We start from the raw sequence: 115,343 nt of genomic DNA on the forward strand, positions 1-115,343 counted from the left end.
CCGTCGCGCGCAAGCTGCAGGTCGGCGTGGGCCAGGAGTGAACGCTCACTCGCCCGCGGCGAAGTGAACGATCGAGAAGACCGGCGCCGCGTCGCCGGCGCGCTCCGCGAGGAGCGCCCGACCGCCGAGGAAATCGAGCTCGACGACGAAGGCGAAGCCGGCGACCTCGCCGCCCTGCTTGCGCGCGAGCTCCGCCGCGGCCGAGGCCGTGCCGCCGGTAGCGAGCAGGTCGTCCACGATGAGGACCCTGGCCCCCGGCCTGATCGAGCCCTTGTGCATCTCGAGCTCTGCCGTGCCGTACTCGAGCGCGTACGCCACGCGATCGGTCGCGGCCGGGAGCTTGCCGGGCTTGCGCACGGGCACGAAGCCGGCGTTGAGCCGGGCCGACAGCGCGCCGCCGAAGATGAAGCCCCGCGACTCGACGCCGACCACGACGTCGACGTGCTCGCCGACGAAGCGCTGGGCCAGGAGATCCAGCGTGATGTGGAGCGCCCGCGGATCCGCGAGGAGCGGCGTGATGTCCTTGAAGAGGATCCCGGGCTTCGGAAAATCCGGGACGTTCCGGAGGTGCGCCTTGAGGTAACGGAGCGCGTGCTCGGAGGGCAGGGCGTCGTGATTGAACATGACGCGAGCCTAGGCGAGCGCATTCGAGCCGGAAAGCGCTCCACGCGTCGCGATGCGAGCTACGTCAGGCGACGTGGCCGTCGTTGAGCTCCGCGGCGAGGAGGCCTGCGATGCCCTCGTGCTGCGCGGCGAAGAGGTCGAGCGTCAGCGGCGTGACGCTGACGGCCCCTTCGTCGTAGGCCTCGGTGTCCGAGCCGGGGACGAGGTCGTGGCGTACGCCCGCGCCGCCGATCCAGAGGTACTCGTGCCCGCGCGGATCCCGGCGAAAGATCACCTCTTCTGTGTACAAGCGCGCGCCGATGCGAGTGGCTCGCACGGGCCAGCTGCTGCCCGCAGGGATGTTGACATTGAGCAGCGGCGCTGGCCGGCGCCCCTCCTGCCCGGCGGCGCGGTGGAGGGCGAGGGCGAGCTTGACGCCGAGCGCCGCGGCGGCCGGGAGCGACGCGCCTGCATCGGCGGAGAGCGCGATCGACGGGACGCCGCGGAGCGCTCCTTCTCGCGCGGCGGCCACGGTGCCCGAGTAGAAGATGTCGGCGCCCAAGTTGAGCCCGTGGTTCATGCCCGACACGACCAGATCGGGGCGCCGCGGCAGCACGCGCGCGCCGGCGTGAAGGGCGACGTAGATGCAGTCGGCGGGCGTCCCGTCGACCGCGAACACGCCAGGCGCAGCCTCCAGGAGCCGGAGGACGCGGTGCAGGCTCAGGGAGTGGCTCGTCGCGCTCTGGTTGACCGCGGGGGCGCACACCACCACGTCGGCGTGCTGGGCGAGCTCGTCCCGCACCGCGATCAGGCCCGGGGCCGAGTAGCCGTCATCGTTGGAGAGGAGGATCAGAGGGCGCATGCGTTCGCTCGATGGGTCTCTGGATCAGCGGCCGAGCAAGCGCCTCGCGAGCGCGGCGACGAGCTCGACGAGGGCGCTGATGCGGCCGAACCATGCGGCTCCACCTCGCGCCCGCGCCATCGCGAAGGCGACGGTCCGGAGCGCGGGCGTATAAGGGTACCACCACAGCTCGCTCTTCGCCCTGCTGCGGTCCTCGAGCAAGAAGCGCGGCCGCGTCAGCTCCGCGAGCGCGTGTGGGCTGCTCGTGACGCCGTAGCCGCTGTCTCCCGCCCCCGTCCACGGCGCAGCGGGGAGCGCGCCCGTGAAGCCGTGGTTGTTGATCGTCACCACGCCGGAGCGCAGCCGTCGCGCGAGCGCGTGGGCCCGCTCGTAGCCGCGGGTCCAGAGGCTGGTCGTGAGCGCGAAGCGGGATGCGTTGGTGCGCGCGATCGCCTCCTCGGCGTCCTTCACCACGATGACGGGAAGAACGGGGCCGAAGGTCTCCTCCCGGAGCAGCGGCGTGTCCTCGCGCTCCACCTTGAGGACCGTCGGCGGGAAGGCGAGCGAGCCCTCTTCCGGCGCGCCGCCTGCGAGGATCTCCGCCCCGCCCTCGACGGCCGCCTCCAGCTGATGCCGCACGAGCTCCGCCTGCCTCGCCGTCGTCATCACGCCGACGTCGACGCCGGCCCGGAGCTGCCCCGTGAGCTCGACGACGCGCGCGATGAAGCGGTCCGCGATCGCCTGCTCCACGTAGACGCGCTCGATGGAGGCGCAGTTCTGTCCGGCGTTCGTGAAGGCGCCCCAGAGGACGCCGCGCGCGGCGCGCTCCAGATCGCAGTCGCCGAGCACGATGGCGCTGTCCTTCCCGCCGAGCTCCAGCGACGTCGGGATGAGGCGCTCGGCGCACGCGACGGCGATCTTCTTGCCAGTGGCGACGCTGCCGGTGAAGACGACGAGATCGACGCCGGCTCCGACGAGCGCGGCGCCGAGGTCGCTGCCGCCCTGCGCGACGGCGAGGACGCCGTCCGGGAGCAGCCCGTCGAACAGCGAGGTGACGAGCGCGCCGGAGCGCGGCGTGACCTCGCTCGGCTTGAAGACCACGGCGTTGCCCGCGAGCAGCGCCGGCACGATCGTGCGCAGCGGGATCGCGACAGGGTAGTTCCAGGGCGTGATGAGCGCGACGACGCCGCGAGGATCCCTCTGGATGCGCCCGACCTTGCCGGGGTAGGCGAGCGGGTCGAGCGCGACGGGGGAGTCGTCGAGGAGCTCCTCGATGGAGCGGGTCCAGTAGTCGATGAGATCCGCGTTCGGGAGCACTTCAGCGAGCGCGGCCTCCTCGATCGGCTTGCCGCACTCGCGGTGCACGAGCGTCGCGATCTCCTCGGCCCGCGCGAGCAGGCGCTTCTTGACGCGCGCGACGAGCTCGGCGCGCTCCCTGATCGGGACCTCGGCCCAGGCGACCTGCGCCGCCCGCGCTCTGGCGACGATCGTCGCGAGGGCGCCGAGCTCTGTCTCCGCCACGTCGTCGAGCGGCGCTCCCCCTGCCGGGCTGCGCAGAGGGAAGGGACCGGAGCTCGCCACCCTGACGGACGCTGACGACGATGCGTCGCCAGCTGCGGCGCCGGCGTCGTGGGGAAGGGGAGTCGTCTCGGAATTCATGGGGCGCGGAGCCTAGCACCGCGCCCCTGTCCCTCTGCATGGGGCATGCGGTGACCCCAAGGGAGCAGGCCCCGACCGGACGGGCCGGGGGCGCGGGTTTCTACGGAGCGGGATCAGGCGTCGGTGCAGTCTCCTCGGCGGGAGCGGGCGCAGCGCCCTCACCGTCCGGGGTGGCGGTGCCGGCGGCGCTGCCTTTCCGCTTCGTGGGCCGGTCGGGCGCCGGGCTCGCCGCGGAGGGCGTGATCGACACGACCGTCTGCTTGCGGCAACCGACGATGACCGCCTGACCGGCGGAGAGCCATGCGGGGGTCGACGTCTTCTCCGTCGTCAGCTTACCGAGCCGCACGTAACGCGTCCCGCAAGGCACATCGAGCGTCTCTCCGGTGCTTCCGGCGAGCGAGCCGTTCACATACACCGACGCTCGCTCTGGCGAGTTGACCGTCAGGTGGCCCCGGTTTGACGGCAGATCCTCGGCTTTGCCTGCGGCCGGCGCAGCGCTCGCTTCGGGCGCGGCGCTCGCTTCGGGGGCAGCGCTCGCCTCGGGCGCAGCGCTCGCCGCCGGCGTCGCGGTCTCGACCGCGGACGGTGCAGCGGGCGCCGTCTCGGTGGGCGCAGCGGTCGGCGTCGGCGCGGTGGTCGGCGGCTGCTCGGTTGCGCTCTGGGTCGCTCCGGGAGACGTGGTGTCGGGGGCGACGTTGGGGAGGGGAGCGGGCTCGGAGCCGAACACGCCGAGCTTGTACGCGACCGCTGCGCCGCCCACGAGGAGCGCCACGGCTGCGATCACGAGGCCCACGGGAGAGCGCGGGCGCGGCGGCGGGCGCACGGTGATGCCGGCGTCCGCGGTCGGCCGCGTCGTGACGTGGTCGGAAGGCTTCACGTCCTTGTCGGCCGGGAGGGGCGGATCCTTGGTGATGACCTTCGGGAGAAGGTCACGGTCGGCCGCCTTCGGCCTGGACCTGCGATCCGCTTCGTCGCTGGCGTCTCTGGACAGCGTTCCGGGCGACGCAGCGCCGGTCTCTTCCGCGACCGAGCGCGCGATGGCCTGAGCTTCGGACCGCGCGGAGCGGACCGCCGTTTCCTCGTCTTCGAGGCCCTCGGGGCGGGAACGAATGACGGTGGGCTCGTCCTCGAGCATGCCGCGGATCACGGTCGGTTCATCGTCGACCATCTCGCGGCTGAACTCTTGCTCGCTGGCAGGCTCCCCCATCGCGCGCCGGGTGGCGACGGCGATCTGATCGGGCGCCTTCGGGGTGACCGGCTCCCCGGAGGACGACGGCGCGCGGGCGGTGACCGCCTCGAGCGTCGGGGCGTCGTCCGCGGCGCGCGACGCGGTCGTGGCGTGCGCCTCCGCGCGGTCGGGCAGGGATCTGCGCTCCGCGCGCGCCTCGGCATCCGGCGTCGGCCTTCGCTCGGCCGGGAGCTTCAGCGCTGCTGCGGGCCTCTGGCCGGGTTCCGGCTCGTCGGGGAGGAGCCCCGCGAACGAGAGCTCGCTGTCGCTCTCCGCCACCTTGGGCCGCGCGGCGACGTCCTCGTGAGGGAAGAACGGCTTCGTCTCTGCGCGCGGGCTGGAGCCCCGGGCCGGGGGCACCGCTGCAGCGGGCGCATCCTTGGCCTGGGCACCTGACCTGGCAGCGGGCGCCGTGACCTTGGCCGCTGTTCTGGCTGCCTCTCTCGGCTTCAGCTCGGCGGCCTCCGCGGGCGGGCGGTAGGTCTCCTGAGCGCCGGCGGGGGGACCCGCGTCAGCTCGCGGGAGATCGAGCGATGCGGCGGGCCTCGCGACCGGCTTCCCGGGTGAGCTGGGAGGCGGCGCAGGGTTGCGCGCCGGCGTCGCCGCGGCCGGCTTGACGGCCCCCGCCTTGACCCCGCTCGCCGCGGGCGTGGCCCCTGCGGGCGCCTTTACCGGCGGCTGTGGCGGCGTCTTCGCCGGAGATTGCTGCGGCGCCTTCGCGGCAGCTGCGGGCTGCTTCGCGGCGCTGGCCGCCGCGGTCTGCGGCGCCTGCGCGGCGATCTGGCGCGCATCGGCCGCCGGGCTAAAGGCGTCGATGCCACCGACGTCGTCGAGGACGGGCTCGAGGGAGCGCGGCGCAGACGGTCCGCTCGCTGCGACCGCGCTGGCCGCCGCCGCCGTCCGTGCTTCGTTCGCCGGCGACGTTTCCGTCGAGCTGAACCTGGGGTCGGGCGAGGCCGCGCCCGCCGTGTCGTTGGCGATGGCGCCGGGCGCCTCGCCGCGATGCGGGACGAGCTCGGCGGAGGCCGCGAGCTGCGCCCGAGTACGAGGCGCAGCGGCGTTCCGCTGCACCCGGTGGAGGAGCCCTTCGAGGGTGGCGACTTTTTCGGCGACGTTCACGCCGCGCCAGCATATCGCGGCTCGGCGCTCGTTACATCATTCGCGGTGATGCGGCGCGATCAGGCGGGCTCACCAGCCGAAAATCCCGCCGGAAGAGGGTCAGAGGGTCTCGAGGTAGGCGACCAGATCGTCGAGCTGGGCGTCCGAGAGGTGGGACGTCTTGCCGTGCCGGTCGCCGCCGCCGCAGGCGGGGTTGGTGAACCGGTCCTTCAGCGTCGGCGCGCACCCGTCGTGCATGAACGGCGCGCGCGCGCCGATGCGGACCAGCGACGGCACCTGGAAGGGCTTTCCCGTGCCGACGTCGAACGACTCGTTGCTCGTGAGCTGAGCGCCCGCGTGGCAGCTCGCGCAGTCGACGGCCTTGTCGTGGAAGAGCGCGTCGCCGCGCGCGACGGCCTCCGCGTCGGGCGCCGACGACACCGGCGGAGCGGGCAGGCTGTCGATCCACCGCGCGAAGACCTTCACCCGGCGCGGTCCCTGGTGCATGCCGCCCATGCGGCGCTCGAAGACCTCGTCCATGATGGCTTCGATACCGGACATATCGCCATCCCAGTGGAACGGCGCGGTGTTGAGGATGCCGCCGCTGACGAACTGGGTGCGCCGCGGGCCGATGGGGTTGAAGACCCAGGTATGGCTGTCCTCGCCTCCCTCGGGATGGCACGACGCGCAGGCCATCGGTCCGGACGCGTTCCGGTGGAACATCTCGTGGCCGGTATCCTTCCGGCTCTCCCCGGGGAGCGTGATGACCTGGGTGACGCGGTTGCCGGTGGCGTTGATTTCCCCGAGGATCTGGAGGCCCGCCGGTTCACGGGTCTGGACCACCACGGAGCTGCCAGCGAACGCGACGGCCGTGGGCTCGCCTTCCACGGCGACGCGCTGCTCCGCCTCGATGCAGGTCCCTTCGGGGGCACCCTTCGCCACGTTCAAGTTCGCGCTGCTGGTCACGAGGATCTCGCTCCTGCCGGCCGCGACGACCGCATACGAGAGGCCGTCATCGGACACCGCGACATCGACCGGCAGGGTGGCGGAGGGGAGGGCAGCGGCCAGGTTCGGCTGGCCGTCGGAGTCGGGCGTCCCGACCTCCGAGACCGTGCTGTGGACGACGCTCCCATCGCATCCGCCGGAGCTGTAGCCCCCCTCCACGATCTCGACCGGCGCGATCAAGGCGCGCTGGTGGACCATCGCGACACCGCCTGTCGGCAGCTTGATCGTCCGCCAGGCGACGGTCGGCGCGAACTCCTGCCCGAACAGGTTGAACTTCGGTAGCTTCTTTTGCTCCATGACGGCGCCGTCCGCTCCGATGGTGAGCAGCTCGGCAGACCGGAACTTGCTGACCAGGAGGCGATCCCCGTCCACGACCACGTCGCGCAGATCGCGATCGAGCTTCAGGCGGCGTGTCGCCGCGCCGGGACCGGCCGGGAGCGTGACGAGCTCGCCGCCGACGCAGGCGACGTGGAGCTCGTCGGTCTGCGCATCGTAGGCGATCCCCCGCGGGGCCGGGCACACGTCGCGCCTGTCGACGATCGTCCCGCTGTCCGCGTCGACGGTCACGATCGCGCCGCCGCGGCGGAGCGCGACGTGGAAGCGACCCGCGTCGTCCTCGACGACCCTGCCCGGCTCGTCGCCCTTCTGCAGGGCGATCTCCGCGGTCAGCTTCTGCGCCTGGAGATCGACGATCCACACCCGGTCGCGATCCGGATCCGCGGCCACCGCCCGGAGGGCGCTCTTGCTCACGGCGAGCGTTCCGCCGCTGATGGCGGGCGGCGGCTCCGCCGCGACCGCGACGCTCCCGGGATCACCGATGTCGGGGGTGTCGTCCTCACCGAGCTCCCACGGAGCGCAGGCGGCAAAGGATGATCCGATCACAAGGATGGCGAGGAACGGGGAGAAGCTGCGGCGCGACGCAAGCAGTCTATGCATGAGGGCCTCCGGTCCGCCGCCAAGCAAGATGGCGGCCACTTCATTCGATGTTCTTCCATCCGATTGCGCGCGGCAATACGTGTTGCCGCGGAGAGAGCGACGTATTCCTGCCGTCCATAACGCGCGTGAACGGGGTTGGATGGCGCGTCTGGCGAGGGTCCCGTGCTGCGCATCGGCGATGACGTCCCTGCTGTCGTGGCCCATTGCGGCACGGCATGACGAGCGCGCCAGACCATCGTGTCCGGCGCGGCCCAGGACGGTGCGCGGCGCGGTCACGGCATCACGCGGGCCCGGGGCGCAAGCACGCCGTGCGCCGAGAGCGCGGGCTGCCCGGTCACCTTCGCCAGACGGCGAGGCGAGCGATCGCCGAGACGCGATGCGTGGGATCGCCTGTGACTTGACGGGTGCTCTCGCCGCCCATAAGTGACCCACCGGTCATGAAAAGCACCGCACCCTCGTCTCGACGCAGCATCTCGCTGGCTTCGACGCTCGCCGGGCTGCTCGCCCTCGGGCTCATCGCCTCACCGGCTGCGGGGCAGCCGGCCGCTCCCCGACCGGCGGCACCGCAGCCGGTCACCCCGCCGCCCGCCCCGGCGCCTCCTCCCGCGGGCCAACCGCAGCCTGCCGTCGCTGCGGCCCAGCCGGCGGCGCCGAAGGCCGATCCGCTCGCCACGGCCCTCGCGCCGCAGCCGGGAGGGCTGACGCCGGACGATGTCGCGAAGGCTGCGCTGCAGACGCGCGCGTCGCTCCGCGCCAAGCAGGCCGATCTCCGCGCGGCGTCGGCGAAGGTCGACCAGGCCATGGTCAATTTCTTTCCCCGGCTGACTGCGACGGCGACCTACACGCGCCTCTCCGAGGTCGAGAGCGCGGGGCTCGGAGGCGGTGGCATCGTCGGCGCGAGCAGCGAAGGGTTGATCAAGGTCGGTCCATGTCCGCCCGACGTGCAAGGCCAGTGCGTCGTCGACAGCGCGGGGCGGCCGGTGGGGGCCGCCTCCCTGTCCTTTCCGGCGCCTCTCAACAGCATTTCGCTCACGGCGAATCTTGCCGTCCCCATCTCGGACTACGTGTTCCGCATCTCGCAGGGATACGCCGCCGCGTCCCACGCGGAGAGCGCGAAGAAGCTCGAGCTCCAGGCGGAGACGCTGCAGGCCGCGGCCGACGCGAAGGTCACCTTCTTCAACTGGGTCCGCGTGAAGGGGCAGGTCGTCGTGGCAGGTGAGGCGGTGTCTCAGGCGAGGGCGCACGTCGAGGACGCGCGCCGCACCTTCGAGGTGGGCCTGCTCTCGCGCGCCGACGTGCTCCGGCTCGAGGCCCAGGTGGCCGGCGCGGAGCAGGTGCTCAACGAGGCTCAAGCCGCGCTCCTGGTCGCGGATGACCAGATCCGGATCGCGCTCGGCGCCGGGCAGGAAAGGCCGCTCACGCTGGGGATCGACGTGATGGGCAGCGCGCCTGCGAAGCCGCCCGCCGAGGCGCTCCCGGCGCTGGTGCAGGAGGCGCTTCAGAGGCGCCTCGAGATCCGCGCGCTCGACGAGACGCAGTACTCGCTCGAGAAGGCCGAGGCGGTCGCGAGGGCCGGCTACTTCCCGCGCGTGGACGGGTTCGCCGATCTCACCTACGCGAACCCCAACCAGCGCATCTTCCCGACGCAGGACAAGTTCGCCATGACATGGTCCGCCGGCGTCCGCGCCACGTGGGTCGTCAACGACATCTTCACCACCGCGGGCGCCTCCGCCGAGGCGAACGCCCGCACCACGCAGATCGCGGAGCAGAAGGCCGCGCTGCGCGACGCCCTCCGCCTCGAGGTGGCCTCGGCGTATGCGGAGCTGAGCAAGGCTTCGAGCAGCATCGAGTCTTCAGAGCGCCAGCTCGCGGCGGCCGCGGAGTCGATGCGCGTCAGGTCCGAGTTGTTCCGGGCAGGACGGGCCACGAGCGTCGACGTGGTCGACGCCGAGGGCGAGGTGACGCGCGCGCGGCTCCAGCAGCTCAACGCGCGCGTCGGCGCGCTCGTCGCCAAGACCCGGCTGGACCACGTCGTCGGGCGCGACGCGAAGGACCTGAAATGACCCGGCCGCGCGCGTCTTCTTCGCTTGCACGGCCCACCTGGCCGGAGTAGGGAAGGCGTGCGCCGCTGCAGCGCGGGTTCCTGCGGCGCGTTTGTCGATACCGCGGCAACCACCCGCATCATCCCTCACCGGCCGAGGTAGCGCGTCCACGGTGCGCGCCCGGTCCGCCCGTCATGACGGAGCTTGCGCTCACCCTCAGCGGCGGCCTGCTCGGGCTCGCCTTTGCGGCTTACCTCGCTCGCTGGGTCGTCGCACGCCCCGCGGTCGAGCCCGAGATGCTGCGCGTTGCCGCGATCATCCAGGGGGTCGCGGAGGCGTACTTTCGCCGCCAGAGCAGCGTGATCGGCGCGGTCTCGGCGATGCTCGGCGGCGCCATCTTCCTCGCTTACGGCCTCCTCCGGCGCGCCGGGGAGAACAACCCGGTGCCAGCGCTGGAGCTCGGTGTCTGGCTGACGCTCTCGTTCGCGGTCGGGGCCGCCAGCGCGGTCGCGACCGGCCGCGTCGCCACCTGGATCGCGCCCCGCACCAGCGTGCGCGCCGCGAGCGGCGCCCGCCGCTCGCTCGATCTCGCGCTGCAGATCGCCCTCCGCGGCGGCGCCGTTTCGGGGCTCTTCGTCGCGAGCATGAGCCTGCTCGGCCTCGGCGGCCTGTTCGCCGCGGTCCTCGCGTTCCGTGGCGGCTTCGGCGCCGAGCCGGCCGAGGCGCTCGCGCTCGCCCCGACCATCCCCTGGGTCATCGCCGGTTACCCGCTCGGCGCCTCCTTCGCCGCCCTGATGGCGCAGCTCGGCGGCGGCACCTTCTCCAAGGCGGCCGACCTCGGCGCGGACCTCGCCGGCGCGGAGGTCGGGCTCGACGAGGACGACCTCCAGAACCCGGCCACGATCGTCGACCTGGCGGGCGATACGGTCGGCGACTGCGCCGGGCGCGCGGCCGGCGTCTTCGCCTCGACCGTCGCCGAGAACGCGGGCGCCATGGTGGTCGGCGCGATGCTCTTCCGCAACAACGCCGGGCTCCCGAGCGCCCTCGCCGTCGTGCTCTTCCCGCTCGTCAGCCGCGCGTTCGGCCTCATCGCGACGCTCTTCGGCGTCATGGTGGTCAAGACCGACGACCGGGAGGACGCCTTCAACGCCCTCGTGCGGGGTCTCTACGTCACGGCCACCCTCCACGCCGTCGGCATCGCCGGGGCCGCCAAGTGGCTGCTCGACGCCCACTGGGTCGTCTTCTTCGCGTGCGGCGTGATCGGCATCGTCGCCGGCATCGGCGTGCTGCACGTCACGCAGTACTACACCGAGCAGCGGCACCGCCCGGTGCGCGAGCTCGCCGAGGCGGCGCGCAGCGGCTCCGCGATGGCGGTGCTGCGCGGGCTCGCCATCGGCCTCGAGAGCTCGGTGCTCCCGCTCCTGGTCGTCGTCGGCGCCACCTTCGGCTCCTACCTGCTCGGCGCCCGCTCCGGGCTCGCCGGGGGTGGCCTGTTCGGCACCGCGGTCGCGACGATGGGGATGCTGGGCACCTCGGGCTACGTCCTCGCCATGGATGCGTTCGGCCCCATCGTGGACAACGCGGGCGGCATCGTCGCCGTGACCGTCGCCCGCGAGCGGCCGGACGTGCGTGGCCGCACCCTCGTGCTCGATGCCGTCGGGAACACGACCAAGGCGCTCACGAAGGCGTACACGGCCGGGGTGGCCGCGCTCGCCTCGCTGCTGCTCGTCGCGGGCTACCTCGATGAGTCCCGGCGCCGCGCTCTGGCGTCGAGCGCGCCGATCCGCGGCGAGACGACCGCGATGGTCCTGCGCCTCGACCGGCCCGAGGTCTATCTCGGCGCCCTGGTCGGGATCCTCCTTGTCTTCTGGCTGGCCGGCCGCTGCATTCGCAACGTCCTCCAGGCTGGCCGACGTGTCCTCGACGAAGTGAGGCGCCAGGCCCGGGCCCGTCCGCCGGGTTTCGTCGGCGACCACGAGCCCTGCGTCGAGATGGTCTCTCGGGCAGCGCTGCGCCACATGATCGCGCCGGCCCTCGTCTCCGTGGCGGTGCCCGTCGTCGTGGGACTTGCCTTGCGCTTTGCAAGGACGGAAGATAATCCTCTGGTCGCGGCCGATTCAGTCGCGGCCCTGATCATGGCCGGGACGGTCGCAGGCGTCCTCGGGTCGCTCTTCTTGGGGAATACCGGGGCGATCTGGGACAATGCGAGGCAGTACATCGCGACCGGCGCGCACGGTGGGCGCTACCTTGTCGACGAGACGGGGGCGCGGGCGGACAACCCCACCTATGGTGCCGCCGTCGTTGGCGACACGATCGGCGATCCGCTCAAGGACGTGGCCGGTCCCGCGATCCACGTGCTCATCAAGATGCTCCCCGCCGTGACCATCGTGTTCTTGCCGTTCTTCATCTGATGACGGTTCTTCACCCAGCGGGATTTGCCAAGAGATCCCGTTCACCCGACCCATCCCGGCGAATAGCCGCCGCACCCGTATCCCGAGCCCACGACGTGCCGCCTCCGATCTCCGACGCACTCTCTACCCTCAGCGATCGTGGCCTGCGAAGGCTGCTTGGCGCCCGCACCTTCCTCCGCGGGCTGGAGTACTTCCGCCGCCGCGTCGTCGAGGACATCTCCATCAACGAGACGATGGCGAGCGGCACCGTCCGCGCCGCCGACTCCGAGCCGTATCCGGTCAAGGTCGAGCTCTCGCCCGATGGCATCCAGTCGCAGTGTTCCTGTCCTGCGTTCCAGAAGGCTGGGCAGCACTGCAAGCACGTCGCGGCGCTGCTCATCAGCATCCGCGACCAGGCGCGCGGCGCGCAGCCGCGGCGCGAGCCGCCGATCCCGGCGCTCGTCCCGCAGACCGCCCACGCCGGCGGCGACGCCCTGAAGCGCGTGCGCCGGCGCGACCGCCGCGGCCGCCTGGCGATCACGCCGGCGGCGCCCGTCCCGACCGTCGTCGGCACCCACGGGCCGCCGGGCTCACCCGTCGCCCTCGCGGCGCCGGTCCTGGACGCGACGGCCAAGCAGACCGGGATCGGCGCCTGGCTTCCGCCCGAGGGCGTCACCGGGGCACGGCGCGTGGAGTTCCGCCTCCACGTGCGGCAGGGGGCGCTGACGGTCACCGTCCTCGACGCCGAGGCGCGCGTCCCGGTGCTGCCCTCCGCGGCGCTCGCCTGGCAGGCGCTCTATCCGACGCCGGATCGCGACGCCCTCCGGCTGCTCGCCCGGTTCGAGAGCGGTAACCCGCGCCACCCGGCCGTCGACATCCGCGGCGAGGACGTGGCCGAGCTGCTCCCGCTGCTCGAGGGCCAGCGCGTGCTGCTCGAGCCGGCGCTGATGCAGCTCCGCTTCGGCGACGACAGCCTGCGGCCGCGCTTCGATCTCGAGACCGTCGGCGGCGACACCATCATCGTCAAGACGAGCTTCGAGCGGGGGAACGACAAGCGCCGCTTCTCGCTGCTCCAGGGCGGGTGGTTCGAGGGCTGGCCGGGCTGGCACATCGACACGCAGGAGGGGCTCGCGCGCCGCATCGACAAGCGCGTCTCCCCCGCGGCGATGCGCCGCCTGCTCCGCTCGCCGACCATCGGCGAGCCGATGAGCGAGCTGGCCCGCATCATCATGCAGGGGCTGCCCAAGATCGCGCTCGAGGTCGGCGCGGAGCTGCCCGACCTGAACCAGATCGCCGAGGTCGTCGATCTCGTGCCCACGTTCCGCATGCGCGCGGGCGGCTCGCTCATCGAGGCGCGCGTCACGCTGACCGCCGCCTACGGCGACGCCGAGGTCGCCGTGCGCGCCGACGGCATGTCGCCCCCGGTGCTCATTCAGCCGCCCGAGGAGGGGATGAAGCGCGCCCGCTGCATCCGCGTGGACATCGCCGCGCAGCAGGAGGCGGCGAGCAAGCTGCTCGCCCTCGGGCTCAAGCCGGACGAGACCGGCCAGGGCTTCATCGCGAACGGCGACCAGGCGCTCACCTTCTGGACCGAGGGGCTCGCCGAGCTCCCCGACGACTGGGACCTCTTCGTCCCCGAGGATCTCGTCGACACGCAGGTGCGCGGCAGGCCCATCGGCGTGTTCGCCAAGGTCACCTCGGGGATGGACTGGCTGAACGTCAAGCTCAGCTTCGAGAGCGAGGGCGTCGGCGTCGATCGCGACGAGCTGCGCCGCTGCCTCGCCGAGGGCAAGCGCTACGTCCGCCTCGAGGACGGGTCGTTCGCCGCGTTCGATCCCGACGCCGTGCGCGCGATGCTCGATCGCGAGGTCGAGCTGATGATGGCGGCCGGCAAGAGCGGCCGGCTGCCGCTCGCGCAGGCCGGGCGGGTGCACGAGCTGCTCCAGCACGCCAGCGGATCGAGCGTGACCGCGTCCGCGCGCGAGCTGTTCCAGAAGCTCAGCAACATCGACGAGATCGGCAGCACCAAGCGGCCCAGGAACCTGAAGGCGACGCTCCGCCCCTACCAGGAGGCGGGCCTCTCGTGGCTCAAGTTCATCCATGACATCGGCTCGGGCGGCGTGCTCGCCGACGACATGGGCCTCGGCAAGACGGTCCAGACGCTCGCCCTCCTGCTCGCCGTCAAGCAGGAGGAGAAGCACATGCGCGCGCTGATCGTCGCCCCGACGAGCGTCGTCACGAACTGGGAGCGCGAGCTCGCCCGGTTCGCGCCCTCGCTGTCGGTCGCCCTCTGGCACGGCGCCGATCGCAAGGACCAGATCGACGAGGTGAAGGCCGCGGAGGTGGTGATCACCAGCTACGCGCTCCTCCGTCGCGACGAGGATTTCCTCGCGCAGCTCGACCTGAGCTACGCCATCCTCGACGAGGCGCAGCACATCAAGAACCCGATGAGCGCCACCGCCGCGGCGGCCAAGCGGCTCCGCGCGAAGCGCCGGCTCGCGCTGACGGGCACGCCCATCGAGAACCGGCTCTCGGAGATCTGGTCCATCTTCGACTACGTCTCGCCGGGCTTGCTCGGCTCGCTCGACAAGTTCGAGGCGCGCTTCTCGCGCCCGATCGAGGCGGGCGACTACAAGACCGCGCAGCGCCTGCGCGCCGCCATCCACCCGTTCATCCTGCGCCGCACGAAGCAGGAGGTCGCCAAGGATCTTCCCGAGAAGATCGAGATGGATCAGATCTGCGATCTCACGGGCGAGCAGCGGGCGCTCTACCTGCAGGTCGCGCGCGAGGTGCGGGCGCAGGTCCTCGGCGAGGTCGAGCGCGTCGGCCTCGCGAAGAGCCAGCTGCAGATCCTCGCCGGCCTCACCCGCCTCCGGCAGGCGGCCTGCGACCCGCGGCTGCTCGGCTTGCCGCGGGAGTTCGGCGACGACGACTCGGGCAAGCTCGTCGCGGTCCGGGAGCTCATCGCGAACGCCGTCGAGGGCGGGCACAAGGTCCTCGTCTTCAGCCAGTTCGTGATGATGCTGAGGCTCATCGAGAAGGCGATGAAGGAGGATGGAGTCGCCTACGAGTACCTCGACGGCTCCACGAAGGACCGGGCGGAGCGCGTCGAGCGCTTCCAGAGCGATCCGAGCGTGCCGGTCTTCCTCATCAGCCTCAAGGCGGGCGGCACCGGCCTGAACCTCACCGCGGCCGACACGGTCATCCACTTCGATCCGTGGTGGAACCCGGCGGTCGAGCAGCAGGCCACGGACCGCGCCCACCGCATCGGTCAGACGAAGGTGGTGACGGCCTATCGGCTCATCGCCGAGGGCACGATCGAGGAGAAGATCCTGCTGCTCAAGGACAAGAAGCGCCAGCTCGTCGCGTCCGTCCTCAGCGAGGACGCCGGCGGCGCGAAGAAGCTCACCAAGGCCGACCTGGAAGAGCTGTTCGCGGTGGACTGAACGAACGACGGCGCGCAGGGGGAGCGCGCCGGTCGCGGAGCACCGGCCGATCCATGGGGGCGCGCAGGGGAGCGCGCCCCTCCCTCATGGGAGCACGGGTGGATCCATGACGGCGCTCGGAGTGGCCGTCATGGGGGGCTTTGGGCACCGCAGGGCGGGGAAGGATGGCTACGGCTTGCGGCTGCCGCTCAGGACCATCAGGTGGTACTTGCCGAACTCGCTCTGCCCCAGGGTGAACAGGACCTCGATCAGGAGGCGGTACGGCGTGGTCGCGTCGGCGACGATGATCGCCTCCGACGACGACGGATCGAGCCCCTTCGCCGCGCGAATGGCTTTGTCCGTCTCGCGCGCGTGGGACAGGGCGTTCGCCAGCGGCACGATGTAGAGATCGTTCGGCCCGCTGCGCTTGTACTTTGCGTCGACGCCCGACTGCGCGAGCTGCTCGCGGTTGGGCAGCATGACGATCGGGGTCGGATCCTCGCCGACCAGGATCTGCGACTTCGAGACGATGACGACCACACCCTCCTGGGAGGGCTCGGCCTGCATCACCGACTTCGGCAGGGTGAGATCCTTCGACTGCGGGATGGATGCCGCCGACGATCCAACGCTCTTCAGCAAGAAGACGAGGATGATCGTCATCAGGTCGAGCATCGCCGTGATGTTCAAGAAGTCGATCTCGGGCTCCCGCCGGTTCCTTCGGATCGCCTTCCGGAGGGCCGCTTTGTAGCGGACGACGCTCGCCCTCGGCCGCGGGGCAGGTCGCTGCTCGGCGCTCATCGGGCCACCCCGAAGTGGACCTCCGGGAACAGCACCTCCCCGTCGTCGCTCCTCAGCGCATCCATCACGTCGATGATCGTCTTGTAGTCGATGCCCGGGTTCGCCGTGATCGTCACCTGCGTCTCCTCTTTGAACTCGGAGCGGGCGTTCTTGAGGCGCTTCGCGCACGCCGTGAGGGCGGGATAGTCATAGCCATCGTTCACCTTCGGCACCGTGACCCCGCCGCCCACGTCCTGGCAGCCGGTCGCGATGTTGCCGCTCGACGTCTTCAGCGAGATCCCCTGGCTGGTGATGAACGCGGAGAGGTTCAACGCCTTGCTGGAGAGCTCGCTGCGCACCTTGCCCCCGCCGATGGAAGGCGGCGTCGTGTCGATTGACGACACGAATGTCACCGACACGCTGGCGAGCACGAAGATGAGGATGTTCGTGATGATGTCGAGGTACGGAACGACGTTGAGCTCGCCGGCCTCCTCCCCGGCTTCGGGCTCCTTGGGCTGCGACAGGCGCCGGATCTTCGATCGCTGCGCCGAGCTGAGCGGGACGTCTTGCGGGTCCGCCATGGGCTAGTAGCCAGGCTTGCTGCTGATCGTGAGCAGGTTGAACACGCGCTCCGTCGTCGACTCGAGATCGTGCTGGATGTTCTTGGAGCGGGTGTGGAGGAGCACGTGCGCGATCATGCACACCACCGCGATGGCGAGGCCGAACGCCGTGTTGTACATGGCCTCCGCGATGCCGTTCGAGAGCATCCGCTGCTTGTCGGCCTGCGAGAGGCCCTGGGCGGCGATGGAGGCGAACGTGTTGATCAGGCCGGAGACCGTCCCGATGAGGCCGATCAGCGTCGCGATGTTCGCGAGCGACCACAGGGCGCCGATGCGCTTCTCCACGGCCGGCTTCAGCTCGGACAGCTTCTCGCTGAGGGCGGCGTCGATCTCGTCGGCCCCCTTGTTCGCGTGGGTCAGGCCGGCCTTGACGAGCTGCAGGATCGGATAGTCGCTCGCGTCGCAGAGCTTGATGGCGCGGTCGATGTTGCCGGCCGCCACCAGCTTCTTGACCTGCGCGAAGAACTCCTTGGAGTTCACGCGGTAGCGTCCGAGCTGGAACGCGGTTCGTTCGATGATGATGGTCACCACGACCGCGGAGACGACCAGGTTCGCGATCAGGAAGGTCGGATTGTGTTTGATGGCCTCCCACATCCCACCTTCGCCACCACCCTCGGCCGCCAACATCAGCAGATGACGCATCCTCGAAGTCCCTTTCTCAGCGTCGTCAGAAGCCCGACAATCTCCAGGCGCGGCGACTATAACTGCCGCCCGATCCCGTGCGCAAGCTCGGCGATGCTGCCGCGCCCCGAGCCGCGAGGCCGGGATCGCCGAAAATCCCCGCAAGAACCAGCGTATCTCACGGCGAGCTCACCCCGGCCACGCGGACGGGCGCCGGCGGTGTCGAGGCCGGACAGGGAGGTCCGGAGACCCCTGAATCGCCCGGACCGCCGGCGTCCGAGCGGGCCACCGTGCTCCGCCATGCCGCGTCCCCCGGGGCGGATGAGCCGCTGCGCTCGCTCTCGGGTGATGCGGCTCGCGCTGCCGCGCCGCGCGATCGGGCCGGCGGTGGTCATGCGGGCGCTGCGCCCCCTGAAATTCGCGGGATCTGCCGCATGTCGACCCGCATCGCGCCCGGCCGATCATGACATAACCCCGCGATTGTTGTAAAGTTTTGCCCGTATCAGAGCGCTCACGTGTGGCCAAATCTCTCTTGACGGCGCCGGGTCTCAATCGCGAAGATGCGCGAGTCCCCCGGGCGCGTCGGCGTAGCTCGGCCACAAGGCGGCACGCTCTGCGGTGAACGGGGAGCCGCGCCCAGAGCCATGAAGGGCCCCTGGCGCGACGACGCGAAGTCAGTCTTGGACGACAGGTGGGAGAGCTGGGACGGCGCAGGGCGCCGGCACCAGAAGAGACGATCAGGACTCTTGCAGAGGTCAGCGCCGCTCGGCTAGCGTCCCGTGGGCATCTCGCCAGAGAGCGACAGCAGCACGCCGTCCACGGCCAGCGCCGCCAAGCAAAAACAGGCCTCTCATCCGTCTTTACGTGTGAGTGAAAGACTGCCGCCCCTCGGCAACACGAGTCTGACAAAGGGAACCGATCGAGTTGCGCGAAACCTCATCCCGGGGACGCGAGGCGAACTGGAGGACAGAAGCAATGCACGGAGCGTATGAAGCTTTCAAAGAGGGTGGGTGGGGTATGTGGCCCATCCTGTTCTGGTCGATCCTCACGATCGGCATCATCGTCGAACGCGCCCTCTACCTGTTCGGCTCGTCCATCAACAAGGACGTCTTTCTCGCCACCATGCAGAAGTGCATCCTGGCGGGTGACGTTGCCAAGGCCGTGAAGATGTGTTCGGCGGCGAACGCCCCGCTCGCCCGCATCGTCCAGGCTGGCCTCGTCAAGGTGAACCGTCCCGACGAGGAGGTCCAGGCGGCGATGGACGAGGCGGCTCTCCGCGAGCTGCCGAAGATCTCGGCGCGCACCTCGTACCTCGCGCTGCTCGCGAACCTCGCGATGCTCTCGGGCCTCCTCGGGACCGTGACGGGCCTCATCAAGTCGTTCGGCTCCGTCGCCGGCGAGTCGGTCGACCCCAGCCAGAAGGCCCGCGTGCTCGCGCTCGGGATCTCCGAGGCCATGAACTGCACCGCCTTCGGCCTCGGCGTGGCCATCATCGGCCTCATCGGCTTCGCCGTGCTGAACGGCAAGACGCAGCACATCGAGGACGACATCAACGAGGCGTCGGTGCAGATCCTCAACCTCGTCGTCGCGAACCGTCAGAAGGTGAATGTCGCAGCAGTAGGTCAGGCGGCTGCCTGATGGTCCTCGGCGGGCCCGGGTCGTCGAGCGCCCTTCGCGCGCGATGCAGCCTGGGCCCGCTCTCGCGCCTCGAAGCCCCCGACGGCGGCTTCCGCCGCCGGGGCCCCGGGAACTTCGGAAGAGCGACGAAGTCAGACCCAGCATGGTGGCCCACCGCGAGCTGCGGGCAGGGCGTTCCCCGGAACAACTTGGATAGGTGAGCTCAGGCTCACGTTGGGAAGGCAATATGGGCGGCGTAGACGTCGGCGACGGTGGCGGCAAGAAGCGGTCGACGAACAGCGATATCAACATGATCCCGTTCATCGACCTGCTGATGGTCACGATTGCATTCCTGTTGATCACGGCGGTCTGGGTCACCAACTCGCGCATGAACGCGGACGCCCAGGTCCCTGGCCCTCCGGACCCGAACAAGGAGCTCACCCCGCAGACGCCGGAGAAGGTGCTGAACCTGCACATCGGCGAGAGCGAGTTCGGGCTCGTGTGGAAGCAGGGCGCGACGGTGGTCAACGAGGTCAAGGTCAACAAGTCACCCGTCGAGATCGGCGAGGCGGGCTCGAAGATCGTCCGCTACCCCGAGCTGGCGAAGCGGATCGAGGAGGAGTGGAAGACCCACGGCGGCCACCGGGACCCGAGCGACAAGAAGCTCGACCAGGCCATCCTCCACACCGACAACCGGACGCCCTTCAAGGAGATCGTCGCGGTGCTCGACGCGCTCTACGCGCCCAAGCGCGAGATGCGGCTGCCCGATGGGAACAAGCAGGTCCCCGTGTTCAACATGACGTTCTCGGTCCGCTGAGGCAGGAGCGCGCACATGGATAGGTTCAATCCGAAGCACCACAAGAACCCCCACGCCCACGTGATCCACCAGCCGGGCCGCCGGCTGATGAAGGGCGTGCCGCTCCGGTTCGTGTGGAACAAGGTGTCCGGGCACGGCGCTCGCAGCCCGAACGCGGGGCTCAACCTCGTGAGCTTCATCGACTTCCTCGTCGTGACCGTGATCTTCCTCCTGATGTCCTTCTCGGCGTCGGGCGAGATCGCCGTCGACAAGAACGTCAAGCTCCCGAAGGCGGAGAACGTCGAGGACGTCATCGACGCGCCGATGGTCGCCGTGAACGGCAACCAGATCCTCGTCGACGGCGCCCTTGCCGGGTCGACCCGCGCGATCGAGGAGCTCGGGCGGCTTCAGAAGATCGACGAGCTCTTCAACCTGCTCAAGAACAAGCGCGAGCTGTGGAAGCAGGTGCAGCCGAACAAGCCGTTCCCCGGCGTGTGCATCCTCCAGGTCGATCAGAACGTGCCCGCGCTGGTCGTGAAGAGCGTGTTCCAGACCGCGGCGTTCGCCGGTTACCCGAACGTCAGCTTCATGGTCAGCAAGCTCCCGAAGTCGCAGTGATCCCCGCTTCTTGACCTATCGAGCACAGAAGGATGGGGCACGCCGGGCGACCCCCGGCGGCCTCGGTCACCATGGAACGTGGTGGCTCCAGCGGCGCGCTCGGCGCGGCCTTCGCCTCTACGCGGCTCGCGTGGAGGAGGCTGCCTTGCTCGGGTGATCGGGCTGGGGCCTCCTGCGTGGAGCCTCTGCTATGTCCTCTGAACAGCCGCCCCGCGAGCGCGGCTTGCCGTCGGTCTACAAGGCGCGCGAGGCGCGCTCCAAGATGCGCTGGCCCCCGGCGAAGTTCTGGGGTTACACGGCCCTCGTCCTGGCGGTCTCGGCGATCCTCCACTGGAAGTGGTCGCAGGGGCAGATGGAGAGCGCGCGCCAGAAGCTGATGGCGCGCCAGCGCGCGGTCGCCGTCGAGCTCGGCCCGCGCTGGTTCCCCATGCGCGAGCGCGTGGAGGGCTGGACCCTCGATCTGGCGCGGAGCGCTGGCGCCGATCTCGTGGATCGGGAAGCGCTCAAGACGTGGAATTTCCGTGAGCTTGCGGGTATTTACCTCCGCCTCCGGGTGGACGAGGCCACGGGCGTCGACGCCGTCCGGAAGAACGCGCAGCAGTCGCTCCGCGACGCGTTCACCGCGTGTCTCTTGCGTGTGCCGAACCCGAACCCGCTGGCCGGCGCGGAGTGCAAGCGCACGCGGGACTGCCCCGCGGGCGAGTACTGCAACGAGGCCGAGCGCTGTTCCAGGCCCGCGCAGCCCTTCAACCTGCGCGTCGCCTACCGGACCATGCAGGTCCTCTCGGACGAGTGGGTGCGTGACGCACAGGATGCCTCGAGCGAGCTCCGCCTGCGGCTGCTGGAGTCCAGCTTCGAGGACACGATCCGAGACGATGTCCCGCTCGCGGCGGAGCTCCTCACGCGGGCGCAGTATTACCTCCTCGTCCTCGACGAGCCGGCCGAGGGGGCGGCGAGCACCGAGGCGCTGCTCGGCGTGCCGCACATGGCGCGGGTCGGGGTGTGGCGGCTGTCGGACGGCAAGCCCATCCTGCGGGTGCGCCGCGAAGCGAGCGGCAATCTCATCGGCGGGACGCCCTCGATCGAGGGGAGCGTGCTCGATGCGCGGCAGCGGCAGGCGAACAGCTGCGCGCTCGCTCTCGCGGTGCGCGAGGCGATGGGCGACACGACGGCCGCTGTCGCCGAGCCGCAGTGAGGGCGCGCCGCCCCCGGGGCGTCCATCCCGCTCATCGCGCCTGCGCGCGCCAGCTCGCGTCGTAGTCCGCGCTGCGGCGTGAGTTCACGCGGCTGTGCGTTGCCGCGTGAGCTCATGCGCGCCGCCGCGCCTCAGCGCGCGTTGCCGCGTGAGCTCACGCGTGCGCGCCTCTCTGGAAGTCTCGCGCAACGATGTGCAGGTCCGTGAGGTTGTGACCTGTCGGCCCGGTCTCGACACGCGTGCCGAGCGCGCGATGAACGACGGCGTCGTCGAAGCGCGCGAGCGCCGCGTCGATCGCGCGGTCGTCCATCGCGGCAGCTCCGGCGCCGCGGGCGACGGCCGCCCCCGCGGCGCCGGAGCTGCCGTCGACGCCGTCGGAGGCCGCGCAGAGGAGCGCGACGTCGGGCGGCAAGCGGCGCAGGGCGGCGAGCGCGATCCATCCTGCGCGGCCGCCGGCGCCGCGGTGGGCCGGCAGCGCCAGCGTCGGCTCGCAGGGGATCACAGCGGCTTCGCCGGGAGCGAGGGTGCGCGCGAGCGCGAGGCGGCGCTCCACGATCGTGCGCGCATCGCCGTCCTCGGCGGGGGCGGCGGCGGCGCGGAGCCCTGTCCTGTCGGCGAGGGCCGCCGCCACACGCTCGGCGAGCTTGTCCGGATCGGCGAGCACGCGCGCTTCCAGCAGGCGCGCGTCCGCTGGCTTCAGCGACTCGCTGAGCGCGGGCGTGAGCCGCGCGAACCGGGGAGCCCAGCGCTCGAGGGCGGCGAGCGCCTCCTCCAGGCGCGTCGGGTCCGGGACGGTGGGGCCCGAGCCGACGTCGTGCGGGAGTCCACCCACGACGTCGCTCATGAGCAGCGTCAGCACGCGCGCCGGGACCGCCGCCGCCGCGAGCCGCCCACCCTTGATCCGCGACAGGTGGCGGCGAACGAGGTTGACGTCCTGGATCGGCGCGCCTGCTTCCAGGAGCTCTGCGACGACGGCCTGCTTGTCCGCGAGGGACACGCCCGGAGGCGGCGCGGCGATCAGCGCCGACGCGCCGCCGGACAGGAGGGCGATCAGGAGATCCTCGGGCCCGAGCGCGGCCGCGATGGCGAGGGCCGCTTCGGCCGCGTCGACGCTGCGCGCGTCGGGGATGGGGTGCGCCGCGCGCATCACGCGCAGCGGGCGCAGCGCGGTCTCCTCGGGGTCGGTCGGCGATGTCGTCTCATCGCGCGCGGCGAGCGCCGGGGCCGCGACCGTGATGACGAGCCCTCCGGCGATCCTGTCACCCCAGCGGCGGAGCGCCCCCCGGGCCATCCCGGGCGCCGCCTTCCCCGCCGCGATCACGAACACGCGGCCGCGGTGCGCTCCGGCCTCGGCGTCGAGCGCGCGCTCGACGAGCCCTGCTGGGTCGAGCTCCGTCAGCCCGGCGCGGAACGCGGCCACCAGCGCCGCGCGCAGCTCGCCGAGCGCAGCGCTCAACGGGTCCTCGCGCCAACCACGCCGCGCTGCACCGCCGCCCGGGCGGGGGCACGATCGCCTGCGTCGACGAGGTGCGCGCGGAGCACGTGGTGCCAGCCCAGCGTGACCGACACCATCGCCCGCTGCGCGTCGCGCGGGCCCTCGTCGCCCGAGAGCTCCGGCCCGCGGAAGCGGAGCGCACCCCGCACGCCGAGGAACGGGCCCGTGGCGTCTCCCAGGAGCGGCACGTCGAGCGACAGCGAGAGCTCGAGCCCGGGCTCTGCGGCGAGCCCTGCTCCCGGCGGCGCTTCCCAGAACGAGCCCACGCCGAGCGCGACGGAATCGATGAAGAGGTCGAGCCAGGGCGCGCTGCGCTCGAGATCGCTCGCATAGCGGGCGAGGAAGAGCGGCTGGATGAAGACGCCGCCCGCGATCGAGCGCGCGACGGGAGCCCCGTCTGCGCCGAGCGCGTCGGTGTAGTGCGCATACAGGCCGGCGGTCGAGAGGTACACCGCGGCGCCGCGCGCGCAGAGCGCCGGACCGCCGTCCGCGAACGAGGCGCCAGCGCCCGCGCGCAGATCGAGGTCTCCGTCCAGCCGGCCGTACGCCCCATCGCCCTCCGCGTGCGCCGTGGACGCCCCCGCGAGCGCCGCGAGCGCTGCAATACCGGCGACTGCTCTGGTGATGGCGCGGCGCGCGCGCGCGGGCTCGGACGATCCCCGGGCGGCCTTGTTCCTGGTGGTCATCAGCGTATCAGCGCCTCCCGCACCGTATCCCGCAGCTCGGGCGCGAAGAGGATCCGGGTGCGCGTCATCGTCTCGTTGCGCAGCCGATCCAGCAAGAAGGACACCTCGGCGGGGCGCCGCGGGCGCCCTTTGGAGTAGACGACCATGAGCGACTCGTCCTCGGCGTAGGGCGTGTCCTCGGCGACGTCGACGCCGACGTACACATCCGGGTCGAGCCCGCCGCTCTGCGCGATCTCTCGCACGGTCTCCAGCGCCGCCGCGCGCCGGGCGTCGCGCTCGGCCGGCGACTCGCCGGGCTCCGGGAACAGCTCGACCGACTTGAAGAGCGAACGCACGCGCAGGCGGCGGGCGAGATCGGACAGCACGGGATCGGGCGCCGCCTCCCACGCGTGGATGGCCCCGAGCAGCACCTGATCGTCGAGCTCGAGGTACTGCTCCAGGGTGGGCATCTCGCCGACGGCCATCGCGGCGACCGCGGCGGGGACCTCGGGGATCCGGTCCCCGGCGGCGAGGCGGGCGACGACGCGCCGGAGGATGGCGCCGATCATCCACTCCGCGCTGCGCGTCGTCTTGTGGAAATAGACCTGTTGAAACATGAAGAAGCGGGCGAGCAGGAACGACTCTATCGCGCTCATCCCCTTCGTCCCGTCGATGGCGAGCGCGGGCGCTGGCGGGGCGGACGCGGCGCCGCCGCCGGGCATCTCCACCTGGACGTCGCTGAACCTGAGGCTGCGGAGCAGCCACGGCAGGTCGTACTCGCCGTACCTGACGCCCGTCGCGTGCGCGTCGCGGAGCAGGTAGTCGCAGCGATCGACGTCAAAGGTCCCGCTCACCGCCTTGGCGAGGTACGGCAGCTCGTGCCGTCCGCCGATGAGGTCGGCGACCCGCTGCGGGAGGTAGGGATCCTGGCGCACGAGCACCTGGTGCACGTCCGAGGACGGGTCGAGCAGGATGCGCTCGGTCCAGCGCTCGTGGTGGAGCGCTCCCGGCATGGCCTCCTCGAAGAGATGCGACAGCGGGCCGTGGCCGAGATCGTGCAGGAACGCTGCGGCGATCGCGTCGCGCGCGCGGTCGCTGGTCACTCTCTGCCAGAACGGAAGGTCGCGATCGATCTGACGGAGCCTCGCGATCAGGCGGCGCATCACGTGAGCGGCCCCGAGCGCGTGCGAGAAGCGGGTGTGCTCGGCGCCTGGGAAGGCGAGCGACGTCAGCCCGAGCTGACGGATGCGCCGCAGCCGCTGCACCTCGCGAGCGCCGAGCAGGCGCGGAACGATGGCCGCTTCGCCGCTCTCGAACTCGATCAAGCCGTGGACCGGGTCGCGCAGAATCAAGATGGGTCTCCACTCGACGCCATGGGCGCAAACGGCGCCGGGTCACTCAGGAGTCGCCTGATGGCGTCGATCCGCGGGCGTGTGCGCGGGGGAGAGGGCTCATTGCTTCGGGCGTGCGGTGTGGAGCACAGCATGGTGCGCCTCGAACAGGGGCGGGAAATCAAGGAGGTGTGCGACGTTCCCACGTGGGCCCGCGGGAAGGCAAGCGCGGCTCGTCGCCGAGCCTTCTTCGTGAGCGATCCAGCGAGCCGGTCAGCTCCCCCTGACGAGGACGACAGGCGCGCCGCATCGGGACGCCGCGAGCGTGGCGCGCGACGGAATTCATGCGACGGGGCCAGCCACGCCGAGGCGGAATCGCGCGGCGGACGCCGAGCGGCCGACGTCGCGGACGTCGCCAACGTCGAGCGAGCGGCAAATCGTGTCGAGCGCCGCGTGAGGCGAACGCGCGCGCGGCGCATCACGGCACCGCGAGCGTGGTCCCGCGGCCGCATGCGATTGCGTACGAGCGCGTGTGATTGCGTACGGTTGCGTGCGGTTTCGTGCGGCCGCGGTACACGGGACGAGCGCTCGAGATACGGGCTGAGATGCCTGAGATGAATCGGGCGAACAGCGGGTGACCATGCGACGAACGTGCGAGGAACGTGCGAGGACGACGCGAACCACAGCGGGGTGAACCGACGAACAACAGACGTGAACCGACGTGAACCGACGTGAACCGAGGTGAACCGAGGTGAACCGGCGAAGAACAAACGAAGAACCGACGAAAAGGAGGCGCCGCGAGGCCAGCGAGCGAAATTGCGATCGGAGAAAATTGTGATCGACGGAGGAAAGTGCTCGATTTCTTGAAGCTGGACGAGCATCCTGGTGTACGGTAGGAGGCTGACTATTCCGCTGGTTAACGTGGGTCATCGGATATCCGGGAGATCAAGTCGAGCGCATGACCACAACCAACGGACGACAGTCGGGGCGGGGGCATCCTGCAGATGAGGAGCAAGGTCGGGTGACACGCGAATCGGGAGGCATGGCGAGCAGTGATGAGGCTGAGCTCGACGAGTCGCCGAGGCGGCTCGACGCCATCCTCCGCGCCCTCCCAGAGTCGGAGCTCAAGGGCCTCATCACACGCATGGGGATCCGCATCGACGCCGCGAAGCGCATCGACGCGCCTTCTCAGGCGGCGCGGGCGCTGGTCGGCCTCCCCGACGTGCGCGACCCGTCGCGGCTCCCGACCGCCAGCCGCGAGCTGCTCCATCGCATCGCCGAGGCGGGCGGCGTGCTCGTCGTCCCGTCGCTCCCGGCCGGGCTCGAGCCGCTCATCGCCCGTGGCGTCGTCTACGCGCGCAAGACCGACGAGGGCATCGAGCTCGTGCTCCCGGCCGCGTTCCTCGTCCAGCTGAAGAGCTGGGAGAGCGAGGACCCCCGGGCGATCCGGGCGCTGCTCGCGCAGGCGCCCTTCGAGACGATGAGCGCGATCGCGACGCACTACCTCGGCCGCCCGGCCACGCCGCCCATCGCGCTGTCCCTCGAGAACGCGTGGGAGACGCTGAGCGATCCGGACCGGCTCCGCGAGGAGATCGATCGCCTCGCGCCCGTCGAGCGCCGCCTGCTCGAGTCCATCGAGGCCGTCGGCGGCGAGGTGGACACGCAGGAGCTGCTCGATCTGGAGCGGGAGCCGATGCGCCTGCGCAGCGCGAGCGGGGTGACCGCGAGCCGCCGCGGCGCGGGCTTCGCGCTCGAGCGCCGCGCCTTCCTCATCCCGATCCATCCGAACCGGCACGTCGTGCCGACCGAGGTAGCGGCGATCGTCGGCGCGGATCGCCGCCGGATGCGCGAGAAGCGGCGCGAGCAGATCCGGTCGTTCGTCCTGGAGGAGGATCACGCCCCGCGGCGCGCCCGCTTCGCCTCGGATCCCGGGATGCTCGCGCTGGCGCTCGCGTACTGCGTGCGCGAGCCCGGCAGCGACGTGCGCCCCGGCGTCGGGACGCCGCGGTCGCTGCTCGTCCGGCTCGCGCAGCGCTTCGGGCGGGACGTCGATGGCGTCGCGCTCGTCGCCGCGCTGTCGCGCGCCGTCGGGCTCTGGGACGCTTCGGCGGCGTCGCCCGCGACGCCGCCCGGCTCGCTCCTGGTGCAGGAGCTGACGCCGCTCCTGTTCACGACGTGGCGCCGCGGCGGCGCGTGGGATGAGGCGCGCGCCGAGCGGGAGGTGCTCCGGGTCGCGTCGGACAACCGCGACGCGAGCCCCATCGGCGCGCTCCGCGAGATGGTGCTCGACGCGCTGCACGACCTCGGCGAGGGCCGCTGGGTCCCCTGGCAGTCGCTGCAAGGCTACCTGGCGGCGGACGAGCGCATCGCGGGGGTCGAGCGGCTGGTCCGTCGCTGGGCCGAGCGCGCCTCGGTCGAGGCGCCGGAGGTCCCCGACATCACGCGCCGGATCGCGCTGGAGTCGCTGCCGGCGCTCGGGATCATCGATCTCGGCGGGGCCGAGGACGTGGCGAGCGCGGAGCTGGCCCTCCGGCTGACGCCGCGCGGGCGGGCGCTCCTCGCGGGCTCCGCGCCGAGCTCGGACAACAGCAAGAGCAAGTTCGTCGAGGCGCACGCGCTGCGCGTCGGCCCGAGCGCCAGGGTCGCTGCCGTGCTCGGGCTCTCAGCGTTCGCCGAGATCGGCCGCGTCGGCGATCATGTCGATCTCCTGCTCACGCCGCCGTCGATCGCGCGCGCGCTGTCGGTGGGCCTCGACAGCGACGCCCTGCGCTCTCGCATCGAGGCGGTCGCGCCGCTGCCGGACACCATCTCGCGCATGCTCATCCAGGCGAGCGTCGTCATCGGCAAGGCGAGCTTCGTCGGCGCCTCCGGCTTCCTCTGGATCGAGGATCCCGAGATCCGCGAGCTGCTCCGCACGCGACGGCCGGCGGCCGAGATGTTCGTCGATCCGTCGCCCCCCTCGGGGTTGCTGATCGAGGCGGGTGTCGATCTGGAGCGGCTCATCCGGCGCTGCCGCGCCCTAGGCGTCGAGATCGAGGCCGATCTCGGCAACCTCAAGGCGACGCGGCAAACCCCGGCGCACGGCACCGAGGGACCGCACCGGACCTCCTCGACGGCGAACATGCGTCGCTCCCGGACCCCGCCAGCGCGCACCCGCTGAGCTCGCTGTCAACTGGCATTGCGGGGCCACGAGCGCAGGCCGACCGCTGAGCCGAACCTGAAGGAACGGCCGGGCGGTCGTCGGCGCCTCACCGACGGACCGTGGAGGCGCTTCGTCCGCGGTGTGGCGGTGCGTGAGGAGCGCAGGCTGGCCCTGGGTTGCGCTCGCTTCCGCCTGTTCCACGCGCGCGTCCCACCTGGGAGTCGTTTTTTCGCAGCTCTTTGCATTCCTGCGGCGTGAGGGGAATCGCTTCGGAGAAGCGCGACGTGTATACCTTAGCTCGATGGCGCCCTCCTCTGGTGAGCCGGACTCGACCGAAGGAGAAGTCTCGGTCGGCCCGGAGACGGCTGCGTTTCCGCTCGGCCCGGGGGAACCGAAGGCTGACAACGTCTACACGATTGCGCCTGGCACCGTCATTGCGCGCAAGTACCGCGTCGAGCGCACGATCGGCCGTGGAGGCATGGGACTCGTGGTCGAGGCGCTGCACCTCGATCTCGATACGCGTGTCGCCATCAAGTTCCTGCTCCCAGAGTTCATGTCGTACACCGAGGCGTCGGAGCGGTTCATGCGCGAGGCGCGCACGGTCGCCAAGCTGCAGACGCACCACGTCGTGCGCGTGCTCGACGTGGCCGCCCTGGAGAGCGGCGAGCCGTACATGGTGATGGAGCTGCTCGACGGCGTGGACCTCGCGGGCCACGCCGCCGAGTCGGGCACGCTCGCGATCGGCGAGTGCATCGATCACATCGTCCAGGCGTGCGACGCGCTCGCGGAGGCGCACGCGCTCGGCATCGTCCACCGCGATCTGAAGCCGGCGAACCTGTTCCTGACGAAGCGCCCGGACGGCGCCCCGCACATCAAGGTGCTCGACTTCGGCGTCTCGAAGATCCTCACCGGCGACACGGGCAACGTCTCGCTCACGCAGACGACCACGATCCTCGGGTCCGCGCTGTACATGTCCCCCGAGCAGATGCGCTCCTCGAAGAGCGTCGATCCTCGCACCGACATCTACGCGCTCGGCGTGTGTCTCTTCGAGATCATCGGCGGCAGGCCGCCGTACGTCGCCGATAGCTTCCCCGAGCTGTGCGCGAAGATCTACACGTCGCCGCCCGAGGCGCTCCAGGATCTCCGCCCCGAGGTGCCGGAGGGCCTCGTCGAGGTGATCGAGAAGTCGATCGCGCGCGAGCCGGAGGATCGCTTCCAGTCGATCGCGGAGTTCGTTCAGGCGCTCGCGCCCTACGCCGCGCCGGGCACGCGCACGACCATCGGCGGGATCCTTCGCCAGCACGCCGTGGAGCTCGACCTGCCTCCGCCGGCGTCGCGGGCGGCCATGACGCGGACGTCGCGCGCGTCGCGCACGAGCAGCGGGCCGTCGGTGAGCGACAGGGGCGCGCGCACGGGCAGCTCTACGCCCCCGGTGGAGGACGAAGTCCCGCGCCGCGGGCGCACGATGCTCTACGTGGCGGTCGGGGCTGTCGCCGTCCTCGTGGGCGCGTGGGGCGCGCTCCAGTTCCAGCGCAGCCGCTTCGCTGTGGGAGGGAGCGAGGCGACCGCTCCGGCGGAAGCGCCTTCGTCTGCCGACACCGCGGCTCCCGGCGCGCCGACGGCGACGGCGCCTCAGGCGCCGGACACGGCCGCCGCGAGCCCGACGGTCGCTGTCCCCGCGGGCACCGCAGCGACGGCTGACGCAGGCGCGAGCGAGGCGGACGCAGGCCCATCGGATGCGGGCGTCAGCCCGACCGGGACAGCGGCGGATGCGGGGAGCGAGCCGTCCGCAGCGGGTACGACGGCGCCGAGCGCCAGCGCGGGCAAGCCGCCGCGCGCCGGCGCTGGAGGGCGAGGGCGCACGCGCCCAGCGGAAGCCGGGGGGGCTGCCGTGGACGAGCCGGCGCCGCCGCGCACCGTCACGCCGACCGTGAACGACGATCTCTCGCTGGAGACGTGCACCGCCACGATGCCGGACGGCTCCAAGAAGGTCGTCCCCTGCAAGTGACGCGCGCAGCGGCGCCCGTTCGCGAAAGGGGCTCGCCGGTCACGCCGGGATCGCGGCCGGATCGCTCAGGATCGCGCCGGTGAAGCTGGGGCGCAGGTAGAAGCCGCGCGGCAGCGCGGCGATCATCTCCCCGTCGCGTCCGAACGCGAGCGTCCGCGAGCGCCCGCTCGCGGCCTTCGGCCGCACCTGGAGCCAGCGCCCGGCGTGCGCGGTGAGCGCCTCGACGGCGCCGATGCCGATGAGCCCCATCAGGTCTTCGAAATCGGCGCGCAGGACGCGCTCCTGCGCGTCCGTCGGCCGCCAGAGCCGCGGGACGCCCAGCCGTCGCTCCTCGCTCGGCCGGCCAGGAGAGGCGATGATCGGGACCCACAGCACACAGGCGAGCTTCGCGCGAGCGCGCGACGTCTCCCACTCCGCACGATCGGCGTCCGAGAGGGAGATCGAGCAGACGAACGTCGACTCCTGCGGCGCCCCGGCCACGTCGACAGGGATCGTCTTGAGCTCGATCCCGAGGTGGGGAAAATCGGGCCTCGATGTCGAGCCGGCCGTCGCGCCTAGCGCGCGCTCGAGGAGCGCGCCGGCGGCTCCCTTCGTGCGCACGCCGCCTCGGGGCACGGCGCAACCGAGCGCGCGTGCCAGATCGGCGAGCGTCAGGCCGGCGAGCGCGGCCGCCCGGCACCGGAGCTCGGCTTCGTCGCGCGGCGGTTTCAGCGCAGGGATCAACGACGCCGCCCTTAGAGCATCGCGGGGCGCGACTCCAGCGCTCAGCCGCGATCGAGAAAGGTTGGCCGCCGGGGTGCGCCGGTACGTCGATGGGAATCGAGCAGCGCTGACCCGGGGGCCATGGCGGCCTGATACGCGGCCCCCCCGAACGCGCCGCCGAGAAACAACCTACTGCTTAAAACCTTCTTTGGGCCGACAGGATTCAGAGGAAAAACGCATCAGGAATTTCCTGTATGGACTTTCCGGGGCCCACCAGCGTTGGGCCTGGCAGCCCGCTCGTCGTCGAGCGGCCATCTCAGGTCAGCGAGCTGACCGGTGATCCGCAGCAGCATCTCTCTCAGAGAGGAGGCGTTCGCGCGGTCGTTCGGGTTGTGTCGTAAACAGGCATACATGAACGCCGCGATGTCGGCGGTCCTCGGATCGTCGGCGATGCGCTTGATCGGCGCAGGGAGCCCATCGTGCGTGACGTGCGCCGTGATGAGCGCGACCTCGGTGGGCGCGTCGAACAGCGTCTTGCCGGTGAGGATCTCGTAGGCGAGGCAGCCGAAGCTGTAGATGTCGGCGGTGAGCGGGGTCGGCGTGACCCCGGCGGGGACGACGCCCCAGATCTCCGGGGCGCCGTAGCAGCCGGTGGCGCAGCCGGGGCGGATGTGGCGGCCCGCGAGGCCGAAATCGACGAGCACGGGCTCGCGTCCCCCGCGAAGGATCACGTTGGTCGGCTTGATGTCGAGGTGCCCGACGCCGACGGCGTGCATGGCTTCCAGCCCGGCGAGGATGCCGTCGAGCAGCGCCACCGCGCTCCGGGAGGTCAGGCCTCGAGCGTCGAGCAGCTTGTCGCAGCGGATGCCCTCGATGAGCTCCATCACGAGGATCGGCTTGGGGCGTGCGCCCGCGTCGAACGTGACGAAGCGGGCGATGTTCGGGTGATCGGGCAGCGAGAGCAGCGCGCCCGCCTCCTCGCGGAACAGGCGGAGGAAGTCGGCTTCCGAGACGCTCCTGGCCGCCGTGTGATCGTACTCCGGCACCTTGAGGGCGAAGCGCTCCGCCGATGGATCGTGGCGCTCCTCGGTGCGGGTGACGACGAACACCGTCCCCAGGGATCCGCCGCCGAGCTGGCGGTGCACGTAGAAGCCGCCTAGCGTGCGCCGGCTCGGCAGCCACGCGGGCAGCGGCTGCTCGGGCAGGGAGACCCCGCTCGGCGCGCTCGGCCGCCGGACCGGGAGCAGCAGGACGCGCGGCGCGACGAGGGCGACCACATCGGCGAGCGCGCTCGGGATGCTCGCGCGCGCGGCCGAGACGAGCGCCTCGATCGGCGCGGCGACGCTCGGCTCCGCGTCGCCTTCGTCCTGCAGCGCGACCTCGATGGCGAGGCGCAGCGGCTCGGTCGCGCCGGAGGGCGCGGAGGCCGGGTGCTCCCCGCAGCGCCGGCGCGCGCCCGCGGTCAGCTGCGCGAGGCGCGTCAAGGCCTCCTCCAGGGCGGCGAGCGGCGAAGCGTCCACGTCGCCGTCGCCCGCGCCGGTCAGCGCGCTGAGCGCGCGGGCCGCGTTCAGCGCGCCGAGCGCGCGCGAGAGGCGGGCGAGCGCGCCCCGCACGATCTCCGTGCGCTGCGACGCGCCCGCAGGGAGCGCCGTGACGAGCGCCTCGAGGGCGGCGAGGCGCTCGAGCGCCACGCGCGCGCGCTCGGCCTCGGCGAGCTCCGCGTCGAGGCCGCCTTGTCGGGTCGACCGGCGCGACGCCGGGGCGTCGCCCTCCGTCGCGCGCGCGCCGCCCTCGCGCCCGCCGCGCGCGAACCGCGCGTAGGCGCGCAGCAGCTGGGCGACGTCCGGGTGCATGCTCGCCTGGCCGAGCACGTCGAGGTCGTCGGGGTCGCCGCCGCGCATCGCCGCGTGCAAGAAGATGTCGGCCGCGTCGGCGGCGCCTTCGCGCACGAGCGCGTCGAGGCCGCGGGCGACCGAGGCGGCGATGGCGCGGCGGAGCGACGAGCCGCGCTCGGCGCGCAGCCGGTCGAGCAGCACGCTGATGGCGCCCGTCCAGCGTGCGAGCACCCGCGCCTTGAGCTCGGGCTCGCTGCCGAAATCGGTGCTCTCTCCGTCGATCAGGTGGATGAGCGCGCGCAGGTTGCGCTGGTGCACGGTGACGTGCAGGGGCGGCGAGGCGCTCGCCCGGGCGGCGGGCCCCTCGGCGCGGAGCAGCCAGCGAGCGAGCCGCTCGTCGAGATCGTCCAGGGAGGCGACCCCGGTCGCGTCCTCGCTCGGCCGCCGGTTCAGGAGCAGGAGGCTCTTCAGCAGGCCGGAGCCGAGCAGCTCGGCGTCGAGCTCGCGCACGAGCCCCAGCGCGGCCCTGCGCGCCGCGGTGCTCTGCGCGTCGTCGTGCTCGCAGAGCTCGATCTCCTCGAGCGCGCCCACCACCTCGGTCGCCAGGGCGTAGGCCTCGAGCGCGCGGCCGTGTGCGTCGCGCGGACCGGTCTCGACGAACGCCGCGACGGCGCCGTCGAGCGCGCCGCGCAGCAGCGCCACCCCGGCGCTGTCCATCGAGAGGTCGCGGTGGATGACGCGCGCGAGCGCCGCGAGCCCGTCGTCGCGGACGTGCGCGCTGGGCGGGGCCTCGAGCGCGTCCTCGAGCGCGCGGGCGCAGCGCGCCGCGGCGCGGGCGCCGAACGGCTCGCCGCGGCTCATCACGCCGCGGAGCTCGCGCCGGAGCTCGACGATCGCCTCGGCGGTCGCCATCGGGGAGGTGCGCGCGATCTCGTCGAGCAGCGCGTCGGCGGCCTCGGGCTCCGCGTCGGCCGCGACGGGGAGCCCCCAGGCCATCGCCGTGGCGATGCCCGGATCTGCGGCGAGCAGCGGGCTCCGGAGCAGCTCGATCGCGCGTCCGAGCGCGCCGTCCGGATCCACGGCGATGCTCGCGGCCAGCGACGCCGCGCCGCGCCGCCACTCGGTGGGGGAGAGATCCGGGGCGAGCAGCGCGCGCACCTCCTCGTCGAAGTCGGGCAGCACCCCGGCGAGCAGGCCGCGCGCCGCGGCCACGTGGCGCCACACGAGCGGCTCGCGATCGGCGAGGAGCGTCTGCCAGGCGAGCGCGATCCCGTCGGCGTTGCGGTCGAGGTCGCGCCGCCGCCCGTCGCCGACGTTGCGGAACAGCCGGAGCGGGAGGTCGTCGCCCTGCGTGGCCCGGCGGGTCGCCTCGCGGGCGGCGCGCTCGAGCAGGCGCGCGGCGAGGCGTCGCTCCGGGAGCGAGCCGGTCGATGGCGCGGCGATCCAGTCGCGCGACAGCTCGCGCCGCGAGGCGAGCAGGAGCGCGAGCGTTCGACCGGGATGTCGGTGCCGGCGGGGAGCCAGAGCGAGAGCATCACGCGGGCGCGGATCCCTGCCCCGGACAGGCCGCGGGCCGAGCCGGCCGCCATGCGCGTCGCGAGGGCGACGAACGTCGCTGCGTTGCCGGCATAGAGCTGTCCCAGGACGCGCCTGCCCAGCTCGCGCCGCTCGGGCCCGAGCGGGAGCGCCCCGGCGATCTCGTAGAGCGCCACGCTCGCCGCGGCCGGCGCGAGCCAGCTCAGATCGTCGAGCAGCCCGTCGGCCATGGCGGTCTGGACGCTCCGGAGCAGGCCATCCGGGCTGAGGGAGTCGAGCGGGGTCGATCCATCGAGCGCGTCGACCAGGGCCAGCGAGGCGATCGTCTGCCGGAAGAGCGCGCGGCGGACGTTCGGGTCGTCGTGGGACGTGAGGTCGACGAGCCCTTCGAGGTATTCCGCGCGCGGTCGCATCGGCAGGTTGCGCAGTCTAGCGCGCCGACGCGCCGGCCCCCCTCCCACGCCGCGGCAATCCTCGCCCGCCATGGAACCTCCCACCTCGATCCGGAGCGCGCGCCGCTCCACATGGCTCCGAGACAGCTACCTCCCCCTACGATGATCGGACCGGCCCGAGGCGCGCCCCCGCCGCGCGTTTCGCCTCCTCGCCCAGGCGAGCACGTCGTGGCACGGCGAGGAGCCGGCGCGCCGACGCTCGATCTCGCGCAGAAGCGCGTCCCCTCGCGTCCGGCCGCCTGGGCCGTCGGCGCGCGCGTGGGGCAGCGGCAGATGGCAGAGCGCTCCGGGCCGCTCTACGCGTTGAGGACGCAATCCACGCATCCTGCGCAAGGCACCGCACCGCACGGACCGGCTGGGTGGAAGTGAGCAGCGAAGTGAGTTAAGCGGCAGCGCTACGGGGCCTCGTCGCCCAGCGTGTCCGCCGGCGACGCCTCGACTGAAGAGCTGGAATGCAAGGAGACGTGGAACAGGGCTTCTCTCTCGATCTCGACGCGTTCCGCGCGGCGTACTCGCGCTTCCTCGCGCCGGCCGGGGACGCGGCGCCGCGCATCCTGCTCACGGGGCACTCGCACCAGGCCTGGCCTGATGTGGCGCGCGACGCGCTCGCCGCATGCTTCGACGACGCCGCGCGGCTCGTCGACGGCAAGTGGGACGCCGCGGTGTTGCCCAGGCTCTCGGCGGTCGGCGCGGCGATCCTGGAGCGGATGGGCTTCGAGCGCGGCGACGCCATCGCCTTCGGTCAGAACACCCACGAGCTCGTCTACCGGCTGATCTCGTCGCTTCCGCGGCGCGAGCGGCTCCGGATCGTCACCACGCAGGGCGAGTTCCACTCGCTCAGGCGCCAGCTCGCCCGCCTCGCCGAGGACGGCGTCGAGATCGACTGGGTGGCCGTCGAGCCGCGCCACGCGCTCGCCGACCGGCTGCTCGCGGCGCTCCGGCCGGGCACCTCGATGCTCGCGATCTCGGCTGTGCTCTTCGAGAGCGCGACGGTGGTGCCGCGGCTCGGCGAGATCGTCGCGCGCGCGGCCGAGATCGGCGCCGTCCCGCTCGTGGACGCCTACCACGCGTTCAACGTCGTCCCGCTCGCGTGGGGCAGCGCCGCGCCTCATGTCTTCGCGGTCGCGGGGGGCTACAAGTACGCGGCGATGGGCGAGGGGATCTGCTGGATGCGCGTCCCGCACGGCTGCGAGCTGCGCCCGGTCTTCACCGGCTGGTTCGCCGACTTCGGCTCGCTCGCGGGAAGCAGCGGGGGCGTCGCGTACGCGCCCGGGGGCGCGCGGTTCGCGGGCTCCACGTTCGACCCCTCCGCGGTCTACCGCGCCGCCGCTGTGATCGCGCACTGGGATCGCTTCGGCCTCACCGTGCCGCGGCTGCGCGCGATATCGCTCCGGCAGACCGGGCGCATCCTCGGCGTCCTCGACGCCGCGGGCCGCGGCGGCGACGTCGTCTCGCCTCGCGAGCCCGAGCGCCGGGGCGGCTTCGTCGCCGTCCGCTCAGCGCGGGCGGGCGACGTCGTGGAGCGCCTCCGCGCCCGGCGCGTGCTCGTCGACGCCCGACGTGACGTGCTGCGCATCGGCCCCGCGCCATACCTCACCGACGCCGAGATCGACCAGGGCGCCGCGGCCCTCGTCGAGGAGCTCGGTCGCTAGCGTCCTGGCGACGTTCTCGTCGGGACGCTCAGGGTTCGCTGTGGACGCGCGGCGCGTCGGGGTACAGCGACCGGAGCCCGCGCCAGGCGACGTCGGCCGCGCTCTCCGCGGGCTCGGCGAGATCCCATTCCAGGTAGAGCTTGTCGCCGTCGTAGCAACCGAAGCTCGTCGACAGGCAAAGCAGCGGCTCGCGCTCGGTGGCATACCCCTCGCGCGCGACGTCGTGCCCGTAGATCGCCACGCGAGCGCCCGGGTCGATCGCGCGGAGGAAGGCATAGGCGCGGTCGCTCGACGTGCTCCGCGCCCAGAGCAGCGCGCCGAGCGTCCCGTGCAGGCTCATCTCCGAGAGCGGTACGTCGAGGAACCCGTCGAGCGGGAGCCGATCGAGATCTTGCCGGCTCTGGATGCGGGCGTGCGGCGCCGCATGCAGCATGACCAGCCGGGCCGCGCGCGCGGCCGCCACGAACGGCCACCCGCGGAACCAGCTCCGCATCGCCAGCGTGTCCTCCGGGCCGAGGAGGTCTTCCAGCCGCAGCGCCTCGTCCGGGAAGAATTTGGCCACCACCGGACCTCCCACGTGCGCGTGCTCGTGGTTGCCGAGCAGGTAGTGAACCCTGCCGGGGTGGCGTTCCGCGAGACTCCTCGCCTTTTTCAACAAGGTCACGGAATCGCCCCGGTAGAACGAGCCCAGGTAGTCGGGCCATTCACCTTCGTCGAGCTCGGGCCCGTGGACCAGGTCGCCCGTGATCACGAGGACCGCGCCGTCACGGCCGGTCGCCGCCCGCTCGAAGATCTCGGCGATTCGCTCGAAATCCGCGACATTGCCCTGTAAATCGGTGGCGACGATGAGTCTGCCCCGATCAGGGAGGTCGACGACACGCTGCACGTCTCCAGCATAGCCGAACGTCCCTGCGTTCGCCTCGCGTGAACTGAGCCCATCCGACACGTGAACGCCGGCCGGCTGCCACGCCATGCCCTCTGCCAGAACATCCAGATTTGACGAAATACTACAATAGTACTGTGACTTGGCGGAGGTTCTCGCTCGGGCTAGGCTCGCAGTCGTATGCAAAACCGGAAACTTTCAGCGTGGGTGGACGAGGTCGCCCATCAGACGCGGCCTGATCGGGTCGTCTTCTGTGACGGCTCCGAGGCGGAGAACCGAACGCTGATCCAGGGGATGCTGAGCGACGGTACGCTCCTCGCGCTCGACGGGGAGAGATACCCCAACTGCTATCTTCACCGGAGCGACCCGACCGACGTCGCCCGGACTGAGCACCTCACGTTCATCTGCACTCGCGACAAGGAAGACGCGGGCCCGACGAACAACTGGATGTCGCCGGACGAGGCCTCGCAGCGGGTCGGACGGCTGTTTGACGGGGCGATGAAGGGGCGGACGATGTTCGTCGTCCCGTACCTGATGGGCCCAGTGGGATCGCCCTCGTCGAAGGTCGGAATCGAGATCACCGACAGCCCTTATGTCGTGGCGAGCATGCGGATCATGACCCGTATGGGCCGGGTCGCGCTCGATGCGCTGGGCAGCTCCGAGGACTTCTGCAGGGGGCTGCACTCGCTCGGGGACCTGAGCCCCGAGCGCCGCTTCGTCTGCCATTTCCCGGCGGAGCGGCTCATCTGGAGCGTCGGCTCCGGGTATGGGGGCAACGCGCTGCTCGGGAAGAAGTGTTTCGCGCTGCGCATCGCGAGCACGATGGCGCGCGACGAAGGGTGGCTCGCGGAGCACATGCTCATCCTCGGCCTGGAGGACCCGGGAGGGCGGGTGACGTACGTCTGCGCGGCGTTCCCGAGCGCCTGCGGGAAGACGAACCTCGCCATGCTCGTGCCGCCGGCGTCCCAGAAGGGGTGGAAGGTGTGGACGGTCGGCGACGACATCGCCTGGCTGCGGATCGGCCGGGATGGCCGGCTCTGGGCGATCAACCCCGAGGCCGGCTTCTTCGGCGTGGCGCCGGGGACGAGCTCGAAGACGAACCCGAACGCCCTGGCGACGCTGGCCAGGAACTCGATCTTCACGAACGTGGCGCTCACGCCGGAGGGGACGCCGTGGTGGGAGGGCTTCGACGGTCCGGCGCCGCCGGTGCTCACCGACTGGAGGGGACGCCGATGGACGCCCGACAGCAAGGAGCCCGCGGCGCATCCCAACAGCCGGTTCACCGCGCCGGCCCGCCAGTGCCCGTCCATCTCGACGGAGTTCGAGGCCGCAGCGGGCGTGCCCATCTCGGCCATCGTCTTCGGCGGACGGCGCGCGCGCCTCGCGCCGCTCGTCTGCGAGGCGCGCGGCTGGGCTCACGGCGTCTATCTGGGCGCGACGATGGCCTCGGAGACGACCGCGGCGGCCACCGGGAAGGTCGGGGTCGTCCGCCGGGACCCGATGGCGATGCGCCCCTTCTGCGGATACAACATGGGCGATTACTTCCGGCACTGGATCGAGCTCGGCGAGAACCACGCAGCGTTCCCGAAGATCTTCCACGTGAACTGGTTCCGGCAGGGCGAGGCGGGCGCGCTCCTCTGGCCAGGCTTCGGCGAGAACCTCCGTGTCCTCCGCTGGATCGTCGCGCGCGTGCGCGGGGAGGCGAAGGGACGCGACACGGCGGTCGGGATCATGCCCGCGGACGGCGAGCTCGACACGAGCGGCCTCGGCGTGAACGACGAGACGATGCGCGAGCTCTTCGCGATCGATCGCGACGCGTGGCTGGAGGAGGCGCGCGATCGCGAGGCGTTCCTGGAGTCGTTCGGCGCGCGCATGCCCGAGGCGCTGCTCCGGCAGAACCGGGATCTCATGGCCCGGATGCGCGCGTGAGCTAGCGCGGTCGAGAGCGGTTCACACGCGGTTTACGCCTGATTCACGCCTGATTCACGCCACGCACCGCCGCGAGGCCCGGAACGGCCCCGGTCGAAGGCTCGCGGCGGCGACGCGCGAGCCCTGCCCAGGAGCATCCCGGCGCTCGAGCTCGACGCCAGGCCGTGCGGGCGCGCGGCCCAGGAAGAGTGACGCGCGCGCCCGCGCCGGCCCAGGAACCGACCTGCCCGTCCGCGCTGCGTGGCGAGAACGGTCGGGAATGTCTTGACGCCGGCGCAAGTAGGCCCACACAGTTCTTTCAAAGAATTCTGAAACTTTCATGAGCCACGCAAGCGACATCCATCGCCAGGCGGAGCTGCTCGCGGCGGACGCGATCGGCGACGTGATCGAGCACTGGGGCTTCCGCCGGGTGCTCGGGCGGATCTGGACCGTCCTGTTCATCGAGGGCGGAGCCCTCGCCGCCGCCGAGATCGGCGAGCGGCTGCAGGTTTCCTCCGGCGCAATGAGTATGTCGCTGACAGAATTGCAAAGGTGGGGTGTAGTACGAAGAGTATGGAAACCGGGAGAGCGGAAGGAGTTCTTCGAGGCCGAGACGGACTTCTGGAAGATGATTTCCAAAGTGTTCGCCGAGCGCGAGCGGCTGATCGCCGACTCCGTGAGGGAGCGCCTCGAGCGGGCTTCGGCGCTGCTGGAAGGCCTGCCTCCGACCGAAGCCGCCCGGTTCAGCCTCGATCGGGTGGAGCGGCTCCTCTCGTTCGTGATCGTCGCGCAAGCGGCGCTCGACGGGTTCATCAAGAGCAGGACCGTGGATTTCTCGCGGTTCGGGGATCTGGTCCGGTTCCCCATCCGCGCCGTGCGTTCCCGGCGAGGCGCCTAGCGGGACCGTGATTTCGGAGAGCTCGACCGTCACGGGGGGCCCCGCGCGGTGCGGGGCGCAGCGTGCGCTCGTGCTTCCAGGTGGAGATGGGATGACTGCGACTACAACGTTTACTGGGACGGTCCAGCGGAGCGATGTCGTCTCGAGCCTCGGAGGCATGTGCGCTGGGCGAGGGCTCGACGCGCTCGCCGCGCGCCTCGCGGAGCTGAGGCGCCTGCTCGACGGGGACCTCGTCGACATCGAGGGCGAGATCGCGAAGGTCGGGCTGGACGGCGAGACGCCGGCGCACCGGAGCGCACGGCACCTGCTCGGCCTGAACGGCAAGCGGCTGCGGCCCATCTGCGTCGCGCTGGCCTCCCACATCGGGAGCGGCTTCAACGACGCCGCGCGGACGTTCGCGGTAGCGGTCGAGCTGGTCCACAACGCGACGCTGCTGCACGACGACGTCGTCGACCTCGGCGATCGCCGGCGAGGCGCGGACGCGGCGCGGGTCATCTACGGCAACGCCGCCTCGATCTTCGGCGGCGACTACCTCCTGCTCGACGCGCTCTCCAAGATCCAGGCGGTCGGCATGACCGACGTGCTCGAGCGGGTGCTCCTCGTGATCAAGGAGATGGTCGTCGCCGAGGCGCTCCAGCTCGCGTCGCGGGGCCGCGTGCGCACGAGCACGGGCGAGTACTTCCAGATCGTCGACGGCAAGACGGCGTCGCTGTTCCGCTGGGCGATGTTCGCAGGGGCGCGCGCGGGCGGCGTGAGCGAGCCGCTCTGCAAGGCGCTCGAGAGCTTCGGGACGAGCCTCGGGGTCGCGTTCCAGCTCGTCGACGATGTCCTCGACTTCGCGGGCGACCCGGAGGCGACCGGCAAGGCGCTGCTCACGGACCTGCGCGAGGGCAAGATGACGTACCCGCTGCTCCTCGCGATGGAGCGCGACCGCGAGCTCACGCCCGCCCTCGAGGCGCACTGCGCGTCCGAGGACACGGCCGTCGAGCCGGAGCTCGGCCGGCGCATCGCGCAGATCATGGTCGAGGAGCGCGTCGTGGACGACTGCCTCGAGCTCGCGTCCCGGCTCTGCGGGGACGCGGTGCGGAGCATCGAGCCGCTCCCGGAGAGCCCGGCGAAGGCGGCGCTGGAGGGGGTCGCGATGTCGACGCCCCGGCGGAGGCGGTGAGCGGCGATGACGAACCCCTTGATGCAGTGCGCGGAGCGCGCGCTTCTCTCGCGAGCGCGCGGAGACACCCGATGAGCCAACACGTGTCCAGCCGGATCAGCGGCTTCTACAAGCGGTGCCTCGAGGAGCGGCTCAGCGCGATCCAGGCGCTCGGCCTGCTCGACGACGAGGCGCTCGCGCACCTCGCCAGCGGGGGAGGGCTGCCGACGGCGGTGGCCGATCGGATGTGCGAGAACGTCATCGCGACGCACGCGCTCCCGCTCGGCCTGGCGCTGAACTTCCGCGTGAACCAGCGCGACGTGCTGGTGCCGATGGCGGTGGAGGAGCCGAGCGTCATCGCCGCAGCGTCGAACGCGGCGCGCATGGTCCGGCGGTCGGGCGGCTTCTCGGGCGAGGCGGACCCGCCGATCATGACCGCCCAGGTCCAGCTCGACGACGTGCCGGACGCGGAGGCGGCCGCGGGCCGGCTGGAGGCGGCCCGCGCGAGCCTGCTCGCGGCCGGGGACGCGGCCATCCCCAGGATGGTGGCGCGCGGCGGCGGCTGCCGCGATCTCGAGGTGCGCGTCCTCTCGGCGGAGCTCGGCGTGCTCGTCGTGCACCTCTACGTCGAGGTCGGCGACGCCATGGGAGCGAACCTCGTCGACACCGTGGCGGAGGCGGTGGCGCCGCTCGTGCAGCGCATCGCCGGCGGGACGCTGGGCCTGCGGATCCTCTCCAACCTGACCGTCCGCCGCCTCGTCCGGGTGACGGCCACCGTGACGGACGACGCGCTCGGGGGCGCGGACGTGGCGAGCGGCATCGCGCGGGCGAGCCGCTTCGCGGAGCTCGATCCGTACCGGGCGACGACCCACAACAAGGGCTTCATGAACGGGCTCGACGCGGCCGCGGTGGCGCTCGGGCAGGACTTCCGCGCCATCGAGGCGGGCGCGCACGCGTACGCGTCGCTCGGCGGCCGGTACCGGCCGCTCAGCACGTGGGAGCGCATCCCCGACGGGCTCGTGGGGCGCGCGGAGCTGCCGCTCGCCGTCGGCACGGTGGGCGGCGCGACCGAGGTGCACGCCGGCGTGCGCGCCGCGCTGCAGCTCGTGGGCGCGAAGAGCGCGCGCGAGCTCGCGGTGGTGCTGGCGTCCGTCGGGCTGGCGTCCAACCTGGCGGCGCTGCGCGCGCTCGCGAGCGAGGGCATCCAGCGAGGCCACATGCGGCTCCACGAGCGGAAGCGCGCGCTCGGCGTCACGTCCACAGCGGGCGGGGAGGCCGCCGGGCCGGCGTCCGGCGACGGCAAGCGGTTCGCCGCAGAGCGAGCCGAGGCGCCGCGCGCGGCGCACCAGGCGGGAGGCGGAACATGAGCGACGCGAGCCAGGATCAGGCGCCGCGCGGCGGGCGCCGCTTCGGCACGGGCGAGATGTTCGACGGCATCGCCGAGCGGTACGATCTCCTGAACCGGGTCATCTCGCTGGGGCTCGATCAGGGCTGGCGGCGGCGCGCGGTGCGCTCGCTCGAGCTCTCGCCCGGCGCGACGGTGCTCGACCTGGCGACGGGCACCGCCGATCTCGCGATCGCGATCGCGCGGGAGCACGACGTGCGGGTCATCGGCGTCGATCCGTCGCAGGGGATGCTGGGCGTCGGCCGCCGGAAGGTAGAGGCCGCGGGGCTCGCCGGGCGGATCGATCTCGAGGTCGGCGACGCGCAGCAGCTCGGGCTCGGCGACGCGAGCGTCGACGCCATCTCGATGGCGTTCGGGATCCGCAACGTCCCGGATCGCGCGCGAGCGCTCCGCGAGATGGCGCGCGTCACGCGGCCCGGGGGGCGCATCGCGATCCTCGAGCTCAGCGAGCCGCGCAGCGGGCTCATGGGCAAGCTCGCGCGCTTCCACATCCACACGGTCGTGCCGTACGTGGGCGGCGCGATCTCGGGCAAGGACGAGTACCGGTACCTGCAGGACTCGATCGCGAGGTTCCCGCCGCCGGACGAGTTCGCGGAGCTGATGCGCGGCGCGGGGCTGCGCGTGCTCCGCGTGGAGCCGCTCACGATGGGCGTCGTGTGCCTCTTCGTCGCGACGCCCGAGGGGGCCTGACGTGCGCGCGAGAGAGGGCCTCGGGGGGCGGTGATGGGCGGGTCGAACCTCCACTCTGCCTGGGCGCAGCTGTTCGTCCGCGCGCTCGCGCAGGCCGGGGTGCGCGACGTGGTCCTCTGCCCCGGCTCGCGCTCCACGCCGCTCGCGATCGCGGCGATGGAGAGCGAGGAGGTGCGCTGCCAGAGCGTCGTCGACGAGCGCGCCGCCGCGTTCTTCGCGCTCGGGCAGGCGCGCGTCACCGGCCGGCCCAGCGTCTTCGTCTGCACCTCGGGCACCGCCGGCGCGCACGCGCTCCCGGCGATCATCGAGGCGCACCAGAGCTTCACCCCGTTCATCGCGATCACGGCCGACCGCCCGTGGGAGCTCGCCGACGCCGCGGCCTCGCAGACCATCGATCAGACCAAGCTCTTCGGCGACCATGTCCGTCACTTCGCCGAGCTCGGGCTGCCGGATCCGTCGCCCCTCGCGATGCGCGCGGCGGCGCGCATCGCGGCCCAGGCGGTCGCGCGCGCGCTCTCGCCGACGCCGGGCCCGGTCCACATCAACGCGCGCTTCCGCAAGCCGCTCGAGCCGGTCGACGCGGCCGGGCCCGAGCCATGGCAGGCGGAGTGGGAGGCGCTGATGCGCCGCGGCGGCACGCGGGTCGTGTCGGCCCGCGCCGGGGTCGATGGGCGCGCGATCGAGGAGATCGCCGCGCGCTGCGCGCGCGCGGAGCGGGGGCTCATCGTGTGCGGCCCCGCCCAGAGCCGAGAGGACGACGCGCGCGCGCGCCGCGCGGTGCTCGCGCTCTCGCGCGCGACGGGCTTCCCTGTGCTCGCCGAGGGCACGAGCCAGATCTGCTTCGGCGGCCTCGCCGAGGGCGTCGTGATGCCGGCGTCGTTCGATTCGTTCCTCCGCGCGCCCGAGTTCCGCGCGGCGAACGCGCCCGACCTCATCCTCGAGCTCGGCGCCCCGCCGACATCGGCCGGGTACGCGACCTACATCGCCGAGCACGCGAGCGCCCGCCGCGTCGTCGTGTCCTCGCACGGCTGGAACGACCCGACGAGCGCCGCGGCCGCCCTCGTCATGGGCGAGCCCGTGGAGGTGTGCGAGGCGCTCGCGGCGCGCCTCGCCGGGGCGGCGCTGAGCCTGGGGCGCGGGCGGCGGGACTGGGCCGCGACGTTCGCGCGCGCCGGCGAGATCGCGGCGGCGCACGCCGCGCGCGCTTGCGCCGGGGACGAGCTGACGGAGGGCGCCGTCGCCCGGATGGTGGCCAGCGCGTGCCCGGCAGGCTCGCTGCTCGCGATCGGCAACAGCATGCCGGTGCGCGACCTCGATACGTACTGCCCGCCATCGGCGCGCGCGCTGCGCGTGCTGCACCAGCGCGGGGCGAGCGGGATCGACGGCCTGGTGTCGGGGGCGGCCGGCGCCCGCGTGGCCGCCGCCGCGCCGGTCACGTTGATGCTCGGCGATCTCAGCCTGCTGCACGATCTGACCGGGCTGCTCCTCGCGGCGAAGGCGGCGGGCGACGGCCGAGCGCCGCTCGTCATCGTGGTGGTCCAGAACGACGGCGGCCGCATCTTCGAGCACCTCCCCATCGCCAGGCGCGGCGCCGAGCTGCTCGAGCGGTGCTTCACCATGCCGCAGCACCTCGATTTCGCGCCCGCGGCGGCGATGTTCGGGCTCGGCTACGAGCGCGCCGGGACCGCCGGAGATCTCGCCCGCGCGCTCGCCGCTGCATACCAGCGGATGGGCGCGACGCTGATCGAGGCGGTGGTGCCGCCCCACGACGGCGCCGCCCGCGTGGCGCGGCTCTGGTCCGACGTCCGCCGCGACGTCGCGGCCCTGGTCAGCGCGCCGGCCGCGGAGGGGGCGGCGGCCGATCTGCAGTCTCCATGAGCGGCGCGCGCGCCGAGAACCCCGAGCTTGCCGAGAGGGATCCACGATCATGAACCAGGTCAACGCGAACACGAGTCCCGCACCCGACGTCGTCGCGCGCGGCGCGTCCGGCGGCGACGCCGCGCAGCGCGGGAGCGCTCGCGCCGCCGCGGGAGCGCGCGGGCTCCGCGAGCCGGGGAGGGGATCGTGAGCGCCGCGGCGGCTCCTCAGGCGGCGGGCGCGGCGGCCGCGGGGGGCGTGCGCCCCGGCTCTCTCCGGGCGTGGCTCCTCGCGTCCCGGCCGGCGACGCTCACCGCGGCGCTCGCGCCGGTGATGGTCGGGACGGCCGTCGCCTACGCTCTCGGCGGGATGCGGCTCGGCCCGGCGCTCTCGGCGCTCGCGGGCGCGATGCTCATCCAGATCGCGACGAACTTCGCGAACGACGTCTTCGATCACGAGAAGGGGGCCGACACGCACGAGCGGCTCGGCCCCACGCGCGCCGTGCAGGCGGGGCTGCTGACCGCGCGCCAGGTGCGCGCCGGGCTGCTCGTCACGATCGCGCTCACGCTGCCGTTCGGGGTGTACCTGGCGTTCGTGGGCGGGTGGCCCATCGTGGCGATCGGCGTCGTCTCGATCCTCGCTGGCGTCGCGTACACCGGCGGGCCGTACCCGCTCGGCTATCACGGCCTCGGCGACCTCTTCGTGTTCGTGTTCTTCGGTCTCGTCGCCGTCTGCGGTACGGCGTTCGTCCAGCTCGGCTCGGTGCCGCCGCTCGCGTGGGCGGCGGCCGTGCCGATCGGCGCCATCGCCACCGCCGTGCTCGTCGTGAACAACGTCCGCGATCGCGAGACGGACGTCGTCGCCGGCAAGCGCACGCTCGCCGTCCGGCTCGGGCGCCGCGCGGGCGTCATCGAATACGCGATGCTCTTCGCCGTCGCCTACGCGGTGCCGGTCGCGCTCGCGGTCGGCGAGGGCCGGCGGTGGACGCTCCTCGTGTTCGCGACGTTCCCTCGCGCGGTGCGCCTGCTCCGGGTGCTGGCGACGACCGACGGCCGGCCGCTCAACGAGTGCCTCGCCGGGACGGCGAAGCTGCTGCTCGCCTACGCGCTGCTCTTCTCGCTCGGCCTCGCGGCGCAGCTGTAGGGATCATGCGCGTCGTCGATGCCCGCCTCGCGTCCCGGATCCTCGATGGCGCGCGCCGGGGCCTCGTGCTGTCGCTCACCGACGACGACGGGCGCGTCGGCCTGGGCGAGGCCACGCCGCTCCCGGGCTTCTCGCCCGACACGGCCGACGAAGACGAGCGCGCGCTCGCCGAGCTGCCGGGGGCGATCGGCGCGATCGACCCGCCGGCCGAGGGCGCGACACCGGCGGTCGCGGCGTCCGCGATCCTGCGCGCGCTCGCGCCGCTGTCATCGCGGCTGCGCCATCTCCCGGCGGCGCGCTTCGCCGTGGAGACGGCGCTTCTCGATCTGCTGGGCCAGCGCCTCGGCCTCTCGATGTCGGCGTGCCTCGGCGGACACCGGCGCCACGCCGACGTTCAGGTCAACGGCCTGCTCACGACCTCGGTGGCGCTGCCGGAGATGCTCGAGCGCGCTCGCGCGCTCGCCGCGCGCGGCGTCCGCGCGATCAAGGTGAAGCTCCGCTCGCGCGGGGAGGACGGCTTCGCGCGCGACCTCGAGGCGCTGCGCGCGCTGCGGCGGGAGCACCCGGGCGTCGAGCTCCGGCTCGACGCGAACGCGGCATGGTCGCTCGACGAGGCGCCGCGTCGGCTCGCGCTCCTCGCGCCGCTCGGCCCGCGCTTCGTCGAGCAGCCGGTCGCGCCGGAGCTCCTCCATCACCTCGGCGCGCGCGAGGTCCCGTGGGCGGCCGACGAGTCGCTCGCGGTCGAGGGCATGCCGGAGCGCCTGCTCGAAGCGGAAGGCTGCGCTGCGTTCATCCTGAAGCCGGCGATGCTCGGCCTGCTGCGCGCGCACGCGCTCGGCTGCAGGGCGCAGGCGCGCGGCATCGACGCCGTGGTGACGCACCTCTTCGACGGGCCCATCGCGCTCGCCGCCTCGTGCGAGCTCGCGCTCGCCTTGCCGCGCCCGCCGCTCGCGTGCGGCCTCGACGCGCACGCCGGTCTGGAGGCGTGGCCCGCGATCCAGATCCCGCAGCTCCGCGAGGGCGGCCTGGTCGCGGCCAGCGATCGGCCCGGCCTCGGCATCCGGCCATGGACGGCCTGAGCCTCCTCGATGCCGCGCGCGATCCGGCGACCGCCGCCCGGACAGCGATCGTCCACGGCGGCGCCGTGGACGACGCGCCGCGCGCGATCGACGTCCCCGTTCTCGGCTTAGGCCCCGGCGGCGCTCTCCGCTTCGGCGAGCTGGCACCCGCGGTCGCGGCCGTGTGCGCCCGGCTCGCCCGCGCGGGGGTAGGGCCGGGAGCCCGCGTGGCGCTCGTCGCCCCGAACGCGCTCGGGACCGTGGTCGTCATCCACGCGCTGCTCGCGCTCGGCGCCGTGCTCGTCCCGATCCACCCCCGGCTCACGGCCGGCGAGGCGAGCCTCCTGATCGACGACGCGCGCCCCGACCTCGTTCTGCGCGCGCCGGCGCTCGCCGCCCTGCTCGACGACGCCGCGCCGGAGATCGGCGCGCTCCGCGAGCGCGGGGCGCGCGCCGCCGAGGCCGCGCGCGTCCCGCCCCCGGACACATCCGGCGATCTGGCGATCGTCTACACGTCGGGCACCACCGGGCGTCCCAAGGGCGCGGTGCTCTCGCGCCGGGCGATCCTCGCCGCCGCCGAGGGGAGCGCGGCCAACCTCGGCGTGCGCGACGACGATCGCTGGCTGCTCTGCCTTCCGCTCTGCCACGTCGGTGGCCTCTCGATCGTGACCCGCTGCTTGCTCGCGCGGCGCGCTGTCATCCTCGCGCCGCGCTTCGATCCCGCCTCGGTGCTCGCCTCGATCGTCCGCGATCGCGCGACGTTGCTCTCCGTGGTGCCGACGATGCTGCTCGCGCTGCTGGAGGCCGATCGCGACAACGTCCTCGCCCGGCTCCGGGCGGTGCTCGTCGGCGGCGCGGGCGCTCCGGAGCGGGCGCTCGATGAGTGCGCGCGCCGCGGGATCCCGGCGCTCACCACGTACGGCCTCACCGAGGCGTGCTCGCAGGTCACCGCGCAGCGCCCGCGCGATCCGCGCACGAGGGAGCCGGGCTCCGGCTCCCCGATCGCCGGCGTCGAGCTTCGCATCGAGGGCGCCGGCAGCGACGGCGTGGGCCGCATCGAGATCCGCGGCCCGGTGCTGTTCCGCGGCTACTACCGCGGCCCCGACCGCGCGCCGGAGCTCGCGGTCGACGGCGCCGGGTGGTTCGGCACCGGCGATCTCGGCGCGCTCGACGCCGCCGGGCGGCTGCACGTCGCGGCGCGCCGCAGCGATCTCATCGTGACCGGCGGCGAGAACGTCTACCCCGCCGAGGTGGAGCAGGTCCTCGCGTCCTGCGCGGGCGTCGCCGGCGCGGTGGTGTTCGGCGTGCCTGACGAGCGCTGGGGCCAGGTCGTCGCCGCGGCGATCGTCCCGGATCGGGGCGCGCCCGGCGCGACGGGCAGCGCCGCGCCCTCGCCCGCATTGCTCGGCGATCTTGCGGCCGTCGTCGCGGCGCGGCTCGCCTCGCACAAGCGCCCGCGGCGGCTCTGCGCCGTCGCGGCGCTGCCGCTCACCGCGGCCGGCAAGCTCGATCGCGCCGGCGCGGCGGCGCAGCTCGCGGCTGCGCTCGCCCCGTTCCCACCGCGCTAGCGCCCGGCGCGCCGTCCGGCAGTCGTCGCTCGGAGCGGCTATGCGAGCGCGCTGCGCAGATCGCCCGGGAGCGGGCACGGCGTGAAGCGCGCGCCGTCGATGCACACGTGCACGGTCTGCCCGATGGCGGCGACCCGGCCCGCCGTCGTCACGCGGTAGCCCACCGTGAACGACGTGTCGCCGAGCTTCGGCGCGAGCACCTCGACCTCGATGGCGTCGCCGAACCGGAGCGGCAGGAGGTAGTCCGCCTCGGCGTGGACGAGCGGCAGCTTGATCGTGCCGCCCGCGATCATGGCGGGGAGGTCGACGCCTCGCTCCTTCAACGCGATCATGTAAGCGTCGCTGAAATACTCGAGGACCCGCGGATAGAAGACGATCCCGGCCGCGTCGACGTCCTGGAAGCGCACGGCGCGGCGCTCCACGGCGAGGCGCGGCGCGGTCTGCTTGAGCTCATCGACGCTGAACGCGCGCTTCATCGCGCCGCAGGGTAGCGCAGAGGCGCTGCTCACGTCGCGAGGAGCGCGGTGCTCCGCCGCACCGCGGCGCCCTCCTTCTCCGGCTCTGACGCGGGCGGTCACGTCGGACCGGCGGCGCTTCGTCGCGTCGTTCCCCTGTCCCTTTCCGCTCGCCGTCGTCCGTTTCGCGGTCCATGCTCGCCCGCGATGGCTGACCGACGTCCCGGCGGTCTCGGGGCCGGGTCCCGCAGGCTGCGTCGCGCCACCGCGAAGGAGAGCGAGCGCCGCGCGATGCGATGCCTCGCGGCCCGAGCGCCGCGCTCCCGCGGCGTGGTCGCGGCGCTCGCCTGCCTCCTCGCGGCGTGCTTCGCGGCTGCGTGCGAGTCGGCGCCGGCGTCGACCCCGACGCCGATGCCCTCCCAGAGCCCGCCCGTCGCTGCGCTGCCGCGGCCTGCGTTCGCGGAGTCCTCGGCGCCGACCGGCGCGGCGCACGCGTCGAACCCGCTCGGCCTCCCCCCGTATCCGATCAAGCTCGAGCCAGGCCGCCGCGTGTTCGCCTTCTCGGACCGGATGCTCGCCGGGGCCAAGCTCGGGTCCACGCTCGTGCTGTACGCGGGCACGGTGGTCGGCTTCGACGGCGACGACCTCATCGTCGAGGGGAGGGGCGGACCGTCGTACAAGGTTCACCCGGGCTACGTCATCCCCGTGCCGGACGCGCCCCGCCTCCGGCCCCACGACCCGCTGCTCACGGAGTGGAACGGCGTCATGAAGCACGCCGTCCTCACCCGCTTCGTGAAGGACAAGATCGAGGTCCGCTACACCGACATGGACCCGCGGACCCCGCTCGCGCAGCTCAAGGGCGTTCGCTTCGTCGTGCAGACCGCGGGGCTCGCGCCCGGCAACTTCGCCGCATGGAAGGACGGCGAGACGTGGCGCCACGTGCTGCTCGTGTCGCGGCTCGGCGGTCCCGCGGCCGAGCCAGGCGCCGTCCTGACGTCGCTGTCCAGCAGCTCCGCGCGGTGGTTTGCCCTCGGTTACGGCGGCGCCGCGCTGCTCGCCGACGAATCGGCGCTCCGTCCGCTCCCCGTCAAGCCGCAGCTCAAGATCGGGGCGAGCGTCTGGGCCGAATGGGTCGGCGCGCTGCGCCCAGCCGTCGTGCAGAGCGCCGAAGAGACAGGCCTGTACACGGTGAAGTTCGAGCGCGCCGGGCGGCCGGCCACGGTCGGCTGGGGGCTGCTCACGCCGCCGCTCCAGCCGTAGCCGCACGGCGCCCCAAGAGCGCGTCGCTCGAGCCGCCACCCTGGCCGGCGGAGCCGTCCCGACTCATGGCGAGCTTCCGACGTGGGCGAACGCCGGATCGCGATCTCGCCGCGTCGCGGAGCGGCGATCTGGAGTCGAGCAACGTCGCTCGCACACAGCGATGGTGCGCAAGACACTACGCGTTTTCGCCCGACATGGAGAGTGGTAAGCGCTGTAGTATGGATCTCAAGAGCGCATGGCTGGCGACGCGCCAGTGGGTCCCTTTCACCCTCAGGACCATGGCGTACGGCACAGTGTCTCTGACGCTGGGCCCCCTCACGCCGCAGCGCTCGGCGAGCCTGTGGGCGATGCGCCGCTGGTGTCAGGCGAGCGCGCGAGGGCTCGATATCGAGATCCAGGCGAGCGGGCTCGAGAACGTCCCTCCCGGGGTGTTCGTCTACTGCTCGAACCACCAGAGCCTCCTTGACATTCTGGCCCTCGGCGCCGTTCTGCCAGGCGATTTCAAGTGGGCCGCCAAGCGCTCCCTCATGAAGATCCCGTTCCTCGGCTGGCACCTCCGGCTCGCGGGCCATGTGCCTGTCGATCGCACGGTCGGCTCCCGCGCCGCGGTCGAGGCGATCGCGCGGTTCGAGGAGGTGCTCAGGAGCGGCAAGCCGCTGCTCGTCTTCCCCGAGGGGACGCGGAGCGAGGACGGCATCCTCCGGGAGTTCAAGAACGGCGGCTTCTATGCAGCCGTCCGCGCCGGCGTGCCCGTGGTGCCGGTCGCCATCGACGGCACGCACCTCCTCATGAAGAAGGGCGCCATCGACACCGGCGACGGCACCCTGCGGATCGTCCGCGTCCGGGTCGGCGCGCCGATGGCCGTGCGCCCGGACGGCCGCGAGGGCGCGCGGGTCAACGAGCTGCGCGAGCGCGCCCACGCCGCGGTGAGCGAGCTCCTCCGCTCGATCGGCGGTCGCGTCGAAGCGCCGGCCGGCGCCGCGGCCGCATCGGAGGCGCGGGCGAGCGGCGCCCGGACCGAGCAGGCGTCCGGCTGACGGGCGGACGCGCCGGCGGGGGTGGATCAATCGCAGAGGCTGGGGAGCGCGTCGATCTCGGCGAACAGCTCGTCGTAGCCGTCGATGCGACGGCCCCCGTGCGACTCATCGTCGAACCGATAGAACACGCGCTGCGCGAGCGGCATCACGCCGGCGTTGTCGTAGGCCTCGGCGTCGGTCGCCGTGTTGCCGAAGGCCCACGCGGGCATCATCTCCCTTCCGTCGAACAGCCGCTCCAGCTCCGCTGTCTTGTACTCCACGGCGCGGTCGCCCACCGCGCCGGTCAGGCTCAGCGTGGTGTGCACGATGCCAGGCGGGAAGCCGTACGCCTCGAGGAAGTCGCGCGTGCGCTGGACGAGCCACTCCGGCCGCGCGGTCAGGTACATCGGGCGGTAGCCCTTCGACGTGAGCCGGTGGAACGCCGCCGCGGCGTGCGCGTGCACGTCGGGCAGCTCGCCGAGGAGGAGCGAGGTGAACTCCTCGGTCTCCGTGCCGGTGAGCGTCCCATCGACGTCGCTGACGAACACCGGGGCGCCCCGCTGGACGACCTCGATGAAGAGGTCGGTGCTCGAGAGGTCGCCGCGGACGACCAGGTGGACCCGGTGCCGGCCCGGACCGAGCCGCTGCGCCGCGGGGATCTCGAAATAGACGCGGCCGCCGTCATCGCTGACGCCCTCGACCGCGCGGTGCGCCGAGTCCGCTTCCGTCGTGGTCGCCGAGCCGAGGCGCTCCCACGCGCCGCCGCAGCCGCGGAGCAGATAGATGTCGACCCGCTCATCCTTCAGGTCCTTGTCCGTGATCCCGTAGGCGAACTTTCCGATGATCCACTGCGGGTCATCGGGCGTCAGGTAGAGATCGCGTCCGCGGTGGTTGGGGCTCCCAGCACCGGCGATGAGGTACGAGGACGGGTGGTTCCACGCGAGCTCCTCGCCCGGATCCGGCGGCGGCGCATCGCACGCCGGAGGTGGGTTGCAGAAGGCCCCCGGCGCCCCGTCGCCGCTCGAACCGCCGTCCTCGCCGCTCGGTGCGCCGCCGCCGCCATCGCCCTTGCCCCCGCCGCCATCGCTCTGGCCCCCACCGCTGTTCTCGCCGTCGCCATCGCCGCCCCGGCCATCGCCATCGCCGCCCTGGCCACCGCCCCCGTCGCCGCTCGGCGCCCACTCGAGCGTCGCGTCGGCCGATCCGCAGCCGATCGCGAGCACTGTTGTCGCCATGACAAGTAGGTTCCTGGTCTGCATCGGGCCCGAGTGTGACCGAGTCGCCCCCATTCGAACAGCGACCTCAGGTCGTCGATGGCCCCGCTGTGGACCGCGCTCGCCCCTTGCGTGCTGGCCTGACTCGGGGCAATCGTAGCTGCCCTAACGATGCCCAAGCCCGACCCGAAGGCCCTGCTCCGCCACGCCGGTGACTATCTCAAGGCGCACCCCGAGGAGATCGCGAGGGCGCTGCGCGGCGCGCTCCGCCTGCGGTTCGGCGTCCCGATCGATGCGCTGCGCTATCTGGCGAGAGAGCTCAGCGGCGGCAAGCGCGCGCCGAAGGACATCGTGATCGAGGCCGCGCCCCCGGGCCTGCGCCTCGCGCTGACGGTGAAGGTCATGGGCGCCCCGATCCGGGCCTCGTTCACGGCCTTCGCCGAGGAGCTCGACGTGCGCGCGGACGCGATCCAGGTCGGCCTGCGGATCGCCGACCTCAAGCTGCAGGTGATGGGCGACGAGGCCTCGCCGATCGCCGGGCTGATCGGCTCGGGGGCGATCGACCTGAACAAGCCGGGCGATCTCGTCTCCTTCATGCCCAAGCGGCCCGCCGCGCTGATCGACGCGAAGGATGACAGGATTACCCTGGATCTCCTCAAAATCCCGGCCCTCGGCGGGAATCCGACGGTCGCGCGGGCGCTGCGCATCTGCGCGCCGGTGCTCGGTGTCCGTGCGCTCAAGACCAAGGATGACCACCTGGACGTGCACCTCAAGGCCACCCCCTCCGGGGTCGCCGCCGCGATCGCCGCGGTGCGCGCGGGCGTCTGATGCTCTTTCCGCTGGGGGCCGTCGCCCGCTAGACTTCTCCGTGCATGTCTCGGCTCCCCGAGCCCGCGCCGGCTGCGCTCTCGCTTCAGTTCCTTGCAGAGATCGCGTCCGGGGCCACCACCCGCGTTGATCTCTGCAGGTCGGCAGGTCCGCACCGGCCTGGGGAGCTGCTCGCCGTCAAGCGGCTGCACCCGCACTTCGCCGAGGATCAGAACGTCTCCACCCGGTTCCTCGACGAGGTGCGCACGACCGCGGCGCTCAAGCACCCGAACGTGGTCGAGGTCGCGGGCTGGGGGACGGACGAGCAGGGATGGTACTTCGCCGTCGAGCTCGTGCAGGGCGTGAGCCTCGCGCGGCTCATGAAGACCGTCTTCGACACGGGCGAGATGTTCTCCGAGCGGCTCGTCGTCCACGTCGGCGCGACGCTCTGCCGCGGGCTCAGCGCGGCGCACGAGCTCCGCTCGCCAGGCGGCGCGCTGCTCAACCTCGTGCACCGCGATCTGACGCCGGGCAACGTGCTCGTCGGCTTCCAGGGCGAGGTGAAGATCGCCGATTTCGGGCTCGCCAAATCGTCGCTCCGCGTGATGACGACGGCCGTCGGGGCGCGCCGCCGCGTGACGACGTACATGGCGCCGGAGCAGGCCCGCGGGGGCGCCGCCGACAAGCGCTCCGACCTGTTCTCGCTCGGCGTCGTGCTGTTCGAGCTCTTCACCGGCAAGCACCCGTGGCCGTCGACGAGCGACTACGAGCTCCTGCGGAGCATGTCGACGCAGCCGGCGGCCGATCTCCGGGAGCTCCGGCCGAAGATCGACAAGGAGCTCGTGTCGATCGTGATGCGCTGTCTCGAGAGGGACCCGCCGTCGCGCTTCCAGAGCGCGGACGAGATCCTCGCTCGGCTGGAGGGCTGGCTGCACAGCCACGGGTACCACGAGGGCAACGAGGAGGCGCTCGGGCGCTTCGTGCGGCGCAACGCGATGAGGCAGATGCGCTGGTTCGAGCGCGCCGTCTCCGGCGGCTTCGCCGGGGTCGCCAAGGCGCCGCGCCCCTCGCTCTCGACGGCGCGGGCGATCCCGCGCCGGCCATCGGCCGATCCGCGGGGCAGGGGGGCGAGCGCCCCCGGACGGCAGCGCGGCGACGGGGGGGCGCGCGCTCAGGCCGACGACGCGACCGACATCGAGGCGCGCCGCGGGACGCTGTCCCATTCGCCGACCGGCCTCACGCCGAGCGACGTGGACGCCGCGGACGACGATCTGGGCCGGCGTGGTGCCATGGCCTCCGAGACGGCCGACGAGGCGACGGTCGTCGTCGGCAGCAACGGCAGGGGGCGCGCCGACCCCGGGTCCTCCAGCTCGGGCGGAGGACGGCGGCGCAGCAGCCTGCCCTCGTACGGATCCATCACCGAGCGGGACAGCGAGCCGCTGCCGATGTTCGGGAACGAGCCGCGCGCGACGCCCGGGAACGAGGCGACGCCCTCGATCTCGAGGGTGGCCGCGTTCGCCGTGGATCATGACGCCGACACACCGCTCACGGCGCAAGGCGCGCCGGGAGGCGCGCGGCCGCTGCACGCGGAGGTCGACCGCCTCACGACCGAGGCGCTCCGGCTCCGCGAGGAGGCGCGCTTCGCGGTCGCCCACGCCGAGCGCAAGCTGGCGCTGGCCAAGGTGGCTGCTCACCTCTCCGAGATGGCCACCGAGGCGCTGCGCCTCTCCGCGAGCGCCGCCCCGGAGCGCGCGTCGCACCGCCTCGACGAGGCGCTCGCGCTCGAGCGGGCGATGCACAAGGTCATGTCCACGCCGCTCACGCTCGCGCCCGAGACGACCGCGCTGCCTGTCGCGTGGGGCAACGAGCAGCGCTCCATCCTCGCCCAGCTCGGCCTCGAGCACCTGGCACCACCCGCCACGTCGAGGCCCTCGGACTTCGGCGCGCCCCCGCATCGGCTGACTCCGGCGCCCGGGGACGCGAGCGCGGCGCAGCAGCTCATGGCGACCGGCCCCGCGAGGAGCGACGCGGCAGGCGTGCCATCCGCTGCGCTCGCCGTCCGGGGCGACGCTGCGGGCGACGCGATCGGCCCGCCCACCGCTGCGGACGCTGACGCGTTTCAGGCCAGCCTCCGGCCGATGCTCCTCGGCGTGCCGCGCGCGCTCGCGCTCGCCGTCGCGGCGGCGGCCTTCATGGCGTTCGTCTTGCTGGCCTGGTTCTATTCCTGAGCGCCGCTGCGCCCGCGAGCGCGCGACGCGCGACGCGCCGCGCGCCGAGACGTCGCTTGATCCCGGCGGGGCACGGCGGCTACCGTCCTTGGATCATGAGCGAGCAAAGCGACTGGGTGCTGATCGGCCTGGATGAGACCACGGCGCGCCGGCAGGGGATCCCCGCGCGCATGCCGGTGCCTCGGGGTGAGTTCGAAGGGCTGGCCGACAAGGGGCTCGGCATCGACGCCGCCCGCAAGTGGATCAAGGACTTCCTCACGAACTCCGAGCCCGGCAAGAGCGGCGTCTGGCGCAAGCAGAACAGCACGCTCGTCTCGCAATTCGAGGCGTTCCTCGACAAGGCTCCGGTCTGGGAGCGCGCGCAGAAGGCCTTCGGCGAGCGCGACTACGAGAAGGCGATCTCGGCGCTCAAGCGCATCATCACGATGGATCCCGATGATCACGCCGCGCGTCTGAACCTCGCCTCGGCGCAGGCGAACATGGGCGATCACCCCGCGGCGCTGAAGAGCTTCCAGGCGATCCGAAAGACGTTCCAGGGGGACGCCGACTACCACGTGGCGGTCGGGCAAGTGCACCTGGCGATGCAGAAGAAAGACGCCGCGCTCGACGAGATGGTGCTCGCGCTCGAGGCGAAGCCCGACTGCCAGCCGGCGCTGGATGCGATGGTCCAGCTCGGGGTCCTCACGCCGATCTACGAGAACCCGCGCGACGCGGCCTCGCTCGTCTACGTGCGCTCCGACGCGGTGCTCGAGTACCTCGCGGGCCAGTGGGACGCGGCGCCGCGCGACGGCGCCTTCTATCTCGAGCAGCTCGCCTACCACGAGCGCGAGCTCCGCCACGACGTCGCGCTGGCCGCGGCGGAGCGCGCCGTCGCCGCCTCGGGCGAAGGGGCGAGCGGCGAGCGCGCGCACCTCGCGCGGATCGCCGCGCTCCGATCGCTCGGGCGCACCGACGAGGCGCTCGCCGCGGCCGAGGCCTTCGTCGCGACGGCGCCGTCCTCGTCGGGCGCCTGGGTCGAGCTCGCCAAGTGCCTGTCCCAGGCGGGCCGCGGAGCGGAGGTGCCCGCCGCGGTCGAGCGCGCGCTGGAGAGCGACCCAGGCGATCTCGCGGCGCTCTCGCTCCGGTTCTGGCCGAGCGATCCCGCGGACATCCAGAAGGTCAACGAGGCGATCCCCGCGCTCGCCGCCTTCGTCGCGGCTCACCCCGAGAGCGCCGGCGCGCGCCGTTCGCTCGCCCGCGCCGAGCTCGTCGCAGGTCGGATCGACGACGCGCTGGCGGGCTTCGCGGCGGCCGTCGCGCTCGCGCCCGGGGACGACGATCTCCGGGCCGAGCACTGGACCGAGCTCGGGAAGCAGCAGCGGTACCCGGACATCATCGCCGATGCGGCGAGGCTCTCGGATCTCGCGAAGCGCGACTGGAAGCTGCGATGGAACGAGGCCGAGGCGTACGCCGCGCTCGGCAAGAACATCGAGGCGCGGGCGGCGTTCTCGGCCATCAACTTCGACGAGTCGCTGCACGTCGACGTGCGCCGCAGGGCCAAGCGCGCCGTCAAGACGATGGATGAGACGCCGCCCGTCGTGCCGTGACGCCGAGCCGCGGGCGGCGCGCGCTCAGAGCGAGCCGGAGACGCCGAGCCCGACGGCGTCGCCCGTGACGATCGGCTTCACCGAGAGGGAGACGTCGTTGCGGACGAGCTTCTTCTCGGGCGCGGCGAGGCCGCCGATGAACATCGCGGCCCCGGCGACCTGAGCCAGCCCGTCGACCATGAGGACGAAGACGCCGCCGCCCTTCGCATCGGCGGTGCCGACGGTGATGAAGGGGCCGGCGAGCGGGATGTAGAGCGGGAGGTAGCTCTCCCCGCTGCCGCCGCTCGCCCTGTCCGCGCTCTCCGCGACGAGCCCGACCATCGCCGAGAGGATGTAGGTGACCCCGAACGTCACGGCGCCGCCGATGACCAGGCCGCGGCGCGCCCTCTCCTCGACGCGGTAACCCTCCGGGACGGCCTGCCCTTCCTCGTAGTTCATGATCCTCGGGCCGACCGGGTACGAGCCGGGGGTCGAGGCGTATCCGGGCGGCGGGGCGTAGCCCGGAGGCGGGGCGTAGCCGGGAGGCGGGGCATAGCCCGGAGGCGGGGCGTATCCGGGAGGCGGGTAATAGCCGGGCTGCTGCCCGTAGGGGGCAGGCGCGCCGTACGGCGCGGGGGCTCCGTAGGGCGCGGGCTGCGGCTCGGCGCCGGCAGGGGCGGCTGCGCGCGGCGGCGCGGACGCAGCAGGAGGCGCCTGCGCGAAGGCGGAGGGGGCGCTGAGCAGGAGTGCGGCGAGAGGTGCTGCGCTGGCGAGGAGCGCTCGCCACGGATGCGTCGGGGCGCCCTGTCCGGGATGGATCGTCATGGTCAATGACGCTAACGCAGCTCCGTCGCCAAGGTCCAGACGAGCGCAGGTCGCCGGCGCGTGGCGTGTGTGCTCCAGGGCCGCGCCTAGGCGCGCGTGCGCGCGGGCTCCATGGGCTGGTGCCTCCTGACGGCGCCACCGTCCTTGCGCGCCTCGAGCTCCGGCGCGTGGTGGTCCTCCAGGAGCGGCGGGATCTCGCCCGTGATCAACCGTGAGGCGCGCTGGTAGGTCACGTAGGACAGGGCCCACGAGAACAGCACCAGGAAGCGGTTACGGAAGCCGATCAGGAAGAGGATATGGACGAACAGCCACGCGAGCCACGCCAGGAACCCGGAGAGCTTCAGCTTGCCGAAGTCGGCGACCGCCGCCGCGCGCCCGATCGTCGCCATGGATCCCCGGTCGTTGTACCGGAACGGCAGCCGCGGCAGCCCCCGCAAGGTGCGCGAGACGTTGCGCGCGGCGTGGCGCCCTCCCTGGATCGCCGCGGGCGCCACGCCGGGCACGGGCGTCCCGTCCTCCTGCTTCAGCGACGCGAGGTCGCCGATCACGTAGATGTCCTCGTGACCCGGCACCGTCAGGTCCGGCGCCACCAGCACGCGCCCCGCCCGGTCGAGCGGCGCTCCGAGGGTGCGGGCGATTGCCGACGCCGCCACGCCGGCCCCCCAGAGCACGGTCCTGGCTTCGATCCGCTTGTCGCCGATCGAGACCCCCTCCTCGTCGATGCCGGTGACGCGGCAGTTCGTCCGCACCTCCACATTGAGCGCGGCCAGCTGCTGTTTCGCCTTCTCGCCGAGCTCCGGGACGTACGACGGCAGCACCTGCCCGGCCCCTTCCAGCAGGACGATGCGGGCCTTGCTCGGGTCGATGTGCCGGAACTCGCGCCTGAGCGTGTGCCTCGAGAGCTCCGAGAGGGCACCGGCGAGCTCGACGCCCGTCGGACCCGCGCCCACCACGACGAACGTCATCCAGGCGCTCCGCCGCGCCGGATCGGGCTCGCGCTCGGCCGCCTCGAAGGCGACGAGGACGCGCCGGCGAATCTCGAGCGCATCCTCGACGGTCTTGAGCCCGGGCGCGAAGGCCGCCCACGCGTCGTTCCCGAAGTACGAGTGCGACGCCCCGGCCGCGACGATCAGCTTGTCGTAGCCGAGCTCGCCGTCCTCGAAGATCACCCGCTTCTGGACGGGGTCGATCGCCTTCACCTCGGCGAGGATCACGCTCGTGTTCTTCTGCTTGCGCAGCACGTGGCGGATGGGCGTGGCGATGTCGCTCGCGCTCAGGCCCGCCGTCGCGACCTGGTACAGGAGGGGCTGGAACGTGTGATGGTTGTGCCGGTCGATCACGGTCACGCGTACCGGCTCGCGCCGGAGCGCCCGCGCCGCGTAGAGGCCGCCGAAGCCGGCACCGATGATGACGACGTGCTCCATGCCGTGGCCCTGGTTCCCGTGTGCCACCGCAGCAAGAGCAGGAGCCGCAGATCTCCCGATTTGACCCTGGACGTGAAGGCGGCGCCCTCGCTCGTTCGCGGGACGGAGGCCGCGAGATGGCCGCTCGCGATCCCCTCTCGTCGGCGTCGCCGTCCGTTCGTCGGGCAGCGCTTGCGTCAGGCGCCCCAGGCGGTGCGCAGCAGGGGCCGATCGATCGCCATCGGCCCGGTCAAGCGGCTTTGCCCTGGGCGATCCACTTGTTCATGAAGACCGCGCTGAGCTCCCACCCTTGCCGCAGCTCCTTTTCGGCGCTGCTCTCGAGCATGCCGCCGACGCCGAACACCTTCGCTTCGATCGTGATCTCGGCGGTCCGACGCACCTTGTTGTCGCCGATGGCCTCGGCGCGCACCACGCCTTCGTTGCGCATCTTGTCGGCCAGGGTGCTTGGCGTCAGCTTGAAGGTCCACACCTTCGTCGCCTTGTTCAGCCTGCCCTCTTCGGTGTAGCGGAACCCGGAGCCGAGCAGCTTCTCGACGGGGCCGGGCAGATTCATCTTCGGCTTCCCGGCCGACCTCCGGATGATCTCCGTCGCCGTCTCGACCTGCTCCGTGATCGTGAACTCGGGGAAACCGAGCTCCTTCCTGTAGAGCTCCTCGTTGAATGTCTTGTCCAGGAACAGCTTCCAGAACGTCTCGAGGTTGCAGTTGATCTCGTGTGTGAGGGTGAACTTGCCCATGGGATCGTTCCTTTGCGGTGCGCGGGTTCGATGACGTCTGGCTCTGCGTGTACCGCAGCCCGTACGTGGCGTCCATGTCTCGGCCGGGACCGCTGAACACGGGATCTGCGAGGACAATGCGTCCGTCTGCGTTGCGCGCGTCGGGCGATGCGGGCGCGGGCGGCGGGCTTCCAGCGCTTCTGCATCCGTGCGAGCATGACGCTGTGACGTGCATCCTCGTCATCGACGACGACGCCGCGATCCGATCCATGTTCGTGCGTTCGCTCCGCCCGCTGGGCGAGGTCGAGGAGGCGAACGGCGGGGCGCCGGCGCTGCGCCGGCTCTCCGCGCGCAAGTTCGATCTCGTGGTGCTCGACCTGCACATGCCGCTGGTCGACGGCTTCAGCGTGCTCGAGTCGCTCTCGGCCAAGGGGGCGCTGAACCGGGACACGCCCGTCTTCGTCGTGACGGCCGATGAGTCGCAGCAGGCTCGTATCCGCGCGCTGCGTCGGCACGCGATCTTCCTGCTCTCGAAGCCGGTGAACCTCGCCATGCTGGTGTCGCTGGCGGAGTCCTCGCTGAAGAAAGCCGCCGCCCGCGCCACGCCGTCCCCGCCGTCCGAAGAGGCGCAGCCCGAGAAGCCGAAGGAGCACTGAGCGCGATCCGCCGGCCGTGCGGGAGGCCGCTGCGGCCGGTCTGAAGGCGCTACCGCGGCGCCAGGTCGAGGGGCGGCGCAGCGGGGCGCGGCCGCGGCGGCGCCTGGCCGGGGACGGGCCCGCGCGGCAGCGCGGGGGTGGGTGGAGTCGCCGGCTGCGCGGGCTGGAGCGAGGGCCGTGGCGGAGGCCACCCGGTGACGGATGGCGTCGGCAAGGGTCCCGGGACGCGCGGCGCAGGGGTGACCGAGGAGCCCGGGTACGGCGTCCCCGGCGCGGGTGCGGCGCCGGGGATGTACGCCGGCTGCCCGCTCGGGAGAGGGGCGCCTGCGTCGGCGGGGACCGCGGCATCCGCGGCCGCGTCGGCCGCGTCGACCTGCGCGGCCGCGTCGACCTGCGCGGCCGCGTCGGCCGCGTCGACCTGCGCGGCCGCGTCGGCGATCTGCTCGGCCGCGGCCGCGTCGATCGGGGCCGCGGCATCGGCGACGGCGTCGCTCGCGACCGTGGCGGCCGTCGCCGACGCGCTCGGCTTCGCCGCGGCATCGGCGCCGGCATCGGGCGTTTGCACCGCCGGTACGGAGGCGCTGGGGCTGGCGGACGGCACCACCACACGGCCGAACGGCAGGCGGCCGGAACGCGCGAGCGCGAACGCAGCGGCCGCGATCAGGCCCAGGACGATCAGCGCGAGCAACGCCACGCGGACGAAGGACCACGTCGCAGGGGCCGGGCGCGCGCGGCGCTCGGGCGCCGGCGCGACAGCGCTCGCGGGGCCGCCCGCGTGCGCCGCCGGACCGACGTGAGCCGCCGGCCCCGGGGGCGCCGGCGGCCCCACGTGCAGCGGCGGCGGGATCAGCGGCAGCGGCGAAAGCCCCGCCGGGAAATCGAACGGCGAGCCTGCCCCGTCCGGGTTCGACTTGCGGGTTGCATCCGGATTCGACTTGCGCGTCGCGTCCGGATTCGACTTGCGCATCGGATCGGCGTTCGCGCGGCGCGGGCTCGTCGGCGCCGGCATGCGCGAGCTTGCCGGCCCCGACATGCGCGAGCTCGCTGGCCCCGACATGCGCGAGCTCGCGGGCCCCGACATGCGCGAGCTCGCGGGCCCCGACATGCGCGAGCTCGCGGGGCCTGCCGGGGACGAGGGCGGCGCCGCGTCGGCCGCGCCCCCGCCCTCCGTCGCCTCCGGGCCGTCCTGCAGGATCGGCAGCATGGAGATGCGCCGGAGCATCACCTCGGTCGCGTCCTCGGGGCGCGAGGCCTGCGGCTTCTGGGGGTGGGCGCGCTCGGCGAGGATCCGATCGAGCTCGTCGAGCGCCTGATCGATCCGCTCCTTGCGCGCCTCGGCGACCCCGGGGAGCAGATCGCGGACGAGCTGGCCCACCTGTTTGTCGGTGTAGCTCTCGCGGACCGCGACGCTCACCTGCTCGAGATCGCGGCGCAGCTCCGCGGCCGTCTGGTACCGCTCGTTCGGGTTCTTGGCGAGCGCGCGCATGATGATGCGGTCGAGCTCCGGGTGGACCTCGGGCATGATCTCGCGCGGCGGCTGCGGGTTGCGGTTGGCGATCTGCTGCATCGCCTCCAGCGGGCCCTTGCCGCGGAACGGCGTGTGGCCCGTCACCAGGAGGTAGAGCAGCACGCCCATCGAGAAGAGATCGCTGCGGCGGTCGAGCGCCCCGCCCATGACCTGCTCGGGCGAGAAATACCCCGTCTTGCCCTTGATCGCGCCGACGCGGCTGGTCTGCGCGCGCGCCCGCGTCTTCGCGACGCCGAAGTCGACGACCTTGACCATGCCGTCGAACGTCACCATCACGTTCTCCGGCGTGACGTCGCGGTGGATCAGGTTGAGGAGCTCGCCCGTGTCGTCGCGGACCTCGTGCGCCGCGTGCAGCCCGGCGCACGCGGCGATCATCACGTGGAGCACCCAGCCGAGCGGCAGGAGCGCGCGCTTCGCCTTCTGGTTCGAGAAGATCTTCGCGATCGGGGCGCCGTCGATCCACTCCATCGCGAGGTACGGCCGATCGCGGACCTCGCCGTACGCGAGGATGTGCACGACGTTCGGGTGGAGGATCCGCGACGCGGTGCACGCCTCGTCGAGGAACATCGCCCGCGCGTCGTCATCCCCGCGCATCGCGTCCGACAGCAGCTTGACGGCGACGATCTGGACGGACCCGTTGGGCCGCCTGAGCCGCGCAGCCCACACGGCGGCCATGCCGCCCACGGCTGCCGGGAACAGCAGCTCGTAGGGGCCGATCGTATCGCCCGGCTGGAAGTTACCGGGGTCGTCGTCGTTCCAATCACTCCACGGATCTTTGGCCACGCGCTCCCCCACCATGTCGGAAGACGTGCAGCGCGACAAGACCTGGCGCTCGGCCCCGTCTTCCCGCTCCCCTGCGCGGCGCCGCCGGTGTCAGGCCCGGCGACGCTCGCCTACCATGCGCTCGAGCCGCCCGAGCGCCCGGACGAGGACGTCCTCGCTCGGGCCGAAAGAAAAACGGACGTGGTGGCGGAACCGCGACGGCCGCCCCGCCCGGCGCTTGCCGGGGTTGACGTCGAAGAACTCGCCCGGCACGACGATGATCCGCTCCCCGAGGGCCGCCCGGAAGAAGCCGTAGCCGTCGGAGAGCCCCGGGGGCAGATCCGCGACCGAGCCCCAGACGTAGAACGTGCCCTCGGGCGCCGCGTCGACCGTGACGCCGAGCTTGCGCAGCCCCTCGAGCATGATCTCGCGCTTGTGCGAGAACGTCCGGTGGATGGCCGTCGTCTCGGCGCGGGTGTGCTCGATGGTGAGCAGCTCTGCGGCGGCGCGCTGCATCGGCTTGGAGCCGCCGCCGTCGAGGAAGCTGCCGGCGCTCGCCACCGCCTCGATGACCTCGCGCGGCCCCAGCGTCCAGGTGACGCGCCAGCCGGGGTAGCGCCAGTTCTTGGTCAGGCCGTCGAAGATCACGACCGGATCGCGATCGACCTCCTCGACGTAGCGCGCCGCGCTCTCCATCGGGGCGACGTCGCCCATCCCGTAGACGTAATGCGAGTAGAACTCGTCGAGCAAGAGCGCGCAATCGAGCTCCTTCGCCGTGCGGACCCAGGCGGCGAGCTCCTCGCCGCGCACGTGCTTCCCGGTCGGGTTGCAGGGGTTCGAGGCGAGGATCGCGCTCAGCCCGCGGCCCAGGATCTCGCGGCGCAGGTCGCCGACCGAGAACGAGTAGCCGCGCTCGCCCTCGAGCAGGATCGGGATCGGCGAGAACAGCCGGAAGACGTCGAGCAGCTCCTCGTACGCTGTGTAATCGGGGAGGAAGTGGCCGAGGTTGATCTGCCCGAGCGCCGCCGCTGCGCGGGTGAGGGCGATGCGACCCCCGCCCGACACGGCCACGTTCTCGGCCGTGTAGCGCGACGGCATGCCCCGCCGGTAAGCGCGGTTGTAGAGCGACGCGATCGCCTCGCGCAGCTCCCAGAGGCCGGCCACCGGCGCGTACTCCTGGTCGTCTCCGGAGATCGGCACCGCCGCGCAGCGCGGGGGCGAGCCCGGGAGCGGGCCCGTCTCCGGCTGGCCCTGCCCGAGGTTGCACCAGCCGTCCGTCCCCTCGTCGGCGCCTGCCTTGAACCCGAGGCGCGCGGCCTCGGTCGTCACGTAGATGACGCCCGTCCGCGGGACCTTCCGGAAAGCGTGGACCGCCCGCTCGTCGCCGCGCGGCGGGGCCGGCGTGTTCCCCCGGTCGGCCGGCGCCCCAGGATCGCTGGGCCGGGCCTCGTCTCCCTGGAGATCGCCTCGCTCGTCGGGATGCTCTCGCTCTACTTCTGTCATCGTTCGTTTCCAGGCACTTCCAGGCATGAGATGCGCTGCCGTGGTGATCCAGCAGGAGGCGAGCGCCTCAGGCCTGCTGGGCCGTCGGCTTTCCGCCGTCCTCGCTCGCCGGCTCGGGCTGCCGCGCCCACGGCATCGTCTTACCGGAGAAGATCCAGAGCAGGTAATAGCAGAAGGCGAGTGAGACAGCGGTGAGCACCGTGTACTTGTCGTCGTTGTAGTTGAACGTGATCCAGATGAACTGGCTGAGCGCCGCCAGGCCGAACAGGGGCACCTCGATCTGGCGCTTCACCCGGGTGAGCGGCGCGCTCAAGATCATGAATGAATAGTAATAACAGGTGAGCTGCGAGAGCAGGATGACGAAGATCTGGGCGAGGCACTGGGCCACCCACAGCGAGCGGACCCGCCGGCACACGTAGACGAAGCCCGCCAGGGACGCGGCGATGATCCCGTAGGCGATCCAGCGATATTTCGCGTAGCGCTCGTTGCGCATCCGCTTCCAGACCTCGAACGGATCGACGAGCTTCGTGTCCTTCGTGTACTTCATGCGGCCGGACTCGACGCCCGTACCGGGCTCGTGGGAGACGAGCACGCGGAGGCCCATGTGGTTCGTCAGCGGCGTCTGGTCGTGCACCTTGAGCGTGTGCTCGTAGAACTGCCGGTACGAGTCCGAGCCGGAGACCTTCATGCTCACCGGAATGAGCACGGCGGCCGCGAGGGCGCCGCCGATCAGCACCTGCACGTGCGACCTCGCCATGCGCTTGTGGCGGACGAGGTGAATCCCGGCGACGGTGAGCCAGCCGATCACGGGCAGGCCCGGGAAGATGCGCAGGAGGCCCGCGTACACCATGCTCGCGCCCGCGAGCTTGAAGTAGCGCTTCCGGATGAGGCAGGCCGAGAGGACCAGGTAGAAGAGCCAGTCCTGCCGGAGGAACGCGCCGCCCGTCCAGTAGAACGGCGCCGACGACTGGCACCCCCAGAAGATCGCCGCGACGGCGAAGACCCGCCACCCGAAGGCCCAGTAGAGGGCGGCGAACATCCCGAGCAGATAGAAAATATCGAAGCTGGCGAGGAACTGGAGGTAGCGGGTGCTGGCCGGCTGGAGGTCCGCCCAGAACTTACCCATGATCGTCCAGACCGGCGGCGGGTTGTAGCCGTGGTCCTTCTGCATGTCCTCCCAGTAGCCCTTGTCCGAGGCCGTCCGGAAGAACTGCACGTCGGCCTTGAACGCATCCCAGCGCTCCGGTGCGAAGTGCGCCTTGCAGATCTCGGGGTTGGCGAGCACCTCGCTCGCCGGCATGAGGAGGTTGTCGCCGCCGAGGTTCCGGATCTTCTTGTCCGGGTGGCGGACCTCCTTCGACATGTCGAGCTTGACCTGCCGCCCCGTGTCCTCGTTCGTGTACGTGACGAGCCCCAGCTCGTCCTGCGCGATCAGCGCGCATTTGTAGAGGCCGTCGTACCCCATCTCCGGGAAGTACTTGGCCCCCATGTAATAATGGAACTGATCCCAGCGGTGGTAATACTTGGGATAGCCGAAGCGGAAGCCGTTGAAGTACGCGATGATGGCGGCGACGCCGAGCGCGACGCCGGCGAACCGCTTCCAGCGCTCCGCGATCGGACGGCGCATCCCCTCGCGGTGCGTCTCGTAGAAGACGCAGAGCGCGGCGCCCATCGCGATCGCCACCTTCGCCATGTCCACGGCGCGGGCGTGCTCGTCGATGTACCGGTCCAGACCATAGAAGAACAGCGCGACGCCCGCGGCGACCGTGCTGTACCGCGCGAGCACGCGGAAGCGCGCCGGGGTGAACCAGTTGAGCGCGAACGCGACGCCGAAGTAGGCGCAGAGCGCGATGACGATCTCGATGACTTGTTGTGACGTGAGCTTCATTGCCTGCGGTTCGATCGGGATCGAGGTGACGCGGGATGCGCCGGCGGGCCTCTTCGCCGGCCTTCCGCGGCAGCGCGCCCGACATCGGGCGCTGCTGCCGCCCCGACCCGTCGCTGCGGGCTGGAGCCCGTCGGGGCCGGGGCGACGCCGTAGGTGCAGGACGCACCCCGTCCCGGACGGGCTCCACGGGGGAGGCGGGGCCACCTTAGCCGAAATCCCAGGAGTGTGGCGCTCTCGTTGTGGTCGCCATGGGCATCGGCGAGCGTACCCAGGCGGCGTGCGTGTGACAGGTGTGACCGGGGCGGAGCCATGTCGCCTCGACGTGCTGCGCAATTGAGCGGGCTTCCTCCGCCGAGCAGAGCTCGTGTATCGTCTCCCCTCGTGTCGAACGACAGTTTCTCTTCTGCTTCTTCGGGGGGCTCGGAGCGAGAGGGGGTCCGTGGCCCCTACGGTTTTCTCGTGCGCGTCGACGGCGCGCCGCCGCTCTGGTGCCGGGAGGTGCGGGGCTTCCACCGCGCCGCCGTCGCCGCGGCCGATCCTGACGCGCTGCCTCCCGCGCAGCTCGTGCTCGTCGGCCTCGACGAGGCGGCGCGGGCGTGGCTCGCGTCGTGGGCCGAGGACAGCGAGCGCGTGCGCCGCACGCTGACGATCCGGAGGCTGCTCGACGACCGGGAAGCGACCGCGGTCGTGACGCTTGCGTCCTACGGCTATGGAGTCAACACCGCGCTCGCCGTGGAGTCGGTCGTGGTGCCTGGGGGCGACGGTCCGGCGGCCATCCTGCGCAGCGGCGTCCACACGAAGGAAGAGATCGACGCGATGCTCGCGGTCCTCGCCACGGCGCTGCCGGAGGGCGAGGAGGCGAGCTGGTTCGCGCACGTCTGACGGGCGCGCGGCCCCACTCGCGCTGCGGCGCGGGCGGCGGAGGTCACGGCGCGCGGGCCCGCCGTCCAACGTCCTTGCCGGCGTCCTCGCCGTTGTTCCACCTTACCTGTTCCGGCAGCTGCGCGCGTGCGTCCGGCACGTCGTCTCGCCGGAGCGCTGCGCCTCGTCCTGCCGAGATGCGCCTTGCACCTCGTCCTGCCTGGCCGCTGCTCCCGGTGACGCCTGCCTGGCCGTGTGCGACGTGCGACGTGCGACGTGCGACGTGCGACGTGCGACGTCGAACGACGCCTGCCCGGCTGCGCTGCGAGACGCGGTGGGAGGGTGGGACCCTGCGGACCGCGGGTAGACATGGATGGAATGGAAGAGAATCGCTTTCGATGTTTCGGTGCGTGAGCCCCTTGCTCGCCTGAACAGCGGTGATAGGCTGGTCCTCGGCCTCGGACGGAGCATCAGCTCCAGGATGGTCCTGCCGTGGAGCACCACGGTGCCGGGGTCGACACCAGATCGGCGGGCTCTCCGCAGATCCGCAATCGAACACCCTTGCCATGCCGGACGATCTCTTTCGATCCGGCGCGGGGTGCCGGCAAGCCGGAGGAGGGATGGACACCATGCACAGTACCAGTGGCTCTTCTATACCGGAGGCTGGGAACGGCTGACCCTCGTGGAGCGTGGACGCAGGGTCATCGGGGCCTTGCAAAACGCTACCGCGCTCGGCCAGGTCCGGCGCTCGATAACCTGTTGACTGCCATCGCGACCTCCGCGAGGCCGGCAGAGAGGGAATCGAGGAAGACTCAGGTCTTCCAGCAACGATTCTCACCGGCGCTCCGGGGCCGAACGCTCGTCGCGATGGGACAGGGGGGGCGCCGCACAGGCGGGATCAAGCGGGGTCCAGAAGGCCTCCGGTAGAGGCCCACGGGACGGGTCGGGTGCGAGCAAAGCACCCGACCCGTTTTTATTTCCATTGCCTGCGAGCGCTTTTTTGTCCTGCGCCGTGCCTGTCTGGTACGCGGGCTCGATGCGGATGCTGCTGCTCGCGCTGCTGCCGGCGTTGCCCTTGCTTCCAGCCTGCGCCGACGCCTTCGGCGATCAGGAAGCGCCGGAGCGGGGGACCGCGCTCGGCGCGTTCCACGTGGTCGGGACGCAGACGGCGAACACGTGCGGGGAGGGGGCGCTCGGCGCGAAGCGCCTGTGGGAGTTCGACGTCGAGCTCGCGCGCGGCGACGGGTCCCTGTACTGGAACAACGGCGCCAGCGTGATCCCAGGCGTCATCGACGACGACGACGTGAGCTTCTCGATCGACGGGCGCGTGGTGGTGGACATGCGCGCCGGCGACGCGCCGCCGGGGCCGCCGTGCTCCGTCGAGCGCCGCGACCGAGCGCTCGGGCAGCTCGGCGGCAGAGGGGATGACGTCGCCGGGTTCAAGGCGACGATGTCCTTCGAATTCGTGCCCACGGCGGGGTCGCGGTGCGAGGACCTCGTCGCCGGAGAGCTCAGCGTGGCGCCGGTGCTCGCGGCGCTGCCGTGCGGCATGGCCTACGATCTCAAGGCCAAGCGGAGCGCGCTCCCGCCCGAGTGAGCTTCGGGTGGGCGTGGACCTCCGGGCGCGCGCCGGGGTAGGGTGCCACGATCGTGAAGCACGTCATCCATTCTCTGGGCGGGCGCGGCGGGCGGCGCTCCGTCCTCGTCCACGGCGGCGCGGGCGACGTCGCTCCTGAGCGGCGGCCGCTGCACGCGGCGGGGTGCCTCCGCGCGGCGCGCGAGGGAGCGCGCGTGCTCTCCGAGGGAGGGAGCGCGCTCGACGCCGTCGAGCGCGCGGTGCGCGTCCTCGAGGACGATCCGCTCTTCAACGCGGGCACGGGCGCGTGCCTCAACGAGGAGGGCCACATCGAGCTCGACGCGTCGATCATGGAGGGCCGCGGGCTCAGGGCCGGCGCTGTCTGCGCGCTCTCGGATTTCGCCGAGCCGATCGCGATCGCGCGCGCGGCGCTGGAGGACGGCCGGCACGTGCTGTACGCCGCGCACGGCGCCGCGCGGTTCGCGCGGATGAAGGGGTTCTCGCCGGTGGGCGAGGCCGCGCTCATCACGGAGGCGGCCCGGGAGGCGCTCGCGGCGGCCCAGCAGGGCATCCGCGCGACCTCCTGGGCGGGCAACACGGTCGGCGCGGTGGCGCTCGACGAGGGCGGGCTCACGGCCGCGGCGACGAGCACGGGCGGCACGGTCAACAAGCGGGTCGGGCGGGTGGGGGACTCGCCCCTCATCGGGGCTGGGACGTACGCCGACGACGAGGCCGGGGCCGTGTCGACGACCGGCCACGGCGAGGGGATGATCCGGCTCGTGGTGGCGCACTCGGCCGTGGAGCGGATGCGCGCGGGCATCGACGCTGTCGACGCGGCGAGCGGGATCATCGCGCACCTGGCGGAGCGCCTCGACATCACCGGGGGCGTCATCGCGCTCGATCGGACCGGGCGGTTCGGGCTGGCGCGCTCGACCGCGACCATGTCGTGGGCAGCTGTCGGCGATTGGGGCGAAGAGAGCGGTGTGTGAATTCTCTTTACAGAGAACACACATGATTCCATAGTCACTGTTCATCGCATGGCGCCCCGGGCGCTCTCGCGTGTGCGGTAGTGAGCATTACCGCCAAACCGCGTTCGTCCTGAGCTGGGGTGTTCGCAAACCAAGCCGCGGCGCTGTTGCGCGCGTTGGATCATGGCGTGTCATGCACGGCGAGGCGGCCCGACCGGCGCCCGATCCACGGGGATCACGCTGGGCTTCGCCAGCAGGAGGTCTATCTTATGAATCGGAATTCGCTGCGGTTTCTCTCGGTGGGTCTGCTCCTGGCGGCCGTCGCGTGCGGGGATGACGACGGTGGCTCCGGCGGTGCAGGGAGCGTGTCCTCCGGCACGGGCGGGGCAGGGACCGGCGGCGCTGCCGATGGCGGCGGCGGGAGTGGGGGTGGCGACGGCGGGGGCGGCGCGTCGACGCCTGGCGGGAGCGGGGCTGTCGATACGGGGGAGTACCGCAACCTCTTCGCCGAGAACGGGCGCACGCAGGACGAGGTGAACGCCAAGATCGCGGCCGCCTGGGACCATCTCTTCAAGGGAGATCCGGCCGAAGAGGCCGTCTATTTCGAGCAGGACGAGAACGACAACGGCCCGCTCGCGCAGATCCGCGACATCGCGAGCGAGGACGTGCGCTCGGAGGGCATGAGCTACGGCATGATGATCGCCGTCCAGACAGACCATCAGGCGGAGTTCAACGCGCTCTGGAACTAGGCGAAGACATACATGTTCCACGCCGACGAGACGCACCCGGCGTACGGGTATTTCTCGTGGTCGATGAATTTCGACGGCACCCCGCTCGACGAGATGCCGGCGCCGGACGGCGAGGAGTACTTCGCGACGGCGCTCTATTTCGCGTCGGGGCGCTGGGGCAACGGCGAGGGCATCTACGATTACCGGGCGGAAGCGGATCGCTTGCTCGACCTGATGAAGAACCGGCCGGACGTCGCGGGGGAGGTGTTCGCGAACGGGGAGACGCGCGCGACGACCGGGTCGACGCTCTTCAACACCGAGAACCACCAGATCCGCTTCACGCCGAACACGGGGAACTTCGAGACCAACGGGGATCACACCGATCCGTCGTATCACCTGCCGGCCTTCTACGAGATCTGGGCCAAGTACGGTCCGGAGGCGGACCGCGCCTTCTGGAGCGAGGCGGCCGAGGTGAGCCGCGGGTACTTCCACCTCGCGGCTCACCCGCAGACGGGGCTCACGCCCGATTACGCGAATTTCGACGGCACGCCCAAGGCGGCGTCCTGGAAGCCCGAGTCCGTGGACTTCCGCTTCGACGCGTGGCGCACCGCGATGAACTGGTCCGTCGACTGGGCGTGGTGGGCGAAGGATGAGCGCCAGCAGGAGCTCAGCGATCGGATCCAGGCGTTCTTCGAGGCGCAAGGCGCGGAGTACGGGAACCAGTTCACCCTCGACGGCGAAGAGCTGAGCGCCGACCACTCCTCGGGCCTCGTCGCCATGAACGCGGTCGCCAGCCTGGCGGCCACCGACCAGCGGTCCGCCGATTTCGTCCAGGCGCTCTGGGACGTCGATCCCCCGAGCGGGCAGTACCGCTACTACGACGGCATGCTGTATTTCATGGCGCTGCTGCACGTGAGCGGCGAGTTCCAGGCATACGCGCCGCAGTGAGGTGCGGCGGCGCGGCGCCGCGCAGATTCGTGTGATCCGGGCTCGGTCGAGCGACGCAGCGACGCGATGAGCCCGTGGCGCACGAAGATGCGCCTCGCTATAGTCCGCCGCCCTCATGATCCCTGCCGGCCCCCTGCCCATCACACCGCTTTCCTCGCCGCCTGATCTGATCTGGCGGGTCCCTGGCTCGAAGAGCATCACGAACCGCGCGCTCGTGCTGGCTGCGCTCGCCGACGGCGAGAGCACGCTGGAGGGGGTGCTCCACAGCGACGACACGCGGCACATGCGGTCCGCCCTGGAGGCGCTGGGGATCGGGATCGAGGACGCCGGGCCGCACACGCTGGTGGTGAAGGGGGGGCGGGGCCGGCTGCGCGCGCCGGGGCGCGAGCTGTTCGTCGGGAACAGCGGCACCACCGTGCGGTTCCTGGCGGCGCTCGCGTGCCTCGTGCCGGGCGAGGTGGTGCTGGTCGGCGACGAGCACATGGCCAAGCGGCCGATCGCCGATCTGGTCGACGGCCTGAGGCAGCTCGGGGCGGACGTGGAGTGCGCGACGGGGTGCCCGCCGCTCCGGATCCGGGGCGGCCGGCTGAAGGGCGGCACGCTGACGATGCGCGGCGATCGCTCCAGCCAGTACTTCTCGGCGGTGATGATGGCCGGCCCCTTCGCCGACGCCGCCATCGACCTGCGCGTGGCCGGCGAGCTGGTCAGTCGCCCCTACGTCGAGATCACGCGGCGCATGGTCGCGGATTTCGGCGGCCGCATCGACGAGGCCGCGGGCGGGTTCACTGTCCATCCCGCCGCGGGGTACCGCCCGCGGGCGTACCGGATCGAGCCCGACGCGTCGTCCGCGAGCTATCCGTTCGCGCTCGCCGCGGCCGCGGGCGGATCCATCACCGTGCCCGGCCTCGCCGACGGGGCGTTGCAGGGGGACTACCGGTTCGTCGAGCTCCTGGAGCAGGCCGGCGCGCGGGTGAGCCGGCAGGCCGACGCCACCACCGTGCGCAGCGACGGGCGCCTGCGCGGCATCGACGTCGACATGCACCACATCTCGGACACGGTGATGACGCTGGCGGCGATCGCGCCGCTCCTCGAGGGGCCGACGACGATCCGGAACGTGGCGAACATCCGGATCAAGGAGACGGACCGCCTCGCCGCTACCGTCGCAGAGCTCCGCCGCCTGGGCCAGGAGGTGACCCACGGCGACGACTGGCTCCGCATCGAGCCTCGGCCGCTGACGCCCGCGCTCGTGCGCAGCTACAGCGACCACCGCATGGCGATGAGCTTCGCGATCCTGGGGCTGTGCCGGCCAGGGATCACCATCGAAGATCCGGCCTGCGTCGCGAAGACGTACCCGACGTTCTGGGAGGACGTCGAGCGGTGCCGCGGCGCGAGCGGCGGGGCCGCGCCCGTCGGGTGACCGCGGGCGGCCATGGCGACTTCTAAGTAGCACGATCCGGCTGCAGCGGAGCCAGCGGGGGAGGTGGAGCAGCGCGGGGCGCCGGCGGGGCTGTCCCACAAACTCGCGCCTTGTGGTGGCTATTGCCCGTTGAACGGGGGGCGAGATCGGGGAGAGATCACTTCGCTGCGGGCCGGCGCTCGGGTTTGTGGGGGCCTGCCCCGCCGGCGCCCCGCGCTGCTCCACCTCCCCCGCTGGCTCTCCACGGTGCTGGCTCTCCACGGTGAAGAGGACGTTTCGCAAGGAGGGCCCCGAGCCGGGCCCTGGTCGGCGTGAGGACGAGGGCCCTCGTCATGTCGATTCAAGGGCGGGGCCGCGCGTTCGCGTCGAGCCAGTCGAGCGCCTCGTCCATCACCCGTTCGGCGTCCGGCAGCGCTCCGTGGTGCGCGCCCGGCATCTCCCGGTAGACCGCCGGTATCTTGGCGGCGAGGAGCCCGCTCGCGCCCTCCTTCATGCGGTACGTGGCGTCGAGCTCGCCGCTGATCATCACCGCTCCCCGGATGCCCCGGAGGCGCGCGGCCGAGGGCGTCGTGGGCGCGCCGAGCAGCACCAGCCGCGAATACCGCTCCGGCCACCGCTCCGCGAGCCGCTCGGCGAGATAGGCACCCTGCGAGTAGCCGATGACCATGAGGTCTTCCGCCTCGCCGCCGCACGCCGCCAGCGCGTTCCGGATGCGGCCGTCCTGCTCGTCGACGTCGGGCGAGTACTTGCTGAACACCCGGTCGGCGCCACAGGGCACGTCGCCCTGGAGCCCGAGCACCCCGCCGTGCTCCCGCGCCGCCCTCGCGAAGGCCTGCACGTAGCCCAGCCCGTGCCCGCACATGCCGTGAAGGAACACCATCCGTGGACACGCGCCGAGCGGCCCGGTGACGACGAACGCCGGTAAGTCGCCTGGCACGGGCACCTCGGTCGCCGTGAGCGGCGGCTCGACGGGCTGCCGCTCGACCCTCGCGGGCTGCACCGGGCGCTCCTCCGCGAGCGCTCGGTCCTCCTTGCTACACCCCGTCGTGAGCATGGCGACGCCGAGGCCGGCCAGAGCGAGAACGGAGAACTTCATACGACCGGCGTGGTGCCAGGACCGGCCGACGGCAAGCGGGGCGCCGCGCGGCGGATGCGCGGGCCAGCTGGATCAGCGGCGCCCCTGGTGGCCGATCAGGAGATGACCCAGGTCGACCGCGATCATGACGACGGTCGCGGCGACGAGCACGGCGAAGAGGAGGCGGAGGATCCGGTTCGGGAGGACGTCGGTGGTGAGCGCGCCTAGCTGGGAGCCGACGGAGGAGCCGACGAGCAGGGCCAGGGCGAGGCGGAGCGAGACGAAGCCGTGGAGCGCTTGCTCGAACGTGCCCACGGCGACGGTCACGAAGAGGAGCAGCACGCCCGTGCCTGCGGCGTTGCGCACCGAGAGCCCGAAGCCGTAGAGCAGGATCGGCATGAAGAGGACGCCGCCGCCGATGCCCATGAGCCCCGAGGCCGCGCCCAGCACGAAGCCGAGGTAAGCCATCATCGGGACCGAGACCCGCTCGAGCCCCACGCCCGGGAGATCGATGAACGGCGGGATCCGGATCCGGGTCACCAGCGGCCCCGGGATGGTCACGTCGCCCCGGGGCGCCTCGCGCCCGCGCGCCCGGAGCGCGTCGCGCGCGACGTAGACGGTCGTGAGCGAGAGCAGCACGATGAAGACCAGATCCAGGACGAGCGTCACCGCCGGGACGGGGCGGCCGAGCACCACCCACCTCCCGCGCTCGGAGAGGTAGGCGAGCAGGCGCGTCCCGGCGTCCACGCCGATCAGGCTGCCGCCGAGCATCACGAGATCGATGCGAGGCTCGCCGCGCCCGAGGTGGCGGTACTTCAGGAAGGACGCGATCGAGGTGCCGCACTTCTGGCAGAGCGCCGAGCCGACCGCGACCGGCGCGGGCACGCCCACGATCGCGATCAGCACCGGCGTGAGCAGGAAGCCTCCGCCCACGCCGAACATCCCCGCGATGTAGCCGATGAAGAGCCCGATCAGCGCCAGCATCACCAGCGAGACGGGGTGTCCCACGCCAGCATGAAGGCTGATCTCGAGCATGCGCCCCGCTCAGATATGGTATTCGGTGGGCGGGAGCGGCGGGTCCGCCTTGCCGGCGCGCGCCCTCCGCCGCGCCACGATGGCCTCGACGCGGTTCGAGACCCAGACGACCATCACCCCCCAGGCGAGGGGCACGAGGACGCAGAGGCTCGCATACACGACGGGGCTCATGGCGGGCAGCTCAGGGTTGGCTTGGGCTCCGGCGCGAGAACGTCAAGGCCGCAGCGAGCGCCACCCCGGCCCGGCGAGCAGCGCGGTTTTGTTCTTTATGGTGGATAGTCCATCCGTTATAACGGATACGTCCGGCTGGCGCGCTCCCACGGATCGTCGCGCTGTGCGAGCGCGGCGCCGAGGCGCGCAGAGAACAGCCTGGCATCGCGGCAGGGGAGTACGTCCCGCGCTGCGAGAGACGATCGATTGCAAGGATGGCAAGGAGCAGACCGATGAGTGATCGCGGCGTGGCGTATTTCGGCGAGCGGTACGGCGGCGAGGGGCCGGCGCCGCGCTTTGCGCAGTGGAACGAGGTGATCGAGGCGCTGCTCGGGCATCGCTCGGTGCGGCGTTACGCGCCGAGGCCGCTCCCGGAGGGCACGCTCGAGCTGCTCGTGGCCGCGGCGCAGTCGGCGCCGAGCTCGTCGAACCTGCAGCTCTGGAGCGTGCTCTCGGTGCAGGACGCCGAGCGGCGGCGGCGCCTTTCGGAGCTCGCCGGCGGCCAGGCGCACGTGCGCGATTGCGGGCTGTTCCTTGTCTGGCTCGCCGATCTGCAGCGGCTCGGCGAGCTCGCGAAGCACCGCGGCGTGGGGCACGAGGGGCTCGACTACCTCGAGATGTTCGTCATGGCGGTGGTCGACGCGGCGCTCGCCGCGCAGAACGCGCTCGTCGCAGCCGAGTCGCTCGGCCTCGGCACCGTCTACATCGGCGCGCTGCGGAACCACCCCGAAGCGGTCGCGGCCGAGCTCGGCCTGCCACCCCAGGTCTTCGCGACGTTCGGCCTGTGCGTGGGCTGGCCCGACGCGGCCACCCCGGCGAGCATCAAGCCGCGGCTCCCGCAAGAGGTCGTCCTGCACCGCGAGCAGTACGGCGCGTTCGAGCGAAGCGTGGGCGCGCTCGATGCTTACGACCAGCTCATGGAGCGCTTCTATACGAAGGAGCGCATGGGCGTGCAGGGGAGCTGGAGCCGCCACTCGGCCGCGCGCGTCGAGTCGGCCCAGGCGCTGCGCGGGCGCGACCGGCTGCGCGCGGCGCTCCTGGCGATGGGCTTCCAGCTGCAATAGCCGGAGCCCAGCGATCGATGCGCGCGCGAGGTGCCGCGGAGGTGCGCCCGGAGCAGCACCTTGGCAGCAGCCCTTGGTGCCTCTCCAGCAATCAGGGAGCCGCCCACCGGATCGGTGCCGGGAAACAGGCGATGGCATGTCGGCTGCAATTGCGCTGGAGAGGGGCGGACAAGGCAGCTGGCCTGAACAAGGGAGCCTTCCCATCATGAGCGAGGAACTGGAGCCTGAGGGCGAGGGCGGACGCGTCCTCGACGGGAGCGACACGCTGGCGCTGGAGGCCGACGTCCTGGTGATTGGCGGCGGGCCCGCCGGGACGTGGGCCGCGCTCGCCGCGGCGGCGAAGGGCGCGCGCGTGGTGCTCGCGGACAAGGGGTATTGCGGCAGCAGCGGCGCCACGGCGCCTTCGGGGGTCGGCGTGTGGTACGTGCCCCCGGTCCCCGAGATGCGCGAGGCGGCCAAGGCGAGCCGAGAGGGGCTTGGCGGCTTCCTCGCGGACCGGGGCTGGATGGACCGCGTGCTCGACAAGACGTGGGCCAGCGTGAACGACCTCGCGACCTGGGGTTATCCATTTCCGGTCGACGACAGCGGGCAGCCCGTCCGCCGCAGCCTGCAAGGCCCCGAGTACATGCGCCTCATGCGCAAGCGGGTGAAGCTCGCTGGCGTCCGCATCCTCGACCACAGCCCCGCGATCGAGCTCCTCGTCGACGCGAACGGCGTTGTCGCCGGGGCGGCCGGCGTCTGCCGGCAGCTCGGGCACAGGTGGGTGGTGAAGGCCGGGGCCGTGGTCATCGCCACCGGCGGCTGCGCCTTCCTGAGCAAGGCGCTCGGCACCAACGTCCTCACCGGCGACGGAGGGCTGATGGCCGCCGAGGCGGGCGCCGAGATGTCAGGGATGGAGTTCTCCAACGCCTACGCGATCGCCCCGGCCTTCGCGTCGGTCACAAAGACCCTCTTCTACAGCTGGGCGACGTTCTATTACGAGGACGGGCGCGTCATCGAGGGGGCCGGCTCGCAGCGCGGCCGGTCCGTGATCGCGGAGACCCTCCTCACGCAGCCGGTCTACGCCCAGCTCGACAAGGCCGACGAGGCGCTCCAGGCGTGGATGCGCACGGCCCAGCCGAATTTCTTCCTTCCCTTCGATCGCGCCGGCATCGACCCCTTCCGGCAACGGTTCCCGGTCACGCTGCGGCTCGAGGGCACCGTGCGCGGCACGGGCGGGATACGCATCACCAGCCACGGCTGCGCCACGTCGGCGCCGGGGCTCTACGCCGCCGGAGACGCCGCGACGCGAGAGCTCATCTGCGGCGGATTCACGGGCGGCGGCAGCCACAACGCCGCGTGGGCCATCTCCTCCGGCCAGTGGGCCGGCGAGGGAGCGGCCCTGTTCGCGCGCAGCGTCGGCCCGCGCGCCGGCCGGCGCGCGGTGGAGGGAGTTGGCCGAGCCGCGCTCCCGGCGGCGGGCGGGACGAGGCCGCTCGACGCGGAGGGGGTGATCCGGTCGGTGCAAGACGAGGTGTTCCCGTACGACAAGAACCTCTTCCGCACCGCGCAGGGGCTCGCGGCCTCGCTCGACAGGCTCGATGGGCTGTGGAGGGACGTGCGGCAGGCCTGGCCCGGGGCGGCGGTGCGCGAGGCCGTGCGGGCGCGGGAGAGCGCCGCGATGGTGGCCACCGCGCGCTGGATGTTCAACGCGGCGCGCGCGCGCACCGAGACGCGCGGCATGCACAAGCACAAGGACCACCCCGGGCTCGATCCGGCGCAGCAGCGGCGGCTGATCACCGGCGGTCTCGACCACGTGTGGGTGCGCCCCGAGTCGCCCGCGCCGGCGTCGATCGGCGCGGCTGCGGCGGAGGTGCAGGCGCCATGATCGAGCTCGTCAGCGATGCCCGGTGCATCGGGTGCGATCTCTGCGTCGAGGTCTGCCCCACCGACGTGTTCGACCGCGTCCCGGGCGGCGCGCCGGTCATCGCCCGGCAGGGCGACTGCCAGACTTGCTTCATGTGCGAGGCCTACTGCCCGGTGGACGCGCTCTACGTGGCCCCGGAGGCGGAGCGGCCAACCGCGGTGGACGAGGGGCAGCTCGAGGCCTCCGGGCTGCTCGGGAGCTACCGGGCCGCGGTGGGGTGGGGCGCCCGGCGCAAGCCGGGCGCCGCCGCCGACCAGACGTTCCGCGTCCTCACGGTCGCTCGTCAGAGCTAGAGTAGAGCGACGGTCACCCGCTTCGGATACGGGCCCACCTCGACGTTTTCGGTGCTCAGCGCACCGGAGTGCGCTTGCGCGCCGAAAACGCCGATCTGGGCCCGTCTCCTGTGCGGGAGACCGCCGCTCAGCTGCCGCTCAGCTGCCGCTCTGCTCTGGATGGTGCAGAGGTGGGCGGAAACCGCCGTAGAAGCGCCGCGAGCGTCTCCGCGCGCCTTCACGGCAGCAGCGCCATCCCCGCCACGACAGTTCTCGCGGCGCGCCGTTCGAGCGCGAGCACCTGCTGCCCTGAAGGGGCTCGGGCCAGTCGAGCCCGTTGTCCTCAGGTGTGTGGCGGAAAATTTCAATGCCCTAGAAATCGTGCGTCCTGTGCAATTCTCGTGACTGACTTCGTCCTGCTCTCACAACCTGGGTGAGAAACGAGGCCACCATTCCGCTCACGGCCGGGAGGCGAGGCGCCGACCGGACGATGAGGGGCCGCGCGAGGTATGCATGAGACGATCTAATTTCTTCGTTTGCTTTTCGCTCGCTGCCGCTCACCTGGCATGCGGATCGAGCGGTGATTCCGGAACCGGCGCGGGCGGCGCCGGCGGGGAGGGCGCCGGGACGGGCGGCGGCGCGACCGGCGCGGCGTCCAGCGGCAGCGGCAGCGGTAGCAGCGGCAGCGGCAGCGGCGCGGGCACCAGCGCTGCGTCCGGCAGCGGCGGCGCCGGGACGAGCGCCGCGACCGGCAGCGGCGGCTCGGGCGGCGGCGCGGGCGGCGGGGCGCCCACGGGGTTCGCGCAGATGGAAGACCTCGACCGCGGTGTCGTGGCCGTGCCCACGGACGGCGGCACGTACGTGGGCTTCCGCCTGTTCGGCTACGACCCCGACGACATCGCGTTCAACGTCTACCGCGACGGCGCCAAGGTCAACGACGCGCCGCTCACGGACTCCACGAACCTCGTGGACCGCGGCGGCTCTCCGAGCTCGGTCTACACCGTGCGCCCCGTCGTCGGCGGCGTCGAGCAAGGCGAGTCGGAGTCCGCGCCCGTGTGGAAGGATGGATACCTGTCCATCCCGACGACGCCGCCGCCCGCAGGGGACGGCTACACGTACTCGAGCGGCGATGGCAGCGTGGGAGACGTGGACGGCGACGGGCGTTACGAGATCATCCTCAAGTGGGATCCGTCGAACCTCCAGGACAACTCGAAGGCCGGCCGCACCGGCAAGACCTACCTCGACGCTTACTCGCTCGACGGCAAGCGGCTCTGGCGCATCGATCTCGGCGTGAACATCCGGGCCGGAGCGCACTACTCGCCGTTCCTCGTGTACGATCTCGACGGCGACGGGAAGGCGGAGGTGGCCGTCAAGACGGCGCCGGGGACGCGCGATGGGAGGGGCGAGTACCTGAGCAAGGGGCCCGCGGCCGGCGATGACGATTCCAAGGATTACCGCAACAACGACGGCTATATCCTCACCGGCCCGGAGTACCTCACCGTGTTCGCCGGCGACACCGGCGCGGAGCTCGCCACGACCGAGTTCAAGGTCGGGCGCGGCGACGTGTGCAGCTGGGGCAACAACGAGTGCTACGGCAACCGCGTCGACCGCTTCGTCGGCACCATCGCGTTCCTCGACGACACAGGGCGCCCGAGCGTCGTGTTCGGGCGAGGCTATTATGCGCGCACGACGCTCTCGGCCTGGAACTACCGCGACGGCGCGCTCTCGAACCTCTGGACGTTCGACTCCAGCTCGAGCCGCGCCAACGAGGCGTTCGGCGGCAAGGGCTGCCACTCCATCAGCGTCGCGAACGTGGACGACGACCCGCAGCAGGAGATCATCAACGGCGGCGCCACGTTCGACAACGACGGCAAGGGCCTCTGCGCGGTGAACTACTATGCTCACGGCGACGCGCTGCACGTCACGGATCACATCCCGTCGCGCCCTGGCCTCGAGGTGTTCCAGCCGTACGAGGGCGGCGAGTCGCCCGCCTACGCCATGCGCGACGCCCGCACGTGCGAGGTCCTCTGGAAGGGGCCAGGCAACGGCGGCGAGGAGGGCCCCGGCCGGGGCGTGGCCGCGGACGTCGACCCGCGCAGCCCCGGCAGCGAGGCGTGGGTCAACAACAGCGATCTGCTGGGCGGCTCGGACGGCGATCGCGTCGGGAGCCGCCCTGCGTCGAGCAACTTCCTCATCTGGTGGGACGCTGATCTGAGCCGGGAGCTCCTCGACGGCAATGGCATCCGCCAGGCCGACGGCCAAGGGGCGAACTTCACGGCCGCCGGGTGTACCTCGAACAACGGCACGAAGAGCACGCCGACGCTCAGCGCCGACCTCCTCGGCGACTGGCGTGAAGAGGTGATCTTCCGCTGCGGCGATTCCATCCGCATCTTCACCACGAACCAGGCCGCGACGAACCGGATCTACACCCTGATGCACGATCCGCAGTACCGCGTGGCCATCTCGTGGCAAAACGGCGCCTACAACCAGCCGCCTCACCCGAGCTTCCATATCGGGGAGGGGATGGCCGCGCCGCCGAAGCCGGATATCCACGTCCGCTGAGACTCCGGCGCTGGCAAGTCGCCTCGCTCGACTCGACATCTGAAGCCGACGGCCTGGCTACCGAGTCAAAACGCGTCGAAAGGGCCGCCCTCACTGCACAGCGTGCCTGTGAGCGTTCACATGTCTATAAATACATGATTACAGTACATTCGTTAACACCGTTGACGAAGTTCGCGTGCCGCTGGTAGAGTGGTGTTGCCTGCCCGAGGTGAGGCGGGTTGCGCCTGACGGACTGAGCCTAACGGCCTGAGAGCCTGAGAGAGCGACATGCGATTTATCGACTTGCACCAGGGTTCTGCGACCGACCTCCGTACATCGCGGCGGGGCCTGGCCACGCTCGCCGCGCTGGCCGCGCTGTTGCTCAGCGCGTGCGCCGGTGACGATGGCAACTCGTTGAGCGGCGCGTCGGAGGGCGGCGCGGGAGGACCCGATGCGACGGGCGGGACGGGCGGCGCGGGCTCGCAATCGAGCGTGAACTCAGGCTCGGGCGCGGGCTCGGGTGCTGGCTCGCAGGCGAGCACGGGCGCGGATTCGGGCCCGGGCGCGGTCTCGGGTTCTGGAGGCGCCGGTGTCGGCGGCGGTCCGGACGACCATCCTGCGTACGACCACTGCGAGAGCGGGTACATGCCTCACCCGAGCGACTCGGATCCCAACATGAAGGATGGCCCGGCGGAGTTCTTTCCGCCCGGCAACAACGATCCGAACATCGTTGATACGACGGTGCAGCCCCAGGTCCTGGACTGGATGTATGAAAACAGGTGGCAGGACGCCCACGTCGAGTGGCACGCGATCCGCGCCTGCAACTTCGGTGGCGCCGGGAGCAAGGTGGGCATCTGCGACTTCAAGCAGCTGGTCCCGAAGGATCAGAACTGTCAGACCGCCGGCGACGGCTATCAGTTCCTCGTGTTTCACCGCCACATGATCCAGGCGCTGCAGCAGCTCTGGCCGAATCATAAAGAGCAGTTCACGGGCTTCACCAAGTTCCCGACCAAGGCGGAAGACGTGCCGCCCCAGTGGCGCTCCGCGTGGAAGAACTGGGACGCGGACGCCCTCGCCGCCGGGAAAATCGGCGATGAGATCGACAAGCCCGAGAACCTCGCGAGGTTCAAGGACGAAGGCGAGCTCGGCTTCTGGCTTCAGTGCAACGTGGGTCAGAAGCTGGCGGGGGCGGCCAGCATGCCGTGGGTGGGGCTCCACTTCGTGCTGCACGCCAAGTGGGCGCGGCCGGGCAACACGACGCACGGTGTGAACAACACCAGCGCGAACATCGACAATTACATGTTCTGGAAGCTCCACGGCTGGATCGACAACGTGTGGGAGAAGTACCGGCTCGCCAAGGGGTTGTTGCCGACGGACAAGAAGCTGAAGGACGATCTCGTCGCGCAGTGTCGCGAGATGGATACCGAGATCAAGATCATCAAGGACAACCTGGACCCCGAAGACGTCAGGGATCCCAATGCGCCTTTGCCGGTGGAGTCCGGGTACTTCCACGAGAAGGTGCGGCCCATCTTCGAGAGCGCGACGAACCTGTGCAGCGGCTGCCACGCCGAGTCGGGCGCCAATGCGGGGCTGTCGCTCGGTGGCCACCTCAGCTCCAGGGAGATCGTCGACGGTCTGGTCAACGTGCCCTCCCGCGACGGCGGCCAGTTCAAGCTCGTCGTCCCGGGCGACCCCGACCACAGCTGGCTCTACCTCAAGGCGGCCGGCAAGGCGGAGGGCGCGGGTTGCCAGCAGACCTCCACGGCGCAGTGCATCTCGGGCGTGATGCCGCCCAGCACGGGGGGGCCGACCGTCAGCCCGGCGCAGCTCGAGATCTTGCGTAAATGGATCGCGGACGGCGCCGCGGGACCGCCCTGATCCTGGCGAGCGCTCGAGGTCGGCGGGATCTGATCTGCCGACCTCGAGGGTGAAGCGCCAAGCTCGTCTCCGGCCGACATTGGGGGCTCCGGGAAGCCATCAGCGCCTTTCGCCCCGCACCCCGAGGCGTCAGAACATGCCTGGGGCGCTCCGCCTCCCTCCTGTCTAGCATTCCGCACCTCGATCTCCGCCGTGAGCGGCCGCGTCGCTTCTGCGGGCGCCGGCGCAGGGCACCGCGCTCGGTTCCGCGCCCACGGCAGGCCCCCGTGACCGAGGCGTTAACCAAGCTTCGCGCCGCGTTCTCCTACCTCCGAACGTGGCCGTTTACGTGGTCGTGGTCGTGGTCGTGGTCGTTAACGTGGTCGTGGTCGTGGTCGTTAACGTGGTCGTGGTCGTGGTCGTTAACGTGGTCGTGGTCGTGGTCGTGGTCGTCAACGATAGGCCGTGAACGGCCACGACCACGACCACGTAAACGTTCACGTTCACGTTCACGTTCACGTTCACGTTCAGGTTGGTGACCGATGGTGAGGTGAAGGGGGGGAGACCGACCCAGGCGAGTCCGTACTAGGGGCCCGGAGGCGGGTAAGTGTCTTCCTTCATCTCCTGGATCCAGCGCGAGACCACCTCCACTCCCGTCTCGTCGACCTTGTGCGTCCCGATCCGCGGCATCTGCCCTTCGAAGCCGCGGAGCACCTGGCGGGCGACAAGCAAGCTGCGCGACGGGTCTCCCGGCCGGATGTCGTACCAGTTGGCGGGGTCGGGGTTCGGGAGCCCCTCGTACTTCGCGTTTTCCGCGGGGCGCTTGTTGATGGCCGTCCGGGCGGCATCCGTGGCCATCACGCTGCCGAGCTCGCTCGCCTCGAGCCGCAGGTACAGGCCCGTCTTCTGGCCCGCCGACTCGGGCAGGTCGTTGTGACAGCTCACTCCGCAGTTGGCGTGAAGGTAACCGAGCGCCTGGCGCTCCACCTCGTTGCCCGGAATCGTGAGGGCCAGATTGCTCGCGTCCGCGATCACGCCGAGCTCGACCAGCGTCTCGGGCGAGAGCCCCTGGGCGCCGGAGCCGAGCATCAGCGCGTCCCAGCCGAGGACGTAATCGGCGCGTCCGACGTGGCACTCCTTGCACTGATCGCGGTTCGGCACCGTGTGGCCGGTGCCGTAGAGATCTTCCACACCGAAGTCGTTCTGCATCTGGATGGCCTGCTTCTCGTCCTCGGACCACACATAGCTCGTGTAGACCCAGCCGGCCGCCGTCTTGCGCAGGAGGCGAGTCTCCGCGAGGCGCAGCGCGCCGCCCGCGCCCGTCACGCTGAACTCCTTCCAGAACTGCGTCCCCTCGGGGTAGATGAACGCGTCCGGATTGCTGGTGTCCACGTGCTGCCCTTTCGGGATGGAAACGAAGCGCCGCTTCTTGGCGCCGTCGCTCCAGAGCTCCACGGCAGGCTTGTACTCGAGCACACCGCACGCGAGCTCGCGCTGATCGAAGTTCCCGTAGAGCCCCGTACAGCGCAGGTTCACCGGCAGAACGCCGTCGATGGGCGCAGCGCAGTCCACGTCGGTGGGCATCGCGAACTCCGCGCAGCTCGGGCCTCCACCGCCGCCTGCGCCGCCTGCGCCGCTCGCTTGCGCGCCCGATCCGCCGCTGCCGACCGTGGCGCCCGACCCCCCTTCGCCCTCGGGCTGCGCCTGCCCGCCGCCCGAGCTACATCCCGCCGCGAGCAGCAGCGCGCCGACGAGTGAACCGTTCCTCACGACATGAAAAAGCATGCGCGCAGTCTGCCACAGGAGAGGAGCGCTTGGGAGCGTGGAGTCACGCCTTCGCCATGCCGCATCGCGCATCGCCGCCCGCGCCGCGCGCTTCATCCGGTCAGCGGTCGTCTGCTGTCGGTGCTGTCGAAGGGATGTGAACGTCGATCAATCGACGATCGAGCGGGCTGCGCAGCGGCGGGTCCGACAGAGCCGATGAGGGCAGGGCGCCCCCTGAAAATGTGAACCTGTCGAATGGTCCACTCTTGCTGTACACCGCGCGTCCAGCGCTGGATCGTTCAGGGCCCGAACACCCGGCATCGTCTGTCCGCCGCGCTCTTGCGCCGCTCCGGCACCCATGCTCGCGGCCGCAGCGGGCGCGGTGCGGCCTCGGCAGCAGGCGCTGCTGACCGCGTGCTCGTGACGCAGCACCTGGCGCGCGAAATCCGGCCGAAGCGCGTGGAAATGCCTGGCACGGTGTGTGCGATCACGATGACCAACGACCAATGACCAACGACCAACGCCCACGACGACCGCGCGCGTCCGAGCCGCGACCCGGCACGGAGGGCGCGGCAGTGCGCCGCCTGGGCCGTCACCCCGCCGAGTGCGCCCGAGAACAACCTTTTCACGGAGCCGTCGCATGAGTGGTCTCAGTCTCGTCTTCGATACGCCCCAGCTCGCGCAGGACTACGAGGTGCGCAGCGCCGATCGGCAGTTCCGCCATGGAAAGCGGCTGATCGCCGAGCTCGGCGTCCGCCCCGGCGAGCACGTGCTCGACATCGGCAGCGGCACCGGGCTGCTCGCAGAGCATGTGGCGGGCCTCGTCGGGCCGACCGGCAAGGTGCTCGGGATCGACCCGCTGCCGCTGCGCGTGGAGATCGCCCAGCAGAAGGCGAAGGCGAACCTCTCCTTCCAGGTCGGCAACGCCTACGCGCTCGACGGCTTCCCCGCCGGCAGCTTCGATGTCGTGTACCTCAACGCCGTCTTCCACTGGCTCCCCGAGAAGACCGAGCCGCTGCGGCAGATCCACCGCCTGCTCAAGCCGGGGGGCCGGCTCGGGCTCACCACGGGCGCGAAGGATCACCCGAACCGCCTGCAGGCCATCAAGCGGGAGGTGCTCTCGCGGGAGCCCTACGCACGTTATCCGGAGTCCCGGGATGGGACGCCCCACTGGGTCACCGCCGTGGAGCTCGCCGGCTTGCTCGGGGGCGCCGGCTTCACCGTGCAGAAGATCGAGGCCCAGGAGAACGTGCACCATCAGCCGGACGGGCGCTCCGCCATCGCCTTCTCGCAGGCGAGCTCGTTCGGCAACTTCCTCGGCCACCTGCCCGAGTCGCTGCGCAGCCAGGCCATCGAGGACATCCAGCGCGAGCTCGAGGCCTTCCGTACGCCCGAGGGCATCCGGCTCGAGGGGAAGCGGCTCTTCGCTATCGCACACAAACCGGCGTCGCACTGAGCTGACAGGTCGATAGCCGACCCCTGCACCGCGACGCCATTCCAGCATCTTTATCGCTTTTCTCTGCCACGAGGAGAACTCCGCATGAGCGCCACACAGAACCACAGCAACAACGTCCTCGAGATCGTCCCCGTCGCCGGCCGGATCGGCGCGGAGGTGCGGGGCGTGCGCCTCAGCGCCGATCTCGACGCCACCACCGTGAGCGAGATCCGGAAAGCCTGGCTGCGACACAAGGTCATCTTCTTCAGGGGCCAGCACCACCTCGACGACGCCTCGCAGGAGGCGCTCACCACGCTGTTCGGCGCAAAGCCCGTCGCGCACCCGACGGTGCCCGTGGTCAATGGCACCGATTACATCCATGAGCTCGACTCGCGCGAGGGCGGACGCGCGAACTCCTGGCACACCGACGTCACGTTCGTGGACGCCTACCCGAGGGCCTCGATCCTCCGGGCGCTCGTGATCCCGGCGTACGGCGGCGATACGGTCTGGGCCAACACGGTCACCGCGTACCAGGATCTGCCGCCCGCGCTGCGCGCGCTCGCGGACACGCTGTGGGCGGTCCACAGCAACGAGTACGACTACCAGGGGCGGAAGCCGAACTCGTCGTCGGACGACCTGCGGCGCTTTCAGGAGGTGTTCACGTCGACCGTGTATGAGACCGAGCACCCCGTCGTGCGCGTTCACCCGGAGACAGGGGAGCGGTCGCTCGTGCTCGGCCACTTCGTCAAGCGGCTCGTCGGCGTCTCGTCCCACGACTCGGCGCACCTCTTCCAGGTGCTCCAGGAGCACGTCACGCGCCTCGAGAACACCGTCCGCTGGCGCTGGGCCGCGGGCGACGTGGCGGTCTGGGACAACCGCGCCACGCAGCACTACGCGATCAACGACTACGGCGATCAGGTCCGCGTTGTGCGCCGCGTGACGGTGGACGGGGACGCGCCCGTCAGCATCGACGGCAAGCGCAGCGTCACCCGCAAGAAGGCGCAGCGCGCCGCCGCCGCGAGGAGCGAGAGCGCCGGCGTCGCCGTGGCCGCGGCGAGCGCGTAGTCGCGCCGAGCCGGGGCGCGTCCGCGGGCGTCAGGGGATCCTTGACGGCCGCGGACGCGTGCGCTTCACCTGCGGCGGAGGAGTGCCCCGTGGGTCCAACAAGCAAGCGCGACGACGCTCGAGACGGAGCGCAGAGCACGGCGCACGTCGTGGTGATCATGCTGATCGTGGCCTTCGGCGTGCTCGCGCTGCCGTGGATGGTCCTCCGGAAGCTGGACGCCCGGACGCCGACGGGCGGCGTGGCGGCCTCCGGCGTCCCGGACGAGGACCTCGCCCAGGGCGGCAAGATCTATTATCGCTCGTGCGCCAATTGCCACCAGGCGAGGGGGGAGGGGAAGCCGGGCCGCTATCCGCCCCTCACCGGCTCCTCGTGGCTGCTCGAGGACAAGGAGACGCCGATCCGGATCACGCTGCTCGGCGCCGCCGGTACGATTGAGGTGAACGGCGCGCTCTACAACGACGTGATGCCCAACCTCGGCGTCACGCTGTCGGATGAGGACGTCGCGCTGGTGCTCACCTACGTCCGGTCGAGCTGGGGGAACAGCGCGCCCGCCATCACGCGGGACGAGGTCGCGAAGGTCCGCGCCTCGCTGGGAGATCGGATGGAGCCCTGGGCCGGCGGCGCGGCGCTGTCGGCGGCGCGGGAGACGCGCGTCCTGCACTGAGGAGCGCGGGCGATCGGAGCGGGCCGCCGGGCAGGCGCTTCCAGGCGCCGAGCGCGGTCACTCCCGAACGGGCTCCTGCAGATCCACCCCGAAGTGCTCGCGGTAGCCCCGCCGCGCGGCCTCGCGCAGCTCGTCGTCGCCGCGGCTGAACTGCTCCTCGAACGCCTGCGCGTACGCCTCGGGATCGACCTCCCGCGCGCCAGAGCGCAGCCTCTTGCCGGAGAGCGTCTCGAGGACGATCGTGGCCACCCGGTGCTCGGCGCCGCCGCGCGCCACGACGCCGAAGGGGAACAGGTGCACGAGCGTGAGCTGCGGCGGCGCGTCGCCGGCCGTCATCTCGGCGATGTACGCGGAGAACTCGCGGCTCACGCGGTCCTGCGCCTCGTCGGAGAAGCCGGCGAGCAGCTCGGTCACCGCGGGCGAGAGGGGAAGGTGAGGGCCGTCGATCTGATGCTGGAGCTCGTGCCGCTCGGTGCCGGCGAGCACGGCCCGCTCCAGCGTGGAGCCCAGGCGCTCGCGCAGCTTCGCGAGCGCTGCGTCGCAGCGCGCGAGGGCGCCGGCGTTGGCGCCGGCCGCGCCGTCCGCCGCCGCGTGGCACGTCGCGCCCTCCTGGTCGAACCGCTCGGCATACGACCGCACCTCGGAGCCGAGGACGAGCGCGAAGGGATCCTGATCGCGCGAGAAGCCGAGGTGGACGCGGGGCTCGCCCGTCATGGGCTCGACGAGGAGCGTCGCGAAGCGGTCGTCGCCGACGCGGTAGGCGTGGACCTCCTTCACCCGGTAAGGCGTGGTGTAGAAGCGCCGCGTGGCGCCGTCGGTCGAGACGCCGAGGTGGACGGACGCGTCCAGGTAGTACCCGAGGCCGGCGCGTCGCGCCGCGTCGTTGGCCTCGGCGACGAGGCGGCCGAACGCGCGGCCGGAGAGCTCGAGATCGTCCACCTGACCGGCCAGCGTCGCGAGCGCCGCGGCGACGTCCTTGCCGTCGGGCTGCGCCCTGGCGACCGCGAGCATCTCGCGGCTGCGCGCCCTGGTCAGCACCTGCGCCTCCGCGCCCGTGCCCTGCGCGTCGCGAGCGTGCGCGTCGCGGGCGATGCGCGCGCGCTCCCAGCTCGGCAAGAGCTCGCCGTACACCTTGTCCCATTCGGTCGTGGGCGCGCCGAGCCTCCAGTCGACGCCCTTCGGCGCGGGGCGGCCGAGCACGAGCAAGGCGCCGAGCAGCGCGGCGACCGACGCCGCGGCCGCGCCTGCCGCTGCGATCGGCCGCGCGCCGCCGCCGCCCGCGCTGGCCCCGATGCCTGGTTCCAGCTCGGCTTCGGGCACCATCACGCCGAGCGCGAGCACCTCGATCGCGGAGGCGAGCACCGCCACGACCGCGGCGAGCAGGAGGGCGAAGAAGGCGACGGCGCCCGCCTCGACGCCCCAGCCGCCCGAGAGGAACGCGCGGTACACGAAGAGCAGCATGAGGCCGGGCATGGCCCACACGGCCGCGATCGCGAGGCCAGGGTGCTCGCGCCGGGGCACGCGGCGCACGTAGGCGAGGCCCAGCAGGGCGATCGCGAGCGGGCCGAGCACGAACAGCAGGACCATGCCGTAGCCGAGCTGGAAGCGGGCGTCGGGCAGCGTGGCGACGAGCACGGCCGCGCGCGCGATCGTCTGCGCGGGGATCTCGCCGCGGGACGGCCAGAGATAGAAGACGAGCGCCGCGGCGACCGACGCGACGAGCAGGGCGCTGCCGCCCTTGCGCGCCTGCGCGTGGAAGCGCAGCACCACGCCCGCCGCGGTGAACGCGAAGACCGCGAGGAACGGGGCCGGCCGCGTCAGCAGGCTGTCCGGCAGCGGCAGCATGTCCCACGCGGAGCTCCGGCGGCCGATCCACACGGCGACGTTCATGGCCACGAACGCCGCGAGCACGGCGATCGCGCGCGACGTCGGCCGCTCGACGAGCAGGCCCGCGCGCCGCTCGGTGCGCGCGCCGAGGAAGAGCAGCCACAGGCCGGCGATCGCGGGCGCGAGCGCGGCGACCTGGGCGGCGGGCGCGAGCTCGGGGAGCACGCTCCACACGAAGATCCCGTGGCCGTGGGCGACCTCGTACGGCACCAGCGCCGACAGCGCGAGCGCGAGGCCGCTCCACAGGCAGCGCGCGCGCAAGCGCTCGGCCGACATGCGGTAGAACATCGCGGTCGCGGCGCTCTCGTCGCCGGGAGGAGCGGCGGCGTCCTGCGGCGGGGCGCTGGCGTTCTGCGGCGGGACGAGGGGCGCGCTCACGGCTCGACCGCCGCGCTCGCGATGCGCGAGATCGACCGCTTCTGCGGGAACACCGGGTCGCGGTACCGCACCTCGAACAGCACGCGCTTCCCATCGGCGGAGAACCGCGGCACCCGCTCCGCCGCGGAGCCCACCGTGAGCTTCTTGATCTCGCCCGTGGAGAGCGCCAGCACGGCGATGTCCGTACCGCCCGCGCCCCGCGTCTCGAACGCGACGCGCGCGGCGTCGGGCGAGAACGCGGGCCACGAAGCGCCGCCCGGGGCCGCGTACACCTTGCGGCGCCACGTCGCCGTGTCGATGACCGCGATCCCCGGCTCGTCGCCGTCGACGACGCACACGATCTTCGTCCCGTCGTTCGACGCCGCCGGGTTGCGCAGGTCCTCCCCGGGCTTCGCGCGGAACGGGCGCTCGATCGACAGCGGCTGCTTGCCCACGTCGACCACCGCGAGGTGCGGCGCGTCGTCCTCCGACGCGTCGGGCACGTAGACGAACACGAGCCTCGTCTCGTCGAGCCACGCGAACCCGCCGAGCGACTGATTCTCGGTGTGGAAGCCGAACACCTCCTTGCCGCCGTCGGTGTCGAGCACCATCAGATCGGCCTGCGCGCCCGCCTCCGGGCGATCGTAGACCGCCACGAACCTGCCGCCGGGGGCGAGCTTGGGGTCGACGAACCGGTGCTCCGGGTCGACGCGCACGCGCTTGCTCTGCCCGGATCGGTCGACGACCGTGATCGTCTTCGCCCAGCCGAAGAAGTCCTCCACCAGCGCGGCCCGGTCGCCGTCGCGCTGCGACGACGGATACGAGTACACGTGATAGCCCCTCCACATCGGCTTGACCGCGCCGGGATCCGTGGTCGGGACGGCCGGCTGATCGAGCGGCCGCCACTCGACCGTTTCCAGCGCTTCGCTGCGGGCGAGGTCCCTCGACCTCACCGAGTGGAACACCGAGACATCGGCCGTCTTGACGAAATACCCGCCCTCGGCCGTGCCCACGAGCAGGTCCTCCGCCGCCTGGGGCGACAGGAACGTCACGCGCCCCTGCTCCTCGGCCTCGACCTCCTTCGCGCGGGCGGCGTATGCGGCGGCGGCCCGGTCGAGGTTCGCGGCGCGGTCCTTCACGAACCTCCGCGCCGACGCCAGCCGCTCCAGCAGCTTGATGTCCGATCCCTCCGTGATCTCGCGCACCGAGGGGTGGTCCATGAGCTGCGCGATCACCGCGTCGAGCGCCTGGGACGCCATGGAGTTCGCGAGCAGCGCCATCGCGCGGTCCTTCTTCGTCGCCCCGGAGTAGCCGCGGATCCGCCCCTCGGTCGATGTGCCCTTGTCGAGGGACGTGAGCGTCACCGGCGCGTCGACCCGGAGCTCGAAATACCCCTCCTTGACCGGGTGCTCCACGATCTCGGGCGCGAGGCGCGCCTCGATGATGAAGCCGGCGCCGAGCGCCTTCGCGGCCTCCTTCGGGTCCTTGGCGCTCTCGAGCGCCTTCATCACCTTCGGGTCGCCGCCCTTCACGGGATCGAACCCGAGCTCCGCGAGGTGCTCGCCGAGCTCGTCGGCGAGCCTCGCCGCGGGCTGCGACCCCTCCCACCAGGTCCCGTCGAGATCGATCGCCACGAGGATGCGCAGCGGATCGGCCGTGGTCATCGAGCGGAAGGCGAGGAGGCCCGCCGCCGCGATCACGAGGCCGAGCACCGCGAAGACCGGCCAGAGCCTGCGCTTCGGCACGAGCGCCTCGAGCGACTCCGGCGGTTCGGCCTCGGGGGCGGGGGGCTGCGCGTCGGTCGGGGGTCGAGGCTCCTCCATGGAAAGGGACGTGCCCTATCCGCGAGAGGGCGTAAAGCTGCGTGAATGTGGCGTGGATGGGGGTGGCTCGGCCGCGCTGTCTGAGGGTCACGCGGCCCTTACGCCGGTCTGGCGACGCTGCATGAACAGGAGCGGAGGCGCCGATCTGGGAGGGCGCGCCGCCTTCGGGATCGTCACCCCCCATGACTGCCCGACCATACTCCGCCGGGGCAGCGACTTGAAAACGTCTTGAATTCCGGGGAGGCATGCGGCGTGCAAGGCGCGCCCAGACCTGCTCTTCCTCAACGAGGTGCCTGATGAACACCGCACATGCTTTTCGCCGCACGCTTGCATATCGCCTCTTCGCCCTGCTCGCGCTCCCCGCTGCGGGTGGCGCGACCGGCTGCGTCACCGCCACGAGCAGCTGCCCCGATAATCCGGAGCCCATCTCCAAGGTTGCCTGTTTCGCGTGGCCGCAGGACGGCGCGGGGGGCGCCGGAGAGGCCGGCGGCGCTGGGGGGGCCGGCGGCGCAGGTGGCGCAGGCGCCGGCGGGAGCGAGCCTGTCGCGTGCCCCTCGCGGCCGGAAGCGCAGGAGATCCTCAATCAGTCCGCCTTCGGATCTCACAGCGTCAAGAGCGATGGATCCTTGGAGGACGGGCAGTGCTGCTATCAGACGTACTTCATCCCGATGTGCGAGGGGCGCCCGTACCTCGTCGAAGAGGCAGCGCGAACAGCGCCGTTCGTCCGCGCCCGCGGGAGCGCCGGCTGGGGCGCGGCGGAGGCCCTGACGCCGCGGATCGATCATCTCAGCGCGGACCTGCGGGAGGCGCTGGCCGCGGCGTGGACGAGCGACGCGCTCTTCGAGCACGCATCCGTGGCCTCGTTCGGCCGCTTCGCGCTCGAGCTGCTCGCCGCGGGCGCGCCGGCCGATCTCGTGGAGGAGGCGCACCGCGCGGCGCTCGACGAGGCCCGCCACGCGCGCCTCTGCTTCGCCCTCGCGAGCGCCTATGCGGGCGAGACGCTCGCGCCCGGCGCGTTTCCCTTCGACGGGCGGGTGGAGGTCGAGGCAGATCTCGCGTCGATCGCGGCGCGCGCCGCGAAGGAGGGCTGCATCGGCGAGACCATCGCGGCGGTGGTCGCGGCCGAGGAGCTCGGCGCCGCGGAGGACCCGGCGGTGCGGAGCGCGCTCGCGATCATCGCGGCGGACGAAGCGCGGCACGCGGAGCTCGCGTGGGGCACGGTGGCGTGGGCGATCCGCGCGGGCGGCGAGCGCGTGCGCGCGGCGGTGGAAGAGGTGTTCGCGGGGCTCGGGCGCGCGGAGCTCGGGGGAGGCGACAGCGCAGGAGGTGCGCAGCTCGCGGCGCACGGGCGGTTCGGCGCCGCGGCGCGCGGCGAGGCGGCCGCGCGTGCGATCGAGGAGATCGTGCGGCCGGCGTCGAGGTTGCTCCTGGCAGGACGCCCGTACGAAGCTGCCCAGAGCGCGATGACGGCTTGAGGGCAGGGGCCCTTCCGCTCGCCCTGGCCACGCGATACGCTCCCTCTCCGCCATGAAGGAAGCGCATCTCGTGACCGGGGCGACGGGGTTTATCGGCGGCGCGCTCGTCCTGGAGCTGCTGCGGCGGACCGATGACGACATCGTGGCGATGGTCCGACCGGGCGACACCGGGGCGGTCGAGAGGTTCCGCCAGTCCATCCATCACGCTGCAAGCCTCTACGAAGCGACCGATGTGCTCGCGAAGCTCGACAGGTGCCGTGTCGTCGCCGGTGACGTCGTCGAGCAAGACTGCGGCATCCGCGAGCCGATCGGTGATCGCGTCGCGCAGGTGTGGCATGTGGCCGCATCGCTGCAATACGAGAATCGTCACGTGGACGTCATCAGGGCGACCAACGTGGAAGGCACCCGCCGCGTCCTCGCCCTCGCGGGGCAGCTCGGGGCGGGGACGTTCAATTACATCAGCACGGCGTACGTTGCAGGGCGCGCGACGGGGGCGATCCCCGAGGTGCGGAGCCGCGGCAACGCGACCAACAACCACTACGAGCAGAGCAAGATCGACGCCGAGACGCTCGTCGCCTCCTGGGCGAACGGGCGCATTCGTATCTTTCGCCCCAGCATCGTGGTGGGGCACAGCCGCACGCTCGGAGCGACCTCGTTTTCGGGCTGTTATGGCTTCTTTCGCCAGCTCGTGCAGTTCCGCGGGATGATCGAGCGCACCCAGAAGGGCTTGCTGTCGCGATCTCCCGTGCGGATGAGGGTCGACCCCGACGGCGACCTGAACCTCGTTCCGGTCGATGCGGTCGTCCAGGAGGCCGTCGGGATCGCCCTCCAGGACGCGTGCGAGGGTGTGTTTCATCTGACGCATCCATTCCCATGGAAGACCGGCGCGACGGTGCGCGCGATGTTCGAGCTGCTGGGTATGCACGCGCCCATCTTCATCAACCGGCGTGACGACTTCTCCTGGCTCGACCAGCAGCTCGACAAGCGGATGGATTTCTACGGTTCGTACATCATCGGTCACAAGCATTTCGAGCGAATCCGGACGGACGCGGCGCTCCGGGGGCACGAGCGTTTCGCGTACGCCGAGGTGCCCCTCGTGGCGCTCTGCCAGTGGTACCTCGAGATCCTCGAAGCGACGCGCAAGAACCTCCCGGTGGCACGCTGACATGAGCGCGCTAGGGCCGCTCTTCATCGTGGGGACGGGGCGTTGTGGGTCGACCATGCTGTCGAACCTCGTGCGCCGACATCCGGACCTGCTGAGCATCTCCGAGTTTTTCTCGGCGACCACCGACCTCGGTGGACGGATCTCCCTGTGTTTCCCGGACCATCCGATCGAGGCGGACGAGCTCTGGCGGATCGTCGCGGGCATTCAACCCAAGCTGACGACGATGCGGCGCCACGACGTCATGATGGACGAGGTGCTGTATCGGCCGGCGGCGCTGCCATGTTTCGGGGGCGTACCGGGTGTGCCGGCCATCCTGGAGACCGCGCTTCCGCATCTGTGCGACGAACCGGAGGCGCTGTTCGCCGACCTCGAGCGCTTCGTCTCCACCCTGCCCGTGGCGCCGGTCGGCCAGCACTATCAGCAGGTGTTCGGGTTCCTCGCTCACCGCTTCGGCAAGCGAACCTGGGTCGAACGTTCCGGGGGCTCGTTGCGGCTGGTTCGCCGGCTGATCAAGAACTTTCCCGACGCTCGCTTCGTGCATCTGGTGCGCGATGGCCGCACCTGCGCGATCTCGATGAGCCGTCACCTCGGGTTTCGCATGGCGTTGATCGCGGTTCAGCTGACCGAGATCCTCGGCGTCGACCCGTGGGAATCGAGGGACCGCGCCTACGTGGACGACGTGCCCGAGGAGCTGCTCCCGTTCTTGCCCGAGCGCTTCGATCGCGAGGCCTTCCTGCGTTACGAGACGCCGCTGCCGCTGTGCGGCCATTACTGGTCCGGCGAGATCGTGACAGGGCTCGACGAGCTCTCGGGCGTCGCGCCCGGGCGGCTCTTGACGCTCCGTTACGAGGACTTCGGTCGAGCGCCGCGCCCGACCATCGCTCGCCTGATGGAGTTCATCGGGGTCGACGTCGATGACGCCTGGATCGAGCGCATGGCGGGCATCGTGCGACCGGCGCGCTCGCGCTTCACCGAGCTCGCGCCCGGAGAGCGACGCGCGTTGATGGACGCGTGTCAGCCGGGTTTCGCCGCGCTCGCGGAGCTGTATTCCACCGAGCTCGCGGAGGCGGCCGCGGGCGAGGTGCCAGCCTGATCGCCGCGTGTGGAACGACGGCAACACCCGGCCTTTTCAGCGTATCTATTTTGCGTCTCCCAGCACGATTCCGGCAGGCGGAAGTCTGTGCCCTGGGCGGAGACTGCGGATCCTGCTGCATGGACGCGCTCCCCTGAATTCGGCGCGTCCGCTGCGATCTCGCTCATTTCGGGGAGAGGTGTCGTCGTCATAGGCTCGGCGCGCGACCCCGGCAACCGTCTTGCATAGCCCCGCCGGTCGCAGGAGGCACAATGAAAGCTCGCTTCGGCGCGGGGCTCACCGCGCTCGTCGCCATGATTGCGGCCATCGCCGGGTGCACGGTGCTCGACGGTTATGACGATCTCCCGTGGGACGACACCCAGGGTTTACCGGACTCCCCGACGCGAGATCCATCCCCCAAGGTCTCCGCGGTGCCGCCTCCCCCGATCAGCGGCGGGACGCTCCTTGTGACCACCGACAAGGCGTTTGCCATTGCGGCGGATCCGGACCGCGACAGGATCTCCATCGTCGATCTCGTCAGGTCCAGGGTGCACGGGATCCTCCCCCTGGAGAAGGACGACGAGCCCGGGCGTGTGGTCGAGGGGGCGGCTGGCTCCGTTCATGTGGCGCTCCGCCGCGGGGGCGCGGTGGTCACGATCGATCTCGCGACCAAGAAGATGCACCGCAGGCCCGTGTGCCCCGCGCCCCGCGGGCTCGCGTATGACGCGTCGACAGACCTGCTTCACGTCGCGTGCGCGGGCGGCGAGCTCGTGACGCTCTCCTGGGACGTCGCGGCCCCGCCGGTCCGCGAGCTCCGCCTCGACGGCGACCTGCGCGACGTGGTCGTCGAGGGGGACTCGCTCCTCGTGAGCCGCTTCCGGTCCGCCGAGCTCCTGGTGGTCGCGAAGGACGGGACCGTTGTCGAGCGCATCAGGCCGCTGGCGTACATCCCGGGTGCGCTGTACGACGGCGCGAACGACACGCGCGAGTTCGCGCCGGCGGTGGCGTGGAGGACAGTCCCGCTGCCTGGGGGCGGTGTGGCCATGGTGCACCAGCGCGCCCTCGTCACGCCCATCGAACCTGCGGGGGCCGGCAGCTACTACTCGACGGATTGCAGACAGAGCGTGATCCATACGGCGGTGACCGTCACGCGACCGTTGCCCAGCGAGGGCCATCCGTCGGACCTTGTGCTGTCCAGGCATGGTGTGGGCGGCATCGGGGTAGGGGTGCTCCCGGTCGACATCGCTGTGTCGCCGGATGGGCTCAGCGTGGCGATCCTGCAGGCGGGCAGCCGCGATCTCGTCGTGACGCCGCTCGAGACCCTCGAGCGGGAGGACGGGATCGAACGCTGCGCGCTCGCCCCCGACCAGGACCGCCCCTTTATCGGCCCCAGCGGCGAGCCCATCGCCGTCAGCTACTTCGGAGCGAACAAGCTGCTCGTGCAGCTACGGGAGCCGCCGGGCATCCTGAAGGTCTCAGCCCTCGACGGCGTGAAGTTCGGCATGATCGAGCTTCCCGGTGAGAGCCGGCTCGACGATGCCCATGCCCTCTTCCACGGCAACCGCGGTGGAGCCCTCTCCGTCACCTGCGCGTCCTGCCACCCGGAGGGGCATGAAGATGGTCGTGTATGGAACTTCCAGCCCGCCGGACCGCGCCGCACACAATCCGTGTCAGGCGGCGTCCTCGCGACGATGCCGTTTCACTGGGACGGTGACCTGGGATACTTCACGGGCTTCATGGAGGAGGTGTTCGTGAAGCGGATGGGCGGCTCGCTTCCGGACGGCGAGCACCTCGACGCGTTCGCGGCGTGGCTCGACACGATCAAGGCCCTGCCCCGGTCGAAGCCGGCCGACGAGGACGCCGCCGCGCGCGGCGAGGCGCTCTTCAACGACCCGACCCTGGCGTGCGCGACGTGCCATTCCGGCGAGACGCTCACAAACAACCAGACCGTCGACGTGGGCACGGGCAAGCCCTTCCAGGTGCCCTCGCTCCGCGGGCTCGCGGCGCGCGCTCCGTACATGCACGACGGCTGCGCCGCGACGCTCCACGACCGCTTCGGCCCGTGCGGTGGAGGGGACCGACACGGCGTCACCTCGGTGCTCGCGCCGGCTCAGATCGACGATCTCGTCGCGTACATCGAGACGCTCTGACCCGATGGCTCCCGGCCCGCGCCGGGCGCCAGTCGCACCGCCGCGAAGCGCCCGGCCTTGGGGGCGACGTGCCGAGGAGCTACGCTCATCGCATGTCCGACCTGCTCGTCAACATCGATGTACCGGCGCTCGATCCTGCCATCGCGTTCTACACGCGTGCGTTCGGCCTGCGCGTCGGGCGGCGCTTTGGTGCCTCCGGGGTCGAGCTCCTCGGCGCTGCGGCCCCCATCTACCTCCTGCTGAAGCCGGCCGGCAGCGAGCCCGCCGCCGGCGCAACCCCGCGCGATTACCGGCGCCACTGGACGCCGGTCCACCTCGATTTCGTGGTCGACGATCTCGAGGCCGCCGCGCGCCGCGCGCAGGAGGCAGGCGCGGTCCCCGAAGCCGATATCGAGGTGGCAGCGTGGGGGCGCATGCTCCGCCTGGCCGATCCCTTCGGCCACGGCGTCTGCCTCCTTCAGTTCAGCGGCCGCGGCTACGACGAGATCGCCACACCCGGCTGAGCGCGCGGAGGTCACGCGGGGCAGTCGCCTTCGGTGCCCTCGGCGAGATCACGTGTCTTCTCGCCCCGCACCGGCGCGGGGCCCTGGGGCCTGCTTCCCGCGCAGGTAGCGCTCGAGCAGCTGCACGAGCTCCTCGGCCAGCGCGCCGGAGCGCAGGTCGTCGGGCCGCTCGACGATCGCGTGATGCACCACCGCGTGCGCCGCGGTCTGCATCATCCACCACGCGAGCTCCACGTCCGGCGCCGGGCAGCCCCACGCCGAGAGGAGCTGCTTTGCCTCCTCGAGCAGGAAGCCCTCGCTCGCCGCGGACCGGGGCGCCCTGATGCGCGGCATCTGCTCGAGGAACACGCGGTGCAGCTCGGGCTCCACGGCGTGGGCGGCGATGCCGGCCTCCACGATCGTCCGGACCACCCGGTCGGGCGACTGCCCCTGGTTCGCGGCGAGCACCGCGGCCGCGGCCGCGCGGCCCTGCTCGATGTGCCGGCGGTGGAGCTCGGCCACGAGCGCCTCCTTGCCCGGAAAGAACTGGTAGAGCGACGCGACGTTCACCCCGGCCCGCTGGGCCACGCGGTTCGTCGTCAGCCGCGCGTACCCGTCCCGGACCAGAATGTAAGCGGTCGCCTGCAGGATCGCCTCGACCGTCGCGCGCGACCGGTCCTGCGTGGGCTGTTTCCGCGGCGTTATGGCGTCCCGCTTGCGCATGGAACCATGCTGGCAGAACGCAAGCTGACGAGGCAAGCGACAGCTTCCAAGATGGCGTGACTTCACCTGACAGGAGACAGCCAATGAATCTGTCGCTGAGCACGCATGTCCTCATCGCGGGGGCAGGGCCCACCGGCCTGACCCTCGCGTGCGACCTGGCCCGCCGTGGCGTGGCGTGCCGCATCGTCGACAAGGCGCCATCCCATTTCGCCGGCTCCCGCGGGAAGGGCGTGCAGCCGCGCACCCTCGAGGTCCTCGACGACCTCGGGGTGGTGGACGCGGCGATGGCCGCCGGAGCCCCTTACCCGTTGATCCGCGCCTACGACGGCGATGCGGTGATGGGCGACTGGGCCATGTTCGAGCGCCGCGCGCCGGCGCCGGACGTGCCCTATCCGAACATCGTGCTCCTCGGGCAATGGCGGACGGAGGAGATCCTGCGCGCCCGGCTGGCGGACCACGACATCCGTGTCGAGCTCGCCACCGAGCTGACCGGCTTCGAGCAGGACGGCGACGGCGTGACCGCCACGCTGGCCCGCGCGGGCGAGACGGAGCGGGTCCGCGCCGGCTACCTCGTCGGCGCGGACGGGGGGCGCAGCTTCGTGCGGCGCGCGCTCGGCGTCGGCTTTCAGGGGGAGACGCTGGAGGCGGACCGGGCGCTCGTGGGCGACGTCCGCGCCGATGGGCTCGACCGCGAGCGCTGGCACGCCTGGCCGAAAGCGCGCGGCGGCCCGGTCGCGCTGTGCCCGCTGCCTGGAACGGAGCGCTTCCAGATCGTGATACCGATCCACGGCGACGAGGCGCCCGAGCTGACGGTGGAGGCCGTCGAGAGGCTGTTCCACGAGCGGACCGGGCGCTCGGATGTCCGGCTGCACGACGCGAGCTGGCTGTCGCTCTACCGGCCCAGCGTGCGGATGGTGGACAGGTACCGGGTCGGCCGGGTGTTCCTCGCCGGCGACGCCGCGCACGTGCACCCCGCGGCCGGCGGGCAGGGCCTGAACACCGGGGTCCAGGACGCCTACAACCTCGGCTGGAAGCTCGGCCAGGTGCTGGCGGGAGCGCCCGCGGCGCTGCTCGACACCTACGAGGAGGAGCGGCTGCCGGTCGCCGCGGCGATGCTCGGGCTCACCTCGAGGCTGCATCGCCGGACCGCGGAGGGAAGCGCGGGCGAGCAGCAACGCGGCGCGGAGACGCAGCAGCTCGACATCAGCTACCGCGGGAGCTCGCTGGCCCGCAGCGAGCACGGCGCGCCGGCGCGCGTCCTGCCGGGGGACCGAGCGCCCGACGCGCCCTGCCATGACGCCGACGGGGCGCCAATCCGCCTGTTCGATGTGCTCCGTGGCCCGCACTTCACGCTGCTCGCGTTCGGCGCGGCGCGCGGGGACACTGTCGCGCGGGTGAACGCCCGGTATGGCGCCGCCGTGCACGCGCGCGCCGTGGTGCAGCCGGGGGAGCCAGCAGGCCGGCGCGCCCTCGTCGATACGGACGGGCACGCGCGCGCCGGCTACGACATCGACGGCGATGCGCTCGTGCTGGTCCGCCCGGACGGCTACATCGGATGGCGCGCTTCCCCGGGCACGCTCGAGCAGCTCGAGGACTACCTCCGCCCGCTGGTCGGCTTTGCTAGGGCTGAGGTTGGCGGTACGCTGAATCCGATCGAGCTACCGCGCAGGCCACGCGACACCTCTCGAGATGGCGCCCCCTGACGCGATGGAGCAGCACGAACTACGCCACGACCAACTACGTCGAGCAGGCGTACTTCTTCAACGCCGGAGAGACGATCTCCTTCGGCACCTGCTCGGCGGTGCTTTACGGGGCGAGCCGCTCGGGGATGTCGTACATCCGCCTGTTCGATCGCAATGGCGTTCAGGTCGCGGTGGACTCCGCCGAGACGATCGGCTGCTCCGAGATGCCGAAGACGACGCACGTCGCGGCGCTCTCGGACTACTACACCTTCCGCGCCGGCTGCGTGGGCAACACCTCGTGCACCGCGACCGTGGCCGTCTACGCCGAGTGAGGATCGAGCAACTCGCGGCAAGGAGCGAAGCCTCGCCACGACGGCGAGCATAGCACCAGGTCCACGCCCACGTGATAGAATCCCTGTTACTTTTGCGCACCAGGTGCAGATTCGGCGCCGCGACGAGTGAAGATCGTCAAGAGCGACTCGGCCATGGCCCGCAGCTCGCGGGGAGGCTGGCGCGTGGTCGTCTACTCCAGCACCAGGCTGACCAGCCTGCGGACAGAGTCGCAGTCAGCTTGCTGCACGGCCAGCGACGTCGCCACCTCTTTTGACAGAATAGCGTCCAGGGCATCTCGCAGCGTTCGGAGCTCGTCCATGATGCCCGGCATGGATCAGAGAACGCCGGTGCATCGGTCATGCGCGCTCGACCGTGGTCTGCAAATCGCAGCAATCTCCACTCATGGAAGCCACGACACAGAGGCTGATTGCCGCCCTGTTGCTATCGCCCGCTTGTTTCTCATGTGCCATGACGACGGAGGATGTGGGCGAAGGGCCCGACGTGGTCATGTTGGATGACATGAACACGTCAGAGGCTACTGACACCGCATCGAATGAGCTGGATTTTCATGACGTACCGCGCATCGAACGTCAATGGATCTGCCTCGCCTTGACGAGATCTGGCCAAGAAGCGAAGGAGGCGTTTTGTGGATCGCGATGGAGTCTCGATCCAGACAAAAAGGACGTATGCTCGAAGAAGGCGAGCAGCGAGAGCGAATTTGAATGGGTTCTCTACTGCGCACTGACAACGTTCCCGGATTAGCCGTGTGAGCCGCTAGATCAGCTATCCGATCGCCGTTCGCCGGGGTGGCGTGCAAGGCGAACCGGACCGCCAGATCGCCCTGCTCATCGGTAAGCCGATCGAGCCGGGGTCCCCGGACTGCGGCTCGCTCCTGTGCATGGTGAACGCGAATGGATCCGCGGGGGGCTGCGCGTTGGTGAGGTACGTGGCAGCCGACTGGAGAGCGAAAAAGATGCGAAGTTCGTCTTCCGCGGTGAGGTGCATCGTCCACTCGACCCAAGTCCTCGTCGACGTGGTGGTTGAATAGAACGTCGCGGGCGGGAGGTCGACCTGCTCAAGAGCGCACCGGGGGCGTCCGGACCGATGAGCGACGGGTCGAATCGGGCGCGATCGAGGCCGTTCACGAGGCTGACGGCGACCTTCTGGATGCCTCTGACGTCGAGGTTTATGACCACGGTGCACGCGCTGATCTTCCGCATGGGGCTCGCCTCCCGCGCTCGTATCATGACGCCTCCGCTCAAGGTAAACTTGGTGCGGCGCGCGCAGCGATCGTGTAGATCGGAGTCTCTGCGACGGCTCCGGCTCCTCCACCTGATGCCTTGTCGCTTCTGGGGCGGTCCGGAGCGGCAGACCGTGCAAGCGGCAAGGGTCCTGCGCGAGCGCGGCGCGTGCGACGTCTCGTTCGCCGTGCTCCCGCACCGGCAGGCGAAGGTCGCGGACAACCCGCTCGTCGTGGGCGCGCGCGCGGAGGGGTTCGAGGCCGAGCCGCTCGCGCTGCAGCGGGGCTACGACCTGATCGACGGGGCGCGGCGGCTCCGCGCGATCGCGGCGCAGCGCCGGCCCGACCTGGTCTGCACGGTGGGGTACAAGGCGGACCTCCTGGCGCTCGGGCTGCGCGGGCGCGGCGCACCGCGGGTGCTGGCGGTGGCGCGCGGGTGGACGGGCGAGGACCTGAAGGTGAGGCTCTTCGAGTGGGCCGATCGCCGGACGCTGCGCTGGCACGACGGGGTCGTGGTCGTGTCGGAGGCGCAGCGCGCGGCGGTGCGGGCGTGCGGGGTGAGCGAGGCGCGGATCTTCTGGGTGCCGAACGCGATCGACCTGGATCGGATGCCGCCGCCCGTCCCGCGCGCGCAGCTGCTCGCCGAGCTCGGGGTCGGCTCGTCGGCGCAGCTCATCGGGGCGGTAGGGCGGATCAGCCCCGAGAAGGGGCAGCGCTCGCTCGTGGAGGCGTTCGCGGCGGTGGCGCGCGCGGACGCGCGGGCCGTGCTCGTGCTGGTGGGCGACGGGCCGGACGAGGCTGCGGTGCGGGCGGAGGTGGCGGCGCAGGGGCTCGGCGAGCGCGTGCGGCTGCTCGGCCTGCGCCGGGACGGCGCGCAGCTCATCGGGGCGCTGGACGTGCTGGCGCTGCCGTCGCGCACCGAGGGTCTGCCGAACGTGGTGCTGGAGGCGTTCGCCTATGGGACGCCGGTCGTCGCGAGCGCCGTCGGCGGCGTGCCGGAGCTCGTGCTGGACGGCGAGACAGGGTGGCTCGTCCCGCCCGGGCAACCGGGCCCGCTGGCGCAGGCGTTGCTCGACGCGCTGGCGTCGCCGGAGGAGGCGGGGGCGCGCGCGACCCGCGCCCGGGCGCGGCTCCTGTCGCGGTTCACGGCGGAGCGGCAGGCCGACGCGTGGCTTGCGTCACCACCTGATCGGTGATCTGCGCGATCTCGGTCATCGCCGGAGGGACGGGGCCGCACCCGCCCATCCGCACCCGACCGTCCCTGACGACGCCGTCCTCGAAGCTCAGGTAAGTGACCCGCGCGAAGCGCGCGAGCTGCCGGACAAAGTGCCAGTTGCGTAGCTTGGCCCCGGTGTCCAGCGGCCAGCAGGCACGAGGTGCGAAATAGAGAATACGCATCTGTCGCATTGTGGACATAGACGCCTCCGGCTGGTGCGCGTCGCACAGGCAGGTTGGGACGATGTCTCCCCGCGCGGCACGTTCCGGGCGACGCGCGGTCCGATCCCCCTGCACTCGCTCGGTGATGGACTGGGCGGCCGGCGCTCAAGGAGCGACGACCGTAGCCTGGAGAGGCTAATATGCCTTTCCGGTGCGCTGTACAGGAATCAGCGCAAATCTGGTTGGTGAGCGTGCGTGGAGGCGGGAGGAGGACCGCGCGCCTCGCATTTCGCACCTTGCATCGGGCGACGCGCACGGAATGACGTGCACGCGGGCCGAGCGCTCCGGCCGGACACGACTAGACGGCGGATCTGCAAGCCGACTCCGCCGAGCAGGCAGGCGAGGCAGAGGGCGCGCTCTGCTGGGTCCACTACCGGGTCATCAACGACAGCGCGGGGGGTCGTGGTTTGCCCTGGATGGCCGAGGATCCGTTCAAGTACAAGCTCCTGGGCGACACGATGACCGGCCCCCAACGCCTGCACGGGTTTCTAGAAAACGGCGACCGCTGGACGTACGTCCACAACCACGTTCCTGCCGACATACCTACGACGTACATGTGTTGGGGTCTGGCCCCGAGAAGGAGGCATATTCGAGCATGGCGCTGAAGGCATCCACCGCCACGTCGTCCAGGACCACGAAGGTCCAAAAGAACGATTCTTCGCGCGAAGCGCAGGGCGCACCTCTCCTGTCCAACGGCGCAGCAGCGTATATGCTCAGCGCCGCCCACGAGGCCGAGCTCCTCCGAGAGGCCGAGCCGCTCGGCGAAACCACGCAGGTTTTCCCGGGCAAGGTCGTCGGGCGCGTGATCAGGGCGAGCCGCATCCAGCTCGCCCTGAGCGCGACGTGGCGGATCTCGTCCGGGAGCGGCGGACGAGGGCGAGCCCGACGCCGAGGTGGCGGACGAGGGCGAGACGGAAGCCAAGGCGACGGAAGACGTCGATCCCGGCAACGACGGCGCGCGGTGATCGCGCTGGACCGCCGCCGCACGGCCGAGGGCCGCGGCGCGAGTGCCTCCGTCAGGTCTGCAAGGGATGATTTCAGGATCGAAAGCTTCAGGGGTTTCCTGATGGGTAAGTTCTTGAAGGAGGTGCGGAAAGGCCCTGGCCCGTGTCCTGCTAAGTATCCAGAGCAGAGCGCCCGTGACGGCTTCCCCCCCGCCGTCGAATGGGCGCTCTGTTTTTTGTGCGCCGGCGGCCCCGAGCCGCAATCCGGCGACGAACCCTCGCTCGATCTTGGACATAGGGGCTCTGCGACCAGTCGCTCGGCGCCGCGGTCACCGGCCGGGGCACGAAGCCCGAGCTGGTCCCTTATTAGGTTGCGCCCCCACCGCGCGCCGCGCAGCGCTTGGCGAGCAGCTCGGCGATGGCCTCTGTGTCGGCCGGCTTGGTCAAGTGAAGATCGAAGCCGGCGCGCCGCGCCTCGGCCTTGTCCTCGTCGCGGCCGTAGCCGGAGAGCGCCACGAGCAGGCAGCCCGCCGTCTCCTGCTCCCGGCGCGCCCTCCTCGCCACCTCGAACCCATCGAGGAGCGGCAGCCCGAGATCGATGAAGGCGATGTCGGGGCAGAGACGGCCGAACGCATGGATCGCGGCGAGCCCATCGTGCTCCATCCACACCTCGTGGCCATGGAGCTCGAGGAGCATCTTGAGGCTCTCCGCCGTGTCCAGGTTGTCCTCGACGACGAGGATCCGCAATGGGCTGCCGGCGGCTTTCTCGCGCAGGCTGGCCGGCTGCGTTTCGCGCGCGCTCTTGGGGAGCGCCGGCAGCGTCACCGTGAACGCCGCCCCCAGCCCCCGTCCCGCGCTCTCGACGTCGATTCGCCCGCTGTGCAGGTTCACGAGCTGCTTCGCCAGCCAGAGGCCAACGCCCAGCCCGCCCTGGGAGCGCGCGAGATCGGATGTCTCCTGCACGAACGCCTCGAACACCCGCGGTTGCATCCCCTCCTCGATGCCCACCCCGGTGTCCGTCACCCGGACGACGGCCTCACCTGTCTCCGAGCGGCTCACCTCGATGCCGATGCGCCCGCCCGGCGGCGTGAACTTGGCCGCGTTGGTGAGCAGATTGACGAGCACCTGGAGGATGCGGACCCGATCCGCCTCGATCCGGAGCTGCTCGGCCGGGAGGGTGACCGAGAGCGTGTGCCCAGGGGTCTGGATAAACGGTCGGGTGGCCTCGACCGCCTCCTGTACCAGGTCAGCCAGCTCCAGCGTCTCCCGCTGAAGCGCGATTTTCCCGCGGTTGATGCGTGAGACGTCGAGCAGATCGTCGACGAGCCTCGCCATGTGGGAGACCTGCCGCGCGATGATGTCGCGCGCGTACACGAACTTCGGATCCTCCAGGCCGAGGACGCGCATGATGGCCACCGCATTGCGGATCGGCGCGAGCGGGCCGCGGAGCTCGTGCGCCAGCATCGCGAGGAAGTCGTCCTTGCGGCGGTCGGACTCCCGCAGCATCTCCTCGAGCTCCTTGCGGCGCGTGATGTCGGTGACCACGGCGATCCAGCCGTCCGGCGTCCCGCGTGCGTCGTGGGTGGGGACGTAGATCGCCTTGATCCAGCGCAGGCCCAGGCCTCGGAAGAGGACCTGCTCCTCATACTCCACGCGCTCTCCCTGGAGCACACGGTCGAAGTACGGCTTGAGATCCTCGAAGGCCTGTGCCCCGACGATCTCGATGATCGTCTGCCCCACGATCTCCGCGACGGGCCGCGCGATCCACGCGGCGTACTCCGGGCTCACCCAGAGGTAGCGGAGGTCGCGGCTGCAGTACGTGACCGCGGCGGCCATCCGGTCCGTCACCATCCGGAGCTGCTCCAGAGCCGCCCGCAGGCCCGCCTCAGTCTCATGCATCGCCGAACTCTCCGCGCTCATGCCACCCCGACCGGCGCGACCCGAAGCATTCCAGTGCGTCCGTCAGGTCTGCAAGCGGCGATCTCAGGATCGAAAGCTTCAGGGGCTTCCTTACGGGTAAGTCCTTGAAAAGGGTGCGGAAAGACCCTGGCCCGTCTCCTGCTAAGTAACCAGGACAGAGCGCCCGTGACGGCTTCCCCCCCCGCCGTCGAATGGGCGCTCTTTTTTTGTGGGCCGGCGCGGGAGGGCGCGAGGAGCGCCCGGCAGACGCTGGGCCGGTGCGGCTACGGACCCTCGGTGACGAGGACGATGGCGAGACCGTCGTATCCCTTGCTGCCCACGGTCTGGATCGCGGTCGCGCTCACGCGTCGCTCGGTGGCAAGCAGCTTGTTCAGGCGGCGCACGCCCTGGACGCTGGGATCGGCGCTCTCGGGGTCGATGATCGCCCCCTTGCGAACGACGTTGTCGATCACGATGACGCTGCCGCGGCGGGAGAGCTTGAGCGCCCACGCGAAGTAGTCGGGATTGCTCGGCTTGTCGGCGTCGATGAAGATGAGGTCGAACGGGCCGCGGCCCTCCGCGGCGAGCTTGGGCAGCGTGTCGAGCGCTCGCCCCAGGCGCAGCTCGACGATGTTGGCCAGCCCGGCGCGATCGAGGTTCGCGCGGGCGACCTCGGCGTGCTTCGGCTCCGACTCCAGCGTGATCAGGCGGCCGACGGCAGGCAGCGCCCGCGCGAGCCAGATCGTACTGTAACCCCCGAGCGTGCCGATCTCCAGGATGGTCCGCGCCCCCTGGATCCGCGCCAGGAGATGCAGCAGCTTGCCCTGGTTCGGCGCGACGTTGATCGGCGGCAGGCCGGCCGCGGCGCTGGCCGCGAGCGCCGCATCGAGCGCGGCGTCGGACGGCACGAGCGTATCGGTGAGGTAGCGATCGACGGCGGACCATTGCTCCTGAGACATGAAAATCATCCTCCTCCCATCGCGGCGACCACCGTCGCGGCGCACGGGTGAGCTGAGCGCCAGATGTTCAAACTTCCTGCAGCTGACAGAGACGCTGAGCGTCCCGATAGCGACGCCTCGCGGCCACGTCAAACGTTGGATGTTTGTCCGCTATAGCAGATGAGCGCGGTGGGCGCAGCGCCCGCCGCCGCGCAGGGCTCGTCCTACCGCGGCACGAGGACGCGGACGTCCCAGGGCGCGAGGTCCAGCGCGAGGGCGCCGGCCCGGAGGCGCGAGGCGGCCTGCGCGCCGCTCAGCGCGTCGCGCAGGCCGCCTCGCGCGTGGGCGGCGAACGGCTCCGGGACGGTGAGCCGCTTCTTGACCGGTCGATCGCTGAAATTCAGGACGACGAGCGCGAAGCGGGACGCGTCGTCGCCGTGCCTGACATAGGCGAAGACCTCGTCGTCGGGCCCCCCGGCGTGGACCGTGAGGTGCCCCGGCGACCGGAGCGCCGCGACACCGCGCCTGAGCCGGATCAGCCGCTCGTAGTGCCGCGCCAGCTGGCCGCGCGGGGGCCGTGAGACCGGGGCGAGGCCGGCGTAAGGCTCGTACTCGGCGCCGAGCTCGTCGAACGTGTAGACGCACGGGATCCCCGGCAGGGTCAGCAGCGCCGCCGCAGCGACGCGCGTCAGCCCCGGCCCATGGCGGGTGATGAAGCGCGCGCCGGTGTCGTTGTTGTTGATGAACCTGAGCGTGCGCTCGGGGCGCGCGGCGGTGGCGGCGAGCGCCGCGCCGAGCCGGGCCGCGATGCCCCGCGGCGCGCCGAACACGTCTTTCCAGGCCCAGCGTCCGAGCTCCTCGGTCCAGTCGTAGGCCGCGTCGAACCCATTCTGCAGATAGTACGGATCGCGCGCCGAGGCCTCGGCGATCAGCGCGACATGCGGGCTCACGCGCCGGAGCTCGGCGGCCCAGGGGGACCAGAGCTCGCCCCGCCGCTGCCTGATGCCCCACGCGGCGTCGACGCGATAGCCATCGATGTCGAAGCGGCGCACCCAGTGCAGCGACGCCTCGAGCATCCAGCGCGCCACCTCGGCGCTGTCGTAGTTCAGGTTCGGCAGGTGCTCCCAGTCGAAGTAATGCGTCGGCTCACCGCCGTCGTCGCGATCGTAGAAGTCGAAGGTGTGGGCGCGGTTCGAGCGCCGCTCGGCCTCCCGGAAATACGGGTGCTCGGCCGAGGTGTGGTTGGGCACGAGATCGAGCAGCACGCGCAGGCCGCGTCGGTGCGCGTCGTCCACGAGCTCGCGGAGATCTTGCTCCGTTCCGTAGTCGGGGCGCACGCTGAAGTAGTCGGTGACGGCATACCCGAAGTCGCCCTCGGGCGCTGTGAAGAGGGGAGATAGCCAGATCGCCGTGACGCCGAGCCGCTCGATCGCGGGGAGGGCGGCGCGGACGCTCTGGAGCGGCGGATCGCCGAAGAACGGCGGCACGACGCCGTAGAGGACGGCGTCGTCGATCCACGCCGGCGCGGTCGCGCCAGGGGCGGCTTCGAGCGGCGGCGCGACACGCGCGGCGTCGCCCCGGCCGCGCTCGTCGCGCACCCTGAGCTCGTACAGCGCCTGACCGCCGGCGGCGGGCGCCGGCAGCTCGAGGCGAACGCCCTGCCCGAGCGGCTCAGGCGTCGCGCCGCCGCGCAGCCGGAACCAGTCGAAGGCGACGAGCTCGGCGCGCGAGCGCTCGCCGGGCTCGCTGCTCGTCGCGTCGAGGACGAGCTTGCCGCCGGCCAGCGCAGCGTGGGCACGGGCGCGCGGCGTGTCCTCGAGCCGGACGCGGTAGGTGACGGGCGGAGAGTCCAGGTCGCCCGCGCTCGCCTCCCGGCAGCGCGCGACGATCTCGTTCTCGCCCTCGATCAGCGGGATGTCCGCGAAGAACCGGTGCTGCTCGATCGCCGCGGGGAACACGTCGCCGCCCACCCGGATCGCGCATTCCTCCAGCGTGTCCGCCCCGGCGAGGGCGCCCTGGATGCGCGCGCTGAAGGCCCAGACGTCGGCATCGCCGGCGTGCAGCTCCAGCCGGGCTTGCGCCGATCCCGATGGGCGCGGCGATACCGAGGGGGTGACCGACTCGCACGAGGACGCCGCCAGGAGCAGAGCGGCAGCCCATCCGAGCCGGGCGAGCGGCCGAAGGCGACGTGATGGGCCTTCGATGCGCCGTCGCCGGACACCGGTGCTCGCGTCGATCGAGACGACCGGCGTAGATGGGATTGCACAGGGAGAGAAGGCGGCCGTCGAGCGGAGGAGACGTCTCAGCATGGGGGCGATGCGGCAAGCGGGGGAGCCCCTCTATTCCAGATCCACCCCCGGCGATCCCCGAAGCGCAGAGAGCGCGGAGCTTTTATGTCGTGATCTTCTCCATCTACTCCATGTCCGCTATGTCGTTGCCTCCACGGTGATGCATTCCCGTGCTGGGGCTTCCTCGGCGCCTCCTCGCGCCAGGATCAGGCGGCGGCGCCGAGACGCGATTGCGGGCGCGCACGACGAGCGGGACGCCGCCCGACGGGCTCAGCGTCAGATTGCGGCGCACGGGTCGGGGCGGCCGCTCGTCGAGCAGGCGGAACTCCCATGCCGAAAGCGCCACGCCGAGCACGATCTTCATCTCGAACATCGCGAAGGCCGCGCCGATGCAGCGGCGGTGTCCGCCGCCGAACGGCAGGTACTCGAACGGGGAGAACTTGCGCTCCAGGAAGCGCTCTGGCCTGAACCGGGACGGCTCGGGGTAGAGATCGGGGTGGTGGTGCACGAGCAGGATGCAGGGCGCCACCCCCGTTCCCGGCAGGAGCTCGTGCTCGTCGAGGCGGAACGGCTGCGCCAGGAGGCGAGGGGACTCGGTGACGATCGGATAGATGCGCAGCGCCTCCTTGCACACGGCGTCCAGGTAGGGCAGGGCGGCGAGCCGCTCGGGGTCGGGCTCCGGGCCGAGGGCGTCGATCTCGTCGCGGAGGCGCGCGAGGACGCCGGGGTTGCGGTGCACATGATCGAGGGCCCACGCGAGGGCGAGCGCCGTTGTCTCGTGCCCGGCGAACAGCAGCGTGCGGAGCTCGTCGAAGATGGCCTGATCGCTCATGGTCGATCCGTCGTCGTAACGGGCCGAGACCATGAGGCTCAGGATGTCGTCGCCCGGCGCCGCGCGCGCCCGCTCGATCTGCCCGCGGAACAGGGCATCCAGGTCATCGACGCGCCGGCGGAAGCGCGCGTAGGGGCCGAGGCCGCCGAGGTCCCGCTGCAAGAACGGCAGGAAGGTCAACGCCGGGGTCAGCGCGTCGGTCATGGCGACGACGGCGCGGGCGAACGCGCTCGTTCGAGACGGCTCCTCCACCCCGAACACGGCGCGGATGATGACGTCGAGCGAGATCGCCTGCGTGATCTCCTGGGCGACGGCGCGGGGCGCGCGCGCCGCCTCGGTGAGCCGGCGGGCGGCGGTGTCCGCCATCGCCGCGGCGTAAGCGCGCATGCGATCGCCGTGGAACGGCGGTGTCAGCAGCTTCCGCTCGCGCCTGTGGCGCTCGCCCGAGAGCATGAGGAGCGAGTGCTCCCCCACGAGGGGCGCGATCGCCCTGGTGGCGAAGGGAAGGAATGTCTCCGGCGGCGCCGTCAACACTTCCTCCACCGATCTGGGGCATCCGGCGATCACGACGTCACCGCTGACCACGGGGACGTTGAAGACATCCCCGTATGTGGAGGCGCACCGCGAAAGGAACTCGAAGGGACGGGTGATGAACTGGTAGGTCGTCAGAAGTCGGCCGCGCGGGCCTCGAAGCAACTGGCTCATGGCGTACCTCGGCGGGAGCTCGATCTCGGGGGCGCGCGGCGCCTCGCCGGGATCGATACCAAGGATGGGCTCGGCGCGCCGCTCCGGCAGCGGCGTCGGGCGCCAATGTTGCGACGGATGGCGCCAGGTGGGGGCGCGCCGCGCGCTGTCCGCCCGACCAGGGCCATCGTGACCATGCTGCCGGGGCCGAGGCCGGCCGGCGCTGCCGCGCTCGCCCACCGGAGAGCTCGCCTGGGGCATTACGCAATGCTCGTGCCATAGGCGTAGCGGCGGCCGGCGACATTTTTGATGGATGCGCCGATGAGTTCTGCGCGCTCCGGCAGTCCACCCCCCGAACCCATCCCGCGGCAGCGCCCGCACCGGGCGAGGCCCATTCCCGATGACAATGGAGACGTCCCCATGACCCGGATCGAACTGCCCCGCGTCGTGTCGCGCGCCGAGTGGCTGGAGGCACGCAAGGCGCTGCTCGCCCGCGAGAAGGAGCTGACCAGAGCGCGCGATCGGCTCAACGCGGATCGCCGGCGCCTGCCGATGGTCGAGGTGACCGAGCCGTACGAGTTCTCGGGCGCCCACGGCAAGCTGCGCCTCCTCGATCTGTTCGAGGGCCGGCAGCAGCTCATCGTCTATCACTTCATGTGGCTGTTCGAGGACGACGGCACACCCAAGGATCGCGGCTGCCCGAGCTGCTCGGGCTACGCCGATCAGATCTCGAAGGGCCACCTGCGGCACTGGCACAACGTCGGAACCACGTTCGCGTTCATCTCGCGCGCTCCCTGGGAGAAGATCGCGCCGTTCAAGGCGCGCATGGGCTGGCCCGTGCCCTGGTACTCGTCGGCGGGCACCCGCTTCAACCACGACTACCACGTCACGCTGGACGAGTCGGTCACGCCCGTGGAGTACAACTACCGAACGCCCGCCGAGCACGAGCAGGCGGGCTCCGCCTACTATCTTGGGGGCAAGCAGCCCTTCGACCTGCACGGGCTGAGCTGCTTCCTGCGCGACGGCGAGCGCGTGTACCACACCTACTCGACCTATGGGCGCGGCACGGAGTCGACCGGCGGCTCGTACTATTTCCTCGATCTGACCGCGCTCGGGCGCCAGGAGGAATGGGAAGAGCCCAAGGGGCGCAGCACCGGGCTGGGCGCCAAGGCCGGCGACGAGCGCATCCGTTACCCCGACGAGCAGGAGGACCTGTCCGACTCGCGCGGCGCGCGGCCCGCGGCCGCCGCTCCCGAGGCGGACGACTGTTGCTCACGGATGCGGCGCTGAACCGCGGGTCCGGCGCCATTCTCGGCGAGAGCGCGACGCCCGAGCGGCCTCGCTCGCCGTCGGCAGGAGTGAACGCCGCTCACCGCGCATCGAACCTCACGTCCAGGTCCGGGTACTTGCGGGCGAAGTACTCCAGAGCCAGCCACGTGTGGCAGTGCCGGACGTCGGGCTGGTGCGCCGTCGGGCAGTTGCAGCCGAGGAACACGTCACCTTGCCGGGCCTCCTGCGCCAGCGCGTCGAAGCGCTCCCGTTGCTCCGCAAACCGCTCATCGAGCGCCGCGAGGTAGGCGGCGCGAAACCTCTTGAAGCCAGCTTGCGAGAGGTCCGACAGGAACTCCTCGACCATCTCCGGGGTGGGCCTCAGGATGTGGTGCGTGTGTTTGCGCGTGTCGTACCGCTTGCCTTCTGGCAGCGGATCGTCCTCCGGGCGGCGCCCGCGGACGAGGTGGTAGCGTGCAAGCATGCGCTCATTCCTCCTTTCGTTCGTCGCTGGGATGCGTCGGCCGCGACGTCTCATGGCGGTCCGGACGAAGCGCGGCGCGCAGCACGAGCGCGCCTCTCACCGCGGCGCCGGCGCGCGCGCCACGCGTCCGCCCACGACCACCATGTCGATCGGCGTGTCGACGAGCGAGCGATCGGGCGAGAGATCGCGGCCCAGGACCGTCAGATCGGCCACGTAGCCGGGCGCGATCCGGCCCCGCTGGCCCTCGGCGAAGGCCGCGTACGCGGGCGCCGCGGTGAAGGCCAGGAGCGCCTCGTCGAGGTCGAGCCGCTCCTCGGGCATCCACCCGCCCGGGGGCTGGCCCGAGGGATCCTGCCGGGTCACGGCTGCATAGATGCCGAGCAGCGGTGAGGCGTCCTCCACCGGGAAATCCGAGCCGAACACGAGGCGCGCGCCCGACGAGAGCAGCGATCTCCAGGCATACGCGCCCTTCAGGCGATCGGCGCCGAGCCGCGCGGGCGCCCACGGCATGTCGCTCGTCGCGTGCGTCGGCTGCATCGAGGCGATCACCCCGAGCGCCGCGAAGCGCGGCAGATCGTCGGGCGAGAGGATCTGCGCGTGCTCCACCCGGAACCGCAGCGCCGCTGCCCGCCCCGGGCCGAGCGCCTCGAACGCGTCGAGCACGGCGCGGTTGGCGCGGTCGCCGATCGCGTGCACCGCGAGCTGGAAGCCCGCGTCCGCGACGAGCCGCGCCGCGCGCGCGAGCGCCTCGCGATCCATCAGCAAGAGCCCGCTCGTCGAGGGCTCGTCCGCGTACGGCTCGAGCAGCGCCGCGCCGCGCGAGCCGAGCGCGCCGTCGGCGAAGAGCTTGACCCCGCGCAGCACGAACATCGCCGTGCCTGTCGGGTCCACGTCGGGCGTGCGCGCCTTCAGTCCCTCGAGCTGCCCGTCGCCTGCGAGGTAGGCGTAAACGCGGATCGGCAGCCGCCCGGCCGCGGCGAGCGCGCGGTAGACGGCCACGGTCTCGTCGTCGATGCCCATCTCGTGCACGGCCGTGAGCCCGGACGAGAGCGCCTCCTCCGCCGCGCGCAGGATGCGCCGCTCGCGCACGGCGGGCGGGTCGGCCGGGATCCTGGCCTCGATGAGGCCCATCGCGTTGTCGACGAAGACGCCCGTCGGCTCACCCGCGGCATCGCGCAGGATGCGCCCGCCCGGCGGATCCTGCGTGCCTCGACCGACCCCGGCCGCGCGCATCGCCACGGCGTTCGCCCAGAGCGCGTGCCCGTCGACGCGGCGCAGCGCCACCGGGTGCTCCGGCGCCGCTGCGTCGAGGGGGGCGTGCGTGGGGAACGCCGCGCCCGGCCAGAGGTTCTGGTCCCAGCCGCGGCCGGTGATCCACTCGGCCCTCGGGCGCGCCTTCGCCGCCTCGGCCACGATGGCCGCCGCCGCCTCGGCGCTCTTCGCGCCGCGCACGCTCAGCGTCTCCAGCGCGACCCCGAGCCCGTAGAGATGGGCATGTCCGTCGACGAGCCCGGGCACGACCGCGCGCCCCGGCAGCTCCTCGACGCGCGTCCCCGGCCCGACGAAGGCCTTCGCGCCGGCCGCGCTGCCCACGAAGACGATCCGCTCGCCGCGCACGGCGACCGCCTCGGCGCGCGGGTTCCCGGGGTCCATCGTCCGGACGACGCCGGCCGTGATCACGAGATCGGCGGGCGCCTCGGGCGTCGACGTCGCGGCGGACAGGCCCGGCGAGGCACAGCCGGGGGCGAGGCTGCCGAAGAGGCTCAGGAGCGTCGCTCGGAGCGCGTTCGACATGAGCGCCACCCTAGCACCCGCATGGGGCGCGCAACGGCGGGCAGGGGGCTACCAGAAGCTCAGCGTGACCGCGACGGTCAGCAGCGGCAGCGGCGCGAGCACCGCGGTGAAGAAGACGAGGACGTCGATCCGAGCAATCTGCGCGCGCCCTTGCTCGAGCAGCTCGGCCTGCTCGCCGGCGACGATCTCGGCGCCGCAGAGAGCCCCTCCGCGGTACGTGCCCCCGGACGTCGGCCCGAGGACCACGACCGGTCCGGGCGGCAAGCCGCGGTCTGCGGCGCGCACGGGAGGCGAGCCGTCCGCGAA

At 71.6% G+C, this 115,343-nt stretch carries 88 protein-coding genes and 1 pseudogene (2 of these 89 running past the window's edge); 53 read left to right on the forward strand and 36 right to left on the reverse strand.

All coding sequences use genetic code 11. From position 1 onward, the window contains the following. A protein-coding gene (locus POL72_RS25680) for a hypothetical protein (protein WP_272098201.1) crosses the window boundary here: on the forward strand, positions 1–41 show its final stretch. Its footprint begins 1,174 nt before the window's first position; only the last 41 of its 1,215 coding nucleotides appear in the window; its start codon lies off the left edge, out of view; it ends in the stop codon at positions 39–41. Positions 42–45: 4 nt separating this feature from the next. Here the strand turns inward: POL72_RS25680 and POL72_RS25685 are convergent. From POL72_RS25685 to POL72_RS25705, 5 genes and pseudogenes are all read right to left on the reverse strand, one after another. Beyond that, a pseudogene (locus POL72_RS25685) lies at positions 46–647 on the reverse strand (adenine phosphoribosyltransferase). 41 nt (positions 648–688) lie between these two features. Continuing rightward, positions 689–1,465: a 5'/3'-nucleotidase SurE gene (gene surE / locus POL72_RS25690; protein WP_272098203.1), complete on the reverse strand. Its 777-nt coding sequence runs from the start codon at positions 1,463–1,465 to the stop codon at positions 689–691. A gap of 24 nt (positions 1,466–1,489) precedes the next feature. Further along, a complete protein-coding gene (locus tag POL72_RS25695; protein ID WP_272098204.1) occupies positions 1,490–3,103 on the reverse strand; it encodes an aldehyde dehydrogenase family protein in 1,614 nt (537 codons plus the stop codon). A gap of 100 nt (positions 3,104–3,203) precedes the next feature. Next, on the reverse strand, positions 3,204–5,450 hold the full coding sequence (locus tag POL72_RS25700) for a hypothetical protein (protein ID WP_272098205.1): 2,247 nt from the start codon (positions 5,448–5,450) through the stop codon (positions 3,204–3,206). 99 nt (positions 5,451–5,549) lie between these two features. After that, a complete protein-coding gene (locus POL72_RS25705) occupies positions 5,550–7,370 on the reverse strand; it encodes a c-type cytochrome (RefSeq protein WP_272098206.1) in 1,821 nt (606 codons plus the stop codon). A gap of 437 nt (positions 7,371–7,807) precedes the next feature. On the opposite strand from POL72_RS25705, the gene POL72_RS25710 reads away from it, so the two are divergent. From POL72_RS25710 to POL72_RS25720, 3 genes are all read left to right on the forward strand, one after another. Then, the gene (locus POL72_RS25710) at positions 7,808–9,433 is read left to right on the forward strand and encodes a TolC family protein (RefSeq protein ID WP_272098207.1); all 1,626 of its coding nucleotides are present in this window, start codon (positions 7,808–7,810) and stop codon (positions 9,431–9,433) included. Between the two features lie 173 nt (positions 9,434–9,606). Further along, positions 9,607–11,823 (forward strand): sodium-translocating pyrophosphatase, encoded by a 2,217-nt coding sequence (locus tag POL72_RS25715; RefSeq protein WP_272098208.1) that lies wholly within the window; start codon positions 9,607–9,609, stop codon positions 11,821–11,823. Between the two features lie 95 nt (positions 11,824–11,918). Next, the gene (locus POL72_RS25720; protein WP_272098209.1) at positions 11,919–15,248 is read left to right on the forward strand and encodes a DEAD/DEAH box helicase; all 3,330 of its coding nucleotides are present in this window, start codon (positions 11,919–11,921) and stop codon (positions 15,246–15,248) included. A gap of 168 nt (positions 15,249–15,416) precedes the next feature. Here the strand turns inward: POL72_RS25720 and POL72_RS25725 are convergent, their stop codons facing one another. Genes POL72_RS25725 through POL72_RS25735 form a run of 3 tightly spaced genes read right to left on the reverse strand, consistent with a single transcriptional unit; the run spans position 15,417 to position 17,251 of the window. Next, complete coding sequence (locus POL72_RS25725; protein WP_272098210.1) at positions 15,417–16,025, reverse strand: ExbD/TolR family protein; 609 nt, start codon at positions 16,023–16,025, stop codon at positions 15,417–15,419. Continuing rightward, positions 16,022–16,585, reverse strand: a complete 564-nt coding sequence (locus tag POL72_RS25730) for an ExbD/TolR family protein (protein WP_272098211.1) — start codon at positions 16,583–16,585, stop codon at positions 16,022–16,024. The genes POL72_RS25725 and POL72_RS25730 overlap by 4 nt, the downstream gene beginning before the upstream one ends. 3 nt (positions 16,586–16,588) lie before the next feature. Continuing rightward, a complete protein-coding gene (locus tag POL72_RS25735; RefSeq protein WP_272098212.1) occupies positions 16,589–17,251 on the reverse strand; it encodes a MotA/TolQ/ExbB proton channel family protein in 663 nt (220 codons plus the stop codon). 1,011 nt (positions 17,252–18,262) lie between these two features. Between POL72_RS25735 and POL72_RS25740 the strand changes: the two genes are divergently transcribed. From POL72_RS25740 to POL72_RS25755, 4 genes are all read left to right on the forward strand, one after another. Further along, positions 18,263–18,883: a MotA/TolQ/ExbB proton channel family protein gene (locus POL72_RS25740; protein ID WP_231864858.1), complete on the forward strand. Its 621-nt coding sequence runs from the start codon at positions 18,263–18,265 to the stop codon at positions 18,881–18,883. 226 nt (positions 18,884–19,109) lie between these two features. After that, positions 19,110–19,679: an ExbD/TolR family protein gene (locus POL72_RS25745; protein ID WP_272098213.1), complete on the forward strand. Its 570-nt coding sequence runs from the start codon at positions 19,110–19,112 to the stop codon at positions 19,677–19,679. Between the two features lie 15 nt (positions 19,680–19,694). Next, positions 19,695–20,276, forward strand: coding sequence for an ExbD/TolR family protein (locus tag POL72_RS25750; protein ID WP_020735583.1), 582 nt, complete (start codon positions 19,695–19,697; stop codon positions 20,274–20,276). A 190-nt stretch (positions 20,277–20,466) separates the two neighbouring features. Further along, on the forward strand, positions 20,467–21,471 hold the full coding sequence (locus tag POL72_RS25755; RefSeq protein ID WP_272098214.1) for a hypothetical protein: 1,005 nt from the start codon (positions 20,467–20,469) through the stop codon (positions 21,469–21,471). A 154-nt stretch (positions 21,472–21,625) separates the two neighbouring features. On the opposite strand, the gene POL72_RS25760 is transcribed toward POL72_RS25755, so the two are convergent. Genes POL72_RS25760 through POL72_RS25770 form a run of 3 tightly spaced genes read right to left on the reverse strand, consistent with a single transcriptional unit; the run spans position 21,626 to position 24,983 of the window. Further along, positions 21,626–22,927 carry a glycerate kinase gene (locus POL72_RS25760; protein ID WP_272098215.1) on the reverse strand — a complete coding sequence of 434 codons (1,302 nt, stop codon included), beginning with the start codon at positions 22,925–22,927 and terminating at the stop codon, positions 21,626–21,628. Then, the gene (locus tag POL72_RS25765; protein ID WP_272098216.1) at positions 22,924–23,652 is read right to left on the reverse strand and encodes a hypothetical protein; all 729 of its coding nucleotides are present in this window, start codon (positions 23,650–23,652) and stop codon (positions 22,924–22,926) included. The genes POL72_RS25760 and POL72_RS25765 overlap by 4 nt, the downstream gene beginning before the upstream one ends. Further along, the gene (locus POL72_RS25770; protein ID WP_272098217.1) at positions 23,652–24,983 is read right to left on the reverse strand and encodes an HD domain-containing protein; all 1,332 of its coding nucleotides are present in this window, start codon (positions 24,981–24,983) and stop codon (positions 23,652–23,654) included. Before POL72_RS25770 ends, POL72_RS25765 begins: the two co-directional genes overlap by 1 nt. A gap of 1,021 nt (positions 24,984–26,004) precedes the next feature. Here POL72_RS25770 and POL72_RS25775 point away from each other — a divergent pair. Both POL72_RS25775 and POL72_RS25780 read left to right on the forward strand, forming a co-directional pair. After that, positions 26,005–28,122 carry a hypothetical protein gene (locus POL72_RS25775; protein ID WP_272098218.1) on the forward strand — a complete coding sequence of 706 codons (2,118 nt, stop codon included), beginning with the start codon at positions 26,005–26,007 and terminating at the stop codon, positions 28,120–28,122. A gap of 283 nt (positions 28,123–28,405) precedes the next feature. Continuing rightward, positions 28,406–30,112 (forward strand): serine/threonine protein kinase, encoded by a 1,707-nt coding sequence (locus POL72_RS25780; protein ID WP_272098219.1) that lies wholly within the window; start codon positions 28,406–28,408, stop codon positions 30,110–30,112. A gap of 39 nt (positions 30,113–30,151) precedes the next feature. Here the strand turns inward: POL72_RS25780 and mutH are convergent, their stop codons facing one another. Then, positions 30,152–30,835, reverse strand: coding sequence for a DNA mismatch repair endonuclease MutH (gene mutH / locus POL72_RS25785; RefSeq protein WP_272098220.1), 684 nt, complete (start codon positions 30,833–30,835; stop codon positions 30,152–30,154). 218 nt (positions 30,836–31,053) lie between these two features. Beyond that, positions 31,054–33,873 (reverse strand): serine/threonine-protein kinase, encoded by a 2,820-nt coding sequence (locus tag POL72_RS50995; RefSeq protein ID WP_272098221.1) that lies wholly within the window; start codon positions 33,871–33,873, stop codon positions 31,054–31,056. Here POL72_RS50995 and POL72_RS25795 point away from each other — a divergent pair. Together POL72_RS25795 and POL72_RS25800 are read left to right on the forward strand one after the other, a co-directional pair. After that, the gene (locus POL72_RS25795) at positions 33,862–34,281 is read left to right on the forward strand and encodes a hypothetical protein (protein WP_272098222.1); all 420 of its coding nucleotides are present in this window, start codon (positions 33,862–33,864) and stop codon (positions 34,279–34,281) included. The genes POL72_RS50995 and POL72_RS25795 overlap by 12 nt on opposite strands. Positions 34,282–35,089: 808 nt before the next feature. Beyond that, positions 35,090–36,289, forward strand: coding sequence for an aminotransferase class V-fold PLP-dependent enzyme (locus POL72_RS25800; protein ID WP_272098223.1), 1,200 nt, complete (start codon positions 35,090–35,092; stop codon positions 36,287–36,289). 28 nt (positions 36,290–36,317) lie between these two features. Here the strand turns inward: POL72_RS25800 and POL72_RS25805 are convergent, their stop codons facing one another. After that, the gene (locus POL72_RS25805; protein WP_272098224.1) at positions 36,318–37,262 is read right to left on the reverse strand and encodes a metallophosphoesterase; all 945 of its coding nucleotides are present in this window, start codon (positions 37,260–37,262) and stop codon (positions 36,318–36,320) included. Positions 37,263–37,352: 90 nt separating this feature from the next. Here POL72_RS25805 and POL72_RS25810 point away from each other — a divergent pair, with 90 nt between their 5' ends. The 10 genes from POL72_RS25810 to POL72_RS25855 all read left to right on the forward strand — a co-directional run bounded on the left by POL72_RS25810 (position 37,353) and on the right by POL72_RS25855 (position 48,846). Next, positions 37,353–39,101, forward strand: coding sequence for a phosphoenolpyruvate carboxykinase (GTP) (locus tag POL72_RS25810; RefSeq protein WP_272098225.1), 1,749 nt, complete (start codon positions 37,353–37,355; stop codon positions 39,099–39,101). Positions 39,102–39,420: 319 nt separating this feature from the next. Continuing rightward, on the forward strand, positions 39,421–39,978 hold the full coding sequence (locus tag POL72_RS25815) for a GbsR/MarR family transcriptional regulator (RefSeq protein WP_272098226.1): 558 nt from the start codon (positions 39,421–39,423) through the stop codon (positions 39,976–39,978). A gap of 91 nt (positions 39,979–40,069) precedes the next feature. Further along, on the forward strand, positions 40,070–41,146 hold the full coding sequence (locus tag POL72_RS25820) for a polyprenyl synthetase family protein (RefSeq protein ID WP_272098227.1): 1,077 nt from the start codon (positions 40,070–40,072) through the stop codon (positions 41,144–41,146). Between the two features lie 71 nt (positions 41,147–41,217). Next, positions 41,218–42,492, forward strand: a complete 1,275-nt coding sequence (locus POL72_RS25825) for a hydroxymethylglutaryl-CoA reductase, degradative (protein WP_272098228.1) — start codon at positions 41,218–41,220, stop codon at positions 42,490–42,492. Continuing rightward, complete coding sequence (gene ubiE / locus POL72_RS25830) at positions 42,489–43,220, forward strand: bifunctional demethylmenaquinone methyltransferase/2-methoxy-6-polyprenyl-1,4-benzoquinol methylase UbiE (RefSeq protein WP_272098229.1); 732 nt, start codon at positions 42,489–42,491, stop codon at positions 43,218–43,220. Before POL72_RS25825 ends, ubiE begins: the two co-directional genes overlap by 4 nt. 33 nt (positions 43,221–43,253) lie before the next feature. Then, a complete protein-coding gene (gene menD, locus POL72_RS25835; RefSeq protein ID WP_272098230.1) occupies positions 43,254–45,098 on the forward strand; it encodes a 2-succinyl-5-enolpyruvyl-6-hydroxy-3-cyclohexene-1-carboxylic-acid synthase in 1,845 nt (614 codons plus the stop codon). Between the two features lie 49 nt (positions 45,099–45,147). Beyond that, complete coding sequence (locus POL72_RS51320) at positions 45,148–45,288, forward strand: hypothetical protein (RefSeq protein WP_272098231.1); 141 nt, start codon at positions 45,148–45,150, stop codon at positions 45,286–45,288. Further along, positions 45,285–46,220, forward strand: coding sequence for a 1,4-dihydroxy-2-naphthoate polyprenyltransferase (locus POL72_RS25845; RefSeq protein ID WP_272098232.1), 936 nt, complete (start codon positions 45,285–45,287; stop codon positions 46,218–46,220). The genes POL72_RS51320 and POL72_RS25845 overlap by 4 nt, the downstream gene beginning before the upstream one ends. A gap of 5 nt (positions 46,221–46,225) precedes the next feature. Continuing rightward, complete coding sequence (locus tag POL72_RS25850) at positions 46,226–47,299, forward strand: mandelate racemase/muconate lactonizing enzyme family protein (RefSeq protein ID WP_272098233.1); 1,074 nt, start codon at positions 46,226–46,228, stop codon at positions 47,297–47,299. Then, complete coding sequence (locus POL72_RS25855) at positions 47,287–48,846, forward strand: AMP-binding protein (protein ID WP_272098234.1); 1,560 nt, start codon at positions 47,287–47,289, stop codon at positions 48,844–48,846. Before POL72_RS25850 ends, POL72_RS25855 begins: the two co-directional genes overlap by 13 nt. 38 nt (positions 48,847–48,884) lie before the next feature. On the opposite strand, the gene POL72_RS25860 is transcribed toward POL72_RS25855, so the two are convergent. Continuing rightward, positions 48,885–49,322 carry an acyl-CoA thioesterase gene (locus tag POL72_RS25860; RefSeq protein WP_272098235.1) on the reverse strand — a complete coding sequence of 146 codons (438 nt, stop codon included), beginning with the start codon at positions 49,320–49,322 and terminating at the stop codon, positions 48,885–48,887. A 270-nt stretch (positions 49,323–49,592) separates the two neighbouring features. Here POL72_RS25860 and POL72_RS25865 point away from each other — a divergent pair, with 270 nt between their 5' ends. Both POL72_RS25865 and POL72_RS25870 read left to right on the forward strand, forming a co-directional pair. After that, positions 49,593–50,561: a hypothetical protein gene (locus POL72_RS25865; RefSeq protein WP_272098236.1), complete on the forward strand. Its 969-nt coding sequence runs from the start codon at positions 49,593–49,595 to the stop codon at positions 50,559–50,561. Between the two features lie 218 nt (positions 50,562–50,779). Continuing rightward, on the forward strand, positions 50,780–51,598 hold the full coding sequence (locus POL72_RS25870; RefSeq protein WP_272098237.1) for a lysophospholipid acyltransferase family protein: 819 nt from the start codon (positions 50,780–50,782) through the stop codon (positions 51,596–51,598). Positions 51,599–51,624: 26 nt separating this feature from the next. Here POL72_RS25870 and POL72_RS25875 read toward each other — a convergent pair whose 3' ends face one another. Further along, a complete protein-coding gene (locus POL72_RS25875; RefSeq protein WP_272098238.1) occupies positions 51,625–52,812 on the reverse strand; it encodes a lipin/Ned1/Smp2 family protein in 1,188 nt (395 codons plus the stop codon). A gap of 150 nt (positions 52,813–52,962) precedes the next feature. On the opposite strand from POL72_RS25875, the gene POL72_RS25880 reads away from it, so the two are divergent. The 3 genes from POL72_RS25880 (at position 52,963) to POL72_RS25890 (ending at position 57,412) form a co-directional block, all read left to right on the forward strand. Then, a complete protein-coding gene (locus tag POL72_RS25880) occupies positions 52,963–53,619 on the forward strand; it encodes a hypothetical protein (protein WP_272098239.1) in 657 nt (218 codons plus the stop codon). Positions 53,620–53,663: 44 nt separating this feature from the next. Beyond that, positions 53,664–55,826 (forward strand): serine/threonine-protein kinase, encoded by a 2,163-nt coding sequence (locus tag POL72_RS25885; RefSeq protein WP_272098240.1) that lies wholly within the window; start codon positions 53,664–53,666, stop codon positions 55,824–55,826. 95 nt (positions 55,827–55,921) lie between these two features. Further along, positions 55,922–57,412 carry a tetratricopeptide repeat protein gene (locus tag POL72_RS25890; protein ID WP_272098241.1) on the forward strand — a complete coding sequence of 497 codons (1,491 nt, stop codon included), beginning with the start codon at positions 55,922–55,924 and terminating at the stop codon, positions 57,410–57,412. A 24-nt stretch (positions 57,413–57,436) separates the two neighbouring features. Here POL72_RS25890 and POL72_RS25895 read toward each other — a convergent pair whose 3' ends face one another. The 3 genes from POL72_RS25895 to POL72_RS25905 form a co-directional block, all read right to left on the reverse strand. Further along, the gene (locus POL72_RS25895; protein ID WP_272098242.1) at positions 57,437–58,216 is read right to left on the reverse strand and encodes a hypothetical protein; all 780 of its coding nucleotides are present in this window, start codon (positions 58,214–58,216) and stop codon (positions 57,437–57,439) included. Between the two features lie 86 nt (positions 58,217–58,302). Beyond that, positions 58,303–59,640 (reverse strand): NAD(P)/FAD-dependent oxidoreductase, encoded by a 1,338-nt coding sequence (locus tag POL72_RS25900; protein ID WP_272098243.1) that lies wholly within the window; start codon positions 59,638–59,640, stop codon positions 58,303–58,305. Positions 59,641–59,869: 229 nt separating this feature from the next. Beyond that, positions 59,870–60,376, reverse strand: coding sequence for a DUF2505 domain-containing protein (locus POL72_RS25905; protein ID WP_272098244.1), 507 nt, complete (start codon positions 60,374–60,376; stop codon positions 59,870–59,872). 203 nt (positions 60,377–60,579) lie between these two features. On the opposite strand from POL72_RS25905, the gene POL72_RS25910 reads away from it, so the two are divergent. Beyond that, entirely contained in the window at positions 60,580–61,011 is a 432-nt protein-coding gene (locus POL72_RS25910) for a response regulator (RefSeq protein WP_272098245.1), read from the forward strand. 49 nt (positions 61,012–61,060) lie between these two features. Here POL72_RS25910 and POL72_RS25915 read toward each other — a convergent pair whose 3' ends face one another. The 3 genes from POL72_RS25915 to POL72_RS25925 form a co-directional block, all read right to left on the reverse strand. After that, positions 61,061–63,322: a serine/threonine-protein kinase gene (locus POL72_RS25915; protein ID WP_272098246.1), complete on the reverse strand. Its 2,262-nt coding sequence runs from the start codon at positions 63,320–63,322 to the stop codon at positions 61,061–61,063. A gap of 90 nt (positions 63,323–63,412) precedes the next feature. Continuing rightward, entirely contained in the window at positions 63,413–64,804 is a 1,392-nt protein-coding gene (locus POL72_RS25920; RefSeq protein ID WP_272098247.1) for a pyridoxal phosphate-dependent aminotransferase, read from the reverse strand. Between the two features lie 67 nt (positions 64,805–64,871). Further along, positions 64,872–66,692 (reverse strand): hypothetical protein, encoded by a 1,821-nt coding sequence (locus tag POL72_RS25925; protein WP_272098248.1) that lies wholly within the window; start codon positions 66,690–66,692, stop codon positions 64,872–64,874. Between the two features lie 459 nt (positions 66,693–67,151). Here POL72_RS25925 and POL72_RS25930 point away from each other — a divergent pair, with 459 nt between their 5' ends. The 6 genes from POL72_RS25930 to aroA all read left to right on the forward strand — a co-directional run bounded on the left by POL72_RS25930 (position 67,152) and on the right by aroA (position 73,190). Next, positions 67,152–67,574 (forward strand): hypothetical protein, encoded by a 423-nt coding sequence (locus POL72_RS25930; protein ID WP_044964995.1) that lies wholly within the window; start codon positions 67,152–67,154, stop codon positions 67,572–67,574. A 1,015-nt stretch (positions 67,575–68,589) separates the two neighbouring features. After that, positions 68,590–69,150, forward strand: a complete 561-nt coding sequence (locus POL72_RS25935; RefSeq protein WP_272098249.1) for a hypothetical protein — start codon at positions 68,590–68,592, stop codon at positions 69,148–69,150. A 53-nt stretch (positions 69,151–69,203) separates the two neighbouring features. Beyond that, a complete protein-coding gene (locus tag POL72_RS25940) occupies positions 69,204–70,118 on the forward strand; it encodes an isoaspartyl peptidase/L-asparaginase (RefSeq protein WP_272098250.1) in 915 nt (304 codons plus the stop codon). 248 nt (positions 70,119–70,366) lie between these two features. Beyond that, positions 70,367–70,846 carry a hypothetical protein gene (locus tag POL72_RS25945; protein WP_272098251.1) on the forward strand — a complete coding sequence of 160 codons (480 nt, stop codon included), beginning with the start codon at positions 70,367–70,369 and terminating at the stop codon, positions 70,844–70,846. Between the two features lie 12 nt (positions 70,847–70,858). Then, a complete protein-coding gene (locus tag POL72_RS25950; protein ID WP_272098252.1) occupies positions 70,859–71,773 on the forward strand; it encodes a family 8 glycosyl hydrolase in 915 nt (304 codons plus the stop codon). A 115-nt stretch (positions 71,774–71,888) separates the two neighbouring features. After that, positions 71,889–73,190, forward strand: coding sequence for a 3-phosphoshikimate 1-carboxyvinyltransferase (aroA, locus tag POL72_RS25955; protein ID WP_272098253.1), 1,302 nt, complete (start codon positions 71,889–71,891; stop codon positions 73,188–73,190). Between the two features lie 340 nt (positions 73,191–73,530). On the opposite strand, the gene POL72_RS25960 is transcribed toward aroA, so the two are convergent. From POL72_RS25960 to POL72_RS25970, 3 genes are all read right to left on the reverse strand, one after another. Then, a complete protein-coding gene (locus POL72_RS25960) occupies positions 73,531–74,286 on the reverse strand; it encodes an alpha/beta hydrolase (RefSeq protein ID WP_272098254.1) in 756 nt (251 codons plus the stop codon). Between the two features lie 72 nt (positions 74,287–74,358). Continuing rightward, entirely contained in the window at positions 74,359–75,300 is a 942-nt protein-coding gene (locus POL72_RS25965) for a sulfite exporter TauE/SafE family protein (RefSeq protein WP_272098255.1), read from the reverse strand. 9 nt (positions 75,301–75,309) lie between these two features. Then, a complete protein-coding gene (locus POL72_RS25970; RefSeq protein ID WP_272098256.1) occupies positions 75,310–75,471 on the reverse strand; it encodes a hypothetical protein in 162 nt (53 codons plus the stop codon). Positions 75,472–75,743: 272 nt separating this feature from the next. On the opposite strand from POL72_RS25970, the gene POL72_RS25975 reads away from it, so the two are divergent. The 6 genes from POL72_RS25975 to POL72_RS26000 all read left to right on the forward strand — a co-directional run bounded on the left by POL72_RS25975 (position 75,744) and on the right by POL72_RS26000 (position 83,619). After that, a complete protein-coding gene (locus tag POL72_RS25975; protein ID WP_272098257.1) occupies positions 75,744–76,574 on the forward strand; it encodes an NADPH-dependent oxidoreductase in 831 nt (276 codons plus the stop codon). A gap of 205 nt (positions 76,575–76,779) precedes the next feature. After that, positions 76,780–78,441, forward strand: coding sequence for an FAD-dependent oxidoreductase (locus tag POL72_RS25980; protein WP_272098258.1), 1,662 nt, complete (start codon positions 76,780–76,782; stop codon positions 78,439–78,441). After that, positions 78,438–78,773, forward strand: a complete 336-nt coding sequence (locus POL72_RS25985; RefSeq protein WP_272098259.1) for a 4Fe-4S dicluster domain-containing protein — start codon at positions 78,438–78,440, stop codon at positions 78,771–78,773. Before POL72_RS25980 ends, POL72_RS25985 begins: the two co-directional genes overlap by 4 nt. A 492-nt stretch (positions 78,774–79,265) precedes the next feature. Beyond that, entirely contained in the window at positions 79,266–81,314 is a 2,049-nt protein-coding gene (locus tag POL72_RS25990; protein ID WP_272098260.1) for a rhamnogalacturonan lyase, read from the forward strand. Positions 81,315–81,581: 267 nt separating this feature from the next. Further along, the gene (locus tag POL72_RS25995; RefSeq protein WP_272098261.1) at positions 81,582–83,171 is read left to right on the forward strand and encodes a hypothetical protein; all 1,590 of its coding nucleotides are present in this window, start codon (positions 81,582–81,584) and stop codon (positions 83,169–83,171) included. Positions 83,172–83,487: 316 nt separating this feature from the next. After that, positions 83,488–83,619, forward strand: a complete 132-nt coding sequence (locus tag POL72_RS26000; RefSeq protein WP_272098262.1) for a hypothetical protein — start codon at positions 83,488–83,490, stop codon at positions 83,617–83,619. Positions 83,620–83,735: 116 nt separating this feature from the next. Here POL72_RS26000 and POL72_RS26005 read toward each other — a convergent pair whose 3' ends face one another. Next, complete coding sequence (locus POL72_RS26005; protein WP_272098263.1) at positions 83,736–84,920, reverse strand: hypothetical protein; 1,185 nt, start codon at positions 84,918–84,920, stop codon at positions 83,736–83,738. Positions 84,921–85,554: 634 nt separating this feature from the next. On the opposite strand from POL72_RS26005, the gene POL72_RS26010 reads away from it, so the two are divergent. The 3 genes from POL72_RS26010 to POL72_RS26020 all read left to right on the forward strand — a co-directional run bounded on the left by POL72_RS26010 (position 85,555) and on the right by POL72_RS26020 (position 88,079). Beyond that, the gene (locus POL72_RS26010) at positions 85,555–86,370 is read left to right on the forward strand and encodes a class I SAM-dependent methyltransferase (RefSeq protein ID WP_272098264.1); all 816 of its coding nucleotides are present in this window, start codon (positions 85,555–85,557) and stop codon (positions 86,368–86,370) included. Positions 86,371–86,454: 84 nt separating this feature from the next. After that, on the forward strand, positions 86,455–87,414 hold the full coding sequence (locus POL72_RS26015; RefSeq protein WP_272098265.1) for a TauD/TfdA dioxygenase family protein: 960 nt from the start codon (positions 86,455–86,457) through the stop codon (positions 87,412–87,414). A gap of 89 nt (positions 87,415–87,503) precedes the next feature. After that, positions 87,504–88,079, forward strand: a complete 576-nt coding sequence (locus tag POL72_RS26020) for a c-type cytochrome (RefSeq protein ID WP_272098266.1) — start codon at positions 87,504–87,506, stop codon at positions 88,077–88,079. Positions 88,080–88,136: 57 nt separating this feature from the next. On the opposite strand, the gene POL72_RS26025 is transcribed toward POL72_RS26020, so the two are convergent. Both POL72_RS26025 and POL72_RS26030 read right to left on the reverse strand, forming a co-directional pair. Beyond that, positions 88,137–90,344 (reverse strand): hypothetical protein, encoded by a 2,208-nt coding sequence (locus POL72_RS26025; protein ID WP_272098267.1) that lies wholly within the window; start codon positions 90,342–90,344, stop codon positions 88,137–88,139. After that, positions 90,341–92,146, reverse strand: coding sequence for a TolB family protein (locus tag POL72_RS26030; RefSeq protein WP_272098268.1), 1,806 nt, complete (start codon positions 92,144–92,146; stop codon positions 90,341–90,343). Before POL72_RS26030 ends, POL72_RS26025 begins: the two co-directional genes overlap by 4 nt. A 296-nt stretch (positions 92,147–92,442) precedes the next feature. On the opposite strand from POL72_RS26030, the gene POL72_RS26035 reads away from it, so the two are divergent. The 5 genes from POL72_RS26035 (at position 92,443) to POL72_RS26055 (ending at position 98,511) form a co-directional block, all read left to right on the forward strand. Then, positions 92,443–93,621, forward strand: coding sequence for a ferritin-like domain-containing protein (locus POL72_RS26035; protein WP_272098269.1), 1,179 nt, complete (start codon positions 92,443–92,445; stop codon positions 93,619–93,621). Between the two features lie 52 nt (positions 93,622–93,673). After that, positions 93,674–94,786: an SDR family oxidoreductase gene (locus tag POL72_RS26040; protein WP_272098270.1), complete on the forward strand. Its 1,113-nt coding sequence runs from the start codon at positions 93,674–93,676 to the stop codon at positions 94,784–94,786. A 1-nt stretch (position 94,787) separates the two neighbouring features. Continuing rightward, a complete protein-coding gene (locus POL72_RS26045) occupies positions 94,788–95,879 on the forward strand; it encodes a sulfotransferase (protein WP_272098271.1) in 1,092 nt (363 codons plus the stop codon). 251 nt (positions 95,880–96,130) lie between these two features. Next, on the forward strand, positions 96,131–98,008 hold the full coding sequence (locus tag POL72_RS26050) for a c-type cytochrome (RefSeq protein WP_272098272.1): 1,878 nt from the start codon (positions 96,131–96,133) through the stop codon (positions 98,006–98,008). Positions 98,009–98,100: 92 nt separating this feature from the next. Beyond that, positions 98,101–98,511 carry a VOC family protein gene (locus POL72_RS26055; protein ID WP_272098273.1) on the forward strand — a complete coding sequence of 137 codons (411 nt, stop codon included), beginning with the start codon at positions 98,101–98,103 and terminating at the stop codon, positions 98,509–98,511. Between the two features lie 48 nt (positions 98,512–98,559). Here POL72_RS26055 and POL72_RS26060 read toward each other — a convergent pair whose 3' ends face one another. Further along, positions 98,560–99,213: a TetR/AcrR family transcriptional regulator gene (locus POL72_RS26060; protein ID WP_272098274.1), complete on the reverse strand. Its 654-nt coding sequence runs from the start codon at positions 99,211–99,213 to the stop codon at positions 98,560–98,562. A gap of 83 nt (positions 99,214–99,296) precedes the next feature. On the opposite strand from POL72_RS26060, the gene POL72_RS26065 reads away from it, so the two are divergent. From POL72_RS26065 to POL72_RS26080, 4 genes are all read left to right on the forward strand, one after another. Then, positions 99,297–100,916 (forward strand): FAD-dependent oxidoreductase, encoded by a 1,620-nt coding sequence (locus POL72_RS26065; RefSeq protein ID WP_272098275.1) that lies wholly within the window; start codon positions 99,297–99,299, stop codon positions 100,914–100,916. A gap of 125 nt (positions 100,917–101,041) precedes the next feature. Continuing rightward, entirely contained in the window at positions 101,042–101,227 is a 186-nt protein-coding gene (locus tag POL72_RS26070; RefSeq protein ID WP_272098276.1) for a hypothetical protein, read from the forward strand. 403 nt (positions 101,228–101,630) lie between these two features. Next, positions 101,631–101,990, forward strand: coding sequence for a hypothetical protein (locus POL72_RS26075; RefSeq protein WP_272098277.1), 360 nt, complete (start codon positions 101,631–101,633; stop codon positions 101,988–101,990). Positions 101,991–102,563: 573 nt separating this feature from the next. Beyond that, positions 102,564–103,664 carry a glycosyltransferase gene (locus POL72_RS26080; RefSeq protein ID WP_272098278.1) on the forward strand — a complete coding sequence of 367 codons (1,101 nt, stop codon included), beginning with the start codon at positions 102,564–102,566 and terminating at the stop codon, positions 103,662–103,664. A 1,551-nt stretch (positions 103,665–105,215) separates the two neighbouring features. Here the strand turns inward: POL72_RS26080 and POL72_RS26085 are convergent. The 4 genes from POL72_RS26085 to POL72_RS26100 form a co-directional block, all read right to left on the reverse strand. Then, positions 105,216–106,748, reverse strand: coding sequence for a PAS domain-containing hybrid sensor histidine kinase/response regulator (locus POL72_RS26085; protein ID WP_272098279.1), 1,533 nt, complete (start codon positions 106,746–106,748; stop codon positions 105,216–105,218). Between the two features lie 284 nt (positions 106,749–107,032). Next, on the reverse strand, positions 107,033–107,707 hold the full coding sequence (locus POL72_RS26090) for an O-methyltransferase (RefSeq protein WP_272098280.1): 675 nt from the start codon (positions 107,705–107,707) through the stop codon (positions 107,033–107,035). Between the two features lie 203 nt (positions 107,708–107,910). After that, positions 107,911–109,995: an alpha-amylase family glycosyl hydrolase gene (locus POL72_RS26095; protein ID WP_272098281.1), complete on the reverse strand. Its 2,085-nt coding sequence runs from the start codon at positions 109,993–109,995 to the stop codon at positions 107,911–107,913. 103 nt (positions 109,996–110,098) lie between these two features. Beyond that, entirely contained in the window at positions 110,099–111,511 is a 1,413-nt protein-coding gene (locus POL72_RS26100) for a cytochrome P450 (RefSeq protein ID WP_272098282.1), read from the reverse strand. Between the two features lie 399 nt (positions 111,512–111,910). Here POL72_RS26100 and POL72_RS26105 point away from each other — a divergent pair, with 399 nt between their 5' ends. Then, positions 111,911–112,780, forward strand: a complete 870-nt coding sequence (locus POL72_RS26105; protein WP_272098283.1) for a DUF899 domain-containing protein — start codon at positions 111,911–111,913, stop codon at positions 112,778–112,780. A 79-nt stretch (positions 112,781–112,859) separates the two neighbouring features. Here the strand turns inward: POL72_RS26105 and POL72_RS26110 are convergent, their stop codons facing one another. The 3 genes from POL72_RS26110 to POL72_RS26120 all read right to left on the reverse strand — a co-directional run. Continuing rightward, positions 112,860–113,243 carry a hypothetical protein gene (locus POL72_RS26110; protein WP_272098284.1) on the reverse strand — a complete coding sequence of 128 codons (384 nt, stop codon included), beginning with the start codon at positions 113,241–113,243 and terminating at the stop codon, positions 112,860–112,862. A gap of 96 nt (positions 113,244–113,339) precedes the next feature. Next, a complete protein-coding gene (locus POL72_RS26115) occupies positions 113,340–115,037 on the reverse strand; it encodes an amidohydrolase (protein ID WP_272098285.1) in 1,698 nt (565 codons plus the stop codon). Positions 115,038–115,085: 48 nt separating this feature from the next. Beyond that, positions 115,086–115,343, reverse strand: the final stretch of a protein-coding gene (locus POL72_RS26120; RefSeq protein ID WP_272098286.1) for a hypothetical protein. Its footprint extends 1,173 nt past the window's final position; 258 of the gene's 1,431 nt are visible here — the last part of the coding sequence; its start codon lies off the right edge, out of view — the gene reads right to left on this strand; its stop codon occupies positions 115,086–115,088.

Source organism: Sorangium aterium (assembly GCF_028368935.1).
GTDB lineage: Bacteria > Myxococcota_A > Polyangia > Polyangiales > Polyangiaceae > Sorangium > Sorangium atrum.

Coding starts and splice junctions, on each gene's coding strand:
- surE (WP_272098203.1), bottom strand. CDS start 1,465: ATGCGCCCTCTGATCCTCCTCTCCAACGATGACGGCTACTCGGCCCCG.
- POL72_RS25695 (WP_272098204.1), bottom strand. CDS start 3,103: ATGAATTCCGAGACGACTCCCCTTCCCCACGACGCCGGCGCCGCAGCT.
- POL72_RS25705 (WP_272098206.1), bottom strand. CDS start 7,370: ATGCATAGACTGCTTGCGTCGCGCCGCAGCTTCTCCCCGTTCCTCGCC.
- POL72_RS25710 (WP_272098207.1), top strand. CDS start 7,808: ATGAAAAGCACCGCACCCTCGTCTCGACGCAGCATCTCGCTGGCTTCG.
- POL72_RS25715 (WP_272098208.1), top strand. CDS start 9,607: ATGACGGAGCTTGCGCTCACCCTCAGCGGCGGCCTGCTCGGGCTCGCC.
- POL72_RS25725 (WP_272098210.1), bottom strand. CDS start 16,025: ATGAGCGCCGAGCAGCGACCTGCCCCGCGGCCGAGGGCGAGCGTCGTC.
- POL72_RS25730 (WP_272098211.1), bottom strand. CDS start 16,585: ATGGCGGACCCGCAAGACGTCCCGCTCAGCTCGGCGCAGCGATCGAAG.
- POL72_RS25735 (WP_272098212.1), bottom strand. CDS start 17,251: ATGTTGGCGGCCGAGGGTGGTGGCGAAGGTGGGATGTGGGAGGCCATC.
- POL72_RS25740 (WP_231864858.1), top strand. CDS start 18,263: ATGTGGCCCATCCTGTTCTGGTCGATCCTCACGATCGGCATCATCGTC.
- POL72_RS25745 (WP_272098213.1), top strand. CDS start 19,110: ATGGGCGGCGTAGACGTCGGCGACGGTGGCGGCAAGAAGCGGTCGACG.
- POL72_RS25750 (WP_020735583.1), top strand. CDS start 19,695: ATGGATAGGTTCAATCCGAAGCACCACAAGAACCCCCACGCCCACGTG.
- POL72_RS25755 (WP_272098214.1), top strand. CDS start 20,467: ATGTCCTCTGAACAGCCGCCCCGCGAGCGCGGCTTGCCGTCGGTCTAC.
- POL72_RS25765 (WP_272098216.1), bottom strand. CDS start 23,652: ATGACCACCAGGAACAAGGCCGCCCGGGGATCGTCCGAGCCCGCGCGC.
- POL72_RS25775 (WP_272098218.1), top strand. CDS start 26,005: ATGGCGAGCAGTGATGAGGCTGAGCTCGACGAGTCGCCGAGGCGGCTC.
- POL72_RS25780 (WP_272098219.1), top strand. CDS start 28,406: ATGGCGCCCTCCTCTGGTGAGCCGGACTCGACCGAAGGAGAAGTCTCG.
- POL72_RS25800 (WP_272098223.1), top strand. CDS start 35,090: ATGCAAGGAGACGTGGAACAGGGCTTCTCTCTCGATCTCGACGCGTTC.
- POL72_RS25805 (WP_272098224.1), bottom strand. CDS start 37,262: ATGGCGTGGCAGCCGGCCGGCGTTCACGTGTCGGATGGGCTCAGTTCA.
- POL72_RS25810 (WP_272098225.1), top strand. CDS start 37,353: ATGCAAAACCGGAAACTTTCAGCGTGGGTGGACGAGGTCGCCCATCAG.
- POL72_RS25815 (WP_272098226.1), top strand. CDS start 39,421: ATGAGCCACGCAAGCGACATCCATCGCCAGGCGGAGCTGCTCGCGGCG.
- POL72_RS25820 (WP_272098227.1), top strand. CDS start 40,070: ATGACTGCGACTACAACGTTTACTGGGACGGTCCAGCGGAGCGATGTC.
- POL72_RS25825 (WP_272098228.1), top strand. CDS start 41,218: ATGAGCCAACACGTGTCCAGCCGGATCAGCGGCTTCTACAAGCGGTGC.
- ubiE (WP_272098229.1), top strand. CDS start 42,489: ATGAGCGACGCGAGCCAGGATCAGGCGCCGCGCGGCGGGCGCCGCTTC.
- menD (WP_272098230.1), top strand. CDS start 43,254: ATGGGCGGGTCGAACCTCCACTCTGCCTGGGCGCAGCTGTTCGTCCGC.
- POL72_RS51320 (WP_272098231.1), top strand. CDS start 45,148: ATGAACCAGGTCAACGCGAACACGAGTCCCGCACCCGACGTCGTCGCG.
- POL72_RS25850 (WP_272098233.1), top strand. CDS start 46,226: ATGCGCGTCGTCGATGCCCGCCTCGCGTCCCGGATCCTCGATGGCGCG.
- POL72_RS25855 (WP_272098234.1), top strand. CDS start 47,287: ATGGACGGCCTGAGCCTCCTCGATGCCGCGCGCGATCCGGCGACCGCC.
- POL72_RS25860 (WP_272098235.1), bottom strand. CDS start 49,322: ATGAAGCGCGCGTTCAGCGTCGATGAGCTCAAGCAGACCGCGCCGCGC.
- POL72_RS25865 (WP_272098236.1), top strand. CDS start 49,593: ATGCGATGCCTCGCGGCCCGAGCGCCGCGCTCCCGCGGCGTGGTCGCG.
- POL72_RS25870 (WP_272098237.1), top strand. CDS start 50,780: ATGGATCTCAAGAGCGCATGGCTGGCGACGCGCCAGTGGGTCCCTTTC.
- POL72_RS25875 (WP_272098238.1), bottom strand. CDS start 52,812: ATGGCGACAACAGTGCTCGCGATCGGCTGCGGATCGGCCGACGCGACG.
- POL72_RS25880 (WP_272098239.1), top strand. CDS start 52,963: ATGCCCAAGCCCGACCCGAAGGCCCTGCTCCGCCACGCCGGTGACTAT.
- POL72_RS25885 (WP_272098240.1), top strand. CDS start 53,664: ATGTCTCGGCTCCCCGAGCCCGCGCCGGCTGCGCTCTCGCTTCAGTTC.
- POL72_RS25890 (WP_272098241.1), top strand. CDS start 55,922: ATGAGCGAGCAAAGCGACTGGGTGCTGATCGGCCTGGATGAGACCACG.
- POL72_RS25895 (WP_272098242.1), bottom strand. CDS start 58,216: ATGACGATCCATCCCGGACAGGGCGCCCCGACGCATCCGTGGCGAGCG.
- POL72_RS25900 (WP_272098243.1), bottom strand. CDS start 59,640: ATGGAGCACGTCGTCATCATCGGTGCCGGCTTCGGCGGCCTCTACGCG.
- POL72_RS25905 (WP_272098244.1), bottom strand. CDS start 60,376: ATGGGCAAGTTCACCCTCACACACGAGATCAACTGCAACCTCGAGACG.
- POL72_RS25920 (WP_272098247.1), bottom strand. CDS start 64,804: ATGACAGAAGTAGAGCGAGAGCATCCCGACGAGCGAGGCGATCTCCAG.
- POL72_RS25925 (WP_272098248.1), bottom strand. CDS start 66,692: ATGAAGCTCACGTCACAACAAGTCATCGAGATCGTCATCGCGCTCTGC.
- POL72_RS25935 (WP_272098249.1), top strand. CDS start 68,590: ATGCGGATGCTGCTGCTCGCGCTGCTGCCGGCGTTGCCCTTGCTTCCA.
- POL72_RS25945 (WP_272098251.1), top strand. CDS start 70,367: ATGAATCGGAATTCGCTGCGGTTTCTCTCGGTGGGTCTGCTCCTGGCG.
- POL72_RS25950 (WP_272098252.1), top strand. CDS start 70,859: ATGTTCCACGCCGACGAGACGCACCCGGCGTACGGGTATTTCTCGTGG.
- aroA (WP_272098253.1), top strand. CDS start 71,889: ATGATCCCTGCCGGCCCCCTGCCCATCACACCGCTTTCCTCGCCGCCT.
- POL72_RS25960 (WP_272098254.1), bottom strand. CDS start 74,286: ATGAAGTTCTCCGTTCTCGCTCTGGCCGGCCTCGGCGTCGCCATGCTC.
- POL72_RS25965 (WP_272098255.1), bottom strand. CDS start 75,300: ATGCTCGAGATCAGCCTTCATGCTGGCGTGGGACACCCCGTCTCGCTG.
- POL72_RS25970 (WP_272098256.1), bottom strand. CDS start 75,471: ATGAGCCCCGTCGTGTATGCGAGCCTCTGCGTCCTCGTGCCCCTCGCC.
- POL72_RS25975 (WP_272098257.1), top strand. CDS start 75,744: ATGAGTGATCGCGGCGTGGCGTATTTCGGCGAGCGGTACGGCGGCGAG.
- POL72_RS25980 (WP_272098258.1), top strand. CDS start 76,780: ATGAGCGAGGAACTGGAGCCTGAGGGCGAGGGCGGACGCGTCCTCGAC.
- POL72_RS25985 (WP_272098259.1), top strand. CDS start 78,438: ATGATCGAGCTCGTCAGCGATGCCCGGTGCATCGGGTGCGATCTCTGC.
- POL72_RS25990 (WP_272098260.1), top strand. CDS start 79,266: ATGAGACGATCTAATTTCTTCGTTTGCTTTTCGCTCGCTGCCGCTCAC.
- POL72_RS25995 (WP_272098261.1), top strand. CDS start 81,582: ATGCGATTTATCGACTTGCACCAGGGTTCTGCGACCGACCTCCGTACA.
- POL72_RS26010 (WP_272098264.1), top strand. CDS start 85,555: ATGAGTGGTCTCAGTCTCGTCTTCGATACGCCCCAGCTCGCGCAGGAC.
- POL72_RS26015 (WP_272098265.1), top strand. CDS start 86,455: ATGAGCGCCACACAGAACCACAGCAACAACGTCCTCGAGATCGTCCCC.
- POL72_RS26030 (WP_272098268.1), bottom strand. CDS start 92,146: ATGGAGGAGCCTCGACCCCCGACCGACGCGCAGCCCCCCGCCCCCGAG.
- POL72_RS26035 (WP_272098269.1), top strand. CDS start 92,443: ATGAACACCGCACATGCTTTTCGCCGCACGCTTGCATATCGCCTCTTC.
- POL72_RS26040 (WP_272098270.1), top strand. CDS start 93,674: ATGAAGGAAGCGCATCTCGTGACCGGGGCGACGGGGTTTATCGGCGGC.
- POL72_RS26045 (WP_272098271.1), top strand. CDS start 94,788: ATGAGCGCGCTAGGGCCGCTCTTCATCGTGGGGACGGGGCGTTGTGGG.
- POL72_RS26050 (WP_272098272.1), top strand. CDS start 96,131: ATGAAAGCTCGCTTCGGCGCGGGGCTCACCGCGCTCGTCGCCATGATT.
- POL72_RS26055 (WP_272098273.1), top strand. CDS start 98,101: ATGTCCGACCTGCTCGTCAACATCGATGTACCGGCGCTCGATCCTGCC.
- POL72_RS26060 (WP_272098274.1), bottom strand. CDS start 99,213: ATGCGCAAGCGGGACGCCATAACGCCGCGGAAACAGCCCACGCAGGAC.
- POL72_RS26065 (WP_272098275.1), top strand. CDS start 99,297: ATGAATCTGTCGCTGAGCACGCATGTCCTCATCGCGGGGGCAGGGCCC.
- POL72_RS26070 (WP_272098276.1), top strand. CDS start 101,042: ATGTCGTACATCCGCCTGTTCGATCGCAATGGCGTTCAGGTCGCGGTG.
- POL72_RS26075 (WP_272098277.1), top strand. CDS start 101,631: ATGGAAGCCACGACACAGAGGCTGATTGCCGCCCTGTTGCTATCGCCC.
- POL72_RS26080 (WP_272098278.1), top strand. CDS start 102,564: ATGCCTTGTCGCTTCTGGGGCGGTCCGGAGCGGCAGACCGTGCAAGCG.
- POL72_RS26085 (WP_272098279.1), bottom strand. CDS start 106,748: ATGCATGAGACTGAGGCGGGCCTGCGGGCGGCTCTGGAGCAGCTCCGG.
- POL72_RS26090 (WP_272098280.1), bottom strand. CDS start 107,707: ATGTCTCAGGAGCAATGGTCCGCCGTCGATCGCTACCTCACCGATACG.
- POL72_RS26095 (WP_272098281.1), bottom strand. CDS start 109,995: ATGCTGAGACGTCTCCTCCGCTCGACGGCCGCCTTCTCTCCCTGTGCA.
- POL72_RS26100 (WP_272098282.1), bottom strand. CDS start 111,511: ATGAGCCAGTTGCTTCGAGGCCCGCGCGGCCGACTTCTGACGACCTAC.
- POL72_RS26105 (WP_272098283.1), top strand. CDS start 111,911: ATGACCCGGATCGAACTGCCCCGCGTCGTGTCGCGCGCCGAGTGGCTG.
- POL72_RS26110 (WP_272098284.1), bottom strand. CDS start 113,243: ATGCTTGCACGCTACCACCTCGTCCGCGGGCGCCGCCCGGAGGACGAT.
- POL72_RS26115 (WP_272098285.1), bottom strand. CDS start 115,037: ATGTCGAACGCGCTCCGAGCGACGCTCCTGAGCCTCTTCGGCAGCCTC.